This window comes from Enterococcus sp. E4-223 (assembly GCF_035727065.1).
GTDB lineage: Bacteria > Bacillota > Bacilli > Lactobacillales > Enterococcaceae > Enterococcus_B > Enterococcus_B faecium.
This window is the reverse complement of record NZ_JAPMLH010000004.1, coordinates 115,343-230,685: the sequence shown is the minus strand read 5'-3', so window position 1 is coordinate 230,685 and position 115,343 is coordinate 115,343. Positions and strand designations below refer to the sequence as shown.

The 115,343-nt window shown below is 38.2% G+C and carries 107 protein-coding genes, 1 tRNA gene, 1 pseudogene, 1 riboswitch and 1 other annotated feature (2 of these 111 running past the window's edge); of the genes and pseudogenes, 28 read left to right on the top strand and 81 right to left on the bottom strand.

Features of this window, described 5'->3' with window-relative positions:
• The 4 genes from OS139_RS07635 to OS139_RS07620 all read right to left on the bottom strand — a co-directional run.
• On the bottom strand, nucleotides 1-740 hold the 5' portion of the coding sequence (locus OS139_RS07635) for a PTS mannose/fructose/sorbose/N-acetylgalactosamine transporter subunit IIC (RefSeq protein WP_002287115.1). It extends 40 nt beyond the left edge of the window; the window shows 740 of its 780 coding nt (coding positions 1-740); it begins with the start codon at nucleotides 738-740; the stop codon falls past the left edge of the window.
• 16 nt (nucleotides 741-756) lie between these two features.
• A complete protein-coding gene (locus OS139_RS07630) occupies nucleotides 757-1,227 on the bottom strand; it encodes a PTS sugar transporter subunit IIB (protein WP_002287114.1) in 471 nt (156 codons plus the stop codon).
• An 11-nt stretch (nucleotides 1,228-1,238) separates the two neighbouring features.
• Nucleotides 1,239-1,658 carry a PTS sugar transporter subunit IIA gene (locus OS139_RS07625; RefSeq protein WP_002332149.1) on the bottom strand — a complete coding sequence of 140 codons (420 nt, stop codon included), beginning with the start codon at nucleotides 1,656-1,658 and terminating at the stop codon, nucleotides 1,239-1,241.
• 80 nt (nucleotides 1,659-1,738) lie between these two features.
• A complete protein-coding gene (locus OS139_RS07620; RefSeq protein WP_016628221.1) occupies nucleotides 1,739-4,516 on the bottom strand; it encodes a sigma 54-interacting transcriptional regulator in 2,778 nt (925 codons plus the stop codon).
• Nucleotides 4,517-4,706: 190 nt separating this feature from the next.
• Between OS139_RS07620 and OS139_RS07615 the strand changes: the two genes are divergently transcribed.
• The 3 genes from OS139_RS07615 to OS139_RS07605 all read left to right on the top strand — a co-directional run bounded on the left by OS139_RS07615 (nucleotide 4,707) and on the right by OS139_RS07605 (nucleotide 9,190).
• Nucleotides 4,707-4,931, top strand: coding sequence for a hypothetical protein (locus tag OS139_RS07615; RefSeq protein ID WP_002332150.1), 225 nt, complete (start codon nucleotides 4,707-4,709; stop codon nucleotides 4,929-4,931).
• A gap of 777 nt (nucleotides 4,932-5,708) precedes the next feature.
• Nucleotides 5,709-7,424 carry an ABC transporter ATP-binding protein gene (locus OS139_RS07610; protein ID WP_002294013.1) on the top strand — a complete coding sequence of 572 codons (1,716 nt, stop codon included), beginning with the start codon at nucleotides 5,709-5,711 and terminating at the stop codon, nucleotides 7,422-7,424.
• 2 nt (nucleotides 7,425-7,426) lie between these two features.
• On the top strand, nucleotides 7,427-9,190 hold the full coding sequence (locus OS139_RS07605; RefSeq protein WP_002289511.1) for an ABC transporter ATP-binding protein: 1,764 nt from the start codon (nucleotides 7,427-7,429) through the stop codon (nucleotides 9,188-9,190).
• A gap of 39 nt (nucleotides 9,191-9,229) precedes the next feature.
• Here OS139_RS07605 and OS139_RS07600 read toward each other — a convergent pair whose 3' ends face one another.
• The gene (locus tag OS139_RS07600; RefSeq protein WP_002289509.1) at nucleotides 9,230-9,766 is read right to left on the bottom strand and encodes a folate family ECF transporter S component; all 537 of its coding nucleotides are present in this window, start codon (nucleotides 9,764-9,766) and stop codon (nucleotides 9,230-9,232) included.
• 37 nt (nucleotides 9,767-9,803) lie between these two features.
• Nucleotides 9,804-9,902, bottom strand: a riboswitch (THF riboswitch).
• A 186-nt stretch (nucleotides 9,903-10,088) separates the two neighbouring features.
• Nucleotides 10,089-10,511, bottom strand: a complete 423-nt coding sequence (gene mgsA, locus OS139_RS07595; protein WP_002291069.1) for a methylglyoxal synthase — start codon at nucleotides 10,509-10,511, stop codon at nucleotides 10,089-10,091.
• A gap of 208 nt (nucleotides 10,512-10,719) precedes the next feature.
• Between mgsA and OS139_RS07590 the strand changes: the two genes are divergently transcribed.
• The gene (locus OS139_RS07590) at nucleotides 10,720-11,829 is read left to right on the top strand and encodes an ABC transporter ATP-binding protein (protein WP_002307252.1); all 1,110 of its coding nucleotides are present in this window, start codon (nucleotides 10,720-10,722) and stop codon (nucleotides 11,827-11,829) included.
• A 121-nt stretch (nucleotides 11,830-11,950) separates the two neighbouring features.
• On the opposite strand, the gene OS139_RS07585 is transcribed toward OS139_RS07590, so the two are convergent.
• The 5 genes from OS139_RS07585 to OS139_RS07565 all read right to left on the bottom strand — a co-directional run bounded on the left by OS139_RS07585 (nucleotide 11,951) and on the right by OS139_RS07565 (nucleotide 16,831).
• On the bottom strand, nucleotides 11,951-12,580 hold the full coding sequence (locus OS139_RS07585) for a hypothetical protein (RefSeq protein WP_002294011.1): 630 nt from the start codon (nucleotides 12,578-12,580) through the stop codon (nucleotides 11,951-11,953).
• Between the two features lie 558 nt (nucleotides 12,581-13,138).
• The gene (gene rsmA / locus OS139_RS07580; RefSeq protein WP_002332151.1) at nucleotides 13,139-14,023 is read right to left on the bottom strand and encodes a 16S rRNA (adenine(1518)-N(6)/adenine(1519)-N(6))-dimethyltransferase RsmA; all 885 of its coding nucleotides are present in this window, start codon (nucleotides 14,021-14,023) and stop codon (nucleotides 13,139-13,141) included.
• A complete protein-coding gene (rnmV, locus tag OS139_RS07575; protein ID WP_002307251.1) occupies nucleotides 14,016-14,585 on the bottom strand; it encodes a ribonuclease M5 in 570 nt (189 codons plus the stop codon). The genes rsmA and rnmV overlap by 8 nt, the downstream gene beginning before the upstream one ends.
• Nucleotides 14,578-15,354, bottom strand: a complete 777-nt coding sequence (locus OS139_RS07570) for a TatD family hydrolase (RefSeq protein ID WP_002294001.1) — start codon at nucleotides 15,352-15,354, stop codon at nucleotides 14,578-14,580. Before OS139_RS07570 ends, rnmV begins: the two co-directional genes overlap by 8 nt.
• A 154-nt stretch (nucleotides 15,355-15,508) precedes the next feature.
• Nucleotides 15,509-16,831, bottom strand: a complete 1,323-nt coding sequence (locus OS139_RS07565) for an APC family permease (protein ID WP_025476807.1) — start codon at nucleotides 16,829-16,831, stop codon at nucleotides 15,509-15,511.
• Between the two features lie 174 nt (nucleotides 16,832-17,005).
• Here OS139_RS07565 and OS139_RS07560 point away from each other — a divergent pair, with 174 nt between their 5' ends.
• Nucleotides 17,006-17,593, top strand: coding sequence for a hypothetical protein (locus OS139_RS07560; protein WP_002325419.1), 588 nt, complete (start codon nucleotides 17,006-17,008; stop codon nucleotides 17,591-17,593).
• Nucleotides 17,594-18,071: 478 nt separating this feature from the next.
• Here the strand turns inward: OS139_RS07560 and metG are convergent, their stop codons facing one another.
• A complete protein-coding gene (metG, locus tag OS139_RS07555; protein WP_002289325.1) occupies nucleotides 18,072-20,081 on the bottom strand; it encodes a methionine--tRNA ligase in 2,010 nt (669 codons plus the stop codon).
• A 267-nt stretch (nucleotides 20,082-20,348) separates the two neighbouring features.
• Here metG and OS139_RS07550 point away from each other — a divergent pair, with 267 nt between their 5' ends.
• Nucleotides 20,349-20,627: a hypothetical protein gene (locus OS139_RS07550; protein ID WP_002289337.1), complete on the top strand. Its 279-nt coding sequence runs from the start codon at nucleotides 20,349-20,351 to the stop codon at nucleotides 20,625-20,627.
• Between the two features lie 96 nt (nucleotides 20,628-20,723).
• Nucleotides 20,724-21,545: an NUDIX domain-containing protein gene (locus OS139_RS07545; RefSeq protein WP_002293995.1), complete on the top strand. Its 822-nt coding sequence runs from the start codon at nucleotides 20,724-20,726 to the stop codon at nucleotides 21,543-21,545.
• A gap of 284 nt (nucleotides 21,546-21,829) precedes the next feature.
• Here the strand turns inward: OS139_RS07545 and OS139_RS07540 are convergent, their stop codons facing one another.
• From OS139_RS07540 to opp3b, 5 genes are read right to left on the bottom strand one after another with little or no spacing between them, the layout of a single operon-like run.
• Nucleotides 21,830-22,840, bottom strand: a complete 1,011-nt coding sequence (locus OS139_RS07540; RefSeq protein ID WP_002332154.1) for an RNA-guided endonuclease TnpB family protein — start codon at nucleotides 22,838-22,840, stop codon at nucleotides 21,830-21,832.
• A gap of 11 nt (nucleotides 22,841-22,851) precedes the next feature.
• A complete protein-coding gene (locus tag OS139_RS07535; RefSeq protein ID WP_002289330.1) occupies nucleotides 22,852-23,805 on the bottom strand; it encodes an ABC transporter ATP-binding protein in 954 nt (317 codons plus the stop codon).
• On the bottom strand, nucleotides 23,795-24,865 hold the full coding sequence (locus OS139_RS07530) for an ABC transporter ATP-binding protein (protein ID WP_002289332.1): 1,071 nt from the start codon (nucleotides 24,863-24,865) through the stop codon (nucleotides 23,795-23,797). Before OS139_RS07530 ends, OS139_RS07535 begins: the two co-directional genes overlap by 11 nt.
• A gap of 5 nt (nucleotides 24,866-24,870) precedes the next feature.
• Nucleotides 24,871-25,914 (bottom strand): ABC transporter permease, encoded by a 1,044-nt coding sequence (locus tag OS139_RS07525; protein WP_002293994.1) that lies wholly within the window; start codon nucleotides 25,912-25,914, stop codon nucleotides 24,871-24,873.
• Nucleotides 25,915-26,856, bottom strand: coding sequence for an oligopeptide ABC transporter permease (opp3b, locus tag OS139_RS07520; protein WP_002293573.1), 942 nt, complete (start codon nucleotides 26,854-26,856; stop codon nucleotides 25,915-25,917).
• A gap of 83 nt (nucleotides 26,857-26,939) precedes the next feature.
• Between opp3b and OS139_RS07515 the strand changes: the two genes are divergently transcribed.
• Nucleotides 26,940-27,287: a DUF3899 domain-containing protein gene (locus tag OS139_RS07515; protein WP_002332155.1), complete on the top strand. Its 348-nt coding sequence runs from the start codon at nucleotides 26,940-26,942 to the stop codon at nucleotides 27,285-27,287.
• 69 nt (nucleotides 27,288-27,356) lie between these two features.
• Here the strand turns inward: OS139_RS07515 and OS139_RS07510 are convergent, their stop codons facing one another.
• Nucleotides 27,357-29,021, bottom strand: coding sequence for a peptide ABC transporter substrate-binding protein (locus OS139_RS07510; RefSeq protein WP_002332156.1), 1,665 nt, complete (start codon nucleotides 29,019-29,021; stop codon nucleotides 27,357-27,359).
• 178 nt (nucleotides 29,022-29,199) lie between these two features.
• On the opposite strand from OS139_RS07510, the pseudogene OS139_RS07505 reads away from it, so the two are divergent.
• A pseudogene (locus OS139_RS07505) lies at nucleotides 29,200-29,274 on the top strand (ribonuclease P); the annotation flags it as partial.
• A gap of 539 nt (nucleotides 29,275-29,813) precedes the next feature.
• On the opposite strand, the gene OS139_RS07500 reads toward OS139_RS07505, so the two are convergent.
• Complete coding sequence (locus OS139_RS07500; RefSeq protein ID WP_016628216.1) at nucleotides 29,814-30,362, bottom strand: aminoglycoside 6'-N-acetyltransferase; 549 nt, start codon at nucleotides 30,360-30,362, stop codon at nucleotides 29,814-29,816.
• Nucleotides 30,363-30,913: 551 nt separating this feature from the next.
• Here OS139_RS07500 and OS139_RS07495 point away from each other — a divergent pair.
• The gene (locus OS139_RS07495) at nucleotides 30,914-32,017 is read left to right on the top strand and encodes an iron-containing alcohol dehydrogenase family protein (protein WP_002332157.1); all 1,104 of its coding nucleotides are present in this window, start codon (nucleotides 30,914-30,916) and stop codon (nucleotides 32,015-32,017) included.
• Here OS139_RS07495 and OS139_RS07490 read toward each other — a convergent pair.
• From OS139_RS07490 to OS139_RS07460, 7 genes are all read right to left on the bottom strand, one after another.
• Nucleotides 32,014-32,220 (bottom strand): hypothetical protein, encoded by a 207-nt coding sequence (locus OS139_RS07490; protein ID WP_002307236.1) that lies wholly within the window; start codon nucleotides 32,218-32,220, stop codon nucleotides 32,014-32,016. The two genes, OS139_RS07495 and OS139_RS07490, sit on opposite strands and share 4 nt — an antisense overlap.
• Entirely contained in the window at nucleotides 32,210-33,277 is a 1,068-nt protein-coding gene (gene rlmN / locus OS139_RS07485) for a 23S rRNA (adenine(2503)-C(2))-methyltransferase RlmN (protein WP_002293986.1), read from the bottom strand. The genes OS139_RS07490 and rlmN overlap by 11 nt, the downstream gene beginning before the upstream one ends.
• A gap of 227 nt (nucleotides 33,278-33,504) precedes the next feature.
• A complete protein-coding gene (locus OS139_RS07480) occupies nucleotides 33,505-35,952 on the bottom strand; it encodes a DNA translocase FtsK (protein WP_002332158.1) in 2,448 nt (815 codons plus the stop codon).
• Nucleotides 35,953-36,140: 188 nt separating this feature from the next.
• A complete protein-coding gene (locus tag OS139_RS07475; RefSeq protein ID WP_002332159.1) occupies nucleotides 36,141-37,577 on the bottom strand; it encodes a glycoside hydrolase family 1 protein in 1,437 nt (478 codons plus the stop codon).
• 685 nt (nucleotides 37,578-38,262) lie between these two features.
• Nucleotides 38,263-39,078: an amino acid ABC transporter substrate-binding protein gene (locus tag OS139_RS07470; RefSeq protein WP_002289242.1), complete on the bottom strand. Its 816-nt coding sequence runs from the start codon at nucleotides 39,076-39,078 to the stop codon at nucleotides 38,263-38,265.
• A gap of 17 nt (nucleotides 39,079-39,095) precedes the next feature.
• Nucleotides 39,096-39,731, bottom strand: coding sequence for an amino acid ABC transporter ATP-binding protein (locus OS139_RS07465; protein WP_002299692.1), 636 nt, complete (start codon nucleotides 39,729-39,731; stop codon nucleotides 39,096-39,098).
• Between the two features lie 18 nt (nucleotides 39,732-39,749).
• Nucleotides 39,750-40,391 carry an amino acid ABC transporter permease gene (locus tag OS139_RS07460; protein WP_002307224.1) on the bottom strand — a complete coding sequence of 214 codons (642 nt, stop codon included), beginning with the start codon at nucleotides 40,389-40,391 and terminating at the stop codon, nucleotides 39,750-39,752.
• A gap of 155 nt (nucleotides 40,392-40,546) precedes the next feature.
• Nucleotides 40,547-40,781 (bottom strand) — a binding site (T-box leader).
• A 99-nt stretch (nucleotides 40,782-40,880) separates the two neighbouring features.
• Here OS139_RS07460 and OS139_RS07455 point away from each other — a divergent pair.
• Nucleotides 40,881-41,366 (top strand): prolyl-tRNA synthetase associated domain-containing protein, encoded by a 486-nt coding sequence (locus OS139_RS07455; protein ID WP_002307222.1) that lies wholly within the window; start codon nucleotides 40,881-40,883, stop codon nucleotides 41,364-41,366.
• A 127-nt stretch (nucleotides 41,367-41,493) separates the two neighbouring features.
• Here the strand turns inward: OS139_RS07455 and OS139_RS07450 are convergent, their stop codons facing one another.
• Entirely contained in the window at nucleotides 41,494-41,793 is a 300-nt protein-coding gene (locus tag OS139_RS07450; RefSeq protein ID WP_002291543.1) for a bacteriocin immunity protein, read from the bottom strand.
• A gap of 138 nt (nucleotides 41,794-41,931) precedes the next feature.
• Nucleotides 41,932-42,004 (bottom strand) — tRNA-Thr (locus tag OS139_RS07445).
• 120 nt (nucleotides 42,005-42,124) lie between these two features.
• Here OS139_RS07445 and OS139_RS07440 point away from each other — a divergent pair.
• A complete protein-coding gene (locus OS139_RS07440; RefSeq protein ID WP_002294094.1) occupies nucleotides 42,125-42,367 on the top strand; it encodes a hypothetical protein in 243 nt (80 codons plus the stop codon).
• A 138-nt stretch (nucleotides 42,368-42,505) separates the two neighbouring features.
• Here the strand turns inward: OS139_RS07440 and upp are convergent, their stop codons facing one another.
• The 9 genes from upp to OS139_RS07395 form a co-directional block, all read right to left on the bottom strand.
• Nucleotides 42,506-43,135, bottom strand: coding sequence for a uracil phosphoribosyltransferase (gene upp / locus OS139_RS07435; RefSeq protein ID WP_002294095.1), 630 nt, complete (start codon nucleotides 43,133-43,135; stop codon nucleotides 42,506-42,508).
• A 133-nt stretch (nucleotides 43,136-43,268) separates the two neighbouring features.
• A complete protein-coding gene (locus OS139_RS07430) occupies nucleotides 43,269-44,216 on the bottom strand; it encodes an alpha/beta hydrolase (protein WP_002300133.1) in 948 nt (315 codons plus the stop codon).
• A 162-nt stretch (nucleotides 44,217-44,378) separates the two neighbouring features.
• Nucleotides 44,379-45,623 (bottom strand): serine hydroxymethyltransferase, encoded by a 1,245-nt coding sequence (gene glyA / locus OS139_RS07425; RefSeq protein WP_325066862.1) that lies wholly within the window; start codon nucleotides 45,621-45,623, stop codon nucleotides 44,379-44,381.
• A 174-nt stretch (nucleotides 45,624-45,797) separates the two neighbouring features.
• Nucleotides 45,798-46,823 (bottom strand): L-threonylcarbamoyladenylate synthase, encoded by a 1,026-nt coding sequence (locus OS139_RS07420; protein ID WP_002332161.1) that lies wholly within the window; start codon nucleotides 46,821-46,823, stop codon nucleotides 45,798-45,800.
• A gap of 21 nt (nucleotides 46,824-46,844) precedes the next feature.
• Nucleotides 46,845-47,024 (bottom strand): hypothetical protein, encoded by a 180-nt coding sequence (locus OS139_RS07415; protein ID WP_002300130.1) that lies wholly within the window; start codon nucleotides 47,022-47,024, stop codon nucleotides 46,845-46,847.
• A complete protein-coding gene (gene prmC / locus OS139_RS07410; protein ID WP_325066860.1) occupies nucleotides 47,017-47,856 on the bottom strand; it encodes a peptide chain release factor N(5)-glutamine methyltransferase in 840 nt (279 codons plus the stop codon). The genes OS139_RS07415 and prmC overlap by 8 nt, the downstream gene beginning before the upstream one ends.
• Complete coding sequence (gene prfA, locus OS139_RS07405) at nucleotides 47,849-48,922, bottom strand: peptide chain release factor 1 (RefSeq protein WP_002289676.1); 1,074 nt, start codon at nucleotides 48,920-48,922, stop codon at nucleotides 47,849-47,851. The genes prmC and prfA overlap by 8 nt, the downstream gene beginning before the upstream one ends.
• 2 nt (nucleotides 48,923-48,924) lie before the next feature.
• Nucleotides 48,925-49,509: a thymidine kinase gene (locus OS139_RS07400; RefSeq protein ID WP_002289675.1), complete on the bottom strand. Its 585-nt coding sequence runs from the start codon at nucleotides 49,507-49,509 to the stop codon at nucleotides 48,925-48,927.
• Nucleotides 49,510-49,614: 105 nt separating this feature from the next.
• Complete coding sequence (locus OS139_RS07395; protein WP_002332164.1) at nucleotides 49,615-50,079, bottom strand: GNAT family N-acetyltransferase; 465 nt, start codon at nucleotides 50,077-50,079, stop codon at nucleotides 49,615-49,617.
• A gap of 105 nt (nucleotides 50,080-50,184) precedes the next feature.
• Here OS139_RS07395 and OS139_RS07390 point away from each other — a divergent pair, with 105 nt between their 5' ends.
• Nucleotides 50,185-50,787: a class I SAM-dependent methyltransferase gene (locus OS139_RS07390; protein WP_002307215.1), complete on the top strand. Its 603-nt coding sequence runs from the start codon at nucleotides 50,185-50,187 to the stop codon at nucleotides 50,785-50,787.
• Nucleotides 50,788-50,890: 103 nt separating this feature from the next.
• Here OS139_RS07390 and lepB read toward each other — a convergent pair whose 3' ends face one another.
• From lepB to OS139_RS07370, 4 genes are all read right to left on the bottom strand, one after another.
• On the bottom strand, nucleotides 50,891-51,460 hold the full coding sequence (lepB, locus tag OS139_RS07385) for a signal peptidase I (RefSeq protein ID WP_325066859.1): 570 nt from the start codon (nucleotides 51,458-51,460) through the stop codon (nucleotides 50,891-50,893).
• A 229-nt stretch (nucleotides 51,461-51,689) separates the two neighbouring features.
• Nucleotides 51,690-52,457 (bottom strand): DUF6681 family protein, encoded by a 768-nt coding sequence (locus OS139_RS07380; protein ID WP_002302142.1) that lies wholly within the window; start codon nucleotides 52,455-52,457, stop codon nucleotides 51,690-51,692.
• On the bottom strand, nucleotides 52,454-52,933 hold the full coding sequence (locus tag OS139_RS07375) for a hypothetical protein (RefSeq protein ID WP_002294107.1): 480 nt from the start codon (nucleotides 52,931-52,933) through the stop codon (nucleotides 52,454-52,456). The genes OS139_RS07380 and OS139_RS07375 overlap by 4 nt, the downstream gene beginning before the upstream one ends.
• Nucleotides 52,934-53,057: 124 nt before the next feature.
• Nucleotides 53,058-53,795: an epoxyqueuosine reductase QueH gene (locus OS139_RS07370; protein ID WP_002287242.1), complete on the bottom strand. Its 738-nt coding sequence runs from the start codon at nucleotides 53,793-53,795 to the stop codon at nucleotides 53,058-53,060.
• 160 nt (nucleotides 53,796-53,955) lie between these two features.
• Here OS139_RS07370 and OS139_RS07365 point away from each other — a divergent pair, with 160 nt between their 5' ends.
• The 3 genes from OS139_RS07365 to OS139_RS07355 all read left to right on the top strand — a co-directional run bounded on the left by OS139_RS07365 (nucleotide 53,956) and on the right by OS139_RS07355 (nucleotide 57,622).
• Complete coding sequence (locus tag OS139_RS07365) at nucleotides 53,956-55,356, top strand: TrkH family potassium uptake protein (protein WP_325066858.1); 1,401 nt, start codon at nucleotides 53,956-53,958, stop codon at nucleotides 55,354-55,356.
• A 222-nt stretch (nucleotides 55,357-55,578) separates the two neighbouring features.
• Nucleotides 55,579-56,931, top strand: coding sequence for a Mur ligase family protein (locus OS139_RS07360; protein ID WP_325066857.1), 1,353 nt, complete (start codon nucleotides 55,579-55,581; stop codon nucleotides 56,929-56,931).
• On the top strand, nucleotides 56,924-57,622 hold the full coding sequence (locus tag OS139_RS07355) for a type 1 glutamine amidotransferase (protein WP_002287245.1): 699 nt from the start codon (nucleotides 56,924-56,926) through the stop codon (nucleotides 57,620-57,622). Before OS139_RS07360 ends, OS139_RS07355 begins: the two co-directional genes overlap by 8 nt.
• 61 nt (nucleotides 57,623-57,683) lie before the next feature.
• Here OS139_RS07355 and OS139_RS07350 read toward each other — a convergent pair whose 3' ends face one another.
• Genes OS139_RS07350 through OS139_RS07340 form a run of 3 tightly spaced genes read right to left on the bottom strand, consistent with a single transcriptional unit; the run spans nucleotide 57,684 to nucleotide 61,066 of the window.
• Nucleotides 57,684-58,835 carry a mannitol-1-phosphate 5-dehydrogenase gene (locus OS139_RS07350; RefSeq protein ID WP_002302138.1) on the bottom strand — a complete coding sequence of 384 codons (1,152 nt, stop codon included), beginning with the start codon at nucleotides 58,833-58,835 and terminating at the stop codon, nucleotides 57,684-57,686.
• A 12-nt stretch (nucleotides 58,836-58,847) separates the two neighbouring features.
• A complete protein-coding gene (locus OS139_RS07345) occupies nucleotides 58,848-59,285 on the bottom strand; it encodes a PTS sugar transporter subunit IIA (protein ID WP_002287247.1) in 438 nt (145 codons plus the stop codon).
• A gap of 14 nt (nucleotides 59,286-59,299) precedes the next feature.
• Nucleotides 59,300-61,066: a PTS mannitol-specific transporter subunit IIBC gene (locus OS139_RS07340; RefSeq protein WP_002307206.1), complete on the bottom strand. Its 1,767-nt coding sequence runs from the start codon at nucleotides 61,064-61,066 to the stop codon at nucleotides 59,300-59,302.
• Between the two features lie 262 nt (nucleotides 61,067-61,328).
• On the opposite strand from OS139_RS07340, the gene OS139_RS07335 reads away from it, so the two are divergent.
• Both OS139_RS07335 and OS139_RS07330 read left to right on the top strand, forming a co-directional pair.
• Nucleotides 61,329-62,006 (top strand): ABC transporter ATP-binding protein, encoded by a 678-nt coding sequence (locus OS139_RS07335; protein WP_325066856.1) that lies wholly within the window; start codon nucleotides 61,329-61,331, stop codon nucleotides 62,004-62,006.
• Nucleotides 62,007-62,008: 2 nt separating this feature from the next.
• Nucleotides 62,009-63,184, top strand: a complete 1,176-nt coding sequence (locus OS139_RS07330) for an ABC transporter permease (RefSeq protein ID WP_325066855.1) — start codon at nucleotides 62,009-62,011, stop codon at nucleotides 63,182-63,184.
• Nucleotides 63,185-63,383: 199 nt separating this feature from the next.
• On the opposite strand, the gene OS139_RS07325 is transcribed toward OS139_RS07330, so the two are convergent.
• The 9 genes from OS139_RS07325 to OS139_RS07285 all read right to left on the bottom strand — a co-directional run bounded on the left by OS139_RS07325 (nucleotide 63,384) and on the right by OS139_RS07285 (nucleotide 75,500).
• A complete protein-coding gene (locus tag OS139_RS07325) occupies nucleotides 63,384-63,824 on the bottom strand; it encodes a PTS sugar transporter subunit IIA (protein WP_002287254.1) in 441 nt (146 codons plus the stop codon).
• 10 nt (nucleotides 63,825-63,834) lie between these two features.
• Nucleotides 63,835-65,868: a BglG family transcription antiterminator gene (locus tag OS139_RS07320; RefSeq protein WP_002332168.1), complete on the bottom strand. Its 2,034-nt coding sequence runs from the start codon at nucleotides 65,866-65,868 to the stop codon at nucleotides 63,835-63,837.
• 1 nt (nucleotide 65,869) lies between these two features.
• Entirely contained in the window at nucleotides 65,870-67,573 is a 1,704-nt protein-coding gene (locus OS139_RS07315) for a PTS transporter subunit EIIC (RefSeq protein ID WP_025481601.1), read from the bottom strand.
• Between the two features lie 93 nt (nucleotides 67,574-67,666).
• Nucleotides 67,667-68,617 (bottom strand): mannose-6-phosphate isomerase, class I, encoded by a 951-nt coding sequence (manA, locus tag OS139_RS07310; RefSeq protein ID WP_002332170.1) that lies wholly within the window; start codon nucleotides 68,615-68,617, stop codon nucleotides 67,667-67,669.
• Nucleotides 68,618-68,655: 38 nt separating this feature from the next.
• Nucleotides 68,656-69,681, bottom strand: coding sequence for a serine hydrolase domain-containing protein (locus tag OS139_RS07305; protein WP_325066854.1), 1,026 nt, complete (start codon nucleotides 69,679-69,681; stop codon nucleotides 68,656-68,658).
• A 208-nt stretch (nucleotides 69,682-69,889) separates the two neighbouring features.
• Nucleotides 69,890-70,759, bottom strand: a complete 870-nt coding sequence (locus tag OS139_RS07300; protein ID WP_002325397.1) for a VOC family protein — start codon at nucleotides 70,757-70,759, stop codon at nucleotides 69,890-69,892.
• A gap of 458 nt (nucleotides 70,760-71,217) precedes the next feature.
• Nucleotides 71,218-73,110 carry an ABC transporter ATP-binding protein gene (locus OS139_RS07295; protein ID WP_002287265.1) on the bottom strand — a complete coding sequence of 631 codons (1,893 nt, stop codon included), beginning with the start codon at nucleotides 73,108-73,110 and terminating at the stop codon, nucleotides 71,218-71,220.
• On the bottom strand, nucleotides 73,107-74,834 hold the full coding sequence (locus OS139_RS07290) for an ABC transporter ATP-binding protein (RefSeq protein ID WP_002287267.1): 1,728 nt from the start codon (nucleotides 74,832-74,834) through the stop codon (nucleotides 73,107-73,109). Before OS139_RS07290 ends, OS139_RS07295 begins: the two co-directional genes overlap by 4 nt.
• A gap of 15 nt (nucleotides 74,835-74,849) precedes the next feature.
• Nucleotides 74,850-75,500: a TetR/AcrR family transcriptional regulator gene (locus OS139_RS07285; protein ID WP_002332173.1), complete on the bottom strand. Its 651-nt coding sequence runs from the start codon at nucleotides 75,498-75,500 to the stop codon at nucleotides 74,850-74,852.
• Between the two features lie 203 nt (nucleotides 75,501-75,703).
• Here OS139_RS07285 and OS139_RS07280 point away from each other — a divergent pair, with 203 nt between their 5' ends.
• A complete protein-coding gene (locus OS139_RS07280; RefSeq protein ID WP_002287271.1) occupies nucleotides 75,704-76,000 on the top strand; it encodes a rhodanese-like domain-containing protein in 297 nt (98 codons plus the stop codon).
• A 190-nt stretch (nucleotides 76,001-76,190) separates the two neighbouring features.
• On the top strand, nucleotides 76,191-76,811 hold the full coding sequence (locus OS139_RS07275; protein ID WP_002287272.1) for an NAD(P)H-dependent oxidoreductase: 621 nt from the start codon (nucleotides 76,191-76,193) through the stop codon (nucleotides 76,809-76,811).
• A gap of 91 nt (nucleotides 76,812-76,902) precedes the next feature.
• Here OS139_RS07275 and OS139_RS07270 read toward each other — a convergent pair whose 3' ends face one another.
• On the bottom strand, nucleotides 76,903-78,069 hold the full coding sequence (locus OS139_RS07270; RefSeq protein WP_002287273.1) for an AI-2E family transporter: 1,167 nt from the start codon (nucleotides 78,067-78,069) through the stop codon (nucleotides 76,903-76,905).
• A gap of 11 nt (nucleotides 78,070-78,080) precedes the next feature.
• A complete protein-coding gene (locus OS139_RS07265; RefSeq protein ID WP_002294113.1) occupies nucleotides 78,081-78,434 on the bottom strand; it encodes a PTS glucitol/sorbitol transporter subunit IIA in 354 nt (117 codons plus the stop codon).
• 127 nt (nucleotides 78,435-78,561) lie between these two features.
• On the opposite strand from OS139_RS07265, the gene OS139_RS07260 reads away from it, so the two are divergent.
• Together OS139_RS07260 and OS139_RS07255 are read left to right on the top strand one after the other, a co-directional pair.
• Nucleotides 78,562-79,584 (top strand): lactonase family protein, encoded by a 1,023-nt coding sequence (locus tag OS139_RS07260; protein ID WP_002307191.1) that lies wholly within the window; start codon nucleotides 78,562-78,564, stop codon nucleotides 79,582-79,584.
• 18 nt (nucleotides 79,585-79,602) lie between these two features.
• Nucleotides 79,603-79,764: a hypothetical protein gene (locus OS139_RS07255; protein ID WP_002287277.1), complete on the top strand. Its 162-nt coding sequence runs from the start codon at nucleotides 79,603-79,605 to the stop codon at nucleotides 79,762-79,764.
• A gap of 258 nt (nucleotides 79,765-80,022) precedes the next feature.
• Here OS139_RS07255 and OS139_RS07250 read toward each other — a convergent pair whose 3' ends face one another.
• Both OS139_RS07250 and OS139_RS07245 read right to left on the bottom strand, forming a co-directional pair.
• The gene (locus tag OS139_RS07250) at nucleotides 80,023-80,457 is read right to left on the bottom strand and encodes a hypothetical protein (protein ID WP_002307190.1); all 435 of its coding nucleotides are present in this window, start codon (nucleotides 80,455-80,457) and stop codon (nucleotides 80,023-80,025) included.
• A gap of 109 nt (nucleotides 80,458-80,566) precedes the next feature.
• Nucleotides 80,567-82,426: an LTA synthase family protein gene (locus OS139_RS07245; RefSeq protein ID WP_002332174.1), complete on the bottom strand. Its 1,860-nt coding sequence runs from the start codon at nucleotides 82,424-82,426 to the stop codon at nucleotides 80,567-80,569.
• Here OS139_RS07245 and OS139_RS07240 point away from each other — a divergent pair, their 5' ends adjacent.
• The gene (locus OS139_RS07240) at nucleotides 82,427-82,567 is read left to right on the top strand and encodes a hypothetical protein (protein WP_002321042.1); all 141 of its coding nucleotides are present in this window, start codon (nucleotides 82,427-82,429) and stop codon (nucleotides 82,565-82,567) included.
• Here OS139_RS07240 and OS139_RS07235 read toward each other — a convergent pair.
• The 4 genes from OS139_RS07235 to OS139_RS07220 form a co-directional block, all read right to left on the bottom strand.
• Nucleotides 82,544-83,704 (bottom strand): NAD(P)-dependent oxidoreductase, encoded by a 1,161-nt coding sequence (locus OS139_RS07235; protein WP_002297699.1) that lies wholly within the window; start codon nucleotides 83,702-83,704, stop codon nucleotides 82,544-82,546. The genes OS139_RS07240 and OS139_RS07235 overlap by 24 nt on opposite strands.
• A gap of 306 nt (nucleotides 83,705-84,010) precedes the next feature.
• Nucleotides 84,011-85,435 (bottom strand): L-arabinose isomerase, encoded by a 1,425-nt coding sequence (gene araA / locus OS139_RS07230; RefSeq protein WP_002332176.1) that lies wholly within the window; start codon nucleotides 85,433-85,435, stop codon nucleotides 84,011-84,013.
• A gap of 15 nt (nucleotides 85,436-85,450) precedes the next feature.
• Nucleotides 85,451-86,149 (bottom strand): L-ribulose-5-phosphate 4-epimerase, encoded by a 699-nt coding sequence (locus OS139_RS07225; RefSeq protein ID WP_325066852.1) that lies wholly within the window; start codon nucleotides 86,147-86,149, stop codon nucleotides 85,451-85,453.
• Nucleotides 86,106-87,767: a xylulokinase gene (locus tag OS139_RS07220; protein ID WP_002294116.1), complete on the bottom strand. Its 1,662-nt coding sequence runs from the start codon at nucleotides 87,765-87,767 to the stop codon at nucleotides 86,106-86,108. The genes OS139_RS07225 and OS139_RS07220 overlap by 44 nt, the downstream gene beginning before the upstream one ends.
• Nucleotides 87,768-87,984: 217 nt before the next feature.
• On the opposite strand from OS139_RS07220, the gene OS139_RS07215 reads away from it, so the two are divergent.
• Nucleotides 87,985-89,385, top strand: coding sequence for a sugar porter family MFS transporter (locus tag OS139_RS07215; protein ID WP_002291459.1), 1,401 nt, complete (start codon nucleotides 87,985-87,987; stop codon nucleotides 89,383-89,385).
• 466 nt (nucleotides 89,386-89,851) lie between these two features.
• Here OS139_RS07215 and OS139_RS07210 read toward each other — a convergent pair whose 3' ends face one another.
• The 8 genes from OS139_RS07210 to arfA form a co-directional block, all read right to left on the bottom strand.
• Nucleotides 89,852-90,931 (bottom strand): GntR family transcriptional regulator, encoded by a 1,080-nt coding sequence (locus OS139_RS07210; protein ID WP_325066851.1) that lies wholly within the window; start codon nucleotides 90,929-90,931, stop codon nucleotides 89,852-89,854.
• 85 nt (nucleotides 90,932-91,016) lie between these two features.
• The gene (locus tag OS139_RS07205; protein WP_002297693.1) at nucleotides 91,017-91,976 is read right to left on the bottom strand and encodes a glycoside hydrolase family 43 protein; all 960 of its coding nucleotides are present in this window, start codon (nucleotides 91,974-91,976) and stop codon (nucleotides 91,017-91,019) included.
• 11 nt (nucleotides 91,977-91,987) lie between these two features.
• Nucleotides 91,988-93,499, bottom strand: coding sequence for an alpha-N-arabinofuranosidase (locus OS139_RS07200; RefSeq protein ID WP_002307182.1), 1,512 nt, complete (start codon nucleotides 93,497-93,499; stop codon nucleotides 91,988-91,990).
• A gap of 21 nt (nucleotides 93,500-93,520) precedes the next feature.
• The gene (locus OS139_RS07195; RefSeq protein WP_002297690.1) at nucleotides 93,521-94,084 is read right to left on the bottom strand and encodes a YesL family protein; all 564 of its coding nucleotides are present in this window, start codon (nucleotides 94,082-94,084) and stop codon (nucleotides 93,521-93,523) included.
• Between the two features lie 5 nt (nucleotides 94,085-94,089).
• Nucleotides 94,090-94,953 carry a carbohydrate ABC transporter permease gene (locus OS139_RS07190; RefSeq protein WP_002287292.1) on the bottom strand — a complete coding sequence of 288 codons (864 nt, stop codon included), beginning with the start codon at nucleotides 94,951-94,953 and terminating at the stop codon, nucleotides 94,090-94,092.
• 13 nt (nucleotides 94,954-94,966) lie between these two features.
• Nucleotides 94,967-95,863, bottom strand: coding sequence for a carbohydrate ABC transporter permease (locus OS139_RS07185; RefSeq protein ID WP_002287294.1), 897 nt, complete (start codon nucleotides 95,861-95,863; stop codon nucleotides 94,967-94,969).
• Nucleotides 95,864-96,037: 174 nt separating this feature from the next.
• Nucleotides 96,038-97,327: an ABC transporter substrate-binding protein gene (locus tag OS139_RS07180; protein WP_002321046.1), complete on the bottom strand. Its 1,290-nt coding sequence runs from the start codon at nucleotides 97,325-97,327 to the stop codon at nucleotides 96,038-96,040.
• Nucleotides 97,299-98,816, bottom strand: a complete 1,518-nt coding sequence (gene arfA / locus OS139_RS07175) for an arabinosylfuranosidase ArfA (protein ID WP_002332179.1) — start codon at nucleotides 98,814-98,816, stop codon at nucleotides 97,299-97,301. The genes OS139_RS07180 and arfA overlap by 29 nt, the downstream gene beginning before the upstream one ends.
• Nucleotides 98,817-99,013: 197 nt before the next feature.
• Between arfA and OS139_RS07170 the strand changes: the two genes are divergently transcribed.
• On the top strand, nucleotides 99,014-99,904 hold the full coding sequence (locus OS139_RS07170) for an ArsR/SmtB family transcription factor (protein WP_002332180.1): 891 nt from the start codon (nucleotides 99,014-99,016) through the stop codon (nucleotides 99,902-99,904).
• Nucleotides 99,905-99,977: 73 nt separating this feature from the next.
• Here OS139_RS07170 and nadE read toward each other — a convergent pair whose 3' ends face one another.
• From nadE to OS139_RS07155, 3 genes are all read right to left on the bottom strand, one after another.
• Nucleotides 99,978-100,802, bottom strand: a complete 825-nt coding sequence (gene nadE, locus OS139_RS07165; protein ID WP_002332181.1) for an ammonia-dependent NAD(+) synthetase — start codon at nucleotides 100,800-100,802, stop codon at nucleotides 99,978-99,980.
• A gap of 11 nt (nucleotides 100,803-100,813) precedes the next feature.
• Complete coding sequence (locus tag OS139_RS07160; RefSeq protein WP_002332182.1) at nucleotides 100,814-102,286, bottom strand: nicotinate phosphoribosyltransferase; 1,473 nt, start codon at nucleotides 102,284-102,286, stop codon at nucleotides 100,814-100,816.
• A 639-nt stretch (nucleotides 102,287-102,925) separates the two neighbouring features.
• Nucleotides 102,926-103,288: a DUF1827 family protein gene (locus tag OS139_RS07155; RefSeq protein WP_002297684.1), complete on the bottom strand. Its 363-nt coding sequence runs from the start codon at nucleotides 103,286-103,288 to the stop codon at nucleotides 102,926-102,928.
• Between the two features lie 222 nt (nucleotides 103,289-103,510).
• Between OS139_RS07155 and OS139_RS07150 the strand changes: the two genes are divergently transcribed.
• The gene (locus OS139_RS07150) at nucleotides 103,511-104,263 is read left to right on the top strand and encodes a MerR family transcriptional regulator (protein ID WP_002332183.1); all 753 of its coding nucleotides are present in this window, start codon (nucleotides 103,511-103,513) and stop codon (nucleotides 104,261-104,263) included.
• Between the two features lie 139 nt (nucleotides 104,264-104,402).
• Here OS139_RS07150 and OS139_RS07145 read toward each other — a convergent pair whose 3' ends face one another.
• From OS139_RS07145 to groES, 4 genes are all read right to left on the bottom strand, one after another.
• Nucleotides 104,403-105,326 carry a LacI family DNA-binding transcriptional regulator gene (locus OS139_RS07145; RefSeq protein ID WP_002297681.1) on the bottom strand — a complete coding sequence of 308 codons (924 nt, stop codon included), beginning with the start codon at nucleotides 105,324-105,326 and terminating at the stop codon, nucleotides 104,403-104,405.
• A gap of 14 nt (nucleotides 105,327-105,340) precedes the next feature.
• Entirely contained in the window at nucleotides 105,341-105,613 is a 273-nt protein-coding gene (locus OS139_RS07140; RefSeq protein ID WP_002332184.1) for a hypothetical protein, read from the bottom strand.
• Nucleotides 105,614-106,097: 484 nt separating this feature from the next.
• Entirely contained in the window at nucleotides 106,098-107,723 is a 1,626-nt protein-coding gene (gene groL / locus OS139_RS07135) for a chaperonin GroEL (RefSeq protein ID WP_002290607.1), read from the bottom strand.
• A 69-nt stretch (nucleotides 107,724-107,792) separates the two neighbouring features.
• A complete protein-coding gene (groES, locus tag OS139_RS07130) occupies nucleotides 107,793-108,077 on the bottom strand; it encodes a co-chaperone GroES (RefSeq protein ID WP_002288862.1) in 285 nt (94 codons plus the stop codon).
• A 224-nt stretch (nucleotides 108,078-108,301) separates the two neighbouring features.
• On the opposite strand from groES, the gene OS139_RS07125 reads away from it, so the two are divergent.
• The gene (locus OS139_RS07125) at nucleotides 108,302-108,964 is read left to right on the top strand and encodes a CPBP family intramembrane glutamic endopeptidase (RefSeq protein ID WP_002299792.1); all 663 of its coding nucleotides are present in this window, start codon (nucleotides 108,302-108,304) and stop codon (nucleotides 108,962-108,964) included.
• 75 nt (nucleotides 108,965-109,039) lie between these two features.
• Here OS139_RS07125 and OS139_RS07120 read toward each other — a convergent pair whose 3' ends face one another.
• Nucleotides 109,040-110,332 carry a PTS sugar transporter subunit IIC gene (locus OS139_RS07120; RefSeq protein WP_002318506.1) on the bottom strand — a complete coding sequence of 431 codons (1,293 nt, stop codon included), beginning with the start codon at nucleotides 110,330-110,332 and terminating at the stop codon, nucleotides 109,040-109,042.
• A gap of 169 nt (nucleotides 110,333-110,501) precedes the next feature.
• Between OS139_RS07120 and OS139_RS07115 the strand changes: the two genes are divergently transcribed.
• Nucleotides 110,502-111,131, top strand: a complete 630-nt coding sequence (locus OS139_RS07115; RefSeq protein ID WP_002332185.1) for an NAD(P)-dependent oxidoreductase — start codon at nucleotides 110,502-110,504, stop codon at nucleotides 111,129-111,131.
• 102 nt (nucleotides 111,132-111,233) lie between these two features.
• Here OS139_RS07115 and OS139_RS07110 read toward each other — a convergent pair whose 3' ends face one another.
• The 4 genes in view from OS139_RS07110 to walK are tightly spaced (at most 54 nt apart) and all read right to left on the bottom strand, a layout consistent with a single transcriptional unit that may run on beyond the window.
• On the bottom strand, nucleotides 111,234-112,043 hold the full coding sequence (locus tag OS139_RS07110) for an MBL fold metallo-hydrolase (protein WP_002288854.1): 810 nt from the start codon (nucleotides 112,041-112,043) through the stop codon (nucleotides 111,234-111,236).
• 54 nt (nucleotides 112,044-112,097) lie between these two features.
• Nucleotides 112,098-112,967, bottom strand: coding sequence for a two-component system regulatory protein YycI (locus OS139_RS07105; RefSeq protein ID WP_002288853.1), 870 nt, complete (start codon nucleotides 112,965-112,967; stop codon nucleotides 112,098-112,100).
• Nucleotides 112,968-114,284, bottom strand: a complete 1,317-nt coding sequence (locus OS139_RS07100; protein ID WP_002332186.1) for a YycH family regulatory protein — start codon at nucleotides 114,282-114,284, stop codon at nucleotides 112,968-112,970.
• A protein-coding gene (gene walK, locus OS139_RS07095; RefSeq protein WP_002332187.1) for a cell wall metabolism sensor histidine kinase WalK crosses the window boundary here: on the bottom strand, nucleotides 114,281-115,343 show its 3' portion. It continues 773 nt past the right edge of the window; 1,063 of the gene's 1,836 nt are visible here — the last part of the coding sequence; the start codon falls outside the window, past its right edge; its stop codon occupies nucleotides 114,281-114,283. The genes OS139_RS07100 and walK overlap by 4 nt, the downstream gene beginning before the upstream one ends.

Below are 115,343 nucleotides of genomic sequence, written 5' to 3'. Positions count from 1 at the left end.
TGAAGTGGTAGTTGACGGACATTCATAATATTGACTACCACAACTGCTAAAATCGCACCAAAAATAGCTACTCCGGTCACAGGAATCTCTAAGTAAGAAGCTATAGCAAAACCTAAGAAAAAATATGGTGCAACTTGTTTGTTGATCAGCAAACGAGCAAGCATCGCAAAACCAAGAGCTGGAATCAACCCTGTAGCTACTGACAACCCCTTTTGAACGAAGTCAGGAATCATATTTAATAGATTTCCGATCGTATTGCTTCCCACCATATAAGAAACCATTACCACAACACCAAGCATCAAGGAAAGACCGATACCGGCAAGCAAGTGCATATGCTCGACTCCTTTATAATTTCCTTCTTCTGCATAATTGTCTGCTTTATGGTTCATAATTGGAATCAAAAGCCCTAAGTAAATATTTTTCAATATCAATGTCAACGTAGCAATCGGCAAACCTAGTAAAAGCGCGGTTTCTGTACCGGCTCCAGCTGTAATAGCAAAAGCCGTCCCTAAAATCCCACCGGTCACAACATCAGGTGGAATCGAAGCACCTACTGAGAACGATCCGATAAATGCTAACTCTAAAGTTGCGCCCATAATGATCCCAGTTTTTACATCACCTAACACGATTCCTGTAAACAGCCCCGTCACAATCGGACGAGAAAGCAACGATGTCCCTAGTGCATATTCTGATTGTGCGACAAATGCAACAATTCCTAATAAGACTGCTTGTACAATCATTGAGATTCTTCCTTTCTTACAAAACTTCTCTTACATCCACTTTTTTATCTGCTGGTACTTGACGGATTTCTACTTCTATTTGTTTGTCAATTAATCGTTTCAAGCGTTCCTCCTCTTCTGGTAAAATATTTACCGCTTTTCCGATGCTGCGAGTACCAGGTTTTGCCTTGATCCCTCCTAAGTTGATGGTTTTGATTTCTGGATACGCTTCTGCCAGCTTATATGCATCCTCGATCGATTCCACTACGATGAATAACTTATATTTATCTGTCACCCCGCTTTTCAACGCGGCAATCGAGTCATCAATTGATTTGATCACTAGTTTGACTCCTTGTGGCTTGGCTAATTTGATCGTTGTCTTTCGTATCTCATTCGTAGGTACATCATCATTAGCAATCAAAATACAGTCTGCGCCTATTGTTTGTGTCCATGAAAAAGCTACTTGTCCGTGTAATAACCGATGGTCGACTCTTGTCAATACAATCATTTTTCTTCCTCCTAAAATTCGTCTTCTTCTATTTTCTGATTGAGCCGCTCGTTACAAAACTGGATCATTTTTTTTGAATCAGTTAGCACCTGCTGGATCAAAACAGTTGTCTCTACTTCAGCGTCCAACCGAGATACTAGCTCAATCAATAGTGGCAAATTCAATCCGGCAACGAGATAGACATGATCCCGATTGATATATTGTAAGAATTCGTTGTTGACACTTCCGCCAAAAAGATCCGTCAGAACAATGATTTCTTTATCTTTGTACCTCATAAAAAGCTGGCTTACTGTTTCCGCTAAATCAAAATTCTCATCAATATAGCAATCCAATACAGTAATAGAATGATTTTTCCCATAGATCAGCTCTAATGAATCTAATATCCCTGAAGCAAATTTTCCATGGGAAGCTAAAATAATTTCTCTATCCACTTTTTCATCTCCTCTTTTCACTTACACATACTAAAAAAGCAAGTTGCATGCCAAAATTAGTGGCAACAACTTGCTTATGTTCAAAATTCTTCTTCTATCGAGAGAAACTCTGTATCTTCACTCAAAATATCATAGATATAGGCAATCTCAGAATTGGGGATCATGACACTATAATGCTCTTCAATGACACTAAACGCAGATTTAATAGCAGATAACCCTTCTTTTTGACACTGCTTCCATTTCTCTAATCCTTGATAGGTTTCGATTGGCATTTGTCGGATCAATCGTTCAATGAGACAGCTCACATGGACATACAACGCTAATTTTTTGGGATTGCTGATGCTTCGATTCAACTGCACCTCTAATTCTCTCATAAAATGATCGATTTCTCCCATCACCTTCTCTGTATCTAGAATAGTCACGGAATCCAGTACTTTTTCCAATGAAAAATTACGAATGATGCGCTGATTGAATATTTCCTTCTCTGAAGCATTCATAGTAGTGTCCAACCATTCAGCTAGTACAGACATCTTTTCCCCCGAGATGAGGTCTTCTAATGAAAGATAGTCAATATTGGTGATATCAGGATCTGTGGTGCCAATCATTCCTACGACTTCGTATATGGAAAATAATGGGTCACTGTTTTTCTTATCTTTTAATTGCTGATATTCATATGGGATGATTTTCAACTGACAAGCCGTAGGTAAGCTTTTTTCTAGCAGTTCACTTAAGTGGACCGCCGTACCGATTCCAGTGAAGCAAGTAGTAATGAGTGCTTTGGGTTTGTTTTCCTCTGGATAGAGCAGTCGCCATTCTGGCTGGATCTGTCGAACAGTCTCTTCTGCTATCTCTTCTAATAATACATTTTTTTGCAGGCATTCCCCTACTGTGATTGCTAAAGGTGTCGTTACATTATTCAAAATCAAAAGCGGTACGGATAACTGTTTTTTAAAAAACTGATGGATTTCTTTCAGAGATCCCATGTCTACTAATATGATCAATCCATTTGAAACATCGCTGTTTTCGCAATAATCAAGGATTTCTGAAGCAATCTGCTGTGGTGTGACATCTAGTGGCATATCAAATGATTCAAATAGATCCTCTTGTAATAAACGATTTACTACATTTGCCATACTGCTAGCAGTTGCATAACCGTGAGCAGCAATCATCGCTTTTGGCAGTCGTTTTTCTTTTGACCATTTCGCTTTTTTTAGATAGATCGTCAGTAAAATCCGATCCATACTTGTGTCTTCAATATCTAATTTGATCTTACTTAATTCCAGAATTCGTTGGACATAGTGATAACTAGATGGATAAGACTGAGAAACTTGTTGTTCTAATTCTTTGATTAGTTGGATAATATCATGTTCTTCCGGTAACCATTTGATAGTGCTTCGCTGATAGAGATAGTAACTCAAGGCATAGACACTGTTTCCATCGAATTTGATTTGATAGGCAGTTTCCATTTGTCGAAAGGTCTCTCGGATAGATTGTGTCCAATAAACCAGCAGCTCGTGTTTTTCTTGTCTACTGGTCTCAAACAGCAAAAAATCAAATAATTGAATCACTTCTTGCTTTAATTTTCCTTCGCAAGAATATAGCAGACAGTTATTTTTCTTGAAATCAAGTAGGATTTGCTCAAAACTTTTAACGATTCGCTGCTGTTCGGGCTGTTGCTTCTCCATTAATTGCTCTAAGGTCTGGTCTTGCGTAATATAGATTCCTTGCTGTGCTGTATTTTTAGTAATAGGCTGCGCAAGTAGCTCTTTTTGCAAATGATGGATCGTGACATGGATTTCAGGCTGTTCACGCTGTTCAGCATATGCTTTTGCTGCTGAAACTTTGACGATATTTTTCAGCTCTCCTATGTTTCCGGATAATTTCTGACTTGTTAAAAGTGACAAAGCTGGTCCACTGACTGACAAAGGGCTCCCCATTTTTCTTTGTTCTTCGAGAAAAAAAGAGTAAATCAGTTCTAGCCGTTCATTACGACTACGCTGATTAAGTGCAGGTAGTTCGATTCGGATAGGTATTCTTCGAATGAAAGTTGTTAAGAAATGACTAGTAATCTCTTCAGTCGTAGCAAAAAAGAGACGTGTTTTGATCCGGCGTGACAAATTAGGTTCTCCCATACGATAAATCACACCTTGATCAAGATAGGTGAACAGTTTTTCCTGACCTTCTGGTGTTAAGCGATGTACCTCGTCTAAAAACAAGATCCCACCATCTGCTGCTTCAAAAGCCCCTTTTTTATTTTCTTCTGCACCAGTGTACGCTCCCTTAACATGTCCAAACAAATTGCTAGTCAAAAGTTCAGGATTATCTGCATATTGTGCACAATTAAAAGTGATGAATGGTGCAGAATCTTCTAGCAGATCATGAAGCAGACAATACTGATAGACCAAATTAACTAAATAACTTTTACCTGTGCCACTTTCGCCTGTAATCAAAAGTGGTAATCCGCCATCTGGATAGTAAAGAGCTGTTTTGATTTGTTCGATACTTTCTTTCAAACTGGCGTCGTATCCGATCATAAAAGAGAATAAGTCTTTTGGTTGCGCGAAAAAAGGCTGTTCCTCTTTGAGATCATCGATAGAAAAATAAAAATTCGTGCGTAACTTAAAAAATTGTTTTTCAAAAGCTTCTTTGTGGAAATAAATCACTGGTCGAGAATTGATTTTGACTAGTAGTTGCTCATCATTTAACTGGTTCAAATAATGACTGACTGTGTTTCTTTTTACCCCAAAATGATCAGCTAACCTTTGTGCTGTAAAGACCTCGTTCATATGTTCTAAATCGAAAAAGGCTGTCTGGTTCTCTAAGTAACATAAAATTTCCTTCTTCAACAACTTATTCACCCCTCCTCCATCATAGAAAACGGATTCATTTTGTCAATAAAATCTTTAATAAAGAATTGAAAAATATATCTTATTATAGACAGCAGCCTACTTATCCCTTATAATTTTTATTCTAAAAAACGTACAGTTCCTTCCAGTTTTTATACTGGAATTTCAACATATGAAAGAATAAGGAGGCTATGACTATTCAATGAAATCGAATAAATATAAAAACAGGAAACATACTTCCTGGAAAACTTTTCGAGAAATCATCGGATCTTATCTCGCTGTAGTTGTATTTTTGCCTTTGCTTTATATGGCTATGACAGAACAAACTCGTTTTATTGGCGTAGATACGCAATATATAGCCGAAACAGGATTTTTATTCATCTTTATCTTGATTTTTGCGTTCTATAAATCCTTCCATACAAAATAAGATTCACAGATTTCAACTTTCCTGTCTGTTTTTAGCTATTACAAATCCTTATATGTGGTATAACAACAATTTATTGGCATAATGAGGAAAAACGAGTTATGATGCTTTCAGAGAGTAAAGAGGTACTGTTGTCACCATCCTTTTTATTGATTACGTACACCACTCTTAGTTTTTTCCCATTGATTACGAAAACAAGGTAGAAACATTGATGTTCCTACCTTGTTTTCTTTTTTTATTTTCAGATCAAAATCTCAAGTAGCTTTTGACTTGATGTCGGGAGGTTGTCTTCGTTCCATCAAACCTGATAGAATCTGCGCCAAACCATAGTTTTCTCCACTATTATTTATTCCTCTAAGATAGTACCCACAATAAACGAATAAATATTTTTCTCATTTTCATACTCCTTCTTTGAAAATCAATTAGATTTCTCTCAACCCACTTTTTTACAAAAATTACGTAGCAAAAAAGATTGCAAGAACAAATTAAAAAAGAAGTAAATAGAGTTTCGTCTATAAACATTTACTTGATATATTTTTTATGCAGAATTCATTTATAGAAAAATTAAGTAAAATAGACGTTCCTATGAATGAAGAGACTGGCATGTTTTCTCATTTTCTTTTTTTAAAAAAAATAGTCTATTCACTTTCTAAAGCTTCTTCATAATAAAACTTTCATTTATGAAAAGGCTTGTTCTCTTTTCATTCTAAATTTCCTAAGCTACAATGTGGTAGTACTTGTTTTTTCAATTGTGGACAAATAAATAATAGGAGGAATCATATGATTCAGTTATTACGTTATGCAAAAGACTATCGTAAGCAAATCATTTTGGGCCCGTTCTTCAAATTTCTTGAAGCTGTCTTCGAACTTGTCCTGCCTTTAATGATGGCTTCCTTGATCGATAATGGACTAAAAATGAATGACCGAGGAAAAATCATTGAAATGGGCTTATGGATGGTCGCTATGTCTGTGATTGGTCTGATTTGTGCTATCATTTGCCAATACTATGCTTCAGTAGCTTCACAAGGATTTGGTACAGAGTTACGTAATCAGCTAATCAAAAAAATCAATACTTTCTCTCACAACGAGTTGAATCATTTTGGAACAGATACCTTGATCACCCGAATGACAAACGACATCAATCAGCTTCAGCTAGCTTTAGCAATGGTCATTCGTTTATTGATCAGAGCACCGTTTTTAAGTATCGGGTCAGTGGTCATGGCTTTTGTGATCGACTGGGAAGTAGGTCTGTTTTTCTTAGCATTATTGCCTATTTTCTCAATCATTTTATTTTTTATCATCAAAAAAACCGTTCCTCTCTACCAAAAAGTGCAAGAAAAACTAGATCAGCTCAATGAACATGTTAGTCAGAATCTTAGCGGTGTTCGTGTCATCCGCGCATTTGCGCAGACAAAAAAAGAAACAGAGAAGTTCGATAAAAGCACAAATGATCTAGCGAACAATTATTTACGTGTTTCCAATATCTCTGCCCTATTATCACCTGCTACAACCTTGATCATGAATGTCGGGATCATCTGTTTGCTGACAGTTGGCGGGATCAAAGTAAATATTGGTAGCTTGCAACAAGGACAAGTTCTTGCTTTGATCAATTATATGAATCAAATGCTTTTGGCACTGATCGTTGTTTCAAACCTCGTCGTGATCTTCACACGTGCCGAAGCTTCAGGAAATCGGGTGAAAGAGGTGCTAGACACAGAAAATTCGATTCTTGAAGCTGAGGTCAGTACTACTCCCGATTTTTCTTCTGAAGCAATTATCGCTTTTGACCATGTTGACTTCCGTTATACTCCTGATTCTGGTCTTTCTCTCCAAAATATTACATTTCAGCTGAAGCGAAATACAGTCCTTGGAATCATTGGTCCAACCGGAAGCGGGAAAACGACTTTGACACAATTGATTCCCCGTTTCTATGATGTCAGTTCCGGTACAGTTATAATGGACGGAATGGATGTTCGTTCTTGGCAGCTGGATCATCTCCGTCAGCAAATTGCTCTTGTTCCCCAAACTTCTGTACTATTTACCGGGACTATTCGTGAAAACCTTCAATGGGGTAAGAAAGACGCCACAGAAAAAGAATGTTGGGAAGCTCTGAAAATCGCTCAGGCAGAAGAATTTGTCCGTCAGCTTCCAAATGGTTTAGATACAAAAGTCATGGAAAATGGGAAAAATTTCTCTGGCGGACAAAAACAGCGACTGACGATTGCAAGAGCTTTGATTGCCAAGCCAGCATTACTGATTTTAGATGACTCTTTAAGTGCGTTGGATTATCAAACAGACTTGGATTTGCGTAAGGCGCTACAGACTTATCTTGGCAGTACAGTGATTATTATCTCCCAACGTGTCCGCTCTATTCAAGAAGCACATCATATCTTAGTGATGGATCAAGGTAAGATTGCTGCTCAGGGTACCCATGAAGAATTACTTGCTCAATCAGCAGAATATCAGGAAATCGTCGCATCACAGGAGGAAGAATAGTTATGAAAGTAAAAAAATTATCCTTGCAGACGCTCCGCCGATTCATTCCTTACCTTACTGCCTATGCAAAAGACATTTGGCTAGCTGTGATACTAGGAATCATCAATGGGATTGCAACAGTTGTGATGACGTTACAAATTGGTCAAAGTATCGATCAAATGATTGGAGAAGGACAGGTCCGCTTCAATCGATTGTTCCATTTACTTATTCTATTCGGTGGTATCGTTTTAATCAACGTAGTCAGTCAATGGCTCATCCAAGTGTTAAGCAATCGGTTAGCTTACTTATCCGTTGCAAAATTAAGAAAAGATGCATTTGCTCATCTGAATCGATTGCCACTTCGTTATTATGATCAAAACTCACACGGAAATATCGTCAGTCGATTTACAAATGATATGGACAATATTTCCATTGCAATTTCTGCGGCCTTCAATCAATTATTTTCTGGAGTGGCAATCATCATTCTTTCGTTTATTTTTATGATGCGTCTAAGTCCACTTCTGACATTGGTCGTTCTTTGTTCTACACCAATTATTTTCCTTGTGAGTTGGATCGTTGCTCGTGCTTCACAAACAAATTTCGATAGACAGCAAAGGATTATTGGGGATATCTCGGGCTTTGTGACCGAACGAATCGGTAACCAGAAAATCGTGAAAGCTTTTCAGCAAGAAGAAGCTAGTCAACAGCAATTTGAACTGCTAAATGCTGATCTTTATGAAAAAGGACAACGGGCACAATTTTCTTCTTCCTTGACAAACCCGTCTTCTCGTTTTGTAGATCACCTTGCTTATTTATCGATTGGTTTAGTTGGCGGCCTATTGGCATTGAAGAGTGGTTCGTCAATCACTGTTGGTGTGATTTCCAGCTTTACGATCTACTCAAGTCAGTTTTCTAAACCATTTATCGAACTTTCTGGAATCACGACACAACTGCAAACCGCTTTTTCTGGTCTAGAACGAGCATTTGATTTGATCGATCAGCCAGAAGAAAAGCCTGATTTGCCAGATGCCTATGCCTTGGAACCCAAAAATATCAAAGGAAAAGTCTCTTTTGATCATGTTTCTTTTTCTTATGACCCCAAACAGCGTTTGATCGAAGATTTCAATTTTACTGCTTATCCAGGTCAAACCATTGCTATAGTAGGAAAAACAGGGGCCGGAAAATCCACACTTGTTAATTTGCTGATGCGTTTTTATGACACAACAAAAGGAACAATTACAGTCGATGACCATGACATCCGCTCTATCCAACGTGATACATTACGTAAAAGTTTTGGAATGGTGTTACAAGATACTTGGCTATTTGACAGTACATTGCGAGAAAATCTTCGTTTTGGAAATCCGGAAGCAAGTGACGCAGAAATCAATGATGCCCTAAAAGCCTCTTACATGTATGAATTTGTAGAACGTTTGCCGGAAAAATTAGATACTAAGATTGGCGGTCAAGGGTTAAAGATATCAGATGGACAACGCCAACTGTTGACGATTGCTCGAACGATGATCAGTAATCCCCCTATGTTGATCTTAGATGAAGCTACCAGCTCAGTCGATACATTGACAGAGAAAAAAATCCAACAAGCCTTCTTAGCAATGATGGAAGGAAAAACCAGTTTTGTGATTGCCCATCGCCTGTCCACAATCAAAAATGCGGACCAGATATTAGTGATGGATCAGGGAGCTATTGTCGAAATGGGCACCCATGATGAGCTGCTTCAAAAAGATGGTTATTACCGACGGCTCTATCAAGCACAATTCACAGCACAATAAAAACAAGCAGTCTTCTGGGATGGGAAGACTGCTTGTTTTTTATTTAGCGTGGATCGCTAAACTTCTTAAAATTTTTTTGTAAGGAATACTACGTCCTACGTAATAAATGGCAATTGATTGAATCGGTAACCATATTACTGTTTTTAACAGGCGGGGCGCCCAAACGACCCAGCTGAACAATGGCACATGGTACATCAACGCAAGCCATAATGGTGTCAAAAATAAGTTGATGATCAGCGTGACACTAAGCGTAGCCAGAATGGCATTTTTCCAAGTGATCTCTTTTCGATAGAAAAAGAATCCGTAGATTGCTCCTTCAATAAATGCATTCAATGTAAATCCAATAAAGAATGCAGATTTCGAGAAGAGGGCCATTCCTACTAAATCAGCTAAAACTGCGCCTATCCCTGACCAAAAAGGACCAAAAAGAATGCCCATGATCACTTGTGGAATAAATGTGACACTGATTTTAATAAATGGGGTCTCGATTGCTACCAGTCGGGACAAAGTGACCATCAATGCAATCAATAAGCCCATAATAGCAATCATACGTGCGTCTAACCGGTGTTTCTTCATTTTTAGCATCTCCTTTAAGAGCTGCTACATCGTATCATGCAGCGAATGCGAAAATAAAACCGCGAACATTACGTCCTTCGTCCAAGAGGCAACATCCCATCCTCTTAGCACTTAACGCTTTATTTTCTACTCTGTATTATTTTTGGGATCTTTTCCCACAGAAACTATAGCATATTTTCACATTTACTGCAAATACGAAAAACTAATATTATTGTTTATATTATCCAATACGTTCGTATTATATCGCATATTATCAGTTTGTTTAGCTTTTATAGCTACATATAGGCGAACATTAAACGTTATTTTTCCATACGCTTATCCATCAAAATGAAAGTGGACGCTTGTCTATTTCATGGACGATTCTTCGAAAATCTAGGAAGCCGGCTTCCAGTCCTCTTAGTAGCACCTCAGCTGTTCCGATATTCGTAGCTAACGGAATCTCATAGACATCAGATAAACGGATAAGTGCTGTTACATCTGGTTCATGGGGCTGTGCAGCCAGCGGGTCTCGAAGAAAAATCACCAAATCTAACTGATCCTCCGAAATCATGGCTCCAATTTGCTGATCCCCGCCTAACGGTCCGGATTTAAACCGATGGATCGGCAAGCCGGTTGCTTCCGTGATCCTCTGCCCAGTCGTCCCGGTAGCAAAAAGTTCATGTTTTTCCAATATTGTTTTATACGCTGTTGCTAATTTCACCATCATAGGTTTTTTTCGGTCATGAGCGATCAAAGCGATTTTCATAAGAGACACTCCTTTTGATATTGTTAACATACTTATTTACTCCAGTGTATCAGTTTTTATTTCTTATGGATATTTATTAAAGCTTAAAACTAGCACATTGACAAAAAAAAGAAAAAATTCTTGTTCAACATGACATTGAAGTTAGTTAACGCTTTCATTTATACTTTAAATAGTTAATAAAACTAAAAAAGAAAGTGTGGAACGTATTATGGTAGAAATGGCTCTGAAAAACGTATATAAAAAATATGACAATGCAGAAAATTATTCTGTAACTGATTTTAATCTATCAATCAAAGACCGTGAATTTATCGTTTTTGTTGGTCCTTCCGGTTGTGGAAAGTCAACTACTTTGCGAATGATCGCGGGACTGGAAGATATCTCTGAAGGAGAACTAAATATCGGCGGAAAAGTCATGAATGACGTGGCACCTAAAGACCGTGATATTGCCATGGTTTTCCAAAACTACGCATTGTATCCTCATATGACTGTTTTTGATAATATGGCTTTTGGCTTGAAATTACGTAAATATGATAAAGCAGACATCAAAAAACGTGTGGACAATGCAGCAGAGATCTTAGGTCTGACAGAATACTTGAAACGAAAACCAGCTGCTTTATCTGGTGGACAACGCCAACGTGTGGCATTGGGACGGGCAATCGTTCGGGATGCAAAAGTCTTCTTAATGGATGAGCCATTATCAAATTTAGATGCTAAATTACGTGTAGCCATGCGTGCTGAGATTGCCAAACTTCACCAGCGTCTTGAAACAACGACCATCTATGTTACTCACGATCAGACAGAAGCAATGACTATGGCTGACCGAATCGTTATCATGAAAGACGGATTTATCCAACAAATCGGTACACCGAAAGAAGTTTATGATACACCCGTCAATATGTTCGTTGCCGGCTTTATTGGATCTCCTGCCATGAATTTCTTTAATGTGACATTGAAAAATGGTGTTATCACAGATGGACATGGGCTTAAGCTTCGTATTCCTGAAGGGAAAAACAAAGTATTAGTTGAAAAAAGTTATGAAGGAAAAGAAGTTATCTTCGGTATTCGTCCAGAAGACATCCACAGTGAACAAGTAGCCCTTGAAGCTTCACCTGAAGCCGTAGTCAAATCAGAAGTTGTCGTTTCCGAATTACTTGGAGCTGAAACGATGCTTTACACAAAAACTGGTTCTACTGAGTTCATCTCAAAAGTAGATGCAAGAGATTTCCATAAACCAGGCGAAATAGTCGACCTTGCTTTCAACATCAGCAAGGGCCACTTCTTTGATAAAGAAACAGAACAAGTCATCAAACTTCCATAAATTGCCCCCTGTTAGAGCTGTGCCAGAAGATGTTGGTGCAGCTCTTTTTAGGACAAAAAACTCTCATCTTAGAGGATTTATTATCCATTACTAGATGAGAGTTTTTTTTGAGAGATCATGTCTAATATGTCGTTTTCTTCGCGTACCCTTGAATCGACTCTTTCCGATTTTCTTTTTTTGCTGCCGTAAATACGGGGATATCAAAATATTTGCTGAGTGTTCCTGCTATAAAATAAGCAATATTATAATCAACTAAACTGTGGATGAGCCCACCAATCCCCATCAAGATGAATACTGTATAAAAATATCCTTGAGAATAATATGTTTCAGGCATATTACCAATAAAGTAAAAGATGCTGACTACTAGCATTTCTGCTAAAGAATGAATCACACCGATCACAAAATTGAACCCTTGGAAACGCCAATTAGCAAAAGTAAACTGTCCATTTTTTAAAACGATACTCGGATGCTTTTGCAAGTACCAAGCCCCAATCAACGCAAACACAAGATGTGACAATGCTCGCAATGCGATGATAACCGGCGTTGTTAAAAAGAAACCAAATGTCGTACCTAGCGCAACAGCCACTGCAACTCCTGGTGTAAAAAACATCGCAATAAATAATGGCACATGAGACGCCAAAGTAAAGGAAGCTGGTGGAATCATGATTTTAGGCATGACCATTGGGATAATGACCCCCATCCCAATCAATAAAGCAGAAATCGTTAGTTTTCGAACTGAATTTTTTCTCATTTTCTCTCTCCCTTGATATGTCTTGACACATAAATGTCGACTTAGTATAACTCACTTGCCAATAACTGTCAAGACACATATTCTTCTCTAAATCCGCGTAAGATGAGTATGCGTATCAGGTATAAGAATTTTTGATCAAGAGACAAAAATAGGAGACGCGACAACATTTGTGTCACGTCTCCTTGTTCGGCATAATAGTGGTCAAGAGCTTGCATCAAGTAATAAGACCAACTAACTCAAAAACATGAGAAGCTGTTTTTTGAAATTGTTCCTTGTGACTTAGAGTTAAACGGCAGGCCCACAACCTCTTTCTTAAACGGTGTTCAATCAGCTGACCCTCGGTATTAGCTCAAAAAACGGCAAAATATGAGGAACTATTTTTGTTTGGTTGTTCTTATTACTTGATGCAGGACAGCTTTTTCATAACCTCTGATTCACAGTGTTCCAGAAGTAGCTTCTTCGAAAAATAAGCCGAAATTTTACAAAAATTTGAGAAGCAATTTTCGTAAATTTCTTCTTATTTCTTGAAGCTGATCACTTCTGTCACAACCTCTTTTTTTACTGCATATCTTCTGACATCGCATTGCTTAATGCGGCGAATTCTTGTAATGACAAAGTCTCCCCACGACGTTTTGGATCGATTCCAGCTGTTTCCAAGCTTTTTGCTAACCATGCTTTTGTCTGGTCATCTTTGCCATACGAATGCTGCAAGTTATTCCAAAGCGTTTTTCTTCTTTGTTGAAATGCCGCTTTTGTCAATCGGAAAAATGCTTTTTCGTCTGTCACTTCGACTGCCGGTATATCTCTTCTTGTCAGTTTCAAAATCGCTGAATCTACATTTGGCTGAGGGACAAATACTGTTTTTGGTACGATGAATGCTAAACTGGCTTCCATATAATATTGAACAGCAATCGATAATGAACCATAAGCTTTCGTTCCTGGTTCAGCAGAGATACGATCAGCTACTTCTTTTTGCATCATGACGACTAGTTCATCCACAACCAAATCTGATTCAAGAAAATGCATCATGATCGGTGTCGTAATATAGTAAGGTAAATTCGCTACGACTTTTAACGGAAGCTCCTCATGAAATGTTTCTCTAACAGCTGTTGACAAATCGGTCTTTAAAATATCTTGATGTACAATAGTCACATTGTCATAGGGTTGCATCGTATCAGCCAATACAGGGATCAAACGATCATCGATCTCAAATGCTACGACTTGTTTTGCATGCTTGGCTAATTGTTCCGTCAATGCACCGATTCCTGGTCCAACTTCGATCACGTTCGTATGTTCATCTATTTGCGCAGTTTCTACGATTTTCCTTAAAATATTTGGTTCAGTCAGAAAATTTTGTCCTAAACTTTTTTTAAATGAAAAACCATGTTTCAATAAAATCTCTTTTGTTCTAGAGGGTGTCGCAATTTCACGATATTCACTCATGTTGTTCCTCCACTATTTTCATTGCTTGGGCGAGTTCTTTCGGCGTAATACGAAACATCTTCAAACGTTTTTCCAATTGTTTGCCGTTCGTGTAACCGATGCGCAACTCGTCACCTAGTTTTTCTCGTTTTTCTTTTGCTTGTGCCCCAGCTATTAAACCATAGTCTAAAAGGTCTTGTCTAGTGATTTCAGAAACAGCCGTTTGGTAAATGTCTGGCGTCACGACCTTTTTCAATGCTTCTAAAATAGCAGCATCACTTGCATGCTCGACACCAAGGCTTCCCTTTTTCTTTGGTTTAGCTTGTGTGCGCGGCAAAAAAGCATGTTTTGCCTGAGGAACAGCTTCCATAATGATTTTTCTTATTTTTTCTCCTGAAAAATCAGGATCGGTAAAAACGATCACTCCACGAGTCTCTTGGGCATGTTCAATTTGCATCAGGATCTCTTCATTGATTGCAGACCCTATTGTTTCTATCGTATCTGCATCAACTACTTCCCGCAGCCTTCTTGTATCGTCTTTTCCTTCAACGACTATAATCTCTTGGATCTTCATCTTATCCATGTTCGCTTAGACCAAATAATCGGTGCGCATTTGTCCATGTTTGGGCAGCCACTTCTTCTGTCGGAAGATTCCGAAGTTCAGCAATCTTTTCTACTGTATAACGAGTATAGCCTGGTTCATTTCGCTTTCCTCTAAAAGGAACTGGTGCCAGATAAGGGGCATCTGTTTCCACAAGTAATCGTTCGATTGGTACATTTGCTGCAGCCTCTTGGACGTCTAATGCTTTTTTGAAAGTGACGACACCGCTAAATGAAATATGCATCCCTAAGTCAAGAAACCGTTTTGCCCATTCATAATCACCACTGAAACTATGCATGATTCCACCGATATCTCGAACATCTTCTTCTTTTAAGATTTGATACGTGTCTTCAAGTGCTTCTCTAGTATGAATACTGATTGGTAGGTTCATTTCTTTTGCGATAGCAATCTGTCTGCGAAATACTTTATCTTGGACTTCTTTCGGGTCTTCCATCCAATGATAATCCAAGCCAATTTCCCCTAATGCTACAACCTTTGGTAAAGTCAATTGTTCTTGTAATTTATTTTCGATTTCTTTCGTATAACTGCCAGCCTCTGTCGGATGCCAGCCGATAATACTGTATATATTTGGATAGTCATGGCTTAATTGCAAAGACTTTTCAATCGTTGGCGTATCGAAGCCCACGACCGCCATTTTCGTTACCCCCATTTCTTGTGCTCGCTGAATCGTTTCTGGAATATCTTCATTGAACTGTTCAGCATTTAAATGGGTATGAGAATCAAATATCATGTTTATCTCTCCTTTTCATTCTTACTTTAGCACATAAGCACTACTTGCAGAAGTAGCAAAAATCAAAATAGAAGAACTTGTTTTATTGAAATAGAAAAAGCACGAAGATCTAGAGGACCTAGTTCGTACTTTTTCTGTCTGTTGTTGAAATATTTTACTCTTCTGAGCGTTTTTTCTTTTTTTGATAATAGACTGGGATACCTATCAAGGTAACACCTATACCGATCAATGCTAATTTAGTTTGCGTCATCATCGTCATACCTAAAATGAAAATAGCGCCGAGAATCGCAATAATCGGAACGATTGGATAAAGTGGTACTTTATATGGACGTGGCAATTCCGGCGCTTTTTTTCTTAAAATAAAGACACCGATAAAAATCAGTAAACTGAATAGCCACATCACAAAAATCAACATGTCTGTTAAAAAGTCGAAAGAACCAAGGCTCATCATAATACAAGCTACTGCTAACTGGAAAATCGCAGGAACATAAGGAACCGTAAACTTCTTTGAAAGCTTTGTCAGCTGTTTACTGAAAGGTAGCTCGTCTTCTAAAGCCATCGCATAAGGCACGCGGATCCCAGTTAGTGTATAACCGTTCAATGCACCGTATACCGAGATCAAGATCCCAATAGTGACCAGCTTTCCACCGATTCCCCCAAAAATGACGTCTGATGCTTCAGAAGCTGCATTCAAATTACCGGCAAGATGATCAATCGGCAAAGTTTTCAAAAAAACAAAATTGATCAATAGATAAACGACTGTTACAAAACTCAAACCAAGAATAATTGCTTTAGGCAAATCTTTTTCCGGCCGTTTCATTTCCCCTGCCATTGCACCGACACCTAACCAGCCGTCATAAGCAAATAACGTTGCTAACAACGCACTGCTCAATCCTTCGACAAAAGTAACATCTTTTCCAGCTTCGATTGGAAATAACTGGACAGTTCCTTGTCCTGGGGTCAATAATCCCCATATGACAATCACAGCAATTGGTATTAATTTAATAATCAACGTCACTGATTGTACAGAAGCACCGACTTTTGTCCCTAACAAATTCAACCCTGTCACAGAAACAGCGGTGATCACTGCAATCAACAAAAGATAATCGGTAGATAATTGTAATAAGTTCGTCAATTGTGTCGCAAAGATAATCGATAATGCAGCAATATTAGCAGGAAAGTAAATCAAGCTTTGCGCCCATCCTAATAAAAAGCTGGGCAATTTTCCATACGCAGCTTCAATATATTTTACAGCTCCACCAGTTTCCGGGATTGCTGTAGCTAATTCAGCCACTGTCAATCCAGCACAGATCGTTAAGAAACCACCCAAAAGCCAAGCTAGCAATGTCAAACTTGTAGACTGAGTACTAGCAGTAACAGCAGCAGTTTTGAAGAAGACGCCTGCACCGATCACGGTTCCCATAACGGTAGCTAATGCGCCAAACAGATTGATTTCTCGTTTTAGTTTGCCTTTCATTCCCATCCTCTTTCTTCTTTGAAATTTGGTATAATTTTCAGTATAACTGAGAATATTTTAATTTACCATTCTTTTTTCTCCACTTTCAGTGAAAAACTCCCTCTTAAGACGGATGTATTTCTTTTTTATTTTTCGTATACTAAACCTACCTTTTCCACGAAGGAGGAACAGTTTATGGATTTTAAGCGTTCTTATCCGAAATTAGCAGATTATTTATCCAACCGGGTCGATTTTTCCCGTAAAGAACAACAGCAGTCCCGTTGGCATTGGTTCACATTAATTTTATTTGGATTAATGACTGTTGCAACGTTATCACAAAAACTAATATTGCTGACTTTGTTCATCGCAATCGTTGCATTGATCAAAGGTCCTGTGATGATCTTGTGGGGGATGTTGTATTCCTTTTTGGTTGGGCTTTTTCCGCCTATCGGTATTTTGCTTTCAGCGATTTTCTTTTTATTGAATATCGGAACATTTACAAAGAACTGGCGGATGACCTTAGTCGGGATCTATTTTTATTTCTATCCTTTTGGAGTGATGGCACTTAGTGAAGTCATGCATTGGGATAATCATTGGTTTATAGCTGGCTCCTTGCTTTTAGGGTTGATCTTGTTACACGTGATGTTGACAAAGCTCTATCAACATTATGGTATCGGACGTACGATTTTCTGGTATGTCTTTTCGATCCCATTTGCACTGCTTACTGCTCTCTTACCAAGCCGTTTGAAGACAAAAATAAAAGGTTACCATAAAATCAAGTGATAGGATTTTTACAAAATAAAGAAAACAATCATCGAAGTCAAAACCGATGATTGTTTTTTTATCTATATTTTCAATCACACATATAAGAGCACAAACTAATTGAACATAAAGTGATAGAACTTAGAATTAACACATCAACGCTACTGTTAGATATAAATATAGATGTAACAAAGTCATTGCATTCAAACTTTATGAATGTAAGGACAATAAAAAAGAGTACCAGATGAATCAATTAAAATCTGTCCGACCCTTTATCATTATGCTTTTTTTCTGTTTTTACGATTCCTATTAGTATTATTCTAAATTAACAAAAATCAGCGAAGCTCGTACTTCTTTTTCTAGGATTTATTTTGGATAGTTCTCTGTTTCTGTATTATATGATTGGCTTCAAGTAATAAGAAGGAATTTACGAAAATTGCTTCTCAAATTTCGGAAAAAGGGGGTATGACACAACTAGTGTCATACCCCCTTTGAATTTCTATGCGATTTCTGAGCCATTTGGCATGGATTTTGGTGCTTCGATCACTTGTAAAGAGCCATCTGGTGCTTCTGCAGAAAGGATCATTCCTTGACTGATTTGTCCACGCATCTTTCGTGGTTTCAGATTTGCTACAATGACGACTTTTTTCCCGATCAATTCGCTTGGATCAGGATAAAATTCAGCGATTCCTGACAAGATTTGACGGTCTTGGCTGTCTCCAGCATCTAGTCGGAATTGCAGCAACTTATCTGCCCCTTCTACTTTTTGACAGTTGATGACTTCTGCTACTTTTAGTTCTACTTTTTCAAATACATCAAATTTGATTTGTTTTTCTTTCGTTGAAACAAGTTCTGTTTCTTCTGGATCCCATTTGACTGTATCTTCGTTTGTTTGAGTACCTTCAGACATTTTTTCTTGAATAAAAGCAACTTCTTCTTCCATATCTAAACGTGGGAAGATTGGTGTACCTTTTGCAACTACTTTTGTTCCTGAAGGAAATTCGCCAAAGTGTAATCCTTCAAGATTCATTGTTTCAGAGTCCAATCCTAGTTGATTGAAGATCTTCTCTGGCGTTTCTGTCATGATTGGCTGAAGTAATATCGCTGCGATACGCAAAGATTCAGCTAAATGGATCATGACACTATTCAATTCAGCTTTCTTTTCTTCGTCTTTTGCTAATACCCATGGTTCTGTTTCATCAATGTATTTATTTGCACGAGAAATCAGCACCCAGATTTCAGCCAACGCTGTATTGAATTCCATTTTTTCCATTGCATCATGGTAACGTCCGACAACGTTAGCAGCCGTCGTAGACAGTTCACTGTCAAATGGAGTGACAAGTGAGGCATAGTCAGGAACGAGTCCATCACAATATTTGTTGATCATAGCAATCGTTCGATTCAATAAGTTCCCTAGATCATTTGCCAGATCATAATTGACACGGGAAACAAAATCTTCTGGCGTAAAGACGCCATCTGACCCAAATGGCACAGCACGAAGCAAATAATAACGGAGTGCATCTAAACCATAACGTTCCACAAGCATTTCAGGATAAACGACATTTCCTTTTGATTTAGACATTTTTCCGTCTTTCATCAATAACCAGCCATGCCCAAATACTTTTTTAGGTAGAGGCAAATCAAGAGCCATCAGCATGATTGGCCAATAGATCGTATGAAAGCGAACGATTTCTTTACCGACCATCTGAACATCTGCAGGCCAGTATTTTTCGAATAGACTTTCATCTTCGGAGCCATATCCTAGTGCAGTAATATAATTGGATAATGCATCGATCCATACATACACCACATGTTTCGGATCACTCTTGACTGGTACCCCCCAAGTAAAGGTTGTTCTTGAAACTGCAAGATCTTCTAATCCTGGTTTGATAAAGTTGTTGATCATTTCGTTTTTACGAGATTCTGGCTGGATGAATTCGGGATGTTCTTCATAGTATTCCAACAGACGGTCTGCGTATTTGCTCATGCGGAAGAAGTATGATTCTTCTTTTACCAATTCTACTTCGTGTCCACTTGGCGCTTTACCACCGATCACATTACCTTCGTCATCTTTGTACACTTCTGCAAGTTGTGTTTCTGTAAAGAATTCTTCGTCAGAAACAGAGTACCAACCTTCATATTCACCTAAGTAAATATCTCCCTGTTCTAATAAACGATCAAATATTTTTTGAACAGCTGCTTTATGGTAATCATCTGTCGTTCGAATGAATTTATCATAACTGATATCAAGCGTTTTCCATAATTTCTTGACATCAGCCGCCATTTTATCTACATATTCTTGCGGTTTTACACCTAGTTCTTCTGCTTTTGTTTCGATTTTTTGACCATGTTCATCCACTCCAGTGAGATAAAACACATCAAAGCCCATCAACCGTTTATAACGAGCAATTGCGTCACATGCAATCGTAGTATACGAGTTGCCGATATGAAGTTTGCCGCTTGGATAATAGATTGGCGTAGTGATATAAAAAGTTTCCTTTTCTGCCACGGGGCTCTTCCTCCTTTATCGCATGATGCGAATTCGTTTCCTTGCTAGTATACCATAAAAAAAGCATGCTGTTAGCTTTTTTTCAAAATGAAAAAGACTGGATAAACGACTTCTATCTACGTTCAATCTATCCTTTAAAAGGATGAATAGGTTGAATAAATGCGGGTTTTTGTTTTGTTTCATATCTACTAAAAAACGGCTTTTTATTTCTCCCCTCACACGTGGTATAATAAAGACTATCTATCTTAGTAAGGGACTGGAACAATCATGCAGAAGAAACATCTTTTTTTTACACTTAGTATTGCTTTTCTTTCATTAGCACATTTAATATTCAGCTATTTTTATATTCGTATGTATGGTTATTTTAACCTCCATGGGCATTTGAACAGTTTTATGACAGCAGCTTGGATTTTGCGTTTTATCATTGACGTATATATCGTTATTTGTGGCTTCTTTGCCATTCGTGAAGAGCGGTATAAAGTATTGCCGTTTTATCTGCTTTTCTTTTTATTCAATCTCATACTTCCATTTATTTTTCATATTTAAATGATAACCTAGATTTTTCAAGTAAATCCTTGGTTTTTTTTCAGAGTCTGCTACAATAAGGTAAAAAGTACTTTTACTGTCAATGGAGGTGGTCAGATGAACCGTTTTGCTTCTAAAGAAGAAGAAAAATTATATTATGAACATGAAGCTAGTGAAGAAGAATTTCTTAACTGGTATCAAAAACAGGAACGTCCAGAATATGACAAGCCCTCTTTGACTGTCGATATCGTACTGATGTGCTATAACAAAGAAGAAGATCAGCTGAAAGTTTTGTTGATCCAAAGAAAAGGGCATCCTTATCGAAATTCATGGGCATTGCCTGGTGGCTTTGTCCAAAAGGATGAGTCAACTGGAGAAAGCGTCTTAAGAGAAACAAAGGAAGAAACTGGTGTGGTTATTTCAAAAGAAAATATTGAGCAACTGCATACATTCAGTACGCCTAATCGAGATCCGCGAGGCTGGGTCGTCACAGTCAGCTACTTAGCCTTTATTGGAGAAGAACCGCTAATCGCCGGAGATGATGCCAAGGAAGTACGCTGGTTCACACTAGAACGTCATAGTAACAAGATCCATTTATCTAGCGGAGAAGTTGCTATCTCGCTTGACTTAGTCACTGGAGAGTCTTCTGGCAAAGATACTTTGGCTTTTGACCATAGTCAAATCATCTTGAAAGCATTCAACCGTGTAGTCAATAAAATGGAACACGAGCCGCAAGTTCTACAAGTTTTAGGTAAAGATTTCACGATTACGGAAGCTCGAAAAGTATTTGCTAAATTCTTAGGGATCGATTATAAAACGATCGATCATTCCAATTTTAAGAAAGCTATGCTCCAATATTTCGATGAGATCGGTGAACGTCCTGTAGGAATCGGCCGTCCTTCAAAAATCTATCAGCTCAAGCCGGGGCACCATGAATAAGGTTGTGAACAAAAGATTCAGACCTAATCATTCAAGAAAAAACGCAAAAACAACTCTTTGTGAGTTACGTTTTTTGTTTCAGAATTTTGATGTATTCGTAAACTTTCTGAATAAAAAATTAACAATAGCAGAAAAAGCTCGTACGAACTTTTTCTGCTATTGTTTTATTGGTTTGTCATAATTAGTGAGCTTTTCTTCAAAAGAAAAATTCCTAGAAACAAAAGTCATTAAGACTTTTTATTAACAAGGCGAACCCTAACGCTCCTATCAGTTTCATTCATTTTTTATCCCTTGATAAGCGAATGTCTGCCCATTTCTTCTACTACTTGGCTCTTTCTTACGGAATTGCTTTCTTCTGCTCCGTCGGTATTGATCAAAAGAAATTTTTTATTATACCATTGGGACTTATAACGCAATTTTGTTATTAATTTATGCCAGTCATGAATAGAAAAATCAGCATGTGCTTCTTCTTTTGGAAAAGATTCTACAAATAAGTAGTCATATTGTTTGACCAATTTCCCAGATAATTGTTCAAGATAATCTTCTCGCTGGTTCTTTTGTTTCAGATAAAGATCCATTACTTTTCTCTTTTGTTTCTGATAATTGCTTGCCTGATCTAACCTTGTCTTTCTATGGTGAGCGGAGCGGACTTTCACATTCAATTTCCGCTGTGCATGTTGCAGCTTTTCTTCTGTTTGGTGAAATTTTGGTAAAGTTACTTCTAGAGGTCGAGATGTTTGGATCAATGTCTTCGGATGATAGGCGATCCCGATCCATTTAGCTAAAGATTCTTTTTTTACTGGCGAAACATCACAAAGTAGTGCGACATAAAATTCTTCATTATATCGAGCAGAAATCGTAGCGGAGCGAATCGATCCTTCAACTGGCCGATGCTGATTTATCTTGATTAGTTCTTTTTGTTTTGGTAACTTTAAGTAGCCATTTTCCAGATAGATCGTACGGGTTTGGTTGTTGGTCGTATAAGATTGCCACATACTTTTTTTCGTTTTAAGCTTTGGGAAGCTGGCACGTCCCTTGAAATAATTGCGAAAAGCCCGTTCCAAATTAAGCTGTGCATTTGCTAAAGCAAGACTGTCTACTTCTTTTAAGAATGGGTATTCTTTTTTTAATGTAGCGGGTGTGAGCGAAAAATCGGCCACTCCTGTTTGTTGCCAACTTTTCTGCCGCTTTTTCAGCAAATGGTTATAGGTAAATCGAGCACATCCAAAAGTACGAATCAATTGCTGTTTTTGTTCTTCTGTCGGATACATACGGAATTTAAAAGCTTTTAGCATCTATGTCCCTCCTAGTTAGCAACCAGAAGAGATTCCTTTTGTCGTTTTAGTTTTTTTGCGTAATATGGGACTTCCTGCTCAGTTGCATAGACAAAATGTTCTGGTGCGATTTCACGAAGTTGACGTACTTGTCCGTCATCTGGTTCAGGTTGATATTTGATTCTTCTGCGTTTTCTCTCATGGTCTGGATCTGGTAGAGGAATAGCAGATAACAAACTTTCTGTATAAGGATGGACACCGTGATTATAGATTTCATCACTTGTTCCCATCTCTAATAACAAGCCGTTATGCATTACACCGATTCGGTCACTAATATGTTTAACCATCGACAAATCATGTGCAATAAATAGATAGGTCAATTGATGTTCTTTTTGGAGATCTTGCAACAAATTGACCACTTGGGCTTGGATCGACACATCTAGTGCAGAAATTGGTTCATCACAAATGATAAAACGCGGTTTTACTGCCAATGCTCGTGCAATACCAATACGCTGGCGTTGCCCACCTGAAAATTCATGAGGATAACGAGTACCGTGACTTGGATTCAATCCAACAGTTCTCAATAGATCATCGACTTTTTTTGCACGCTCTTCAGATGATTTAGCTAGTCCATTAACATCAATTCCTTCGGCGATAATATCTCTGACTTTCATCCGAGGATTCAACGAAGCATATGGATCTTGGAAAATCATCTGAACATCATGCCGGAATTTCGTCAAACCTTTTTTATCTTTGATCTTCGTTATATCTTGACCGTCGAATAATATCTCACCATCAGTAGGTTCATTCAAACGAATGATCGTACGGCCAGTAGTGGATTTTCCGCTTCCAGATTCTCCAACTAAACCGAATGTTTCTCCTTCATAGATGTGAAAGCTGATGTCATTTACAGCATGTACTTCATTCTTTTTTCCTACATTGAAATACTGTTTCAGTCCTTTAACTTCAAGTAGTTTATTTGGCATCAGCAATTCCTCCTTGACCGTAAGTATGTTTTTGTTTCTCTTTAAAGATAGCCCAGCGACGTTGGATTTCTTCTGGCGGTGTCACTTTGGGTGCCTGTGGAGCAAGTAGCCAAGTTGCTGCCTTGTGTGTTTTTGATAGTTCAAAAAATGGTGGTTCTTGTTCTGCATCGATTTTCATCGCGAATTCATTTCTTGGATAGAATGCGTCTCCTTTTGGCGGGTTCAATAAATCCGGTGGAGAACCAGGAATAGCATACAATCGATCGTTCGCACTATCTAATGTCGGCATTGAACCAAGCAGTCCCCAAGTATAGGGATGTTGCGGGTTGTAGAAAATTTCTTCCGATGTTCCAACTTCAACGATTCTTCCTCCATACATGACAGCGACACGATCAGCGACATTCGCTACTACACCAAGGTCATGAGTGATAAAGATAATTGATGTATCGATTTTTGTCTGAATTTCTTTCAGCAGCTCCAAAATCTGTGCTTGAATAGTCACATCAAGCGCTGTTGTAGGTTCATCAGCAATCAGGATTTCCGGATAACATACCAGTGCAATCGCGATCACGATCCGTTGACGCTGACCTCCTGAGAACTGATGCGGATAACTGTTGATACGTTTCTCAGCTTCGGGTATTCCAACTAATTTAAGCAATTCTAATGCAGCTTTTTGTCCCTCTTTTTTTGAAACTTTATTATGCTTTCTAAGGGACTCAGCGACTTGCTTCCCAATGGGCATCGTCGGATCTAAAGAGGTCATTGGATCTTGGAAAATCATCGCTATTTCTTTACCACGGATTTTTTGCATCTCTCTTTCTGATTTTCCAACGATATCGTTACCTTTAAAGAGGATTTGACCAGCATCTATATTGGCGTTGCTTGACAGCAAGCGCATGATGCTTCTGGTCGTCACTGATTTTCCACTTCCAGATTCCCCAACGATCGCCAATGTTTCTCCTTTATTCAAATGAAAATTGACACCGCGAATCGCTCGTACCTTTCCAGCATACGTATCAAAAGAGATTTCTAAGTCTTTCACTTCTAAAATTTTCGTCATCGTCTTCACTCTTTCATTTTAGGATCAAAGGCATCACGCAATCCATCAGCAAGTAAGTTAAAGCCAATCATGATAACCGATAAAGTTACTGCCGGAATCCATAATAGATAAGGCAGATACAGGAATGTCTTGTACCCTTCGCTCAACATCGTTCCTAATGAAGCTGACGGAGGCGTAAGACCTAAACCGATAAAGCTTAAAAAGGCTTCGAAGAAAATAGCAGATGGAATACTAAACATCATTTGAATAATAATGACACTAGAGATATTCGGCAAAATATGTTTGAATGCAATTTTCATTCTTGATTCACCTAACGTCAATCCAGCTAAAACATATTCTTGATCTTTTAATTTCATTGTTTGTGCACGAACGATACGTGCCATTGGTATCCAGTTTGTGATGGCCATAGCAGCCACGATTGAAAAAATTCCTGGTTCAAAAACGACCAACATCAAAATCATGACAACGAGGTTTGGAATTCCTGATAAGATTTCCAAAAAACGTTGCATCACGTTATCGACACGTCCGCCTAACAAACCAGAAACCAACCCGTAAGCTACACCAATCGTTACATCTAGTAATGCAGCAATAAATGCGATCAGCAACGAGATTCTCGTTCCCATAAATAAGCGGCTTAATACATCACGTCCCAAACCATCTGTTCCTAAAAAGAAATTTACGTTTGAAGGGACGTTTGCTTGAGCATATTTATCAACAAGTTCACCACCGACCATTGCTTTTCCATTCAATCCATCGATATTGATTCCCGGAATACGAGGAGGCAAATTGATATAAGCCACGTTTTGGGCAGTTGGATCATGAGGAGAAACAAAGATTGTGATCACAGAGATCAAAATGATGACCAATAGTAAAACCATTGAAATAACGGCAGCTTTGTTTTTCTTTAAACGGCGCCATGAATCTTGGATAAAATTCAAAGAAGGTGCAGTAATCTGTTCACGTTCTTCTTCGGTATTTTTTTGTAATGGAAGAAACTCATCCGCAGGGATATCTGCGACTGTTTCATAACGCTTTGGTATCATTTCCATTTATCCTCGGCTCCCTTCTGAAACACGAATTCTTGGATCAACTAGACCGTACAACAGATCCACGATCAAAATAACAAAAATCAGCATAAATGAGTAAAGGATCGTTACAGCCATGATCGTAGGATAATCATTTGTTGTAATTGACTTAACGAATTGTTCCCCGATACCAGGAATAGCAAAGATATTTTCTACCACCAGTGATCCGGTCATCAATGCTACAGCTAACGGTCCTAATAAAGTCATCAATGGAATCAAACTATTTCGAAGACCATGTTTAAAGGCGATTTCCCAACGGCTCAATCCTTTTGCTTTTGCTAATTCCACATAATCACTATGCAGTACTTCCACCATTTCCGTACGGATAAACCGAGCAGAGTCAGCAAGCGGTGACATGGCCAACGCAATTGTTGGTAAGATTGTGTACACAAAGCCATCCCATTTTGCGATTGGCAAAACTTGTAATTTGATTGCAAAGATATATTGTAATAAAACAGCAAATACAAAGTTTGGAATGGAACGACCTAATATCGCTACGAGTGTAGAAGATGTATCTGCCCATGTATTTTGCTTCATGGCAGAGATCGTTCCTAAAATCGTTCCTAGGACTGTTCCAAAGATAATTGCCTGTAATCCTAATTGCAAGGATGGTCCGATTCTTCCAGCTAACAAATGTGCGACTGGCTGGTTTTTAAATTGGAAGGAAATTCCAAAATCTCCTTGAAGCAAATTAGAAAGATAAATCCCATATTGTACGATAACTGGTTTATCCAAACCGACTTGTTTATTTAGCATCTCGATTGTTTCAGGACTCAAACGTTCCTGATTCGTATATGGCGTGCCCGGCAGCAATTGCATCAAGAAAAAGGTGATTGTTGCAATTAACCAAAGCGTGATGATCATGAAAAAGACACGTTTTAATACATATTTGATATAACTATTCACTAATGTTTCCCCCTAGCTTTTGACTTCTGACAGATGTTTCGCTACATTATTAGATAATGAACCAAAAATAAAGGAGCAATCAAATGAAAAAAAAATTTATCCCCTACGCAGTAGCTTCTCTACTGATTCTGGTTATTTTAATAAAAAATCTCATCAACCATTCCTTTACACTCATTCAATTATCTAATGATCTATTCTTATGGTCATTGCCGTTTCTGATTATTGGCGGTTTTTTATGGGTCTTTTCTTCGGGTTTCTTCGATCATTTTCAGCGATCGGTCCATCTTGCACGAACAAGGAACCGAAAGAAAAAACCAGAATTTTCCTCGCTCTCGTCTGCCAGCTACGGTATGTACAGCTTTTGGCTGATCATTGCCGGAATACTAATTGCTCTTTCTGCTATTTTCATGCTTTTTTCTTTGTTAGGATAAGTGAATATGAGAACGAGGTTGCGACATTTGCCGCAGCCTCGTTTTTTCTCATGCTCACGGTATTAACGATTATTCTTCAACGTATGTCCATTTGTAATCCCATGAAGCGCCTGCCGCATGGTGAACGATACCTTTGACTTTTTCATTCACTAGGTGACCTTCTGCTTTTTGGTACACCGGAACGACACCCATATCATCAGAGATGATCTTGATTGCTTTTTGGAAATCATCCCAACGGGCTTGTTCATCACCAGCGTCTGTTGATGAAGCTGCTTTAACTGCTTCGTCATATTCTGCATTGCTCCAGCGACCACGGTTGTATGAATTACCTGTGACAAACAAATCAGTAAAGCTGCTTGGGTCTGCATAGTCAGCAGCCCATCCGCCTAGTACTGCGTCAAAATCACCCGAAGTTGAGCGGTCAAGACGTACAGAGAATGGAACAGGTGTTGGTTTGACTGTTACGCCATCCAAGTTTTCTTGGATTGAGTTTTGAACATATTCGATTACTTTTTTCGATGAATCATCATCAGAAGCCATCAAATCAAATTCTAAAGAATCAACGCCCAATTCTTTTTTCGCTTTTTCCCAATATTCTTTTGCTTTATCTTTGTCATAAGAAACTAATTTTCCAGCTTCTTTTGCAAAGTCTTCGTTCGTTGTTGGACTTTTTACCATATCTGATGGGATCAATCCTGTAGAGACAACTGATCCGTCACCTAGTACTTGTTTTACTAAAGCTTCACGATCGATAGAATAAGAAATAGCTTTTCTTAGGTTCACATTGTTGAATGGTGAATTCTTTTCACGTTGATTGAATTCGATATAGCTTGTCCGCGCTTCTTTAACAGAAGTATAAGCTGGATCGTTTGCGTTTTGCTGTGCTAACTCACCAGACAAGATCACGTCATCTGCTTGGCCATCTTTGAATAAGTTCAATGCAGTAGAAGATTCTTTTACTACACTGACTTTGATTTCAGAAAGTTTTACTGTATCTTTGTCCCAGTAATGGTCATTTTTCTTATAAGTCCATTCTGTATCTGTTCCTGGTCCATCAAAATCTTCTAATGTGAATGGTCCATTATAAACAGCTTTATCACTTGCAGATGCATAGGCATCCCCATTTTCTTCCACTACGGATTGTTTTTGTGGGAAAAATGATGGGAAAGCAAGCAGATATTGGAAATATGGTGTTTGTTTCGTCAATTTGATTTCTAATTCATAGTCACCAACTGCTTTGATCCCTAGTTCTGATTTATCTTTCTTTCCAGCTGTGATGTCTTCTGCATTTTCAACTGGCGCATACAGGTAAGCATATTCAGAAGCTGTAGCTGGGTCTACTGTTCGTTGCCAGCCATAAACGTAATCCGCTGCTGTAACAGGATCACCATTTGACCATTTTGCGTCTTCTCGTAATTTGATTTTGTAAGTTAATCCGTCTTCACTGACTTCTGCCAACTCGCTAGCTCCTGCCGGCTGTGGTTTGCTGTCTTCATCAAGACGGTAAATTCCTTCATAAACGTTATTCAATGCTGTAAAACTGATTGTATCTGTTGCAACTGATAAGTCAGCTGTAGGCATTTCCTGAGGCACGACTAAGTTAAATACGCCTCCTCCATCTGCTGAACCGCTTTTTGCTGAACTACTGTTGCTTGTGGCTGAACTGCCGCCATAACATCCAGCAAGTACAAGGCCGCATACCGCAACCAAACCAAATGTAAATTTCTTTTTCATTTTACGTACCCCTTTGTTGGAATTTTCAGAATAATTAATATTTTCTGAAGTTGTTTAAGAGTTTAATGAATAATTATTAAAAAATCAACACTTTTTTTTGTCTTTTTCATAAAATAATGATTTTTTCGTGAGGTTTCAAGGAATTTTTCAGAAAAAATAGCTTTGTACAAGGTTTTCCATGGTCTTCCAAAAGCCATTAAATAATTTTCGTTATATTGTCTATTATTGCCATACAAAGATAAAAAAGAATAAATAAAAAGAAACTGTGACAAAAGTCTTGTCACAGTCCCTTATTCCGAATAAACGGTGTTCAAAAGCCAGTTTCTCGGTATTAAGCCAAATTTATGCAAAAATGTAGAAAGCCATTTTCACAAAATTTTTCTTACTACTCGAAACTAAGCGACTTTTTCACAACCTCTTCCTTAAACGGTGTTCAATCAGCTGGCCCTCGATATTAGTTCAACAAACGGCAAAATATGAAGAACTATTTTTCCGTTTGTTTCTCTAATACTCAGGTCAGGACGCTGATTTCACAACCTCTCCACTAAACGGTGTTCAAAAGCTTGCATCTGCGGTAATAAGCCCAACCAAACGAAAAATATGAGGAGCTATTTTTGTTTGGCTGTTCTTATTACTTGATGCAGGACAGCTTTTTCACAACCTCTGGTACACGATGTTCCAAAAGTAGCTTCTTCGGAAATAAGTTGGAATTTCACAAAAATTCAAGAAGTAATTTTCGTAAATTTCTTCTTATTTCTTGAAGCTGATTACTTCTGTCACAACCTCTTTTTATTATTGAGAATCTTGTCGAGGAATAATCGTTTTTGCCATCCAAATATCCGGTTTGTCCCAGCCATTTGCATTTGGTAAGACACCTACGATTTTATAACCTAATTTTTCATAGAATTCATACGGATGTTCACGAAGGTTCTGGATGGAAGCCACTTTATCAAATGTATGCTCATACAGGTCCGTTTGACTTAACGTTGTTCCATGGTCTAAATCATCCGTACCTAAATAAATCGTGATTCCTCCTCTGGAAGCTACTTCTTTTTCTAAGTAATTGACTAATCGAGTACCTATTTGGTTCTTTCGTCGGGAGCTTTCTACAACTAATGGATGCAATTCCCAACCTGTGATACCGTATTGAGGGATTGCACCAATAAATCCTACTAACTCATCTTGGTCTACCGCTGCTACCGCGATTCGTTCTGGATTCATCATTTCTTCTACTTCTTCTGCCGAGCTGTCTCCATATTCTTCCGGCCAAGTCAGTCTCAGTAAATCAGAAAGCTGATCTTTCAATACTGGATTATTACGGTCAAATTCACTGATTATCATACGTCTTCCCCCTTGTTCTTGCTTATTCTAACAGTCCTTTTGAAAAAACGAAATGTTCTCGCTCAAAAATCTTTAGCTACCAATCAGTATCTCTATTCTTTCATTATTTATCTTACTTATAAAATAAAAAAATTATACAGAAACACTTTATTCAAAATAGGAAAGATCAGGAAAGCCATCAATTGGAGGAAAAAACTCTGTTTGTTCATCATGATATAGATTATCTTTTGCTTTAAAAAAACCAATTATGAATTGACAAATAAAACCTGTTTTCATATAATAATCTTAATTTTTAGAATTTTTAGATAATTACAAAAAAGCAAAGGGAATCGGTAGAAATACTAAGAGGAACAAAAATTCATTATTGTCGTTTTCAATGTTTTTGTACTTGTTCGTTTTTAGGATACTTATTGATGATTTCAAGGTGTTCATGCCACCTTATTCATCACTTATCCTGTCTTAGGTTCACCTCTACTCCATCTACAGCCGCAGTCAGATCGATCACTCTTTAAAATTTTAACCCGTTTCAACGAAGAAAGAAGGAAATGAATATGAGTCAAAGTGTTTTCTTACCAAATTATACCATTGGAACAGATGCGTATGAAAAAGCAAATGGAATCGTCAAAGAATATGGGACAAAAGTAGTGCTGATTGGAGGGAAGACTGCACTTTCAAAGGCAGAAAACAAAATAAAAGCAGCTTTGACACAGGAAATAGAGGTTGTCGCCAGTCTCTGGTACGGGGGTAATTCAACTTATGGAAATATTGAACAGTTGATCCAGCATGAAAGTGTCCAAAAAGCAGACGTCCTGTTTGCAGTCGGTGGTGGCCGTGCTTGCGATACTGTAAAAGTCATTGGTGAAAAACTAGCTAAACCAGTCTTCACCTTTCCCACTATTGGTTCGAACTGTTCGCCCGTCACTGCGGTATGTGTCATCTATAACGAAGAAGGCGTAATGGACGGACTCTTCTTTCCTTCAAAACCACCTGTACACACCTTCATTGATACAGCAATTATTGCCGAAGCACCTGATAAATACTTATGGGCAGGTATTGGCGATGCTTTATCCAAAGAAGTCGAATCTACTTTTTCTGCTCGTGGCGATGATCTAGGCTACACGGATAGATTAGGAATCCAAATCGGAAAAATGTGCATTGATCGTCTCTTGACTTATGGTACGCAAGCATTGAAAGATAGTGCCGACGATCGTCCCTCATATGCAATTGAACAAGTCGTTTCGGATATCATTGTTACTACCGGATTGGTTTCTATTTTAGTTAACAATAACTATAATTCTGCTATGGCACACTCATTCTATTACGGTACGACTGTTCTAGAAAAAATGGAGGGATACCTTCACGGAGCATCTGTCAGTTATGGTGTACTGACCTTATTGATGATGGATCAGCAGTTCGATTTGTTTGATAAAATCTATGTGTTTATGAAAAAGAACCAACTTCCAGTATCGTTAACCGACATGAATCTCAATGTCACGACCGATTTAGAAGCAATCTTAGATAAAGCCATGGCAACAAATGATATTAAACATGTGCCTTATGAAATCACCCGAGAAAAATTTAAACAGGCCATTCTTGACGTAGAAACTTATCATGCTACACAAGAAAGCCAGCAAGGATATAAGAAAATCAGTTAAATAATTGCTAAAACCCCCATCAAGCAGGCTGTCATCAAATTGAGGACATTTCTTTGCTTGATGAGGGTTTTTCTTGTCAAAAAAAGCTTTATAGCTTTCGCTATAGAATCTTTTCTCTTATTTAAGTTGAACAGTTCCTTAATTAAGAAAACTGCTCCTTTTATGGTAATTGAAAAAACGAGTAGGCTACGATTATTTGGCAACTGTTTTTTTCATTTGCTTGCTTCGCAATTGTCCGCAAGCTGCATCAATATCTGTACCATGTTCTTTACGTATCACACAGTTTACGCCGTTTTTCTTCAATACATCATAAAATCTCAATACATCAGCTTTTGGACTGCGAGAATATTGATCATGTTCACTGACTGGATTATATGGAATCAAGTTGACATATGCTAATTTTTTCTTATCTTTTAATAGATCGGCTAATTGCTGTGCATGCTCTGGTCTGTCATTTACTTGATTTAACATGATATATTCAAACGTGATTCGACGGTTTGTTTTCTCTAAATACTCATCTACAGCTTCCATCAATTTCTCGATTGGGAAACTTCGGTTGATCCGCATGATCGATGTTCGCACCTCATTATTCGGCGCGTGCAAGGAAATAGCCAGATTGACTTGCAAGCCGTTATTAGCGAATTCCTTGATTTTGTGTGCTAATCCACTAGTGGAAACTGTAATGTGCCGAGCACCAATTGCCAATCCTTTGGCATCATTGATGATATGCAAAAAGTCCATTACATTGTCGTAATTATCAAATGGCTCACCGATCCCCATTACAACGACATGTGAAACGCGTTCGCCAAGATTGCGCTCATCAAAATAATGTTGGACCATCATGATCTGCGCAACAATTTCTCCAGCAGTCAGATCACGGTTCTTTTTGAGCAGCCCGCTTGCACAAAATGTACAGCCGATATTACATCCTACTTGTGTCGTCACACAAACTGACAAGCCATATTCTTGTCTCATCAGTACAGTCTCAATCATGTTTTTATCAGGGAGTTCAAACAAATATTTTACTGTACCATCCGAAGCTTCTTGGACGACCATCTGTTTTAGAGGATTGATGATAAAATGCTCCGATAATTTTTCGATCAACTGTTTCGATAGATTCGTCATTTCTGTGAAATTACTTACACGTTTTTGATACAACCATTCCCAAACTTGGGCAGCTCGGAATTTTTTCTCGCCGTTTTCTATAAACCAATTGATTAATTCTTCATTCGTCAAGCCATAAATGGACTGTTTTTCCAAAGCATTTCCCTCTTTTTCTCAAAGTTTCGCTACATACTATACATGATTCATTTCCTTAATGCAATACTTCACAAATAAATCGAATAGAACTTTAATCTCACAAAAACTAAAAAGACAAGACATCATACCGTATTAGAAAAGATGGAAAAAAACATTTTTTCTTTTGGTATCATCATGCCTTGTCTTTTTATTGGTTATTCGTTTTTCAACCCTTCATCACACAAGTTTTACATGTCATTATCGTCCGGCAACGTTTCTGATGTTTCTTCCTGCTCAATGAATACTTTCCGAGGCTTGCTTCCTTCTGACGGGCCAACAACTCCATGAGCTTCCAGTTCATCTACTAAACGTGCTGCTCGGTTGTAACCGATCCGAAATCTTCTTTGGAGAAGGGAAATACTTGCCGTTTGCATTTCAACAACAAGTGCTTTTGCTTCTTCAAACAGCTCATCTTGTGGCTGTTCTGGAGCACCTGTCGTTTCAACTTCATCTGTCGGCATCATTTTCTCTTCATAATGAGCTTCTTGCTGATCTGTAACAAATTGAACGACCCGTTCTACTTCGTGGTCAGAAATGAATGCTCCTTGCACACGGATCGGTTTATTCTCACCCATTGGCAAGAATAGCATATCTCCTCGCCCTAAGAGCTTTTCTGCCCCATTAGAATCAATGATCGTCCGAGAATCTGTACCGCTTGATACCGCAAATGCCATTCTGGAAGGTACATTTGCTTTGATGATTCCTGTGATAACATCCACACTTGGACGTTGAGTAGCTAGGATCATATGAATCCCCGCCGCCCGAGCCATTTGCGCTAAACGAATAATCGCATCTTCAACTTCATTGCTGGCTACCATCATCAAATCAGCTAATTCATCTACGATCACTACGATGAATGGTAAGGTTGGATGTTTCGTTCCGTTTTCCAAGTTTTTCTGTTGAACAAATTCATTGTAACCAGAAATATTTCTTACTCCGGTTGCCGCGAATTTTTCATATCGTTCTTCCATTTCTTGTACTACTTTTTGTAAGGCTTGCGCTGCTTTTCTAGGGTTCGTCACGACCGGCGTCAACAGATGAGGTATGCCGTTGTACATATTCAATTCAACCATTTTCGGATCGATCATCATCAGTTTTACTTCATGGGGCTTAGCACGCATTAATATACTTGTGATGATCCCATTAATTGCTACTGACTTCCCACTACCAGTCGAACCAGCCACGAGTAAGTGAGGCATCTTCGAAAGATCAGCCGTTTGTACCCGTCCAGAAACATCACGTCCTAAAGGTACTTCTAGTAATTTATCTGGGTGGTTTGGTTGTGCTTCGATGATTTCTCTAAAGGAAACCATACTGATCTTTCCATTTGGTACTTCAATACCAATCAGTGATTTACCTGGAATCGGTGCTTCCATCCGGACATCTTTCGCCGCTAAAGCAAGCGCGATATCATCTGTTAAGTTCACAATTTTACTTACTTTTACCCCTACAGCCGGCTGGACTTCGAATTTTGTGACGGATGGTCCTAAGCTGGCTTTGACGACCTTGGCATCGACACCGAAACTTTGGAAAGTTTGTTCTAATACGCCGATATTTTTTTCAATTTTTTTATACTCATCACTTTGATCCACAGTTGGTATAGAATCAAGCAAATCAACTGTCGGTAATTCATAGTCTTGATTTTCCTGTTCTGCTTCAATCTCAAATTCTAATGAGGTACCGTCATCCTCTGGCAACTCATCTGAAAAACCTTCTGCTGTATTGGTCTGTTTTGGTGTATCTGGTACTGGTTTCTCTAGATTCGCAGGATGGATATTTTCTTGAAAACTGTCGATTGGAACAAAACTTAGCTGCTCCGGCTCTGTATTTTCTGGTTCCTGCCATTCATCAGCAGTATTTTCCCTTTGTTGGCTCACCGCTTTTTTCTTCTCATATTCTGCAGCTTCTTTTTCTGCAGCTTCTTTTGCAGCTAAGCGCCTTGCTTCTTTCGCTTCTGCGCGCTGTTTCATTCTCTCTTCCTTTGCCGCTTGCTTTCGAGCTTGCTTGGCAGGATCACCTTCCAATAATTCCTGTACACGTTCTCCAATTGATTGGATACTATTTAACAGCTGATAGCCTTCCAGATTACTGAACAGGAATGCTCCTCCTGCCAGTAATAGCACTGCTGCTAAATAACTTCCAGGCTGTGCAATCAAGAAGTAAGTAAAATGATAAAGGATTGCTCCAATCATCCCACCACCAACGTTATTGTCTACTTGACTTTGTTTTATATCACTGGCTAACAAATCCCATGTCGTCCCCATGATATTTGGTTCCCCAGTATGGAGTTTGCCAAATAAATGGGCATGTAACAATAATAAGATACCGAAATAAAAGAGTATGCCGCCAAACCAGCGTCGGTTTTTACCAATTGAAAACTCTGTATTCTTAATGACAATCCAAAATCCTAATACGGCTAATAAAAGACAGAGGATTTGGTAAGTATTTCCTGCAATGATCCGAAAGCCGTTTGCAATCAATATTCCTAAAAAACCTAATTTTAAAAAGCCGAAGACAGCAAATAAAATCAAGGCAAACCCAACACCAATCGTCAGCATTTGTTCCTGCTGCTGTTTTTGCTTTTTCGTTTTTTTCGTCTTTTTCCTTTTTTTAGTAGGCCGTTTCTTTTGTGCCATTTATTATCCCTCATTTCATCAAGTTTCATTATACAAAAAAAAGCAAGGGAACTAAAGTTTTGTTTGAAAGAACTGACGCTTTCTTTCATTTTTCAGCTTGTTTTACAGTTTTTCTTAATTTCTAAACGATTTTATCAAAAAAAGGCACGGCCATATCCAGCCGTACCTTCTTGTTTTAAGTATGTGAACTAAAGGTTCTCTCCATTTTCTTCAATCAGTTTTTGATACCAGTAATAACTGTCTTTCTTGTATCGTTCCAAAGATCCTTCTTGTGTTTCATCTTGATCAACATATACAAATCCATATCGCTTTTGATAACCGTTCAGCCAGCTAAGCAAATCTGTATAAGACCAGGTGCAATAGCCTAGGACTTCTGCTCCATCCGAAATTGCTTCTTTGATGGCTTTGACGTGGCTTTGTAAGTAATTGATTCGATAGTCGTCATGGATTTGTTTATCTTCTGTCAACTTGTCATACTCTCCTAAGCCATTTTCCGTAATCAGTACCGGCATGCGGTAACGGCTTGTGATACGACGCAGTCCGATCCTTAATCCTTCTGGGTCAATCTCCCAGTCCCAATTTGTTCGTTCGACAAATGGATTCTCAACTTTTTTATACATTCCAAGAACTCCAGTTTCTTCTGATGAACCTTTTTTTCCTGTCGTATTCATTTTTCCTGCACCAACTCCGTTTAATGGATTGAATGCATTCGTCGCCGTTTGATAGTAATTGATCCCAAGAAAATCTGGTTTAGCAGATTCTAGCAATTCTGCATCGCCAGCTTCAATCGTTGGTGCCCATCCTTTTTCTTCTAAGAACCTCATGGCAGCAATCGGATATTTTCCCCACATATAGACATCCATCCAATAATTGGCCATCAGGTCTTCTGCATTTTCAGCAGCCAGAACATTTTCAGGATTACTGTCAATTGGATAATTTGGCGTATACGCAAAGCTTGGTCCGATTTTCCCAGGCATTTCTAACTCGTGAAATTTATTGATGACAAATGCATTTGCTAAATTAGCAATATGGTTAACTTCATACATTCGTTTCGGGTCTGTCACACCTGGCGGATGTGCTGCTAACAAATAACCTAATGAAGTGAAGATATTTTGTTCATTCAAACTAATCCAGTAATGGACTTTCCCGCGGAATGCCTCAAATAATGTTTCTGCATAATGAGTGAAATCTTCAATGATCTGACGTGATTCCCAACCATTATATTCATCTTGCAATGCTTGTGGAAGATCCCAATGATATAAAGTCAACATAGGTTCGATATCGTTTTCAATCAATTCGTCGATCAATCTCTCATAAAAAGCGAGCCCAGCTTGATTGACTTCTCCTCGTCCATTAGGAAAAATCCGTGTCCAAGCTACAGAGAAGCGGTAAGCTTTCAGACCTTGTTCTTTCATTAAAGCAATATCTTCTTTATAACGATGATAGTGGTCTACTGCCAAATCACCGTTCGTTCCTTTAAATGTCTTTCCTGGAATCCGAACAAATCGATCCCAGACTGATTCTCCTTTCCCATCTTCTTGCCAAGCTCCTTCTACTTGATACGCTGCAGAAGCAGAGCCCCACAGAAAATCTTTTGGAAATGAGGTAAGTTCTTTGTGTTCCATTCATCTCTTCCTTTCCTATAACCTTCAATCGTTCCTCTTTTAGAATAACACGAAACCCCTTCCACAACAAAATAAAATTATGTAAAGGAGGTTGTGACAGAAGTGGTCAGCTTCAAGAAACAAGAAGTAATGTACGAAAATTGCTTCTCAAAGTTTTGTAAAATTTCGGCTTATTTTTCGAAGAAGCTACTTCTGGAACACCGTGTATAAGAGGTTGTGAAAAAGCTACCCTGCATCAAGTAATAAGAACAGCCAAGTAAAAACAGCTTCTTATGTTTTTACTTGGCTGGATTTATTACCGCAGATGCAAGCTTTTGAACACCGTTTACCAAGAGGTTGTGAAATCAGCACTTTGACCTGAGTATTAGAGAAACAAACGGCAAAATAGTTCCTCATATTTTGCCGTTTTTTGAGCTAATACCGAGAGTCAGCTGATTGAACACCGTTTAAGAAAGAGGTTGTGAAAAAGTCGCTTAGTTTCGAGTAGTAAGAAAAATTTTGTGAAAATGGCTTTCTACATTTTTGCATAAATTTGGCTTAATACCGAGAAACTGGCTTTTGAACACCGTTTACCAAGAGGTTGTGAGCCTGCCATTCAGCTCCGAGTCACAAGGAGTTGGCAGGAGAACACTGTTTATTCGGAAAAAGGGACTGTGACACGTCTTTTGTCACAGTCCCCTATTTGTTAATTTCTCGGCGTAACATCTTCGCCAAACCATTTATCGGATATTTTTTGGAATTCACCTGTTTTCTCTAGTTGATCTAGGGCTTCATTGATTTTTTTCACTAATGTACTATCTGACTTTCGTGCACCAACTGCAAAATCCTCACTTTCATAAGAACCTTTTGTTATGTTGAAGTCTTCTAGTTCGTTTCTTTGTTTCAAATAATAGTCTGCGTATACTTTATCCATCAGCAGACCATCGACCCGTCTGCTTTTCAGATCGATCAATGCTTCATTAAAACTATCATACAAAACAGCATCTTGGTTTTTGACTATCTCTTTTAATACTTCTGGTTGTTTCGTAAATACATCATAACCAGATGACCCATTTTGCGCACCTAGTCTCTTATTATTCATTTGTCCAAAGTTTGTGATTCCTGATTCTTTAGGTGTGATCAGCACTTGATCGTTTTCCATATAAGGTTTTGTAAATTGCACTTTCTTTTCTCTTGCCGGCGTTTTGGAATAGCCGTTCCATATCAAATCGATCGTTCCATTGTTCAGTTCAAATTCCTTCATTGACCAGTCAATGGGCTGAAAGTCTACCGTAATCCCATATTGTTCAAAGACTGCTTTGGCTAAATCAATATCAAATCCTGTGAGCTTCCCGTCTTTATCTCTAAATCCCATAGGAACAAATGTATCGTCTAAACCTATAACGATTTTTTTCTCTTCGTTGATAGTCGCCCAATTATCTGCTGAAGTTTTTTTGTTCGAACAGCCTGCAAAAAGAAGAAGACCTGCGATCAAAGCGAATAGAAAACTAGTTTTTTTCATCTCTGTCTTCTCCTTTCTTAATGAATTGGGGAAACTTTTAGTAATTGATCACCGACATTTTCTGCAAATACTAAATCATGGGTGACAATAATTTGGGTTACCCCATCTTCTTTCAATGATAGGATCAAACGCTCGACTTGCTGGCGTAATTCAGGATCTAAAGCACTTGTTGGTTCATCATAAGCCAATACCCGTGGATTCATAGCCAATGCTCTGGCAATCGCTACCCGCTGTTTTTGTCCGCCAGAAAGCTGATAAGGATAGTTATTCAATAAATCACTAATCCCTAATGAAGCCGCTAATTCTTCTGCTTTTTTGGTGTATTCTTCTTTTGTCTGTTTCAATACCATTTTTGGTGCTAAGGTAATGTTTTCAAAAATATTCAGATGTGGAAATAGCTGGAAGTCTTGGAATACGACTCCTACAACTTGTTCTTTCATTTTAAGCTCGAATGGGTTGAACGGTACACCATCTAAATAAAATTCTCCGCTGTCAGAACTTTCTAAGCCAGCCAAGATACGTAAAAGCGTGGTTTTACCGCCACCGGAAGGACCTACGATAGCTAATGTTTTCCCATCTGGAATGATTAGATTCAAATCTTTGATTATTTTTTTTTCACCAAATGCTTTGTTCACTTTCTTCAATTCAATCATATTTCTTCCTCCTATCAGTTAGCGGTAATAATTTAATTTTCCTTCAACTTGTTTCATTACGATTGTTAGAATACCAGTCAATGTAAGATAGATGATTGCCACGCCTAGCAAAGGCAGTAAAGTCGCGTCGCGTTCCATCGCGATTTTCCCAGCACGCATTACGTCACCTAAACCTAATATATAGATCAAGGAAGAATCTTTGACCAAGTTGATAACTTCATTCCCTACAGAAGGTAAAACAATCTTTGTCACTTGTGGGATGACGATTTTCGTCACCGTTTGAAAGGGACTTAATTGCAAAACTTGCGCTGCTTCATATTGACCTTGAGGAATCGATTGTATCCCTCCACGAAAGATCTCTGCAAAATAAGCTGCATAGTTTAAGATAAAGGCAATGAGTGCTGCTTCGAAACGATCAAAAACGATCCCAATCGTCGGCAACCCATAAAAAATAAAAATCAGTTGCAACAACAGCGGTGTTCCCCGCATAACCCATACATATGTTTGAAGCAAGTAGCGTAGCGGCTTAAAATGCAAGGACAATCCTAGTGCTAAAATAATCCCTAATGGCAACGAGCCAATCAAGGTAAATAAAAATAATTTCAATGTTGTGAGTGCTCCTACTAATAATTGCGGCATAACTTCAATTAAATACTCCATCTTCTTTTCCTCCTTTAAAATAAAAAAATCCTCTTGGCAAATGCCAAGAGGACGTATTATACGTGGTTCCACCTCTGTTTATTTTTTCCTTGCAGAAAAAACCTCACACAGTCGTTGCCGTTCAGATGAAAACAAAACGTCCTTTGATCCGAAGATCAAAGGACGTTAATCACGTGGTTCCACCTTTTTTTACCGGCTCCTCACGGAAAAGCCAGCCTTACCTGGTCATCTAGCAACGACCGCAGCTGTAACGGGCTCCCCGGATTTTCCTACTATACGCTTCAGAAAATCGACTCCAAGATGTGTTTCACGGTTAACTGCTGCCTCTTTCCACCAACCAGAGACTCTCTAAAAACACCTAACTGCTACTCTTCTTTTCGATGTCATTTGTTTTAACTTTACGTGTAATTTACATGATTATTTTTCATTTGTCAACTCTTGTCAACTCTTTTTTATGATACACTAATAAAAAAAGGAGGGTGATGCGCGATGAGTCGTGCAACCGAACAAGAAGCTTATGAACTACTAAAAAAACTGGATATCTCTTTTCAAAAAGTCGATCATCCTGCGATTACGTCAGTCAAAAATGTCCCTTTTTCCCTACCTGGTCCGCAAGTAAAAAATCTATTATTGAAATCAAGAAAAGGAAAACAAATCTATCTTGTCATCTTGCCTGATGAAAAGCATGCCGATTTAAAACAACTAGCTGAACAATTAAAAGAAAAGCGCTTATCTTTTGTTTCTGAAGAACAGCTTCCTGACCTCCTAGGCGTTCCAGCAGGTACAGTGACTCCATTAGCATTGATGCACGACAAAGAGAAAAAAATCCAAGTCGTGATCGATGCTGCTATTGATCGTCAAGATACCGTAGGCTTTCATCCAAATATCAATACCACTACGTTGATCATGGATTTTTCCGACTTTGAAAAGATACTTGCTTACTTAGAACATCTGCCAGTTTATGAAAATTTGTAGCAAAAAATTCCCCAAAGTTAAGATAAATCCATTTAACTTTGGGAATGAATAGAATCATTTGAACCTAGCGTTATTTGAAAAAACTACAATTGAATTAGTAGAAAACTTTTGATTGATACAAATCTTTTTATAAATGCCCAAAAGTAATCGGTGCCGAAGCCATTCCTCGACCTAATTCTTTTTCAAATTTTCCTATTGTTGATATCTCCATATAAAACGGTGAGACTGGTTTAGACAATTCCCCCTTGATTGCTAACGGTCGTAAACTACGTTCCAAATTATTCATGACTTTAGGATAATACTGACCTTTTTCTAAGCCTGTTTTTGCTTCTATCAGAAGTATACGTTCCTTTTCATTGATCTCTGGATTTAAAACGAGATCATATAATTTTAGTACCATGTTTTCTATTTCTTCACTTTTAGACATCACAATTTCCTCCCAGAAATATATTTCTCCCCACTACATTCTATAAACAAAGTATACGCTATTTTTAATGGTTTTTAAATCACACAGACATAAATAAAAAAGACAGATACCCTGGTCGGGTATCTGTCTTTTGCTTTATGCCAGCTGCAGGGATCGAACCTGTGACCTACGCGTTACGAGTGCGTTGCTCTACCAACTGAGCTAAGCTGGCCTTATCCAAAAGAAATTATATACTCTATTTGGCTGATTGTAAAGAGTCCGATGGAAAATTAGTTTAATTTCATGATATTTTTCATAAAACGTGGTATAATAGATGTGAAAGGCAGGTTTTATGAAAATGGCAACTTTTGGAAAATTTGATACAACTATCGTACCATCGGAAATTGGTGAAAAATTCAAGATCAATACTCACGTAATGTTCACAATTCACGGCAAGTCGCAAACTGGAACGATTTCAAAGCAATTGAAAAATTCCGCTGTTGTTGAGATTGATGAAACTGCAGAAAATGCGAACTTGATGACGCAAAGTAAGGGTGTAGTAATCGTTAACTACAAAGAACTAAAAAAGATTTGAATTTGACCATCTCTGCATTTTTGGGATGGTTTTTTTATATGCAAACGAAAGCTGTGAAAAAGCTGTTCTGCATCAAACGTTAAAAATGACCAAAAAAGGATGTGACAAAAGTTGTGTCACACCCTTTTTCGTATTTACTTATTTTGTACCAAACAAACGGTCACCCGCATCCCCTAGTCCAGGAACGATATAACCATGTTCATTCAATTTTTCATCTAGAGAAGCTGTATAGATGTCAATATCAGGATGCGCTTCTTGCAAAGCTTTTACTCCCTCAGGTGCTGCTACCAAACAAACAAATTTGATGTTCGACGCGCCACGTTCTTTCAATGCATCGATTGCCATGATTGCTGATCCGCCTGTTGCCAACATTGGATCTACTACAAACAACTGACGTGCATCAATGTCTTCTGGAAGTTTGACGAAATATTCATGTGGTTCCAATGTTTCTTCATCTCGATAAAGACCGATATGTCCCACTTTAGCAGCTGGAATCAATTCCAAGATACCGTCAACCATTCCAATACCTGCGCGCAAGATTGGAATAATCGCTACTTTTTTACCAGACAACGTTTTTTGTGTTGTTTCAGTGATCGGTGTTTCGATCACGATGTCTTCCAATGGCATATCCCGTGATACTTCATATGCCATCAACATAGCGATTTCATCGACTACTTCACGAAAAACCTTTGTTCCGCAGTTTTTGTCCCGAATAATAGTTAGTTTGTGTTGAATCAATGGATGATCGATCACTTGAAATTTGCCCATTTTTTAAGCTCTCCTTTGCTCTGTCGTTTCTTTTTAATTGTAAAACAAAATCAAGTGATTGACTAGTCAAACTCGCCATTTTTCCTAAGAAAATCCGTTTTTGAAAAGAAGTTTTCCTGCGGACAAGCAAAGCTTATTCTTTTTTCTTGATCCAAGAAGTAGATAATGCCATTGCTGCACGCGTTGCCTTTGTCTGATCCATAGCATTTACCATGACAAAATCATGGATGATTCCTTGGAAGCGTACTTGTGTAACAGGAACCCCTGCATCACGAAGTTTGCGCGCATAAGCCTCACCTTCATCTCTTAATACATCCGCTTCTCCCGTTAAAATCATTGCTGGAGGAAGATCATTTAGTTCATTCAGGTCTGCTCTCAAAGGCGAAGCTGTGATTTCAGCACGCTCTTCTTCATTCGTCGTATATTGGTCCCAAAACCACATCATTCCTTCTCTTGTCAAAAAATAGTTTTCTCCGAATTCATGATAGGAATCTGTATCAAAATCAGCGTTTGTGACTGGATAATACAGCAATTGCTTGGATATTGGGAGGCCCTTTCGTTCTTTTGTTAAGATCGTCATGACTGTAGCCATGTTACCACCTACTGAATCTCCTGCAACGATTAGATTCTCGAGATCCAGATTTTTTGACTTGGCTAATTTATTCAGCTGTTGCAACACAGCATAATTTTGTTCAATTGCTGTTGGATATTTTGCTTCTGGTGATCGACTATATTCTGGAAAGACAACGACGGAATTCGTACGAACCGCAAGTTCTCTGATCAATTTATCATGGGTTTGAGCACTGCCAAAAACCCAGCCTGCTCCATGAATATAAAAAATAACTGGTAATTTATCCATATTCCCTTCTGGTCGTACGAGACGAATATTGAGTTTTCCCCATTCGCCAGTATCCACCATCAAGTCTTCAATATCGACGGAATATTTGTTCACAGGTGATTCTTGTACTTCTTCTAGTAAAGCTCTTCCTTCTTCCGGTGCTAGTTCATAGATACGCGGATGAGGCGCATTTGCATCACTGAATGCTACTGCTTCCTTTTCTAACGAGATACGATCAGTCATGACTTTTCCTCCCTGAGATTTAGTGTGAAGACTAAAATTACACCTCATATACTAGAGAGCATCACTGATATTGTCAAAGAATCCGTTTTCCCAAAAAATAAACAGAAAAAAACAGAAAAGCCCAACATTGAACTTTTCTGTTTACTAATGGAATTTAAATTTTTATTTTTTATGCAACGGAAATTTTTCAGTTAATTCGCGTACACCTGTTTTGACTTCGTCTAGTTGAACGTTATCATCTTTTGCTTGTAATGCTTTGACAACTAGTTCAGCCACTTTTACAGCATCTTCTTCTTTGAACCCGCGAGTAGTGATTGCTGGCGTGCCGATTCGAATACCGCTTGTTTTGAATGGACTTAGTGTTTCAAAAGGAATTGAGTTTTTATTTACCGTGATATTCACACTGTCCAAAATGCTCTCTGCTTCTTTTCCATTTATACCTAACTCGCGAACATCGATCAACATCAGATGATTATCTGTCGCCCCTGAAATGACTCTGGTTCCAATTGCTTGATTGAACACTTTGACCATTGCTTTTGCATTGGCGATGATTTGTTCACTATATTCTTTAAATGCAGGATCTAATGCTTCTTTGAATGCTACTGCTTTCCCCGCAATCACATGCTCTAGAGGGCCGCCTTGAATACCAGGAAATACCGCACTATTTATTTTTTTTGCTAATGCTTCATCGTTTGTCAAAATCATGCCGCCTCGAGGTCCGCGCAATGTTTTATGAGTGGTAGTCGTTGTGGTATCTGCATAAGGAACTGGATTAGGATGAAGTCCTGCTGCTACTAATCCTGCGATATGAGCCATATCTACCATCAGTTTTGCGCCTACTTCATCTGCGATTTCTCTGAATTTCGCAAAGTCGATCGTTCGTCCGTAAGCACTGGCACCTGCTACGATCAATTTTGGTTGATGTTTTCTAGCTAAAATACGTACCACATTATAATCAATAACTTCTGTTGTCGGATCAACACCGTAAGCAACAAAGTGATAGGTTTTGCCACTGAAGTTGACTGGTGATCCATGTGTTAGATGTCCGCCTGCGGAAAGATCCATTCCTAAGATCGTGTCCCCTGGTTCTACCAAAGCGAGATAAGCAGCCGTGTTGGCTTGAGAGCCGGAGTGAGGCTGGACGTTCGCAAATTTCGCTCCGAATAATTCTTTTGCACGGTCAATCGCTAAATTTTCAACGATATCGACAAATTCACACCCACCATAATAGCGATGCCCTGGATAACCTTCTGCGTATTTATTTGTCAAGATACTTCCTTGTGCAGCCATCACTGCTTCGGAGACAAAGTTTTCAGAGGCAATCAGCTCCAAATTATGTTCTTGTCTTTCTTCTTCTTTGGCGATCGCAGCCCAAAGATCAGGGTCAAACGTTTTGTAATCTACCACAAACAACAGCTCCTTTTTATTTTCCTACAATTTTATTTTTCCCATCAAAAACAAATTGCCAAATATTCGTATCTCTTCTATTACGATTAGTTACGCTTAGTTTTTCGTTCACTGATAGAAGATTTACTTGATAGCATTGTATCATACTAAAAGAATGCGACAATAACCAATCGATCATTTTTCAAAATAATTTTGTCCTGCTGCTTTTTTCAAGCGATTCATATAAGCATTCCCCAATCCAGTTTCTGGATATACTTGTACAAAAATCAAATCTAATCCAAGTGTTGGTTCATCTAATCCTCTTAGACCTGCAAACAATCCTTTAGCCGCCGCTTCTACTGAGTTGTCGTTATACATATAAACAGCTGCAGTATCTGTCCGCACTTGATCCGCAATTTCGGGGCTTGCTATGACACCTGCACGGATCTTCTTATTTTTTGCCCATTGAACTGCAGTTGACCAATCGCCATCTCTGACCATCAGAACACGTGTATCGGGTGAGTAGTGTTTGTATTTCATCCCAGGCGCTTTTGGTGTTTCATTTTCTTTTACAAGATGCTGATCAATAGCAACAGGAGATTCGATGACTGCTTCGATTTGTTCTTTCGTTACTGCACCTGGTCGTAAAATCATAGGCATGGCTGTTGGATCACTTAAATCAAGAACAGTGGATTCTACACCAATTCGAGTAGCTCCATCATCAATAATCCCGGTAATTTTTCCTTGTAGATCATGATATACATGATCTGCAGTCGTTGGACTTGGTTTTCCCGACGTATTTGCACTTGGACCGACAAGCGGAACACCGGAAAGTTTGATTACTTCTAGCGTTTTTTTGTTATCCGGCATACGAAATGCAGCTGTGGATAATCCTCCCGTCACAACTGAGGGCAAAGTGTCTTTTTTAATCTTAAATATCAAAGTTAATGGTCCAGGCCAGAAGTTCTTCACAATCTTCTCTGCTGCCGGATGAAAGTTGTCCACATACTCTTTTACTTGTTCAAAAGAGGCGACATGGACGATTAATGGATTATCTTGCGGTCTCCCTTTTACAGAAAACACTTTCTTGACAGCGTTTGGTAAAAGAGCGTTGGCGCCCAATCCGTATACTGTTTCGGTAGGAAAAGCAACAAGTTCTCCTGCTTTCAGTGCTTCGGCTGCCTCTTGCAATTCTGTTTCATCATATCGTTTCGTTTCCACAGTTTATCCACAACCCCTTTTTCATACATTCTTATTTTGTCTGAGTTTATCCTCAAGTTTTCCACTGTTTGTGGATAATCTATTTGTCAATAGTGGATAAACTTGTTGATAAACCAAAAAGTCGTTTACATCCTTGTCAAATAAGTGTTTTTTTATAATAAAAAAACAAATAAAAAATTTTTCATCCACAACTTCAACCATAAACTTGGATCATTCGTTCATTGCCAAAAAGATCCTTTTTTATCTTCACTTTTTTATCTGGAAATGCTTGCTGAAATATTTTTTTTACTGCTTCACCTTGGCGAAATCCGATTTCTAAAAAAATCTTTCCATTTGATTTTAGTACGCTTGGTGCTTCAACTGCTATTTTTTCATAAATAGCTAATCCATCGTTCTCAGCAAAAAGGGCCATTTTAGGTTCGAATGATCGGACACTTTCATCCATCAGTTCCCATTCATTCCGACTGATGTACGGCGGATTAGAAATAATCACATCAAATTGCTGATCCATTACTGGTCCTAATGTATCTCCATGATAAAAACTGATTTTCGTTCCTTCTTTCTGAGCATTTTCTTTCGCTACTTCTAATGCTTCTTCTGAAAGATCCACAGCAGATACATGCCAATTTCTTCTTGCTGCTTTCAAACTAATAGCAATTGCTCCAGTCCCTGTCCCAATATCTATCACTTCTAACGGTACATCAGGCGTCTCGTCTAAACACCATTCGACTAACTCCTCTGTTTCTGGTCGAGGGATCAGTGTTGCTTCAGTTATCTTTAACCGATGATCATAAAAATCTGCATATCCTAGCAAATACTGAGGTGGATGATCTGCAAGCAAAAGTCGCAGATCGGTTTCGATCAACCGCTGTTCTTCTTCTGAAATCTCTTCGTTCATATGAAGGAGCCAATCAAGTTTTTTCCATTGTTTTCGTTCCAAAAATAAAAATTGGATACTATATGCTTCTTTCCCATGATCCTCTAAAAAAGAAGAAGCCCGTGACAGGACTTCTCGATAGGTCATTTTACCCATTTTGCATAGCTTCCAGTTTTGATGTTTGATCATACATGATCAATGCATCAACGATCTCATCTAATTTCCCTGCTAAAATCTGATCTAATTTTTGGATAGTTAATCCGATACGATGATCAGTCACACGATTTTGCGGGAAATTATACGTCCGGATCCGTTCTGAACGATCCCCAGTTCCGACTGCTGATTTTCGATTGGCATCATACTCGCTTTGTGCTTCTTGCTGGATCTTATCGTACACACGAGCACGCAAGATTTTCATTGCTTTTTCACGGTTCTTGATTTGAGAACGTTCATCTTGCATAGCAACAACGATCCCTGTTGGTAAGTGAGTCAAACGTACAGCAGATGCTGTTTTATTGACGTGCTGTCCGCCAGCACCTGAAGCATGATAGATATCTGTACGGATATCTTTGTCTTCAATATCGATCTCTACTTCTTCAGCTTCTGGCATCACGACAACTGTTGCGGTGGAAGTATGGATACGCCCTTGCGATTCAGTTGAAGGAACACGCTGGACGCGGTGCGCACCACTTTCATATTTTAATTTCGAATATACGTTGTCTCCGGTGATCATCATGATCACTTCTTTATATCCACCGATTCCGGTAACGTTAGCTTCCATCACTTCTGTTTTCCAGCCTTGTGCTTCAGCATACTTTTGGTACATATTGAAAAGATCGCCAGCGAATAAGGCTGCTTCGTCTCCGCCTGCTGCTCCACGGATTTCCATGATGATATTTTTATCGTCATTTGGATCTTTTGGTAAAAGCAAGATCTTGATTTTTTCTTCTAAGACTTCTTTTTCTTTTTTTAATTCAGATAATTCTTCTTTTGCTAGTTCAGCCATTTCATCATCCAGTTTTTCACCAAGCAGTTCTTCTGTATCGGTGATTCCTTGTACTACTTCTTTATAACGACGATAAACTTCGACTGTTTCGCGCGTGTTTGCTTCTTCTTTTGAAAGCTGCATAAAACGCTTTGTATCAGAAATCACTTCTGGGTCACTTAAAAGTTCTCCAAGCTCTTCATAACGGTCTTCAATTGCTTGTAATTGATCGTACATGCTTATTCTCCTTCTGTAATCATTGATGGGTGAAAGTAATGTTTTCGACAAACGGGGTAATAAGCTTCATTTCCGCCGATTTGCACTTGATCGCCTTCATAAACAGGGTTTCCATCAATATAATGTAAATTCATGATTGCTTTTTTGTGGCAGAACCAACAGATTGTTTTCATTTCTTCGATTTTGTCTGCATAAAGCAATAAATATTTTGATCCTTCAAATAACTCGTTTCGAAAATCATTTTTCAAACCAAATGCCATAACCGGAATATCCAATTCGTCCACAATTCTCGTAAAAGCAATGACATGTTTCTTTTTTAAGAATTGCGCTTCATCGATCAGCACACAATAGGGTTTGCTTTCCATTTTCTGAATTACGTCAAATACGTCTGTTTCTTCAAATATCGGCATCGCATTACGTTTCAGTCCGATTCGGCTTGAAACAACGCCTAAACCATCTCTTGTATCAATACCGCTTGTCATTAAGACAACTGGCTTATTTTGTTCTTCATAATTATGTGCGACTTTTAGGATCTCGATCGTCTTGCCGCTATTCATTGCGCCATACTTAAAAAATAGTTGTGCCATGCTCTTTTTCACCTTCCAGTTTGTTCCTATGGTATTATACTTGATTTTCAGCATTTTTTACAGTGAGAATTTTCATCAAGCACAGATTAGTATTAAATCTATTGCTCACTTTTGTTCCAATTTTTTGACAAGAACTAAACATGGGTTCCATTCATCCCATAAATTTGGAAAAACTTCCAACCTTGAAAATCCTAATGATTCGTAGAAACAAATAGTTTGATCATATATAGAGTAGTGCCCCTCGTCTACAGTCTTCACTTGCAAATATTTGTAATGTTTTGCTGCGTAACCTTCTGCTTCTTTAAAAAGTTTTGTTCCTAATCCTTGGTGATGATAGTCTTTTTTTATTCCCATACAATAGATTTCGGCAGTATCTTCACTTGTCTGTGAAAGAGTGGTAAAGCCTAAATATTCTTCTTTTCTTTTTTCACACCATAAAGGTAGTTTACTTGATTCCTCGATATATTTTTCCGTTGATTCAGGAAGCCCAAACCACTCAGGCAAGTCTAGTAATATTTCTCGGACACACTTTCCTTTTTCCTCTCTATCTTTTACAAACGATATCGGCATATTCTTTCTAGATTCTCCCTTTTTGAATTGAGTATAGCATGCTTTCTTTCTTTTCACGTGCTATAATAAGTTAAAATTTCAAAGTTTTACGTAAGGAGCTATTTGATGACAAAAAATATTTTTGATTCCATCGCTAACCATTATGATTCCCCTGACCGTCAAGCATTAGCCAAGATTATTCGCGAAGAACTAACTACTTATCTACCGCGCGACAGCCACCAAAAAGTCCTGCTGGATTACGGAGGCGGAACTGGGCTTGTTAGTTTACCGCTTGCGGAAAGATTCAAAGAACTGATCATTGCCGATGCTTCGGAAACTATGCTGAAAATGGCAGAAGAAAAGATCCAAGCAGCAGATCTGAAAAATGTCCGAACGATCCACGCTGATGCTTCTGTCGAATTTCCTGCTGTCCAAGCTAATCTCATCCTTCTATCACTTGTACTTTTACACATTCCTGATACGGAGAATATTCTTACAAAACTTTATGAAATTTTAGCTCCTGGCGGTCAATTGATCATCGTAGACTTTGACAAGAATGAACAAATTAGTCATCCGAAAGTCCATAATGGCTTTAGCCAAGAAGAATTGAATAATCGATTGGAAAAAACGGGCTTTGTCTCTGCTACTAGTCATACCTTCCATCGTGGGGAAAAGCTATTTATGAACAAAAACGCTTCGCTTTTCTTATCCATCAGCCAAAAATCTTAAAATGAGATTGCAAAAAAAGTGAGCAACTCCAAGAAATAAGAAGGAATTTTCGGAAAAAGAAGCTGTGACAAAAAACATGTCACAGCTTCTTTTTATTTTTTCATCACATGATTTTGATTTCTGAAAGAGGCCAATAACGGAAAACAACTTTTCCTTGGATCATATCTTTGTCGACTAACCCAAACATTCGGCTGTCTTTTGAAATCAAGCGGTTATCGCCTAGAACAAGATACTTTCCTTTCGGCACAGTATATTCAAAGTCACTCGTAAAGGTGGATGAACTTTCTGCTTGTGCTTGGAATCCTGAGCTATAAGCATATTCTCCTTGTAACTTATCTTCTGAAAATTCTTTTTTGAACTCATCCAGATAAGGTTCATCATACTTTTTGCCATTAATGGTCAACTGGTCATTTTCCATCTTGACTGTATCTCCAGGCATACCGATGATCCGTTTAACAATCATCCGTTCTTCATCCCCCGGTTCCTTTGTAGTAATAATATCCATTCGTTCATGGTTTGAGATCTTAGATGAAATCAATCGTTGTCCATCACTTAATGTAGGGTCCATCGAATGCCCGTTTACAGTAACTGGTGTAAACACGTACACTCTAGCTAATAAAATAGCCGCTAATACAAGGATCAAAATCCCCCAATTTTTCAAAAATTCTTTCACAGCTTACCTCCTACTTGTATTTTCCTCGTTATTTATTACGTTTTTTCACAATACTTCGTTGTACTTTCTTTATTCTACAATGTTTATAAATGAAAGGAAAGAATAAGTGATGTGTTCGTCTTATCTTTCTCGTTATATAAAAAAGGAACGTGACAAAAGACGTGTCACATCCCCCTTATTCCGAATAAACGTTTTTATCGCAACCACTGATACACGGCGTTTCATCACATTATGAATGTCTTCTTCTTTGGCTACGACTATAAACCACTGGTTCTTCCTGCGACTGTGCCTTTTTTGCAATCAATTTCAGACGATAAGGCTCATGATAGCGTAACCCGTCTTTGACAAAATCACCGCCGACGATGAACAATCCGACAGGTTCCAATGTGTCTTCTGTTGAGTCAAGTCGAATGGTCCCTACTTTTTCCATGTCCGAGTAGCTTCGTCCAATATTTAGAACATACTCTTTCTCTCCTGTTTTCTTGACATAGTAATAAGGATACAATGTATTTCTATCGACCAGAAATCCATCCATGCGACCGAGTTCATTTGTTTTGATCTCACCATTTCCAATCAAATACCGCATATTCTCGGCTAATTTCAATTGATAATCTTCGTCATAAGAAACCATGACCTCTTGTGTATTCACTTTATCGATCGAATTTCCATTATCTATCGATTCTTCTGTCTGGATGTTGAACGCTTCATCAGGTAAATACTTCACAAAAAGCTGAGTGACATCGGCTTTCGTGTTTTTATCTAAAAAGTAATAAAATACATTTAAAACAGTAAAATAAACAAGCACTAGAAATGCAAGTCCATATAAGAAAAATTGAAGATAGTTTTGGTTTTGCCAAAGTCCATAAACAATTCTCAATAAATAAAGCGTGGGAATCACACTTAAAATCGTATATCCACGGTTAAGATATTTAGGACTGATGTCTAAATAGCCAAGGAATTTATGCACCCCGTTGATAAGGTCTAGTAAAAATGTCATTGAGAATCACCTGCTTGCTGGTTATACGTTTGGGTATTTCCTGAATCTTGGTTTTGCTGTGCTGTACGTGCTGCATCATCATTTTGCGTGTTATCATCTACAGTCGTACTGCTTGGTATCGTTTCGGAGCTAGCACTTGTATCCGGACTTGTACTTGGATTGGTTGAATCCGATGGAGTGCCATCTGGTACCGTATTACTTGTTTCGCTTGAGCTGTCAGTTGTATATGTCTCATCATACGACGAACTAGTTGTTGTATCGTCCCATGTACTTGTCGTAGTGGTTTCATTCAAACTTTCCGTTGTTGTTGGTTCAGATGTCGAGACTGAAGTAGTTGGTGTTGTTTCTTCTACAGTACTAGAACTTGAACTTGGTGCACGGTAGCTGGAACTATTCACAATACCTGTAGTAGTCGCGACAATCGTCGAGATTGTTAATACAGCGATTGGCTTCAAAATAGGTGCTACTTTTCGCATCTTATCTCTTCCTTCATTGAAATTTATTCTTGTTTCCTTACTTTACTACGGACAAATTATACAGTCTACCTTATTTCTACCATAAATTCTTTATTTTTTTCTTACGTTTTTCCGAAAGATTTCTTTAATTTTCCTCAAAAACTACGGTTGATGTTTTTAAGTAAGCTTTTGCTTCCCGATTGATTTCTTTCAGATCGCATCCTTGCTGCTTGGCAGCGAACACGCAACCACAATAACATTGGCGATAAATATCATACTCTTTGCACATTTGCAAAGAGCGTTCATAGCCTTTGTTTTTCTTGAAATCACTTGGCAAGTATTGTGTCCCGTAAATCTTTTGGATATCCATTCCGATCTGATTGATCAAAGCTGCATTTTTCTTTGGCGAGATGGTCAGGGCACTTCCAAAGTAATCGTATCCTAGTTCTTGCGCTTTTTGCGCAACAAGATCTAATCGCATATTGAAGCATGCACTGCAGCGAGCACCACCTTCTTTTTCGTTTTCAAGATGGTTTGTTAAAACCATTTTGGTGAATTCATTTGGACGGTATTCATCAACGATTAGCGCTACATGATGGTCAGTTTTCTCATTAAATTGGTCTACAAATCGTTTTTGTTCATGTAATCTTCGCAAATACTCACTTTTAGGATGAATATTCGAATTTGAAAAAAATAACGTGATCTCTGCATATTGAGACATGAATTCTAATGTGTGCGTACTGCAAGGAGCACAGCATGTATGTATTAATATCTTAGGCTTTACTTCTTCTTTCTCCCATTGCATGATCATTTTTTTCAGAACTGTATCATAATTTATTTTTTGATTTTTCATTTTCTCTACGATTTGTTGAGCATTAATCAATTTGTTATTCCTCCTCCTTCTTTTTTCTAGGATTTGCCTTATTATAAGCCATTTCTATTTTAATCGAAAGCTGTATTGTTATCTGTTTAATAATTTCTTTGAGTATTCCTAATTCCCCTTGTATACTGGTAGAAACGACTATTGTCAGGAGGATAGTACTGTGCATGTTGATTTATTCTTTCGAAGGCTGCAGCGGCGAGGACAGAAGTTTGCTGCCAATCATTTCTCATCGATCCAAATCATCGTTTTTTATTATATATTGATGACGGTCTTATCACTCGTTCTATTTTATATGCCGATTTTTCGCGAACCAGATAGCCATGTTTCTTTTGTGGACATGCTGTTCATGGCAATCAGTACAGTGAGTGTGACTGGACTATCGACTTTTGATATCAATTCTGTGTTCAATGATAACGGTATTATACTGCTGGAAATATTATTTCAAGTTGGTGGTTTGGGGATCATGATGATTTCTACTGCTTTTGTCATTTTTTCTAAACGACGGATCACACTGAAACAGCGACAGCTGATCATGACGGATATGAATCAACCGCGTTTGTCTGGTATCGTCCGACTGATTCGGATCACTTTTGCTATTTTAATCTGGTTTCAATTACTTTTTGGGACATTCTTTTCTATTTATTTTTATTACAGAGGCTATTTTGATCGTTGGCGTGATGCCGTTTTTTACGGTTTTTATCAGGCGATATCGGCTGTCACGAACTCTGGGTTTGACGTCACTGGGGATTCCATCAAGCCCTTTGCACATGACTATTTTTTCTTGATCCTGATCATGTTTTTGATTTTTGTCGGAGGAATTGGTTTTCCTGTATTGATGGAGTGCCGGGAATGGCTATTATACAAACGTTCCAATGCGAAGCTTCCGTTTCATTTTTCCTTGTTTACCAAATTAGCTGTGTTAGCTTTTGTTATCTTGTTTGTTTCGGGAACTGTCTTGATTTATCTATTGGAAAAGGACCATTTATTCCAAGATTCCAATATGAGTGTCAAATGGATCAATTCGATGTTTTATTCGATTACGACTCGTAATGCTGGTCTGCAGATTCACGATTTGGGTGATTTTCAAATCACAACACTGATCATTTTTTCTTTACTGATGTTTATCGGATGCAGTCCTAGTTCTGTAGGGGGCGGGATTCGAACAACTACTGTAGCAATCATCGGTTTGTATCTATATTCCTTCCTCAAAAGTGAAGATAACATCAATATTTTTGGACGGAGAATCGATCAAGATGATGTGCGAAAATCAGTCGTTGTCTTTATGCTTTCTCTTGGTATGTGTTTCTTTTGTATCGTTTTTTTATCTGCTACAGAAGAACAAACGCTGATCTCGATCATCATCGAAGTAACTTCTGCGTTTGGAACAACTGGTTTATCTTTAGGGATTACCGGAGACTTGTCTGTTGTGGGCAAAATCACGATTGCTGCACTGATGTTTATTGGGCGGATCGGAATGCTATATACATTGATGTTATTCGTACCAAAAGAAACACGAGATCTAGGCTATGAATATCCAAGCGAGAAAATTATTATCGGTTAAAATGGGAATATAGGTAAGAGGGAATAATAAAATCACAGCAGCTTGGAACAATCATTTTGTTTCAAGCTGTTTTTTTGTTAAATCATGCGATTTTGTCCGATTTCATGCACTTTCAGCCGTAACCTTTTCTTAAGAATAAGAAAAGCAATTTAACCTTTTTTTCAACATATGGTATGATTAGTTGAATTTATTCGTCAGCAAATCGTTTTTGGAGGTTACATAATGGGAATACGCAGTCATTTTGCGATTGCAGTTGGAAAAACGTCGCAATGGGCATTAAAAACTTTTTTTAAAGGCGGATCAAGTTTACCAGGTAAACTAGCGCTGAAAGTCGATCCACATATACTAGATAGTTTGGCAAAAGACTACCAAGTCGTCGTTGTCACCGGAACAAACGGTAAAACATTGACTACCGCTTTAACAGTCAATATTTTGCGCCAGCAATTCGATGAAGTTCTAACCAACCCTACTGGTGCGAATATGGTACAGGGAATTGTATCGACTTTCTTGCAGGCAAAACCAAAAAAAGGACAGAAAAAGTTTGCTGTCCTAGAAATAGATGAAGCAAGTTTGAGCAAAGTCACAGAATATATGAAACCAGAACTGTTCTTATTTACAAATATTTTCCGTGATCAAATGGATCGGTATGGAGAAATCTATACGACCTATAAAATGATTGTAGACGGTGCCGCAAAGTCACCAAATGCAACGATTATCAGTAACGGTGATTCACCAATCTTCAATTCTATCGAAACAGTCAATCCTAGAAAATATTATGGCTTTGACCATGAAGAAGATCGTGAACAAATCGCTCATTACAATACAGACGGTGTCTTATGTCCAAATTGTCATCACATTTTGCATTATAAAATGATCACTTATGCAAACTTAGGGAAATATTACTGTCCAAATTGTGACTTCAAACGTCCTGAATTGGATTATCGATTAACTGATATGGTACGGATGGACAATGTGTCAGCAGATTTCGTGATCGATGGTCATGAATACGGAATCGAAGTTGGCGGTATGTATAATGTCTACAATGCTTTAGCAGCTACTGCAGTGGCAGAGTACTTCAATGTCGATCCTGATAAAATCAAACAAGGTTTAGGATATGACGAGAAAGTGTTCGGCCGACAAGAAGTCATCAATATCAATGGGAAAAAATGTACATTAGTACTTGTCAAAAATCCTGTAGGTATCAATCAAGTAATCGATATGATTGGTCTAGCTCCTTATCCATTTTCTTTAGTGGCTTTATTAAATGCCAATTACGCAGACGGAATCGATATCAGCTGGATTTGGGATGGTAATTTTGAAAACTTTGCCGATATGGATATCCCAGCTGTTATTTCTGGAGGAGACCGTCATACAGATATGACTTTACGTCTAAAAGTTGCCGGGATTCCAGAAAATAAATTGACAGAAACAAAAGAATTACCAGAAGTAATCGAAAAAATCAAAGAATTGCCAACTGAGCATGTCTATATTTTAGCTACTTACACTGCTGTATTGCAGCTTCGTAAAGAACTAGCTGCTCAAGGATTTATCAAAGGAGGAATGAACCGTGGCTAATTATGAACTCAATATCGCCCACCTTTATGGAAATTTGATGAACACATATGGTGATAACGGAAACCTTTTGATGTTGAAATATATAGCAGAAAAAATGGGGGTTTCTTGCCATACGGAGATCGTTAGTATACATGAACCTTTTGATGCTGATAAATATGACTTGGTTTTCTTTGGCGGTGGTCAAGACTTTGAGCAATTAATCATTTCAAAAGACATCCAGAAAAAGAAAGATTCTTTGATTAACTATATCGAAAATGATGGCGTCATGTTAGCCATTTGTGGTGGCTACCAATTGCTAGGTCACTACTACATGGGAGCTAATGGAGAAAAGATCCAAGGAATCAGTGCACTGGATCACTACACGTTAAGTCAGGAAAATAACCGGTTTATCGGTGATATCGTTATCCATAACGAAGAATTCAATGAAACTTATTATGGATTTGAAAACCACAATGGTCGGACTTTCTTAGGTGAAGGTGAACGACCTTTGGGGAAAGTGGTACAAGGTCAAGGAAATAATGGTGAAGACCAATCTGAAGGTGTCATTTACCGAAATGTCTTCGGTTCTTATTTCCATGGACCTATCCTTGCAAGAAATGAGAACCTGGCAGCTCGTTTGATCCGCCTAGCTTTAGAACAACGTTACGGTAAAGAATTGGATCTGCCCTATCTTGAAGGACAAACAGCCTAGTTATTCGAAAAAGGGGAATGTGACAAAAATTTCGTCACATTCCCCTTTTTCGTATCCTATTTTAAGCGACTTGCTTGGCATAACGGTTCACGTTTTGCTTGATATTCCCGATTGTTTTCGGATCATTGATTCCTGTGACTTCTTGAATCAATTGTTCCAAGTTTTCATGGATCTTCATTTCATGCAATTGACGGCTTTGTTCATCTTCAGGATCATAGTAATTAAAAATAATCCCCATTGTTGCCGTCAAATGTGGGCAAGTCAAGTTATGTTCTTGTAGTTCTCTCACTGGACGTGTAAATCTTTCTTGATAACCTAACTTACGTAATGGTGTCCGAGCGACACGTGTGATCGCATCAGAGATATTTTTGTTTTGGAAGCGATGAATGATTTTTTCAATATACGCATGATGCTGCTCTGCATCAAACCCCCATTTGGCAATCAGCAAACTTCCTGTTTCCTGCAAAACTGATTTTAATTGTGCCACAACTAACGCATCTTGCATTGCTTCATCGATGGTCTGGTAACCTAACAAGGCACCTGTATAAGCGACAGTCGCATGACCAGTATTGACACTAAATAGTTTGCGTTCGATATATGGTTCTAGATCATCTACATATAAAACCCCTTTTAATTGGATTTTTTTATTTTTTCTTTGGCTATCGTCAATGACCCATTCTTTGAAAGGTTCCACTTGGACGAATAAAGGATCTTCATGGTGTTGTAATGGGACGATTCGATCGACTGCTGCATTTGGAAAGCCGATATATTTGTCAGTAAATGATGTTTCCGGAAGATATTTATACACTTCTTTTTCTAGAAATGCTGAACCGCCAATCATATTTTCACAGGCAATGATATCTAAAGATGTTGTGCTTCCTTCCTTTTCTCTTTCTTGGATACCTTTTGCAATCAACTCAGCAATAAAAGGTAAGATATTCGGGCCAATGGCGGTAGTAACTAAATCTGCTTCAGCGATTTCTTGGATTACTTTTTCTGGATTTGTTTGATTGTTGATACCTATGACATTTTTTACAGTGATTTTTTCTTTTGATTCATCTGCTAATTCGATTTCGTATTCTTTTCTTTCATTTAAAGCATCAATGATCGTGTGATTCACATCTACGAAAGTAATCTCAAATCCATTAGCTGCCAAAACCTCTCCAATAAATCCTCGACCGATATTTCCTGCACCAAAATGTACTGCTCTCATTTTTCTCTCTCCTTAAGCAATTGCTAGATTTTCCGTTACTTCTTCTTTGCTGAGCGCGTCTGCTAGCTGGACAACATTGTCCATATCACTGCAATAAAGTGCGATTTGCTGTACAAGTTGCAAATGCTCATCTCCGACTCCTGCAATACCGAACAAAACAGTCGCAATCTTTTCTTCTTCTTCGGTACCAAAATCTACACCATCTGGTACTTGAACGACACAGATGCCGGATTTTTTCACATATTTTTTTGCTTCATCTGTTCCATGAGGAATCGCGATAAAATTCCCCATATAAACAGATAACATTTTGTCTCTATCTACCATGGCATCGATATATTCCTCATCAACACACCCTGCTTCTACAAGCATCTGACCGCAATAGCGGATCGCTTCTTCTTTGGTTTTAAAAGATCGATTGAGCTCGATCATGTCGAATGGCAAACTTTGCATGCTGTTTTCCTCCCTTAAGCTGTCTGTTTCAAATATTGTGCAATCGATTCGTATTTTTGCGGATTGACCATGCTGTTGACTGATAAATGAATGGATTGAGGCGCAGCCATCTGTACTTTTTCCGCTAAACTTTCTTTGGCTACGATCAGTGAATCAGGTTCATCTTTTAAATCTTGGATATTGACTTTTCTTAACGGGATAGTTAAATGGTTCTTGTCTAATATATCTTTGAGCACGGTCATCCCCATTGTTGCTGATCCGGAACGATCATCGTGGACAAGTAGAATCTCTTTGATTTGTTTGATGTTTGCTGAAAGAAACTCTTCTGCTGGCTCATTCTCAATTTCAGAAACTGATGTTTTCTGCTTGCTGCTTAATTCTTGAATGAGTTCATCATATCGAGGTGAATTCAAAAAGTTTTCTACTGAGACAAAACGCGCGCTCGGTGCTTTTTGTTTTGCTCTTTCTTGTAGTTCGACCTGAGTAACGATCAATGTATTCGAGTCATCTGTCAGTTGGCTGATTGCTTGATTGGTCACCGTTTGAGGCAAGTCTGCTTCCTGTACTTTTTTTCTCAAGATCGAAGCGCCCATCGCACTTGATCCCATCCCTGCATCACAAGCAAAAATGATTTTTTGTACGCCAGAGAATGTAGCTCCTTGAGGAATACCTTGGGCACCTTTGGAAGCTTGCTTAGCTGCCTTTGTCTCTTGAATAGATTTTTCGAAGTCTTCATTTGTATCTTTCGCATCCGCTTTCAAAATTACTGCAGAAATACCAAACGAAACAGCTGCGGCAACAATCACGCCCAAAATAACAGGAAGGTAAGAATTGAACGGTGTCATCGCTAGAATCGCAATGATCGACCCTGGAGAAGCTGGCGCTCTTAGTCCAGCATCCATCAATTGGAAAATGAAACTTCCTGACATTCCTCCGCCTATAACTGATAAGAATAATAACGGTTTCATCATAACGTAAGGAAAATAGATTTCATGGATCCCGCCTAAAAAGTGAATGATCATGGCTCCTGGTGCTGAAGATTTTGCTGCTCCTTTGCCAAACAAAGTAAAAGCAAGTAATACGCCAAGTCCTGGACCAGGATTTGCTTCAAGCAAGAATAGAATAGATTTTCCAGCCTCTGCTACTTGTTCAGTTCCCAATGGTGTCAAAATCCCATGATTGATTGCATTATTCAAAAATAAGATTTTTGCTGGTTCAATAAAAATACTTGTCAATGGAATCAAATGGGCAGATAAAATGATCTCTACACCTTTTGCCATTGCTTGAGTCAATGCATCGACAACTGGACCAATCGCAGAAAAACCTAATAACGCTAATCCAAAACCGATAAGACCTGCTGAAAAATTATTGACTAGCATTTCAAAACCGGATTTGATCCGTTTTTGGAATAGCTGATCAAATTTCTTGATGGCATATCCACCAAGAGGTCCCATGATCATCGCGCCTAGCATCATTGGAATATCTGTTCCGACAATCACACCCATCGTTGCAATTGCCCCAACAACTGATCCGCGGTCACCAGCAATTACTTTTCCGCCAGTATAACCGATCAATAAAGGAATCAGATAAGTTAGCATTGGGCTTACCATGGTAGCGAAAGCCTCATTTGGTAAATAACCATCTGGGATAAATAGAGCCGTTAATACACCCCAGGCAATCAGTGCTCCAATATTTGGCATGACCATGCTTGATAAAGTACTGCCTAATTTTTGTACCCTCGCTTTTAGCGAAATGTTGTTTTTGGGAATCGTCCGTTCCATTTTGTCTCTCCCTCTCTCCTTTTGATACTCTAATTGTATCCGCTTACTAAAAAGAGAAATAGTCGTACTTTGGCACGAAACTTTGTGCCAAAGGTTTGAGTATGTCAGCAAAATAAAAAGATTTCGGTATCAGAAAACTTCAATTTTAAATAAAACTGTTATTTTAATTTTTTATAATATGCAAACAATAACTTTTGTTAGCATTTCATTTAGATGTTTTTCATTCTATTATGTTATTAAATTTTATATTGGAGGCCTATCTATGACATTACTGATCAAAAACATGAACATGAAACGTGGTAAAAAACGTGTGATTCGACAATTGAATCTTTTAGTAGAATCAGGAGAAGTAGCTGCTTCGATTGCCCCGAACGGATTTGGCAAAACAACTTTGCTGAATGGCATTGCCCAACTGCTACCAACAACTTATGATCAATTGTCCCTTCACAACATCTCTCCTACTGCTTATACAGATTATCGCCGGTCTTTCTTTTTTCTAGAATCAACGAATCAGTTATCCGACTATCTATCGGCTGTTGATTATTTGACTTTGATCAAATACTATTGGCAGAGCAAAGTAGAATGCCAAACTGTTTTCCAACGATTGAAGATGACTGAGTACCTTACTTTGCCGATTGGAAAAATGTCTCTAGGAATGAAACAACATGTCTTGCTTGCTGCTTACTTGATCAGTAATTCATCTGTCATGTTATTCGATGAACCGTTGAACGGATTAGACCCAGGAAGTATTGATATCTTGAATAGCCTCATCAGACAATGGCAGAAAGAGGGGAAGACGATTCTTCTTTCTTCCCACGCTATCGCGAATATCCAATCGATTTGTTCTAAAGCATGTTTTCTAAAAAATGGAGAAATCGTCACAGAATCCTCAAATATGGAAGAGATTTTAGCTATTTATCGTAAATTATATGAGGTGTAACTATGTCTTTACTTACATTTGAACGCAATCTCTTACTAAATAACAAAGTAAACTTTTTATTTCCTCTATTGTTGGTCGTGCTCTTTGCATTCCCACTTTTTTTTGATCATAAACTTGCTTATACAGAATTCGATGAACTGAATCATAACTATGAAGAGACGCAACGTTTGATTGAAACGTTGAAAGAAGATGAGAATGAGAAAGAATTTGTGGAAAGTTTAGAGAAAAGCAACAAACTGATCGAAGCAATCTTACATGCAAAAAACACAGGGAATGTCCAGCAAATGGTCGAAGCAATCTTACATGCAAAAAACACAGGGAATGTCCAGCAAATGGTCGAAGCAACTTATCATTATGAAAAAGATATACTGGATCGACTGATTTCTGGTCAAAGACAAGGAATTCCAATCATTGAACAACAAAAACGTGTCGAGTTGCTCCGTTATATGAAAGAACATCAGATCCAAAGATATTCTATTTTTGACTTGCCAGCGCATCTCCCTTTAGCGAATTACTACGAAAATATTTTTTCAGGAATGATTTCTAGTTTTTTGATTTTATGTATAACCGCCTTGTTTCTTTCTTCCATCATCTCTTATGAAAAAAGAAAGCAGGTAATCTCTCTAGTCAATCTATTACCGGATAGTATGGTAAAGAAACATAGCATCCGTTTTACCGTTTATTATGGTGCAGCTATGCTAAGTCTCGTGATGCCATTTTTGATCGTCTCTATACTAGTAATAATCAAAAATGGTTTGGGAGACTTCCGTTATCCTGTAGGAACGATCATTGGTCAGGAGATACGAATCCTTCCGATGTATGCGTATCTTTTCCAGAGCTTTCTGTTCCTGTTGTTGTGGGTGCTCTTTTTAAGTACAATCAGTTTTCTTCTATCTGCTTTATTTGAACATTCTCTAGTCAATCTTTTAGGTACACTTCTTTGTCTTTTCTTAGCAGAGTATCGCTTGTTTTCTTCGATTGGATGGATAGAATCAATCAGTCATTACTTGCCAACTTCTTATGTTGATTTTCAAAATGTGATCATAGGAGGAGATATTTTCTCGCCACTAGCTTCAGAACAGGTTACTTTCATGAATGGTATCTTGACACTTGGTATATGGAGTATCGTTTTATTATTCATAGGTATGGGCACTATCTATATAAAAAAGAGCTATTAAAACACAAAAATAATAGGGGCGGTGACAAAAACCTTGTCACCGTCCCCTATTTCAAATAAACGGTTTTCTAGAATAAATAGTTTTCAAAAGCTTGCATCCGCAGTAATAAGAACCTCCCAACAAAAATAGCTCCTCTTATTTTTATCTTGGTTGAAGTTATTACTTGATGCAAGGCAGCTTTTTTTACTGTGAACATTGGTTATATATGTCCATGTTCAAAAATCATTTGGACTTCTTCAATGGTTTCCGCATCACTGAGCGCCATTACTTGGTCGATGTCTGAACAGAAAAAGGCTAAATCTTGGAGCACCGCTAACTGATGTTCTTTTTTTAAAGCCACTACAAATAAGAGTGTCGCGATTTTTGGTTCCTCTTTTGTTCCAAAGTCCACACCATCAGGCACTTGGACTAAATAGATTCCTTCTTCTACTACTTCTTCATCTTTGTCAGTCCCATGTGGCAAGGCTACGAAATTCCCGATATAGACACTCGCTTTTTCTTGTCTTTCGATCATTGATTGGATATATGCCGGTTTGATTCCCCCTTGTTGGGTCATCCACTGGCCGATCTCGGTCAACGCTTCTTTCCAATTTTGATAGGATTGATCGAGCAATATTTTTTCTGCTGGTAGCTGGATCATCTTTTCACCTTCATTTCTTTATTTCTTCAATCAGGATTTTCGCTAGCAACTGATAAACGATTTCTTTATTTCCTGAGCGGAAGATCTCGGTGTTCAAGTCATTCATGATGATTGCTCCACTGATCTTTCCTAAAAGAATCCCGTCTTTTTCTTGGATTGGCGAAGGCGCCAGCATAACTAACATACGGGACAAATCGACTGGCTGTCTATCCATCCCTTCAATGGTCAACGGTTGTTTCAAATTGAAAATACAAAAGATCGGTTTAGAAATCAATGAGCTGGATGTATGGAATAACCCCATATTTGTATGAGGAATACCGATAGGTGCTTGTTCATATCGCTTAAGCAGCCGGCGATGAACCACCTCTTCATCCGTTACTAGTCCTTCAGGAAAATAAGGAAATAAGCTGCGAATCGTTTCGGAAATCGTCTCAGGATTATCCAGTTCTTGGATAAAAAAACGACCGAGTAATTGATTGATTTGATCCATGAAATGCATTGTTTCCTCATAAGTATCTTCTATCATCCACTCGTTATTGCTGTTATACGTATTCTTTTGCCTTTTTTTCTTCTCAATATGCGAAAAAGCTTCTTTTAGCTGCTTGACTTCATCTTCTAGCAGTAGCGGGGAGACTAAAATATATTTTCCATCATATCCTGGTAGAATAGATGTAGAAATAACAACATCATATTCTTCTTGTAAATCGATTTTTTTTAAATCAGCAATCCGATAGAAATGAATTTGTTGGATGAAGGGAAAATACCTTTTCAATCGTAGTTCCAACATGCTAGTAGAAGCTAATCCACTTGGCGAAAATCCTGCAATACTGATATTGCTTTCTTTCGGACTTCGTTCCAATGAATTCGCAAAATGAAGGACCATATAAGCGATCTCTTCTTCGGATAATTTTTTTTCTTGAAAAATCCGCTCTACTGCTTTACGGATTGCATTCGCAACTTCCTCGTATTGAACCATGATTTTTTCTAAAATCGGATTGGTCAGTGTCTCTTCTTGTAAAACGGCTCTTGAAAACACACCAGATAAATGAGTCAACAGCATTTTGTACAAAGTTTCATCTTCATAAAAATGGACATTCGTCTCTTCACTTACTTCTTGAATCAGTTGTTTTACTAAATAAGCAAGCTGTGTATCGAACGTCTCTTCAAAGAAATTCTGATCAAATGAGTTCGTGAAGTCATTTAATAATCCTGCAAAAAAGACGATCTCATTTACTGGATAAAGTTGTTTTGTCTCAGAAGCGATCCGTGAAAACAATCGTTTAGCTGTCTGTAGTAATTCTTTGTTTGCCAGACTATTATATGTCTCATTTGTCAGTAAATGATTTTTCGTCACACGCTCCATCGTCAATGTCAGCATCAAAACCAAATGTTCAAGCTTTCTATCACTTAGATTGGTCTTTTTTTGGATCAATTCTTCCCCGATTACTTTGCGTGCAAGAGATAGATGTTGCGGATCAACGAATCGAAAAAAATAATTCAGTGATGCATCGAAAGAAATACTATGAAAAAGTTCATATTCATTGATTTCTAATTCTAATACATTCGCGGTCAGAAGCCGGCGGTATTTTTCCGGTCCTTCGATCTCGTATCCCTGGTTCCGAATGATTTCCAAAGGCAGTTGGCGAATACTTTCTTCCAACTGTTTGATATCTGCATAAAAAGTGGTATTACTGATGCGATATGATTCCATGAAATGAGCAAGACTCAACGGCTCTGTCGTCAGTAACAACTCGGCTAAAATCGCGTGTTGTCGTTTAGCAGTGGATAAGTCATTACTTTTCCCATCTGTATTTTCTTTTAATTGCTCTAATACTTCTTCTGATGCCTCAATGACAAATGAGCCTCTAGCTGCTTTTTTCAAAGAAGCATTTACCGATTTCAATGAGACTTCAAGATTATCTAATTCGCGGTAAATAGTCCGTTTACTGACCTTCAATAAATTCATCATTTTTTGGATAGATACAGGTGACGGGCTACTGAGAAATTCTGCTAATAATTGTTTTTCTCTGGGCGATAAATACATCTTATATTTCTCCCTTCACGAGTTTTTCGTATTCATTCGTAGCTACCCAATGTTCAACTAGAACTAGCCGAGGGATCTTTTCTTCTAGCTGTTCAGTTACAGCTAGTTCTCTTTGTGCGATATAAATCGTTTCTTCTTGGATTTTGATTTTTTCTATTGATTCTTTTGAGATAACAAACTGTTTTTTCGCTTTTTTTGCTAATTGACTTAAAATCGTCATGCCCATAGTTTGTGAGCCGCGTCTGTTGTTTTTATACAAAAATACAATATTAGCAGGCAACGTTTTTTGTTCTGTGATATCTGCTATCTCTTTTTTTTCTTCCCGCTTTGGAAAATGGATCGCTTCTTTTATTCGTGACAGCAAGATATCTGTTTCCAAAAAGTGATCCAGTACATAGATTTGACTTTGAGGTACTTTTTCTCTTGCAAGATCCGCTAGTTCATGTTGCACGATAACCAGCTGATTTACTTGGTTATTCAATTCATAGATAGAGCTGTATCCGACAGAAAGATCGATTTTTTCTGCTGCTAATTTCTTTTTCAGCAGGGCGGCTCCCATAGCACTTGATCCCATACCTGATTCGCAAGCAAAAATGACGGAATGAATGATAGATGGTTCCAAGATTTCTCCCCTTTCTTTGACCGTTTTGTTCTCTTTTTCTTTATTTGGTAATTTCAATAGTATCGCTGCACAAATGAAGGTCACAAATGTACTGATTGCTATCCCTATACTTACCCCAGCTAGTTGTGGATAAGGCGCATTGGCAAAAATCACGAGTAGTGACCCAGGCGATACAGGTGCAGCTAATCCCGTATCTAACCATTGAAATATCAACGTTCCACTTGCCCCACCAGCCATTACAGCTAAAAATAGATACGGTCGCAGCAAGACAAATGGAAAATAGATTTCGTGAATCCCGCCAATCGCATGGATCATCAATGCTCCACTCGCATTTACTTTTTCCTGTTTTTCTGCAAAACAAAGGATAGAAAGTAAGATCCCTAAACCAGGTCCAGGATTTGCCTCCATCAAAAATAAGGAAGAGTACCCGACTGTTTGTGAGAATTCGATTCCTAAAGGTGTCAATACACCATGATTGATTGCATTATTGAAAAATAGTACTTTTAGAGGTTCTAAGATCAGACTGACAAGTGGTAACAGATTCATTGTGACTAGCCAAGACACAACGGAGGCGAGCAACAAGTGAACACTATTTAAAACTGGTTCAATAAAAACGATTCCAATTATACAAATAACGCTACCAGTCAGTCCTACTAGTAGGTTGCTGACAAGCATTTCATATCCAGCCTTGAATTTCACATGGAATCTAGAAACAAATTGTTCATATACGATGCCGGCAAGCGGCCCGATAATCATCGCTCCTACGATTTGTGGAGCATTGGAACGAGCGATCAACCCTAAAGAAGCAATTGCACCGGCGACTGCCCCTTTTTGTCCCCCTACCGATTTCCCGCCTGAATAACTGATCAAGATGGGTAAAAGCAGCTGGATCATCCAATGGCATACCTCTTCTAATGTGGTGTGCAAATCACCAGACACACCTTTTGTTGCTAATGACAAGATTCCCCAAGCGATAAACAGACTTAGATTTGGCATGATCATTTCATTTAAGTGATGTCCAGCTTTTCTCAGTTGTTTCATAGACACGCGACTGCTGTTGTTTGCTTTCCATTTGTATTCCATCTTTTTCACCATACTTCTATTTATTGATGGACGGATTTTATGTAGAAAAAGCAGCAAACGAAAAACCGTCTGCTGCTTTCAGCTATCTGGGAACTATTTGCCTGGTTCAGACGCAATGATTGCTAGTTCACCTTGGACCGCCCACTCAGAAACGCCATTTGGAATAATACAGCTTGTTCCTTTTTCTAATGGATATGTTTTTCCATCAACGACAAGGTCACCTGCTCCTTCGATTACCGTCATCAATGTATAAGGGGCTTGTTTTTTGAAAGATGTGATTCCTTTAATATCCCACTCATATACATTGAAAAACTCAGTTTCTAAATAAGTGACGATCGATGAATTCCCTTTTCGGACTTCTTTGATTTGTAATTCTGGTGTTTTCGCAGGGACAGTTGTTACATCGATCGATTGTTGGATATGCAGCTCTCTTGTTTGTCCTTGCGCATCTTTTCTGTCGTAGTCATACACGCGGTAAGTCGTGTCAGAACTTTGCTGTGTTTCTAAAATCATGATTCCTTTACCAATAGCATGGATCGTTCCGCTTGGTACATAAAAGAAATCACCTTTTTTAACTGGTACTTTCTTCAAAAGGTCATCCCAGCGCCCATCTTTGATCATCTCAGCTAGTTCTTCTCTTGTCTTTGCATGATGACCATAGATGATTTCTGCACCAGGTTCAGCATCGATGATATACCAGCATTCAGTTTTTCCTAATTCACCTTCATGTTTCATCCCATAGGCATCATCTGGATGTACTTGTACAGATAGATCATCTTCTGCGTCTAAGATCTTGATCAATAATGGAAACACTGGTTCTGAAGGATGGCCAAACAATTCCTTGTGTTCTGACCATAGTTCATCTAATCTTTTCCCTTTGAATTTGCCATTTTCTACTACACTGACACCATGAGGATGCGCACTGATCGCCCAATCTTCTCCGATTTTATCGTTAGGGATATCAAAACCGAAGACTGAACGTAAACGGCTTCCTCCCCAAATTTTTTCTTGAAAAACTGGTTTTAAAAACATAGGTTCCTGCATAATTCAAACTCCTCTCATTTTTCATAGCTATTATAGCATTATTTCGGTAATACCGCTTTCTCTTTCAAAAAGTTTTCAACAATTTCATCTCGACATATGAGATACTCCGCACGATGATCGACAGGATGTACGCGATTTGACAAAAATATCAACGCTTCTTGTGTTTTTATATCAATCAAGAAAAACGTACCTGTATAACCAGTATGAAAAAGAATCGCATGACCGTCTTCTACATCTTTTTTTAAATCCCACCCTAGAGAACGATAGCCATTTTTTTCTGGAGTGTGGTCTTGTAGCAAAGAATCAATCGTTTCTTCTTCTAAAAACCGACCATTACGGATTTTTCCCTTGTTCAAATACATTTGGACAAAAGTAATGCTGTCGTTCAAATCGATAAAGAGCCCAGCATTCCCTGCATGTTCAGCTAAAACTCTTGCTTTCAGATCATGAGTTTGTCCACGCAAAACCTCACCCGAAGGCAGTTGTTCTGTGGGAACGATTTTTTTGGAAGGAAAAGGAAGAAATAAGCTGTTCATCATTCCTAATGGTTCCAATACTTGTTCTTGAAAGATTTCCACTGCAGTTTCTTGGTAAATTTCCTCTAGCATCAACCCAAGAAGAATCGTACCGGCATCTGTGTACTTTACTTCTTTTCCTAATTGCTCACCAGGTTCTAGCTTCATATAAGCGGCAATCAATTCTTCCTGAGATAGCTCATCTCTGTTTGGTATCCATGTTTTGATATCAGAAGTATGTGTCAGTAAATGACGCAAAGTGATTGTCTGATTTTCAAATTCAGGAAGATATTTATGAAGCGGTTGATCGAGTTCTATCTTTCCATCTTCTAATAGACGTAAAACTAATGAAGTGGTTGCAACGACTTTCGTCAGTGAGGCTGCATCAAACAACAGATCTTCTGTCATCAGCTGCTTTTCAGGAACGACTTGGGCAAAGCCGGCTGTAAATGTTTCTACTTGATTTTCTTTTATGAAGGCGACTGCTACACCCGGATAAAATCCTTCTTCCATTTTTTTCAAAATAAGCTGTTTCGTGTGTGGATACATCTTTTTCTCCTGCTTTTCTATCAGATTCTTACAGTCCAAGCTTAAAGCTTAATCTATGAGGAATCAACCTTTTTTACACAAAAAAACTGCGCGAAAAACCGCGCAGTTTCCTCCGGTATACTATTTTCTCTTTCTATCTCTAGAATAAGCGATAGTATGACCGTTCATAAAATGACGAGACATGCGACAATCGTTAAGAAAGAAAAAGTTAAGCGTCGCATCGAATGTCAGTTTTATTCTTTTCTTTTGGCTCACTGACGAACCACCATTCGATTCCTATAGCATCATAGATTGTGAGTACTGTGTGCTTTTTGTCTAAGAAGAAATCAACTGATAGTTGCTGCAAGTGAGCAATCAGTCCTTCCATGCTTTCAGTATCGATCATGAATTTCAGAAAATCAAGTCCAATCACTTCATCTGTAGGCAAATCAATTGCGCCTCCGCTAGCTTCTGTCAACCCAACATGGAAATCTCCTTCATTCAATACATGGATGCCCTCTTCTTCATTATGTACCTTCAAACCAAGTACATGATTAAGAAATTGGCGTTCTTTTGTTAAGTTAGTAACATTTAAATGGATTTTTTCAAAATAAGAACCTGTTGATAGTTTACTGAATTTTTCTTCAGATTTTCTTAATAATGCTTCTTGATCCATTGTTTCCGGAATTTCTCTTTGGTCGTTCTTATTCTCTTCATGGTAAATTTCCAATTCATTCTCTTCTGGGTCTACGAGCAAAATCCCCATACGTCCATGATCTTCTAAAGCTTCTTTGATTGGATAATTCATTTTACGGATACGACAAAGGATATCTGCCATTTCTTCTGTGCTAGGGATAATCAATGAAAAACGGTTCAGCTTTTTGATCTCCCCCATGTGATCATTCGCTCTAGGACTTTCTTCCAGCAGCAACATTTCACTTCCAGCTTCTTCTGTTCCTAAAATGGCTAATTCGTTTTCTTCTCTTTTCAAATCAAAGCCAACAACGTTCTTGTAAAAATCAATCATTTTATCTCGGTCTTTCACCCGAATGGCTACACTTTTTAAATAGGTGGCAGCCCCCAATTGAAAATCTTTCATATTTCTTGCTCCCCTCTACGTCAAGCTTTATTTTAACGATGGATTCTTCTTCTTTCAAGCAATAACTTTGATTTTGTTAAAAAAAATGTGAGAAAATTCGCATTTTGCTTGTTTTTTGTAAATTAATGAGTAAAAACTCTTATAAAAAGAGGTTGTGAAAAAGCTGTTCTGCATCAAGTAATAAGAACAGCCAAACAAAAATAGCTCCTCCTATTTTTCGTTTGGTTGGGCTTATTACCGCAGATGCAAGCTTTTGAACACCGTTTAAGGAAGAGGTCGTAAAATCAGCGGTTTGACCTGAGTATTAGAGATACAAAACGGAAAAATAGCTCCTCATATTTTGCCGTTTTTTGAGCTAATACCGAAGGACAGCTGATTGAACACCGTTTATTCGGAATAAGGGACTGTGACACGACTTTTGTCACAGCCCCTAAAAAAAATAATAAATTTGTACTATTCTATGAAGCTTCTTCTTCAGAAAACTGACTGTTATAAAGATCTGCATAGAATCCGTCTTTTTCCATCAATGTATCGTGGTTTCCTGTTTCTACGATCGAACCATGATTCATCACAATAATGTTGTCTGCATCGCGTATTGTAGACAAGCGGTGAGCAACAACGAAACTTGTCCGGTTTTCCAATAGGCGGTTCATCGCTTTTTGAATCAGTATTTCTGTTCGTGTATCTACACTAGATGTTGCTTCATCAAGGATCAGGACATCCGGATTTGCTAAGAATGCCCGCGCAATTGTGATTAGCTGACGCTGCCCTTGCGAAATATTGCTTGCATCCTCGTTTAATACAGTGTTATATCCTTCTGGCAATTTACGAACAAAATCGTCTACGTGAGCAGCTTTAGCAGCCTCAATGATTTGTTCGTCTGTTGCATCGTCGTTCCCATATTTGATATTGTCATAGATACTTCCTGTAAACAGCCAAGTATCTTGCAGTACCATTGAAAACTGTGCGCGCAATTCATCACGTGAAAGATCACGGGTATCTACACCATCGTAACGAATACTACCTCCAGAAACATCGTAGAACCGTTCAAGAAGGTTGATCAGTGTCGTCTTCCCTGCACCAGTCGGACCTACAATAGCGACCATCTCACCAGGTTTGACATCCAAGTTAAAATCAGTCATTAGCAAGTTATCTGGTGTGTAGCCGAATTGAACATTTTCAAAACGAACTTTGTATGGTGTATCTTTTTCTTCTGGAAGGCCAGATTTTTCATTGGACATCTCTTCTTCATCCAACACTTCAAATACCCGTTCGGCTGAAGCAACTGTTGATTGGATAGTGTTCATCAAACTTGCAAGTTGAGTGATTGGTTGAGAGAACTGTGTTGTATATTGCAAGAACGCTTGAACATCCCCTAATGTCATGTTCCCATTTGCAACTTTTACTCCGCCTAGTACAGCGACGAACACATAGCCTAGATTTTTAACGAAATTCATCAACGGCATGATGATTGCCGAAATAAATTGAGCTTTCCAACCAGCGGCATACAGATTCTGATTTTCTTTTTCAAATACTTCCTGGTCTTTTTCAGTATGATTGAATGTTTTAACAATGGTATGACCACCATATGTTTCTTCTACTTGGTTATTCAATAAGCCTAAACTTTTTTGCTGATCTGCGAAAAACACTTGTGATTTCGGCGCTACGATCATCACGATGATCAAGCTTAAAGGGATCATCAATAACGCGACTAACGTCAATTGCCAGCTGATTGAAAGCATCATCACGATGACCCCAATCAATGTGACTGCACTAGTTACAAATTGAGTCAAATTTTGCTGCAGCGTGCTTGCGATGTTATCCATATCATTGATTGCTCGAGACATGATATCCCCATTTGTATGTGTATCATAATAGGAAATCGGTACACGATTCATTTTGGCTTCCAAATCATGACGTAATTCATAAACTGTTCGTTGGGAAACACGTGTCATAATAAATTGCTGTAAAAAGTTGAATACAGCAGAAATCAAATACATCACGATTACTGTCGCAATGATCTGCGCGATTTTATCAAAGTCTATCGGAAATTTTGTTACTTGTTGGCCTTGTTGCATCTGTTGAGCGCCAGCCATTACACCTTTGAATATTTCTGTGGTTGCTTTCCCCAAGACCTTTGGTGTTTGGATTTGGAAGATCACGGCTGCTATTGCTAGTACAAATACAGCGATGATCGCAACCATACGTTTAGACATATAGCCAAACAATCGGCGTACCGTTCCCCAGAAATTTTTAGGCTTTTCACCTTTTACACCGAGATTTCTGCCAGGTCCACCATGTCCTGGACCGCCTGCTGGTCCATGAGAGGGACGTGTGTTTGTTTTACTCATGCTAAGTCCTCCTCTCTTAGTTGTGAATGAACGATTTCTTGATAAGTTTCGTTTGTTGCTAATAGTTCTTCATGTGTTCCTTTGCCAACCAGTTTTCCTTCATCTAGCACAAGGATCATATCTGCATCCATTACTGTACTTACTCGTTGAGCAACTAAAACGGTGATACTTTCTTTCATATTCGTTTTCAATGCTTGGCGAAGATTGGCATCCGTTTTGAAATCCAACGCTGAGAAGGAATCATCAAACACATAGATATCTGCTGTTTTGACTAATGCCCGTGCAATTGCCAGACGCTGTCTTTGTCCACCAGAGAAGTTTCCTCCTCCTTGTTCCACATGGCTATCTAAGCCATCTTCCATCTCTGAAACAAAATCTTTAGCTTGTGCGATTTCTAATGCTTTCCAAATCATTTCATCTGTTGCATCCGGCTTACCATACTGCATATTGTCTCGGATCGTTCCAGAGAACAGAACTGCTTTTTGAGGAACAAAGCCCATTAATTCTCGCAAATTATATTGAGTCATGTCACTAATGTCCGTTCCATTTATTTGGATCGAACCAGATTCGATGTCATATAATCGAGGGATCAAATTGACTAAGGTCGTTTTACCTGAACCAGTCCCCCCTATGATTGCGACGATCTCGCCCGACTTGGCTTGGAAATCAATATCTTCCAATGCAAGTTTTTCTGCTCCATGATATCGATAATTGACATGATTGAAGGCCAATGTTGCGTTTTTTCCAGCAAAAGAAACTGTTTTAGGATTTTCAGGGTCATGGATACCGATTTTTTCATCCAACACTTCATTAATACGGTCAGCTGAAGCTTGTGCACGAGGCACCATGATAAAAATAGCGGAAAGCATCATAAAGCTGATCAAGATCTGCATCGCATAAGTCATAAATGCAATCAGATTACCGACTTCCAAAGTCATATCTGCTATGTAGTGTCCACCAAACCAAGTGATTGCTACGTTTGTACCGCTCATGATCAATGTCATCATCGGCATCATCAATGCGACGATCGTATTAACTTTGATTGCCGTATTTGTATAATCTTTATTCGCTAAATCAAAACGATTTTCTTCAAAGCGTGTCTTATCGAATGCTCGAATCACTCTGACCCCTGTCAATCCTTCTCGAAATACCAGGTTTAAACGGTCAGTTTTCTTTTGCATACTTTTGAATAATGGAACAGCAAAGTACATGATTCCGCCGATCAAAATAATCATTACTGGGATGACAACTAAGAAGATTTTTGTCAACTGATGATCTTTTTGATAAGCAAGTATGCTCGCGCCAATCAACGTGATTGGTGCATTGATCATCATACGTAAAAACATTTGTGTAACCATTTGGATTTGAGTCACATCATTGGTCGTTCTTGTGATCAAAGAGGCCGTTCCATATTTATCAAACGCATCTTTTGTCAGACTCTCTGATTTTTTATAGACATCCGTACGCAATTGCTTACCCAGTTTCTGTGATTCACGAGTAGCAAAAAATGTATTTGCAATAGCAGCTAAGATACTGATCAAAGAAAAGCCGATCATCACAAAGCCTGTATGCCAAATATAATCGACATCTCCTTGTGCTACCCCTTTATCAATGATATTGGAGGTAAGTGTCGGCAAATATAAATCTGCCAGTACTTGGATCACCATGAAAACTGCAGCTGCAATTGCTGAAGTCAAGGAGATCCGTTTTACGATTTTTAGCATCTAGTTCCCTTCTTTCTATTTATATACTCCGTTTTTCAGCCAAGAAAGTTTCAAATTGAATTCACTGATTGCTTGCTCTACTGAGTAATCTTCAGATGTTGAAAATAAGCGATACGAATGCGCAATTGTTGTAAATACAGTATTCATCACTAATTGGATCAGTAATTCCAATTCATGATCATTTTTTACTTTAAGCTTCGTCCGATCAATCAATTCAAGCAACTCTTTTGCATCTTGTTTGTGTTCTTTATGCGGATCGTGAGGCGTTTTTTGGCGACTCGTATGAGGAGCGACTTTTCTTGAGGCACTGTAATCCATGTTCATAAACAAGTTACGATAAAAAGAAGCATTCTCACCTTCCAAAATCTCATAAATCATTTTAGAAAAATAGGATTCGAATCCTTTGAATAGATCACCATCGGATTCTTTCATTAGTTGCAACATATCTTTAGAGCTGTCACGTCTCATTGTCTCAAAGTAATAAAAATAAAGATCCTCTTTATCTTCAAAATACTGATAGAAACTGCCTCTAGGGATATCCGCTAATTTGACGATATTAGCAATCGAGGCTTCTTTCAAAGGTACTCTAGAAAACTCGATTCTCGCAGCCTCGATTAGTCTTTTTTGTTTTTCTTTAGGCAAATGGAAAAATGTCTGTGTCGGCATATGGATCCTCCTTTCTTTCAAGATGACACATTGTCATATGACGCTATGTCATTATAACACCTCCTACCTGTTTTGCAAGACATTTGCATAGTTTTTTTCATTATCATCCGATACATTAAAAAAGTGATAAGAGGAATCCTTCCATTTGAATTAATGAGAGTTGCCCATTAAAATAGCCACATACTAAACAAAGGATGAGATAAATGGCCCAATCAATTAGTGTCCAAGACTTCAATAAATTGCCTCTCGATGCTGACAGCATCGTTTTAGATACAAGAAATACCTTAGATTACACAAAAAACCACTTAAGCCACTCGCTTTCTATCCCCGCTGCTATCTTGCCAAGACAATTAAAAAATCTAGATCCAAAGAAACTTTATTATATTCTAAGCTATACAGGCAGGCGATCAGAAGCATTAGCCGATCAACTTACTGCTAATGGTTTTCGTGCTGTTTATATCATTGGTGGGATGGAAGCTCTTCAGTCGAGTGTTGCTTGAATATTGCTTGTTAGATTCAAAAGAGGCTGTGACAAAAATCGTGTCACAACCTCTTTTATATCCTGTCTTTTTTTAGTTATTTATTCTTCAACCTTATCAATATGACTTGATAGCCTTTTCTTTTTCGAGTAAACTGATTTTGTTAGTCATAGTTATAACAATCATAGCAATAAAAGGAGAAGGTAAGCATATGGCATCTGTTTTAGTAGTCAAAGGTCATCCCCTAACTGCAGAAGAATCGCGCACAGTTAAGGCATTGACGTCTTTTTTAACAAGTTATAAAGAAAATCATCCAGATGATGAAGTGACTGTTTTGGAACTTTATCGCGATGATATTCCGGAAATCGATGAAGAATTATTATCAGGTTGGGAAGCATTACGTGCTGGTGCAGAATTCACTTCCTTATCAGAAAGTCAACAACAAAAAATTGCTCGTTTCAATGAATTGACTGATCAGTTCCTTGCTGCTGATAAAATCGTTATCGCAAACGCTTTATGGAATCTAAATATCCCAACAAAATTAAAAGCTTGGTTCGATACCGTCAATGTAGCTGGAAAAACGTTCCGCTATACAGAAAACGGGCCAGAAGGATTAGTGACAGGTAAAAAAGCACTGCACATCCAATCTAATGGCGGTGTATACAACGGACAAGACTTTGCCTCTCAATATGTAAAAGGTATTTTAAACTTTGTAGGCATCGATCAAGTAGATCAGCTATTCATCGAAGGAATCGATTATGACCCTGACCGTGCAGATGAGTTGATGCAAAATGCATTAGATAAAGCTGCTGCTTTAGGTAAATCATTTTAAAAATTGAGATAAATGCATACAAAAGAGACAGAGGAAAAAATCTTCAAAGCAGCATTTGTGCCTTGGATATTTTCCCATCTGTCTCTTTTTGTTATTCTTTCTGCTTTTTCAACGGATTTTCTTCATAAAGAGAAGAGATTGTTGTGTACCATTCAAAAACATGAGTAATCACTACTTTAGCTGCTGCATAAACAGGAATCCCCAAGATCACACCGATGATTCCGAACAATTTCCCAGAAGTCAGCAGAACTAATAAAATCGTTACTGGATGGATTGCTAACTGATTCCCTAGTACTAATGGAGAGATCAAGCGTCCTTCTATTGTCTGCTCTACTGCAAAAACGATCAGTACTTTGATGATCATGAATGGACCTGCTACAATGGCTAAAAAGATAGCCGGAATCATCGCTAAAAATGATCCTAAGTAAGGGATCAGGTTCAAAAAACCCGCAATAATCCCCAACGTGACAGCATACTCTAAACCAATGACCGCAAAACCAATCATAAACATGATTGCCACAGCAAAAGCCACAGTTAGTTGTCCTCTTATATAAGAAGAAACTTGACTATTCATTTCACTCAGCACATTCAACGTCGGTTTTTGCATGCGTGTCGGTAAAAATTTGACAAAATAAGGTGCTAATTGTTTACCGTCTTTCAATAGATAAAATAAGATAAACGGCATCGTCAGCAGAGCCACTAAAATAGTCGCTACCGCGCCGACAAAACTTCCAAGACTCTGAACTGTACTCTTAGATATATCTTGGATCATATCGCCTGCCGAATTCATGAACTTATCACCTGCTGTTTCCAACTGTTCGCGAAATTGGTTGAACAGCGGGTCCCGCAAAATCTCGGTTAATTTATTATCAATCGTATCTACATATTGAGGGAAGTTACTGATGAAGCTCACTGTTTGTTCCTGAATCTTAGGGATGATCACTACGCTCCCCCATGCGATTAGTGCAACAACCAAAACAAACAGCCCAATGATACTGTAAAGCCTTGGTACTTTTCGCTTTTCAAAGTAATCAACTACCGGATTCATCAAGTAATACAAGATTCCTGCTAAAATGATAGGCAGACCTACGATTGCTAAAAATTGCCAGATTGGTGCAAACAAATATGAAACTTTTGTAAATAAAAAGACGATCAGCAATATTAACAATACAACAAGTAAGGCTGTGACTACTTGATTATTTAAAAACCAGCGCCAAAACCACGACACCGGTCTGTTCTTCTTATTTTTTCCTTCCATAATTCCTCCTGTTAGTTATAAAAAATTTGGCTTCCCAAACCAATAGCAGGCAGTCTATGCGGATGAAGATAGATTCCATTTGCAATTTGTCCTTCTTCTGGACAAGCATCAAAAATCAATGATACGTGAGCTACTGTCTCTAAATTCCCATTGGCCATCGGACCGACATAATCGATCGTATATACCTGATCATCAAAAGCAATTGTTCCGCCTGCTTTCAAAGAAAAAGGTTCGTCTTTTGATACTTCTTGAATCACCGAATATTTTCGTAAGGCAGCTGTTGCTGTTTTATCGAACAAAATCAGCATGGGTTCTTCCTTGTTTATTGCTTCTGTCCCAATTTCTGTAATCTTTGCCTGAATCATTGCACTCTCTCCTTTAATTGCTTTCAAAAACAGTATAACACATTCTCATTCTTTAGCCGTGTGGAATAATTATGTGATAGAATAAAAACGAAAACTATTTCATTACAATTAGGAGGAATCAGCTCATATGATCGAAAAGATAATTTTAGGAACCTATACGCGTCGCGAAAGTAAAGGAATCTATACGATCGACCTTGATACAGAAAAAGAAGAATTAGCCAACCTTTCATTAGCTGTTGAAGAAAATAGCCCTACCTATGTAGCAAAAAGTAAAGCTGGCAATCTTTACACAGTTACTAGTGTGGATGGATTAGGTGGTGCCGGTGCGTACGATAAGGATTTTCATTTTTTGAATGCGGTAACAGAGTCTGGCGCTCCTTTGTGTTATGTAGCGGTTGATGAAGCACGTCAATTACTATACGGGGCGAACTATCATAAAGGTGAAGTAAATGTCTACCATATATTAGGAGATGGCGAACTGAAAGCAGCAGATTCAATATTCCATCAAGAAGCGACAGGTCCTCATAAAAACCAAGATCATGCGCATGTCCACTATACGGATCTGACTCCTGACCAACGATTAGTCGTATGTGATCTTGGTACAGATCGTGTGTATACTTATGATGTGTCCGAAAACGGCAAATTGAATCTTGTAACTACCTTCACTGCAGAGCCAGGAACAGGCCCTCGCCATCTTGTCTTTCATCCAAATGGACAATTCGCTTATTTATTTGGTGAATTAGACAGCACAGTCCGCGTGCTTTCTTATAATAAAGAAACAGGTGCTTTTGAAGAATTACAGAAAATATCGACCTTGCCAGAAGAATTCGACGGTGAAAATGGAGGGGCAGCTATCCGCATTTCAAATGATGGCAAGTTCCTTTATGCTTCTAACCGAGGACATAACTCGATTGCTGTATTCGCAGTTTTTGAAGATGGTTCCCACATTCAAAACAAGCAAATCATCTCAACAGAAGGGGATTTTCCCCGCGATTTCGCACTAGATCCAAGCAATAATTTTGTCGTGTGTGCCAATCAGAATACCGATAATCTGACATTATATCGCCGTCATCCTGAAACAGGATTACTGGAATTACTGAAAAAAGATGTCTATGCACCAGAATGTGTCTGTGTTTATTTTGATCGTTAGTAAGAAAAGGAGAATGAAATGAATCAGCAAGACGTATTAGACAGACTACGGGAAGAACTAAATATTCCTTTCTTTGATGGGAAAATCGAAGATAAAGAGTATAGCGAAGAGGAATATCAGAAACTCAAAGCCGATTTACAGAACTACTTTGAACAATATGTACAGAATGTAGAAAACTAATCAGCTTTCCATACTATCTGAAAAGAACATCAGGACAAGACTTTTCCGTCTATCCTGATGTTCTTTTCTACAAATAAAAAACCGCCGAGATGGTTAGACTCGACGGAAAAGGAGTATTTACTCGATTTTGAGTAAGTACAAGGTTGTTGTTGGTTATAGGTATGTCATTATCATAAAGGATTTTGATCACTCTATCATAAAGGTAATATTACATTTATATTAGATAACTCTAGTTTTTATTGTTATCAAAGATTTCTTTTATTTTTTCAACAACAAATTAGTCATTTTTTGGATGGCAGCTGTCAATTGGTCTGTCGCTTGGTCTTGTTTTGCTTCAGATGTATTGAATAAATCTTTATCTACCCCTGACTCAAGATCAATACTTTGAATCATTTCTTCACAGCCTGCTACATATGAAAGATAAGCTTTTTCAAAATTTTTATGAATGCCCATTGCTTTTGCTGGTGGGCGCAATGTACTGACTTTCTTAAGCATTGCCCGATATTTTTTTGTTCCTTCTTCAAATAACAGGATGATCTCTTCAAGAGTCGATTTGTCCAGGTCACTTGTTTTTCCTTCATCGATTGCGTTTCTGATCACTTCATATTTCGGATGCATTCCTTCTCCGATTGCTTCTGTTTCCTTGACGATTTGATCGATGGACTGCACATAATAGCCAATATTCGGTAACATGTTCGTTTTCCTACTTTCTCCATTGTTGTTATTATTTATTCTACTTGTTTTTATCCTCAAATGACAAGTACTTGAAAAAATTTAATGGTTTCTATACAGCTCGCCATTCTTATTCGTGCTCAAAGAAACCATCTGCTAAACTATATTGTTTCCCTGCGACAATGTCATATTGGATCAATTGATATTCGTCGTAAATCTCTTGTTGCGAGCGATTGAATTGCGCTTCTTTATACCACTGTCCGTTTTGATAGTACAGTTCTCGTTCAAACGCCGGAAGTTCCTGTTCTAATGATAAAAGCAGCTGATAAAAGCCATTTGTTGTCTGATTCGTCTGTTCCATTAGATTCGCTGCAAAATAAAAAGGACTGGTGATTGCATCATGAGTCGTTTGCTTTTCTAATTTTCCTTTGCTGTCAAACATCAAGAATTGTGTTTCATGCAATGTTTGTTTATCATTTTTGGCTTGGATGGTATCTGAATAAATCCCTGGCAGATGATCCCCCCAAAAAACAACTAAAGTCCTTCTAGAAAGATTCTTCAATTCTTCCGTGAACTGCTTCAGTGCCGTGCTGCTATAGGAAATATCTTGCAGATAATTCTCTAAGTCAAGTGTCCCACTTCCATCTGAAATTTCTGCAGAATAGCCCAGTCTATCATACTTTCCATTGTAAGGCATATGTGTCTGCATCGTGACTAAATGAATGAACTGAGGTGTTTTTTCTTCCTTGAGAAGTGTCATTACTTCTTTGTAAGCTGACTCATCAGAAATATATGGATTATTCTCTATCGTATCCGTATAGGTCATCGTACGCTCGCTGATGAACTGATCAAATCCTAATGTCTGATAAACATCCTCTCTTTTATACATCGAAGTATTGTATGGATGGATCGCTGTCGTCTGGTATGATTGTGCGTTTAACGCTGAAACGATAGAAGGAAGCTGATCCATTTTTGGTACAAGCATCGTGTAAGGGGTGGTGAGTTGCGCATTAAATAACGCCATAGAAAAACCAGTCAATGCTTCAAATTCGATATTTGCTGTTCCACCGCCATAGTTTTGAGAAAGCATATTGCCACTATATGTTTGATCAGCTACTTCATAATAATCTGCCAATGGCTCACCAGATACTTCTACGCCGTTTAATCGACTAGGATCTGAGAAACTTTCACTCATCACGAACACGATGTTCGGCGACTCTTCCTCTACAATTTTATTTTTTTCATCGGCTAGCTTCTGGTATTTTTCAGTGATTTCTTTGATCTTTTCTTTCGAATATCCTTCAGGTTCATCCATTGGTTCTACCTTCAGATTGTACAAAAACCCACCGATAAAACCAGTGTTATAGTAGTTCATTTTCTGGCTGTAAGGTATCCATAGTGCCGTTTTATTATATGCTTTTCGCAACAAATTATCGGGATTGTTGAAATTACTGATATACCCTAGCAGTCCAATTGCCACAAGCAGTGTCGTTAATCGGATCAATTGGAATCGCCTTCCTTTTTTCAGGCTTCGAAACATGTACCAGCAAAACAATCCTAGCACGGTTCCTGCGGCAGCTAAGATCACTGTAAACAGCATAGTGCCGGTCATATCTTTCAGCAATCCGATTTCAGTGATCATCTTCAAATCGTCTGGATAAATCGGTTCTTGCCGATAACTCATTTTCATATAATTTGCAAAACCTAATACACCGATGGCTACGACATACGTAAGGGAACCTAAAGGGACAGATCCTGCTAGTGCAATCAGAAAAATAAGAATGATCAGCAAGACGAGACAGGCTAAGAAGAATTTTTCCGTATGCCAAGAAAAAGCAAATTTCAACGCAAGGTCTACGGATAGATCATTTTGACACCACTGCAAAAACAAATTACTAAAAACAACAAGAAAAAAGATACTGATGATTGCTGTTGTTCCTTTTAAAATCTTTTTCTGTTTGGTCGAAAGTCTGCTTATATATCTTTTCAAATGCTTGCTCCTTCATTTCTATCAATAAAAGAATGTTGCTTCTCTTATTTTAGTTGTACGAAATTCGAAAGTAAAGAACGGAAAGAAGAATTAATGAAATCCAAATATTCTCTTTCTTTATGGCCTTTCTGGTTTCTTTAATAAGCGGACCTTTCGTACTCCAGAAATTTTTTCTAGCTGTTGTTTCACTTGATTGAGCTGTTCAAAATCAGTACTGTCTATGTCAATCAATATGTAGACATGCTCATTCTTATGGTTACGCGATATATCTGCGATCGCTAACTCGTTCTCATTCAGCAGAGAAAATATCTCTGCTAATATATTGGTTTTCTTTTGATAAAATATAGTGAATCGAAACGGCGCTTGGAAAAACATTCGTGCGGATGGATAATTGACCGCTTCTCTAACCGTACCGAACAAAAGATAATCTTTTAAGGCTTCAACTGCCAAACGTCCGCTGTCTGCCAAAGCTTCCTGAGTCGATCCCCCTAGATGAGGCAACATAAGTATACGGTCATTTTCTAAGAACTCTTCTTCTGGGAAATCAGTCACGTATTTGGCCAGATGTTGTTTTTCCAATGCTTGCATAACAGCATATTTATCAACAATTTCACTTCTTCCTACATTGATAAGTACAGCATCTTTTTTCATTTTTTCTATATTCGCCTGATCGATCAATCCTTTTGTATCTTCTGTCAACGGCAGCATGACTACGATGTAATCCGAGGTAGAAAGAACTGTTTCTAAATCTGCTTGCCGAACATAATCCAACTGGGCATCGCGGATAGAATAACCCAAGACATCCATCCCTAAGCTATAGCAACTTAGCGCTACTTTTGTGCCTATCGCTCCAAGACCAAGAAGACCGATGGTTTTGCCTTGCAATTCTCGTCCCACATAAGCACTTCTTTTGTTTTCTGCCTGTTCTAAAATATTAGGACCTGTTAGTGTTTGTACCATACGACTTGCTTCGATTATCGGACGGGAAGATAAGAGCAAACAGCACAAAACAAGCTCTTTTACTGCATTAGCATTTACACCTGGTGTATTCATGACGATCGTCCCGTTTTCAGAAGCTTTTTCAACGTTGATCGTGTTCACACCAACACCAGCTCTTGAAATTGCTAGCAAATCTGGTGTAAGCCATTCATCTTTCACTTTCGTACTACGAATAACTATTCCTTCGGCTGGCAAATCATCTATTATTTTGAAATATTCCCCTTGTAACTTTTCTATCTCTTGTTCTGGAATAGCATCAATCAAATGAACGTGATACATAAAACCCCCTCCTTACTAACAAGTATCTCGAAATTTCTGCAATTAGACAACTGTTTACCATTTGACTTCCTAGAAGCAAAAAGAGCAGTTAGAGCAGAGTAGGATTAGTGATAAAAATAAGGCTATGACAAGTTACTGCCATAAGCCTTATTTTCGAGAGCAAAATATTGAGGGTGAGATATCTTGATAAATGGTGTTCCGTTAGCTGACATTGATAATAGGACTAAATTTCAAAAAAGTTGAAAAGCAAATTTCGTCAATCTCTTCTTATTTCTTAAAACTAAGCGGCTTTTTCACAACCTCTTTTTATCTAATAACCACTGTTTCCAACTCAACTAATTTTGCCCACGTTTCAATTTGATCTGTTGTTAGATTTAGCGAGACAACGGTATGATGACCGCCACCTGCCTGAATCCATGAATGGACACCTTCATGGAAATTCGGTTTAGTTTTCCATAACACACGTGCAACAGGTAAATTAGGTGCTTCAGTCGTTGGTTCAAAGGCTTCTACTTCATTGATCAGCAGTTTATAATGCGTACCGAAATCTGCCATCGATACGACTACCCCTTCTCCTGCTTTCCCATCAAATACAAGACGCGCCGGATCTTCTCTATCTCCCATTGATAAAGGAGAAACAACGATTCTTGGTTTCGTCGCAGCAAGCGTCGGATCTACTTCCATCATATGGGATTCCAAGATTGCTTCTTGGCCACTAGCTAGCTCGTAAGTATAATCTTCCATGAATCCTGTATATTTCCCTCGAGCCATGATTTTCAGCAACCGATCAATCGCTGCAGTTTTCCAGTCGCCTTCCCCGGAAAAACCGTATCCTTCTGCCATCAAACGTTGTACAGCTAGTCCAGGTAGTTGTTTCATTCCATACAGGTCTTCAAAATTAGTCGTAAAAGCGTTATAGCCTCCTTCTTCTAAGAAACGGCGAATACCGATTTCCTGCTGAGCTTGTACTTTTACATGTTCTTCCCATGTCTTTTCTTCATAATCACCATAGTCGAAGGTATACAATTCCTTGTATTCTTCAAATAATTGATCGACTTCTTCGTCTGATACGCGATCGATTACTTGTACAAGATCTCCGATACCAAAATAATCAACAGTCCAACCAAATTGAATCTGTGCTTCCACTTTGTCTCCTTCTGTGACACCCACGTTTCTCATGTTGTCACCAAAACGAGCCACTTTTATTCCAAAACTTTCATTATAGGCTACTGCAACATCCATCCAATCAGCAATCTCTTTTTGGATCTCAGGTCGTTTCCAGTAGCCAACGACGATTTTATTTTGTTTATTTAATCGAGCATTGATGAACCCATATTCGCGGTCACCATGAGCGGATTGATTTAAATTCATGAAATCCATATCGATCGTTTTCCAAGGAATGCTTTCGTTATATTGCGTAGCTAAATGAAGCAATGGTTTTTGTAGAAGCTTTGTCCCGCGGATCCACATTTTTGCTGGTGAGAAAGTATGCATCCAAGTGATCACACCTGCTACTTCTTCTCGATAATTGACCTCTTTCATGATTTTTGTGATCGTATCAGCAGTAACTGCTAATTCTTGAAGGCGGATTGGATAAGGCAATTGGCCATTTTCATTCAGTTCATCGACCATTTCTTGTGCATGTTTCTTTACTTCTCGCAGTGCTTCTTCCCCATATAAATGCTGTGATCCTACAACAAACCAAAATTCTTTTTCTCCAATATTCAACATAACTAGCCACTCCTTTTATTTGTTTTGTCCGTAATACGCATTTTTTCCGTGTTTTCGTAAATAATGTTTATCTAAAATCCGTTGAGGTAGCTCTTCTGAAAATGAATTGAGCTGTCTGGTAAATAAATTCATCTTGCATACTTCATCTAGTACGACTGCGTTCATTACCGCACTTTGCGCATCTTTCCCCCAAGTAAATGGACCGTGTCCGTGTAAAAGTACCCCTGGAATTGCTAAGGAATCAATTTTGCGTTCTTTGAATGTTTCTATGATAACTTTTCCTGTTTCATATTCGTACCCGCTGTCGATTTCCTGTTGTGTCAAAAATCGAGCACAAGGTACCGATCCATAAAAAGTATCTGCATGCGTCGTCCCCATCGCAGGAACATCCAATCCTGCTTGTGCCCAGATCGTCGCCCATGTCGAGTGAGTATGGACGATTCCTCCGATTTGAGGAAATGAACGATATAAAACAGCATGAGTAGGCGTATCCGAAGAGGGATTGAGTTTACCTTCAATGATATGATTGTCCAAGTCCACAACGACCATGTCGTCTGCTGTCATCTCTTCATAACTGACTCCGCTAGGTTTGATAACGAAATATCGTGTTTCAGGATCAAAAGCGCTCACATTTCCCCATGTATATTTGACGAGTCCGTGTTTAGGCAAGTCAAGATTTGCTTGGTATACTTCTTCTTTCAGTTGTTCCAGCATTTTCTATCACTCCTTTTTCTTGCAATTGATGAATCGCTGTTTTTTCAATGTCGATCCCCTCACGGTAACGTCTCATAAATATCTGATAGCCTGCTATTTCTTCTGCTGAAGGTGTGATGGTGATTCCTTGGTCTTGTCCAAACACGTCTTCTGCCAAGAAGTTTTCTAAAGACTTCCCATGTCGATCCATCATATAGGCTGCTAATAACGCGATTCCCCACGCTCCACCTTCTCCGGCTGTGTCCATCACTGTAACTGGTGCCTCCATAGCAGATGCTAGAATCCGCTGTCCAACTTCTGGTGTTTTAAAAATCCCCCCATGTCCCACTAAACGATCAATTTGGACATTCTCAGATTTCAATATATCCATTCCGATTCTCATTGCACCAAAAGCACTGGCTAAATGGATCCGCATGAAATTCGCTAAATCAAAACGGCTACCTGGTGTACGTACAAATAATGGCCTTCCTTCATTTACTCCTGTAATGTTTTCACCGGAAAAATAACCATAAGAAAGTAATCCCCCGCAATCCGTATCGCCTTCTAGCGCTTTGTTGAATAATACCGTGAATAATTTATCTCTGCTTATCTCCATACCCAAAGAATTGGTAAATTCTTCAAAAATACTGACCCAAGCATTGATATCCGAAGAGCAGTTATTCGTATGAACCATGCCTACTAGTTCTCCTGAAGGTGTAGTGACCATGTCGATTTCCGGATGAACATTTTCTAGTTCTTTTTCTAATACGATCATAGCGAAGGCGGAAGTACCAGCCGAAATGTTCCCTGTCCGTTTGGCTACACTGTTCGTAGCGACCATACCGGTTCCTGCATCCCCTTCTGGCGGACAAACCGGGATTCCTGGTCTCAAATTTCCCGTAGGGTCGATCAGATAAGCCCCTGATTCGCTTAACTTGCCAGCTTCTTCTCCTGCTACTAGAACTTTAGGCAAAATGTGATCCAAGTCAATCGCTACGTGCGCTTTTTCGATTAACTGACCAAAAATATTTTTCATTTCTTGATGGTAGGTTTTCGTTGAAGGATCGATAGGAAACATGCCTGATGCATCTCCTACGCCTAGTACTTTCTCACCAGTAAGCTGCCAATGGACATAGCCTGCAAGCGTTGTCAAAAAATTAATTTCTTTCACATGTTCTTCTTTATTCAAAATAGATTGATACAAATGAGCGATACTCCATCGCTGCGGAATATTGTATTGAAATTTTTCCGTTAATATTCGTTCTGCTTCTTCAGTGATTGTATTTCGCCAAGTACGAAATGGTACTAGTAACTGTTCCTTGCTATCAAATGCTAGATAACCGTGCATCATTGCACTGAACCCAATCGACCCGATTGTCGTAAGATTCTCGCCATAGATTTCGAATACTTCTGCTGCCATTTTTCGGTAACTGACGCGCAATCCTTTCCAAATATCTTCTAATGAATAGGTCCAGATACCATTTTCTAGTTTGTTTTCCCACTCATAACTACCAGCGGCAATAGGAGTAAAAGATGAATCAATCAATACAGCTTTGATCCTAGTTGATCCAAACTCAATCCCTAAAGATGTACGACCATCTATGACATCTAACATACTTTGCGCATTTACTTCCTTCATAATGATTTAACTCCCTCCTTCTCGTCAAACCTGATCAAACCGTCTTTTTAGTAGCGCTTACAATGATTATTGTATACTTTTGTACGTACATGTCAAGCGGTTATTTACAAGAATACAATAAAAAACACTTGTTTTGTACGTACATAAGTTATAAAATGAAATTGCTTACAAAATCTGATCAACCGCCTTCTCGAAATTCTAGAAGGAGAGAATACTTATGAAAAAAGAAAAAAAAGTTTCCTCATCGTTTATTTATTTTTTTGGCGCATTTGGCGGCATTCTATTTGGATATGATATTGGTGTTATGACCGGCGCCTTACCTTTTTTACAGCATGATTGGGGTTTGGCAGGTAAAGCTTCTTTGATAGGATGGATCACGTCTTCGGTCATGTTAGGTGCGATCCTTGGCGGCTCTTTATCTGGTCTTCTTTCTGATAAGCTTGGACGACGAAAAATGATTCTTCTTTCTGCACTTATTTTTATGGCTGGTTCTGTCCTTTCTGCATCTGCCCCTCACAATGGTTCTTATTTTCTGATTGCAGCAAGGATTCTTCTAGGTTTAGCTGTTGGCGCTGCATCTGCCCTAGTTCCTGCTTATATGTCTGAAATGGCTCCTGCTAGACTAAGGGGAAGATTGTCAGGGATCAATCAAGTGATGATTGCTTCTGGCATGCTCCTTTCCTATGTTGCAGATTATTTGCTAAAAGGGTTGCCTGAAACGATGGCTTGGCGCGTGATGTTAGGACTTGCTGCTGTCCCCGCGCTGATTTTATTTTTCGGTGTTTTAGCTCTACCAGAGTCACCGCGTTTTCTTGTGCAATCTGGCCGCTTGGAAGAGGCAAAAAGAGTATTGAACTATATTCGAACACCAAACGAAGCTGAACAGGAATTCGAACAAATCCAGCTGAATGTCAAACAAGAAAAGACAACCGTAACTTCTTGGCATACTTTGTTTTTAGAAAAATATCGTTCCTTAGTCATTGCCGGTATTGGTGTAGCAGTATTCCAGCAATTTCAAGGAGCTAATGCTATTTTTTACTATATTCCGCTAATCGTAGAAAAAGCGACTGGGCATGCAGCGAGCGATGCATTGATGTGGCCGATCATCCAAGGAATCATTTTAGTTGCTGGTTCTTTGCTCTTTTTGGTTATTGCAGACAAGTTCAATCGGCGAACTTTATTGAAAATAGGCGGTAGCGTGATGGGACTTTCTTTCATCCTACCAGCTGTTTTAGGAACTGTACTGGATGCTCATACAAATTCGTTGTTGATTCTCTTATTTTTATGTATTTATGTCGCATTTTATTCTTGCACATGGGCTCCACTGACATGGGTAATCGTAGGCGAAATATTCCCACTAGCTGTCCGCGGGCGAGCATCTGGCCTAGCCTCTTCTTTTAATTGGATTGGTTCTTTCCTAGTTGGCTTGCTTTTTCCTGTGATGACTGCTTCTATGTCTCAAGAAATCGTTTTCGGCATTTTTGGGATCATCTGCTTTTTAGGGGTTTTATTTATTCAAGAGATCGTACCAGAAACTCGTGGGAAATCTTTAGAGGAAATCGAACAAAGTGCATCTAAAAAAACTTATCCTAAACGTATTTCTATCCATCATTCTTAAAGAGGCCGTGACAGAAGTGGTCAGCTTCAAGAAATAAGAAGGAATTTACGAAAATTGCTTCTTAAATTTTTGTGGAATTTCAGCTTATTTTCGAAGAAGCTACTTCTGGAACACCGTGAATCAGAGGTTGTGAAAAAGCTGTCCTGCATCAAATAATAAGAACATCCAAACAAAAATAGCTTCTCCTATTTTTCGTTTGGTTAGGATTATTACCGCAGATGCAAGCTTTTGAACACCGTTTAAGGAAGAGGTTGTGAGCCTGCCGTTCAGCTCCAGTCACAAGGAACAATTTCAAAAAACAGCTTCTCATGTTTGATGAATATTGTGACTTGTGACCAGTTGGTAGGAGAACACCGTTTAGTGGAGAGGTGGTGAAAGAAACGTTCAGCCTTGAGCGATCAAAAGCTCTCACAAACATTGCGACGAGTAACCGTAGGAGCAATAAGAGGCGGTAAAAACCCGTCTCTTATTTTTCGTTTTCTTTCACTGTTTCCCGTTCAACTAGTACAGGCTCATAAAGAATATTCGGCTGTGCCTGTCCTTTTTCAATCGTTGTGACGATCCACCGTGCGGCATCTTGTCCCAACTTTTCTTTTGGATGCGTCAATGTTGTCAATTTTTTATTCCCTAAATGGCTTAAAGAAGAATCGTCTGTTCCTACGATCGATAGGTCATCTGGAATATGATAGCCATTTTCTGTCAGCTTATCTAGCAATAAACTAGCTATTTGGTCGTTATAGCAAATGATGCCATCTAAAGCTTGTTCTTCTTTCAACCGTTGTACTGTTTTTTCAGCGATTGTTTCTCGTGTTTCCGTGGTGAAAGTAATGATATCTTCCGTCAAAAAACGCACATTATACTGTTCACACGCGCTGATAAAACCTTTCATCCTGTATTTTCCTTGAAGATCGTCGATTTTTGTGATGAACAACAGACGCTGATGTCCTTTTTTTATCAAATATTCTGCTGCCATAAAACCGACTTTCACATCATCTAAACAAATATAAGAGGCATTTAACTCTTCATAAGCAGCATTGATCATCACCATCGGAATGCCTTGTTCTCTCAAAGCAACATAAAGTGCTAAGTTTGGATTATACTGATTACTTTTCGTAGGCTCAACGATCAAACCATCTACCCCATAAGCAATCATTTTCTTCAAACACTCTTTTTCCAATTCGTGATCGTTATTCGTACTGGCTAAAAGCAATGAATACCCAGATTCTCGTAATTCATTTTCGATTCCTCGGATAATCGACGGAAAAATATAATCAGAGAGATATGTGGTGATGACACCGATCGTTTTTGTTCTGTTCAATAGTGTTTTTTCTTTCTTATAACTGTCATCTACATATGTGCCCGATCCTTTTTCTTTACGCAGATAGCCCTCATTTACCAACACAGCGATTGCTTGCCGAATCGTATGTCTGCTGACGTCATATATTTCTTGCAGCTTGAATTCTGAGGGAATGGTTGTATTTACTTCGTATTCCTCACGAAGGATCTTTTGTTTTATCTCTTCTGCAATATCTTGATATTTTGCCATTTGCCTTGCCCCTTTTTATTTGTACGTACATATATCATAACGAGTCTGCAAGGTTTATTCAAGCAAAAATCAAGGTTTCTTGTGCTCATAAGGCATACGGAACAGGTTCACCAAATTCTGGAAATCCTTGCTCATTCCACGTAAAGCATTGCGCGTTCGCGTGCCGATTAGGATTGTCTAACGGATCCCCTTTTTGGTTCTTCTCTGGTCGAGCATGATAGATCAAAATATCAAAGCACCCGTCTTCTGAAACCGTAAACGAGTTGTGACCAGGACCAAATTGCTTATTTTTTTCAGAAGAAACGAATACTGGCTCCGATAATTTATGCCATGATTCTTTTAATAAAAGATTCTTGTGCTCATCAGCCCACAGCAGGCCCATGGCATAGTTTTCATCTGTTGCACTACCAGAATACGTAATGAATATTTTCCCATTGCGAGTAAGGACTGCTGGACCTTCATTTACTGAAAAACCCCGTTTTTCCCATTCATACTCAGGTATAGAAAGGAGTATCTGCTTCCCCTTTAACGTCCAAGGATTATCCATTTCGGATAGATAAAGATTAGAATTCCCAGTAATTTCAGGATCTTGTTGGGCCCACACATAATATAGCTTTCCTTGGGAAGAGAAAGTTGTTCCGTCTAAACTGAAAGTTTCCCTTTTCGTTTTTATTTGTCCCTTTTCTATCCAATCTGTATTCATTGGATCTATATGCTGATTTTCAAGTACGAACATGCGGTGATGATGAGATTCATCACGTATAGTTTTATGATTGCTTGCAGCAAAGTAAATATACCATTTTCCATTGATATAATGGACTTCAGGTGCCCAGATCAATTCACTCATCGGTCCTTCTTCATGAGCCTGCCATACAATCAGGCTTTCAGCATGTTCTAATTCATTCAGTGACTTTGCCCTTCTTAATTCAATCACTTGGTAGCCTGGAACCGATCCTGTAAAATAATAATAACCATCTGTATGTTTATATACCCAAGGATCTGCCCGTTGCCGAACGATAGGATTATTATAAAGTGTCTTCATCATAACAAATTTCCTCACATTTTCTTTATTCTAATTACATTCCAAGAGTATTTTTCTATCTCTACATTTAATTCGTCATGTTTTTCTATTGAAAAATAGTTTATTTCAGATTTTATTTTTTCTGGTTCTTCACGTGTATTTTTGTCCAACAGATCGCTACTGGTTAATGTATAGTGCTCTCCTTGATCTAGTAAATTGAAATCATGTTCAATCGTTATCTTTTGTTGTTCATTTGTGCGATTGATCAAGAAAATAGTCAGCTGATTGCCGTTATCTACGATCACACTGTCCACATAAGGAACATTTTTTATCTTTTCACAATCATAAACAGGGCAAATGATTTGTTGTTCCAATACTTGACCTTTAGCATATTTCGATAAGTGTTGCATCACATAATAAGTTGGATTCCTCCATGCTTGTCCTTTAGCATCTGTCAGTATTAAAGGTATTGTGTTTACTAACAATGATTGACAACTAATCTTTACGCGATCTGCGTGTCGTAAAATAGCCAGCCCTAATGAACCAAATAATAATGTATCTTCCATAGTAAAGTAACACCAATCGATGGGACTACCGACTTCAAAATCCCTATGTCTTTTTTCCGGTTGGGCATGTACATTCCATTCATCAAACGCTAGATACATTGTTTTCTCACTTCTCAAATATCCTTTTACATAATCACAAGTAGCAACGATTTCTTCAATTTGACGATCGAATCGATAAGCTTTTGCAAGGTATGTCGCTGTATCATCACGCTCATTTTTAGGAGGTTTAGTCAAGTCTTCTTCATCATACTTATCAATATAGTTATGCAAAGCTAAATAATCTACATTCTCATAAGCTTCTTCTAATGCGATACGATCCCATTCAGGGTACGATGGTAAACGTGGCGTAGAGCTTCCAACTAAGATTGTTTCAATTGAATCATCCACTAACTTCATGACTTTTGAGGCTTCATTTGCTAACCTACCATATTCATAAGCACTCTTAGCCCCCACTTGCCATGGCCCGTCTAGCTCATTCCCTAAACACCATAATTTAACGCCAAAAGGCTTTTTTTGCCCATTTTTTATTCTTAAATCACTCCAGAAGGTTCCTTTTGGAAAATTACAATATTCTACTAAATTTTTTGCTTCATCAATTCCTTTTGTTCCTAAATTCACCGTGAATATCGGTTTCGCTTGTACATGACTGATCCATTTAAAAAATTCGTGGAGTCCAAAAGAATTTGGTTCTATACCTCGCCATGCTAAATCAATTTTTTTTGGTCGTTGTTCTTTCCTACCTACAGTATCCACCCAATCATAACCAGATGTAAAGTTTCCTCCAGGATAGCGAATGACACCTAATTCTAATTCCTTTACATAAGAGAGGACATCTTGTCTAAACCCGTCACCATCAGCTGTTTCATGGCCCGGTTCATAAATCCCTGTATAGACGACACTTCCCATATGCTCAACAAATGAGCCAAACAGCCGAGAACTGATCTCTCCTACCGTAAAATCCTCTCTGATTTTTACTTTCACTTCTTCGTCCAACAGCTTTCCCTACCTTTCATTTCCTATAGTCAAGATAATAGATACAAGTTTCCATACGCCACCAGCAAAGATAAAAATAAAAGGAGGGAAAAGAAATATGAGCAGTACAAATCCTAATAACAATACGCAACAAAGAATATTTCTCAAAAAATCAAAAAATACTTTCCATGCACTTTGTTCAAAAATTTGTAAAAATGTGATATCTTTGTTTTCAGAAATCACATATATCCAGGATAAAAGAAACATGGAATAAATAAGTGAAACTACATATCCACTAATTGAAAGTACGATTGTCTGTTCTTCTAATAATTGATTAACAAGAAAATAAATAATGATCGTTAACAGACTAAGGAACAAGTTCTTACCAAAATGTTGCTTTATTCCTTGAAAGAAAAAATAAATGATATTTCCTGATCCCTCACCTTTCCATTGCGCCATTACATAAAAAACAGCACATGTAGCAGGCACGATAGTAATAACAGGCAAACACACGATTACCCAGAGAATACCTAATAAGATGTAATCAGAAACCACAATCAACTGTCCATAAAATTTAGTCTCAACTATTTTCATCTTCCTCACTCTTTCATTCCAGACATAGCTGTTCCTTGAACAAAATATTTCTGTGCAAAAATATAAACCACTAGTAATGGCAGCATTGAAATAACCGTTCCAGCCATTACAGGTCCATAAAAAGAAATGTTCTGCCCCGTAAATAAAGCTAACCCTGCTGGTAAAGTTCTCATTTTTGAACTACTTGTCAATATCAATGGATAAAGCAAGTCATTCCAACTATTCATCAGCGTGAAAATCCCTAATGATAAAAGAGTAGGTTTGCTCAATGGCAACATGATTTTCAAAAAAATATTAAACTCACTTAATCCATCAATGCGTGCTGCCTCTTCCAAAGAATCTGGTAAAGTAATAAAAAAGGAACGCATCATGAAGATACCAAATGCAGTTGTCATACGAGGAATGATCAAACCTGCATAAGTATCAAGCATGCCAAGCAAATTGACTTCAATAAATAGAGGAATCATGAAGACTTGGAATGGGATCATCATTGTCAGCAAAACGAAATAGAACAAAACTGATTTTCCTTTGAAACGCATACGAGCAAATGCATACCCCGCAAGAGAATCAAAGAATACAGAAGTGATCACTGTCCCTCCAGCAAAAATCACTGTATTTTTGATGTAATCTAATAAAGGGATCGTTGTCCAAACCTTAATATAGTTATCTAGGGTATAGCTATCTGCAAATATTCTAGGCGGAAATGAGATAATGTCTTTTTCGTGTTTAAAAGAAGAAATAATCAGCCACAAAAAAGGAAACGCAATAACCAACAATATAACTAGCATACTAATCGTTCGAATGATTTTTTTACCACTAACTGCTTTTCGACTATTCACAGTAACTGTAATCGAGCTTTCTGGTGCCATACAGGTTTCCCTCCTATTTCATTTGTTTTTCTTTCCGTGACATGTACACATTAGTGGAGATAGCTATAGTTGCAACAATGATAAACAAAACCGAAGACAGTGCTGATGCATAGCCCAATTCATAAGGTGCTGTAAATCCTCGACTGTAAATATATTGAACAGCTGTTTCTGTCTTAAATTGTGGGCCACCAGCGGTTGCAACATATACTTGGTCAAACACTTGCATCGAACCAATCAGATTCGTTAAAATACAAAAACCTAAGGAGGGAACGATCTGAGGTAGCGTAATGTTAAAAAACTGCTGTCGATTTGTTGCACCATCCATTTGAGCAGATTCATACAAAGAGGGAGAGATTCCTTGAATAGCAGTCAAGAGAATCGTCATAGTAACACCAAAATTCTTCCAAACAGTCATGATGGCTACCGTCGGCATAGCAAGGGTTGGATCGCGAAAAAATTGAGGGATCGGCAAGCCGACTTGTGAAAACAAGTAAGGAATCGCCCCTACATTCGGATCAAGCAACATAGAAAAAATAATCGCAATTGACGTCAATGAACAAATAACTGGAATGTAAAATGTCGAACGACAAAAACGATTGAATCTGGTATTTTTAGATAATGCTACTGCTGCTAATAAACCAACGATAATTTGTGTTGGCGTTTCGAGTACGGTGAAATATAAAGAATGAATCAACGAATTAACTGCTCGTTCATCACTAAATATACGTGTGAAATTTTCAAAACTTACAAAATTTCTTGATGTAAAGAAAATATTCAAATCTGTAAAACTAATAGCAAATGTTCCTAAAAGCGGTATGACAGTAAATAATAATAAAACTAAAAAAGATGGAGTTAAAAACAAATACGCAGCACGATCAGGACGATTCCAATATTTGGTGAATCCGTTCATATAGTCCACCTCATCTTTCATTTTGATAAAATATACAATCTTGGTTTAAACGAATCTGAATAAGATATCCGAACAATCGCTGTGATTTTTGCAATAACACCTATCTGCAAATACTAGGTCGATCATTCAGATATCTGTATCTTGCCAACAGTCTATCCTGTATAAAGTTCTGTACTATTTTTGCAGTAATTGATTGATGGCATCATCTGCATCGTTCATGAGTGTCTCAGGATCTTCTCCTGCTAATAATTTTTCAATCAGTGGATTGATGATATCGTTATTGATCGCAGAGATTTGGGTAAAACCTGGTAAATATGGCTCTGCATAGTCCATTTGTTTCGATAATTCAGATACAATAGGATCATTTTTTACTTCTTCATCTTTTGCTACTGAATCCAAGTAGGCAGGAAAACCATTTTCGATACTCCATTTTTTACCAATTTCAGTTGTATTCCAATATTTCAAAAACTCATAGACAGCTTCTTTTTTATTATTATCTGTACTTGCCGGAATGGCATATCCTACGCCATCTAAAATAGCTGTTTTTTTGTCTGAATCACTCCCTTGTGGTAAGGTAGTCACATTATAGTCAATCTCGTTTGCTTTCAATCCGTTATTTAACCATGGCCCATTGATTTCAATGGCTAGTTGACCAGCATTCATTAAATTGTCCATTTCGGCGCCAGAAATCGATTCTGGACCAGTCTTGTCTACATGGATCATTTTTTGGATCGCTTTTAACGTTTTAAGGTTCTCAGGAGACGCAAATTCAGACTTAGTATAATCATCGTTCACTAATTTACCGCCATTTGCTAACATCCAGTTATATAACGGTGCAGTTCCATCCTTATTGAAGACAAAACCTGATACATTTTTACTACTATCAGTTAATTTTGGTGCCATTTCTGTCAATTCTTCCCAAGTAGTAGGTGGTTGTTCAGTATCTAATCCAGCTTGTTTAAACAAATCATTATTCCAATACATATACATTCCTTGTACCTGCATGGGGACAAAATACTGTTTACCTTCTACTTCACCTAATTCAATAGCCGTTTCTTTAAAATCAGATTTATCTACTCCATCATATTCCCAGAAATCGTCTAATGGTTGTACCGCTCCGTTTTCTACATACTGTGCAAAATCTGGATAATTTAATGCAATAAAGTCAGGTGCTTTTTTAGAAGAAATCGCTGTAGGAAGTTTTTCATTCAAATTGGCCCAAGTCATGATATCCATTTCAATTTTGATGTTTTTATCATTTGTTTTATTAAATTCATTAACGATTTCTTGCAATATTTCACCATCAGATGCAGTAAACCCATTCCAAAAAGTCAAAGTCACTTCTTTATCAGAATCAGATTCTGCTGAACTTCCGCCACCGCAAGCTCCTAAAATACCTGTTGCAGCTACCAACAAAGAGCCAATTAACCATTTTTTACCTTTCATTTTTTGTTCCTCCTTCATCTGATAAACGACATCTGACCACATTCCAAGATAGCGGTTTCAATAAACAATTGATTTTCCCATCTTCAGCTTTTACATTTGTTGAATGACTTGGTTTTACTTGTTCACTTTTAGGAAGATTAGTTGCTTTTGTATCAAATCCACTCATTTCAGAAAAATCAATCACTCCCTCTACTGATAATTCAGACAAGTGAACAGTTAGATTCATTTCTTCTTCTCCACGGTTAACTGCAAATATGACAAGTTCTTTGTCATTTATTACGGCTATACTTTCTAAATACGGCACTTCTTCAAAATCTTCCGTCGCATAGTTTGCTGAACGAATTTGTGGGCTTAACACCTCTCCTTGTCCATACACAGCAGCTTGCATAAATGGATAATAGATCGTCTGTCTCCAAGCTTCTCCGTTTGTTTCTGTCCTGATTGGTGCAATAACGTTTACCAATTGAGCAAGACAAGCAATCTTTACTCTATCTGCATGTTTCAATAAAGTGATTAATAGACAGCCTAATAGTAATGCATCTTCAAAATTATAGTTATCTTCTAGTAAAGGAGGAGCAATCTGCCAAGGCGCTGCTTGCTCATCTTGTTCCGCTGAATGATACCAAATATTCCATTCATCAAAGGAGAGGTTGATCTGCTTCTTACTATGTTTCTTCGCCTTGACTGTATCGCACATCGCTGTCACTTCAGAAATGAACCGATCCATGTCTAAGGAACGTGCAAGATAATGAGAAAGATCATTTTTTTGGTTGCCATAATATTGATGAAGAGACAAATAATCTATTTGATCGTACGCTTGATCAAGAACTGTTAACTCCCAATCACCAAATGTAGGCATTTGCCGATTCGAACTTCCGCATAAAACCACCTCAATTGAATCATCTACGAGTTTCATCGCCTTAGCCGTTTCCTCTGCTAACCGTCCATATTCTTCCGCTGTTTTATGTCCAATCTGCCAAGGACCGTCCATTTCATTCCCTAAACACCATGTCTTAATTCCAAAAGGGCTCTCTTGACCATTCGAACGCCTTAAATCACTCCAATAAGTTCCTTTAGGAAAATTACAATATTCGACTAAATTACGAGCTGCATCTACTCCACGAGTACCCAGATTGACAGCCATATTGATTTCGGCCCCCACATGCTGACACCAGTTATAAAATTCATGAATCCCAACTTCATTCGTTTCAATTGTCCGCCAAGCTAAATCCAACCTTCTAGGTCTATTTGCTATGGGCCCAATACTGTCTTCCCAACGAAATCCTGACACAAAATTTCCACCAGGATATCTAATCATGGGAATGTTCAATTCTTTTACCAAGTGAATGACGTCTTGGCGAAATCCCCTTTTATTAGCTGATGGATGATCTGGCTGATAAATCCCTTCATATACTGCTCGTCCCATATGTTCAATAAATGAACTGTACAACCGCGGATCAACTTTGCCTACACGCTTGACACTACTAATCAACATTGTGGCTTCCATAACTGACCTCCTTTAATTTATACATGAATAATACACCTTGTAGAAAGCGCTGTCAATAATATAAATGTTAAACTTACTTATTTTTTATCGATTTTAATTAACCAAAATATTAATAATGATTAAAACAAATAATTTAATATAACTTTTATTAACAAATATGTTAATATATAAGAAAAACCTTTTAAGAGGTGATATATATGCAACTACAAATAAACGAAGAATCCTTACCGGTATATGAAGCATTAGCTAGTAAAACAAGGATCAGGATCATCCAGCTACTTTCCAAAAAGAAGATGAATGTCAAAGATTTGGCAAAAGAACTTGGGGTAAGCAGTGCTATCACAACGATGCACGTGAAAAAGCTAGAGGAAGCAAACATCATCAAAACAGAAAAAGTAGGACAACAAAAAATTTCGAGCCTTCGTGTCGATAAAATCGATATCAGTTTTCCAGAAAAAATATTCAATGCTTTTGATACGAAAGAAACATCGATACCTATTGGTCACTATACAAATTATGCAATTGAACCAACATGCGGTTTAGCTACGATCCATGATTTTATCGGGAAAGTGGATGAACCACGCTATTTTATGGATCCTCGAAGGATGGATGCCCGCATTCTCTGGTTTACCAGCGGATTTGTCGAGTATCAGGCACCTAATTTTTTAAATACAGAGGATACATTGGAGATGTTGGAAGTTTCTGTGGAAATTTCTTCTGAATTTCCTTTTTCAAATGACAATTGGCCTTCAGATATCACTTTCAGCCTAAATGGTGTGGAGCTAGGAACATGGACGAGCCCTGGAGATTTTGCTGATATCCGCGGTAAATATACGCCTGATTGGTATCCAGATAATCTTAATCAATACGGCTTGCTGAAGACGATCCGAATTACCAAACACTTGACGAATATGAATGGAGAACCCTTGTCAAACATCACGATCAACGACATCCCTAAAGAGCAAGACACTTGGCATTTGCGAATCGAAGTGAAAGACGATGCCAAACATGTGGGGGGCTGTACTTTATTGGGTAAAGGATTCGGTAATTACGATCAGGATATCAAATTAAAAGTTTACTACAGCTGATATTTTTCTTTTCTATTTTATAAAACAAAAACAGCCAATCCCTATGAAGGGACGGCTGTTTTTTGCTTTATTGTTATTTCCAGAAATCATCCAAAACGGAAATTGGCAAATGTCGTTTATGTTGTGTCTTGTTCCACCATGCTTCGATTTTTTCTTGTGCTTGAGCGGGAACTTCTTTTCCTTCTAGATAATCATCAATTTCATTATATGTGACACCTAGTGCGACTTCATCTGCAATCATTGGTTTCCCATCTTCAAGATCTGCAGTCGGAATTTTTGTGTATAATTTTTCCGGTGCATTCAATGCTTGAAGCAATTGTTTCCCTTGTCGTTTGTCCAAACGGAATAATGGCAAAATGTCGGCTCCACCATCACCAAATTTCGTGAAGAATCCAGTAATGTTTTCTGCAGCATGATCTGTCCCTAATACGGCTCCTGCTCTTTCTCCAGCTATGGCATATTGCGTAATCATACGTTGACGTGCTTTGATATTTCCTTTGTTAAAATCGCTGATTTCCACACCTGCTTCGCTTAATACTTGTACTTGTGCATCAACAGCTGGTTTGATATTTACTCGCAGACTAACATCGGGCTGGATAAAGTCAAGAGCAGCTTTTGCATCTTCTTCATCTGCTTGTTCACCATAAGGAAGACGAACAGCGATAAATTGATAGTTTTCATCTTTTGTTTCTTCACGCATTTCTTCCATCGTTAGTTGCGCCAAACGGCCTGCTAAAGTAGAATCTTGGCCGCCGCTGATACCTAGTACAAAAGTTTTAAGAAACGGATATTTTTTCAAATATGCTTTCATAAAGTCAATACTTTTGCGTATTTCTTCTTTTGGATCAATTGTTGGTTTGACACCTAATTCATTGATAATTTCTGTCTGCAGGCTCATTTATTCTCCTCCTATGCTTCTGTATGAAGTTCTGCTACGCTTTTTTTCATTCGTTCCATGATAGCCATTTTATGGTTCCAGCATTCAGTAGACAGATCGACTGGGTATTTTTGCGGATTCAAGTCTCGTTTATACTCTTCCCATAGTGAATCTAGATTTTCTTTTGTATATTCTTTGATTTCGTTTAGTGCAGGTAATTCGTAAACTCTTTTTCCTTCGATAAAGATATCTTGTAAAACTGGGCGAGCTGTAAAGTCTCGAACAGTTTTATTGATAAACGTATGCACTGGATGGAACATGAAGATAGCTTCTTCTTCTCGAGGGTCTTCATCCCATAATGTAACGTAGTCTCCTTCAGATTTCCCATCAAAATTTCGAGTGATGCGCCACACTTGTTTTTTCCCTGGAGTAGTTACTTTTTCTGCATTGCTTGATAACTTGATCGTATCCATCATGTTTCCTTTATCATCTTCGATCGATACTAGCTTGAATACTGCACCAAGGGCTGGCTGATCATAGGCTGTGATCAATTTTGTCCCAACACCCCATACATCAATTTTAGCTTTTTGCATCTTTAAATTCAAAATCGTTGCTTCATCCAAGTCATTCGAAGCATAGATTTTTGCTTCCGTAAATCCGGCTGCATCTAATTGTTCCCGAACACGCTTAGATATATAGGCCATATCTCCACTGTCGATGCGTACGCCTTGGAAGTTGATTTTGTCACCTAATTCTTTCGCCACGCGAATCGCACTTGGCACACCTGATTTCAACGTATCATAAGTGTCGACTAAGAACACGCAGTCTTTATGGGTTTTAGCGTAGGCCATAAATGCTTCATAATCATTTCCATAAGATTGGACTAACGAATGAGCATGGGTCCCGCTAGCTGGTATCCCAAATATCTTCCCAGCACGTACATTGCTTGTTGCATCTGCTCCGCCGATATATGCCGCTCTAGTTCCCCAGACTGCTGCATCCAGTTCTTGTGCCCGTCTAGTTCCAAATTCCAATAGTGGATCTTCTCCGATGACAGATTTGATACGAGCTGCTTTTGTCGCGATCAACGTTTGGAAATTGACCATATTCAACAGTGCTGTTTCTACTAATTGGCAGTGCGCTAAAGGCCCTTCCACTTGGATCAATGGTTCATTTGCAAAAACTAGTTCTCCTTCACGAGCAGAACGAACTGTTGCTTTAAATTCAAAATTTTGTAAATACTCCAAAAAACCTTCAGGATAGACTTCTAATCCACGCAAGTAAGCAATATCGGAATCATTGAACGTCAGATTCTCTAAATAATTGACTAACCGTTCCAATCCTGCAAAAACCGCGTATCCGTGGTTAAAAGGCATTTCTCGAAAGTAACATTCAAAAACAGCATGTAAATCAGCTCGACCTAATTCCCAGTATGTCTGCATCATATTGATTTGATATAGATCCGTATGCAGCGTCAAACTGTCGTCTGGGTAAGTATTATTCATCTTGTATTACTCCTCTTGGCAAGTTTTCATTTCCTACCCATTATAACAAAAAAAATTAATAGGAAAAGAAATCTTCCATTTTTTCTGAAAAAGCACATGTTTTACGGATATTTCTTGCTAAAAATGAACTCCATCTGCTAAAACTATCCTTTCTTATTGGTATTTAACCTAAACGAGAAAGAATACTTATTTTATTCAATGTATCCGAGACACGAAGAAATTAGCGTTTTCTATTTTTCTTACTTGATAAAATAAGTAGCTTTTCCTACTACAATCGTAGCCGTTAAGATACCGATGATTGAACGAATATAACCAAATGTCTCTACAACATAATCAATGGCAAAAGTTTTTGAAGCAAATAATACATCTTTCCTTTTTTGCTTCTTATCCCCAAAGAAACGGATATAACTTATTATGTATTGAATTTTTTTGGAAAGGCGAATTATGACAAGATATACCTTGCGTTGAAAAAAACTCGCGGAAAAAATATCACACGTTTTTTTTAAAAAACAAAAGTAAGAAAGCAGCTGTCAATAGAATGGAAACAAAAATGGCGAGACATCAATCAGTCTCGCCTTGTTTTTTATTGTATACGTTAGATATGGAGCAGGTTACCATAAAGATGATTATTAGTCGTTATTAAATAGAAATCTTCGTATTTTTTTGTTCTATCACTACAATATCTTTATTTGGACGTTTGAATTGTATTCCGGCACGTTCTAGCTCCTGTTTCACTCCTACATGGACTTTGACATCTTCTCGTGTCATTTTTAAAACGTGATGAATCGCATAGTCGATTTCTTGCCTTGTGATTTTTTTCTTCGTATTGATCATCACGACTTGCTTTTTATCATATGTGTCTACCAATAGCAGTTGTGTTCGATCTAACGAAAATAATTTGTAATAATTAATAGCCGTATTCCCAAAAAAGAATTCCACTACTTTAGGATAAAATGTCTTAATATTTAAATTACTATTCACAGGTGTTTCGATTAGCTTCATCTCATTCCTCTTTTCTATATAGTCGATTTAGATCCAATCTTAAGTTATGTTACCATCTTTCCTAGCATTAAGGAATCGGTTACAATTGAACCTTTAAAGACAAAAGGATTTACCTTTTATCACTTAATAGTATAACATAATTTCATGAGAAAAAAATACAATTTTTTCTTGACCTTCTCGTTACGTAAAGGATTATGCTTACATTTGTCAGGAGGAAAAATAATGGAGTACACAATAAAGAAAATGTCAGAGATATCAGGAGTCAGTCCGAGAACCTTGCGCTTTTATGATGAGATTGGACTGCTAAAACCAGCTAGGATCAATTCTTCAGGTTATCGGATTTATGGCAAAAAAGAAGTCGATCGTCTGCAACACATCTTATTTTATCGAACAATGGCATTCAAGTTGGATGATATCCAAGAGGTCTTAGACAATCCATCTTTTGACCACCAGAAAGCTTTAATCAAGTATCAGCAAATGTTGCTGGAAAAACGGGCACAAATCGATACCCTCTTGACAACTGTCCAACAGACACTTGATATGTACGAAGGAGGAAGAAAAATGAGTGACAAAGAAAAATTTGAAGGGTTTAAACAACAAAAGTTGAAAGAAAATGAAGAATCCTATGGACAAGAGATTCGACAAAAATACGGAAAAAAAAAGGTTACAGCATCCAATGAAAAATGGATGAATATGGATAAAGAAACGTATGAAGAAATGCAAACTGTTGAAAAGCAGATGTTATTTGATCTCACTCTTTACTTAAAAGAACCAGAAGATGAAAGCTTAGCAGACCGTATCTTCCAAGCTCATAAGAAGTGGTTATCTTACAGCTGGCCTGAATATCAGCCAAAAGCGCATAAAGGACTAGGAATGATGTACGAAGCCGATGAACGGTTCACTGCATATTATGACGAGCGAAGTGGTCATGGTGCAGCAAAAGCTTTAAATGAAATTATCCAAAAAAAGGCGTAATCTTTTACATGATCCAACAAAAAAGTACACGTAAAATGACCTAATAACAAAACAGCAGACACCCAAGTTAGATTTTTATGCTAACTTTTGGTGTCTGCTCCATTCTTTCACAAGTTTTTTCATCCTACTTTAAATATATTCATCGTTGAATAAACGTATAAGGTATTTTCACTTTATCCTTTTTTTCTGTAAGAAACAATTGAAATGCCATTTCTCCACAAGCTTCCAGATGGTGGTCGATGGTTGGGAAACCAAGAAGCTCGCTGATCAGCAAATTATCGCGTCCAATCACCACTGGTGTCTTATCTTGCAGATAGCTTTGCAAGATGCCTGCTGCAACCATATCCGAATTTGTAAAGACACCATCAACTCCAAGCTCTTTAAAAAAGAAGCCTGCTTGTTTTCCTTTCTCTGCATCTATACAATCCCAAAAAACAAGTGATTCATCAAAAGATGGAAAAAGTCGATGACATAGCTGCAAAGTGATTTTTGAGTTATAACTTAGCCTGCCACTTCGCCCCAACGTGATGCCCAATTGCTTTATACCTTGCTGCTTCAAATAAGTAAGACCTTCTGTAATTGATTGTTCTCGATCAATAAAGACACAACTTGCCTGTTTTCCCTTGATTTCTTCACAAAAAACTAGAGGTCCATATTTTTGATATGCCAATAAATCATCTAATGTATTGGCACGAGACGTAATGATCAATCCATCGAAAGCTTTAGCTGCAAATTCTTCAAGATACCTTCGCTCTTTTTCTTTCTGATAGCCCGTCGGTAAAAGTGTCACTTTGTAATCATAATCAAACGCTGCTTCAATGATCCCACTGATCAACTGATCAAAATACGGATGATTGGTATAAGGCAGAATCACTCCAATGCTTTTCGTTTTTCCATAACTTAACTGTCTGGCATTTGCATTAGGGATATAATCGACTTCTTTCATGACCGCAAGTATTTCTTTCCTTTTTTCCTCATCTACATATGGATGTCCATTGATTACACGTGAAATAGTAGAAACTGAATAACCTGTGAGCTTTGCGATATCTCGAATGTTTGCCACTGCTGCTTCGCCACCTATACAAAAAGATTTTCTTGTAAATAGTCTACCACAGCTGGACCGCATTCAAAAAACTGATACATTTTTCCTTCATGCGAAAAACTAATCCGCTGCCCGCCCCAATATATATCTTTTGACAAAGTTTCGATTTCATTCATTGGTATTTCTTTTACTATATTCCTATTCAACCCTTGAAAACTGTACAACGTTAATACGGATCCCTTGAACTCGACAAACGCATAAAAATAATTGTTCGTTGTGCCATCTGTTATCTCTACATAAGTATTCATTGCAAGCCCTCCTTTTGATACTTTGAGTATAGTGTATGAAACGCGTCTCATAGCAAGGAGTTTGTTTTGCCAAAGAAAAGTTTTATTCCTCTTTCATTATTACCAAAGTCTCTTATTTTAAATTGAATACATTATAATGATACTGTAAATATATCTTTATTATTAGTGAATGGATATTTAGTTTTAATAGATAAAATAAATAACTATAAAATATTATAACTATTAAAAATAACTATTTTCATTATAATTACACACAAAAAAGAGCGTGGGGCAAAAGTAAAGAACACTTTTGTCTCACGCTCTAAACACGTATAAACGGCGGAAGCAGAAGCAACTCCTTCGGAAATAAGCTGAAATTCACAAAAATTTGAAAAGCAATTTTCGTGAATTTCTTCTTATTTCTTGGAGTTAAACGCTTCTGTTCCAGCCTCTTTTTATCTGTCTTTCACTAATGATCAGTTGTAGATAAGCAAGTTGCTTTTTCTTACATCATACCGCCCATCATTGATGGATCCATTGCAGGAGCTGCTGGCGCTGCTGGTTCTGGTTTATCTGCAACGACTGCTTCTGTCGTTAATAACAAGGCAGAAACGGAAGCGGCATTTTGCAAGGCAGAACGTGTTACTTTAGTTGGGTCTACGATACCTGCTTCAACCATGTTTACCCATTCTCCAGTAGCAGCATTGAAACCAGTGCCTAGTTCCACGTTCTTCAATTTATCAACAATCACTGATCCTTCATAACCAGCGTTTTCAGCGATTTGACGAATTGGTTCTTCTAAAGCACGAACAACGATCTTGATACCTGTTGCCACGTCTCCTTCTGCTTCTACAGCAGAAACTTTGCTGATAACGTTCACTAGAGCTGTACCACCACCTGAGACCATTCCTTCTTCTACTGCGGCACGTGTAGCATTCAATGCATCTTCAATGCGTAATTTTAATTCTTTCAATTCTGTTTCAGTAGCTGCACCAACTTTAACAACAGCTACACCACCTGCTAATTTAGCTAAGCGTTCTTGTAATTTTTCGCGGTCAAAATCAGAAGTTGTTTCAGCAATTTGGTTTTTGATCAATTGCACACGAGCTTCGATTGCTTCTTTTTCTCCAGAACCTTCTACGATCGTTGTATTGTCTTTATCTACAACAACTTTAGAAGCATTTCCTAAGTTTTCGATTGTTGCATCTTTCAATTCTAAACCTAGATCGTCAGTAATTACTGTACCACCTGTCAAAATAGCGATATCTTCAAGCATTGCTTTACGACGATCGCCGAAACCAGGAGCTTTTACAGCTACTACGTTGAATGTTCCACGGATTTTGTTCAATACAAGAGTTGGCAATGCTTCACCATCTACATCGTCAGCAATAATCAACAATGGACGTGATTGTTGCAAGATTTGTTCTAACAATGGCAGAATATCTTGGATGTTAGAGATTTTTTTGTCTGTGATCAAGATATATGGGTTTTCTAGAACAGCTTCCATTTTGTCGTTATCTGTTACCATATATTGTGATAAGTAACCACGATCAAACTGCATACCTTCTACAACATCTAGTTCTGTTTCGATCCCTTTTGATTCTTCGATTGTGATGACTCCGTCGTTTCCAACTTTTTCCATTGCATCAGCAATCAAATGTCCAACTTTATCAGAACCCGAAGAAACAGCTGCTACTTGTGCAATGGCTTCTTTTGAATCAACAACAGTTGAGATATTATGCAATTCTTCGACTGCTGCTTTTGTTGCCAATTCGATCCCGCGACGAATGCCTAGAGGATTAGCACCTGCAGTTACGTTTTTTAAACCTTCGCGAACGATTGCTTGTGTCAGAACAGTTGCTGTCGTTGTACCGTCTCCTGCAATATCATTTGTTTTTGATGCTACTTCTGATACAAGTTTTGCACCCATGTTTTCAAAATGATCTTCTAATTCGATTTCTTTTGCGATCGTCACACCATCATTTGTGATCAATGGAGAGCCGTAAGATTTTTCTAGTACGACATTTCGGCCTTTAGGTCCTAATGTTACTTTCACTGTATCTGCTAATTTATCTACCCCGCGTAACATAGCTGCGCGTGCGTCTTCTGCAAATTTCAATTCTTTTGCCATGATTGATTCACCTCATTGATTATTTTTGATTATTTTTGATTATTTTTGATTATTTTTTATCTTCAAAATTTACTCAACAATCGCCATGATATCTTTTCCTGCGACGATCAGATATTCTTTTCCTTCGTATTTTACTTCTGTACCGGCGTATTTTTCGAACATAACTTGGTCGCCTGCTTTTACAGCGGCAGGAACTTTTTCACCGTTTTCTAACAAACGGCCTTCACCGACTGCAACAACTGTCCCAGTTTGGGGTTTCTCTTTAGCAGCAGAAGCTAAAACGATTCCTCCGACAGTTTTTTCTTCTTCTTTTGCGACTTCGATAATGACGCGATCACCTAATGGTTTTAACACGATAAATCCCTCCGATAACTCTTTTTTTAATCTGTTAGCACTCTTAACCTTCGAGTGCTAACCTACATTTTTAATAATACTCATTCTCCCTCTTTTTTGCAAGCTTTTAAATCAAAGAAAAGAAATTTTATTCTGACAGCTGCTTATTGAAATTATGATATAATTGAAATCAATCGATATAAGCTTGCCTTGCATGCTTGTTATCCCTTAAAAGGAGGAATTACATGTCTTTAAAAAAATATAGCTTCCTCAGCATTTTTTGCTATGGTTTAATTTTTATCTCACCCTTGATCCTAGCTTCGATAGGACTTGTAAAATCTACGTCTGAATTGATCACAGCAACTGCAGTCATGTATATACTAGGCGCCGTTGTCCTAGCTATTTTTTATTTTAAGCAACGTGAACCCTTAGCGATCGAATCAGCGGTAAAAAAAGCTTCTGCTCCAAAGATTGTTATTTATGGATTGGTTGGAATCTTTGTCGCATTGATTCTGCAAAGCATCGCTGTCATGTTAGAATCTGTATTGTTTGGCGAAGCAACCCCTTCCGAGAATACACAAAATATCATCCAGATGATCATGGAAGCACCCGCTTTTATTTTGGCGACAACTGTTGCTGGACCCATCATGGAAGAGTTCGTATTCCGCCGCAGTATACTGGGGATCATCAGTCGATATTCAAATTTTTGGGTCGGAGCAGTGATCAGCTCTTTGCTGTTTGCGTTTGCTCATAATGATGGTCATCTGCTAATCTACTTTTTCCTAGGTTTCTTCTTCAGCCTAGAGTACAAAGCAACTGGTCGGATCTGGACATCGATGATCACACACGTAGGAATGAACACATTAGTTGTTCTTGTTCAATTAGCTGTCCAAAAAGGGCTAGTATAAACATGACTATAAATACTCCTGTCATCCTAGATTGGTGATTTTCCCAATTTAAAGCGACAGGAGTATTTTTGTTTTTTAGTCGTTCATCTTTTCTGCTGCTCCATCATTTTTTGTCTGTCTTTCCTTTTTGCAGTTTGCAGAATCTATTTTTTTCAAAAATGGGAAATAAATGAAAAAACTAATTGACAACACGATACCTTGTAAAATCGCTGCAGGCACTCCGCCTACTAAAAAACCCGAGAGGATCGGCGGTGTTGTCCAAGGGACTTGGACTGCTGTAAATAAAGGAACGAATCCAAAATATAAAGCGGAATAGGTAATCAATCCTGAAACGACCGGTGCGAAAATAAAAGGAACAGCCATCATCGGGTTCATCACGATCGGTGTGGAAAAAATAATCGATTCATTGATGTTGAAAAAGGCTGGTAAAAGAGCAATATTTCCTAATTCTCTGTATTTCTTCGATTTCGCAAAAACCGTCATAAAAAATACAGCCCCTAACGTCAACCCAGCACCCGTAACCGTCATGAACTGATCGAGAAATTGCTGAGTAACGATATGTCCGCCATTTGCCACCGTCAACTCTTGTCCTGAGGCTAAGATTTCTGCATTTGCTAATGAATTCGCTTGCAAGATGGGACTAACCAACCCATTGACCATCGCAGATCCATGAAGACCAAATAACCATAAAAACGGAACAAAAAAACCTAATAAAAGCACACCAAACAACGTGTCTATGAACGATTGAATGGGAAGCTGGACATATGTCCATATTCCTTGAACAACAGTCATTCTGAACAACTGTTGAAAAACCGCTGAACCGATAAGCGTAAAAGTGACTATAACAATGATTGGAATCAATGAAGTAAAAGACTGCCAAACATTTTCAGGTATCTTCTCTCTTTGCTTCCACCCTTTCGCAAGTCTTACTAAACGTGCATAGCCCCATCCGATGATGAGCCCAGTTGTAACTGCTCCTAGTATCCCTTCAGCACCTGTCCAGACAGTATCTATCTGAGTATTTAGTGGCTGAATAAGCAGTAGATAAGCAGATAAGGCTGTTATGCCGACTGGTAAGCGATCGATATCTTCTTCTTTTGCATAAGCGTATGCAATGGCAAAAACGATCCAAAAGGCTATCACATCAAATGTAGCCTGGTATACTTGTGTAAAATACATAGAAAATCCTGCTTTGTCTATCCACTGAGCGATGTAATCCACAGGAAAATGAGCAAATAAGAAAAACAGCGAGCCAACAATAATTATTGGGATCGTGTAAGTCATTCCATTACGCAAAGCAGTTAAGGGTCTAAGATTCACAACAGATGTTATCATTGGTAAAAAGGCACGATCTAACCACTCTTTCATTTCTTATCTCCTTCAACTTCTATTTTTATCAATCAGTTTTCTTAATTTAACTATACCCAATGATCACGAACCATGAAAGGAATGCGCACTGAGCTTTTCAAAAATCGGATTCTTTGACGAATATTCAGCAACTGCTTACAATGGACAGGAATAAAAAAGGAGGTTTTTTATGAAAATTGCACTCATTGGAGCTACTGGTCATGCAGGTTCATTTATTTTAGACGAAGCATTGTCCAGAGATTTAGACGTGACGGCAATCGTGCGTCATCCAGAAAAATTGCCATCAGATGTTCCGTTTATACAAAAGGATTTATTTGAGTTGACAACTACTGATCTTGCATCTTTTGATGTTGTCGTTGATGCTTTCAACGCTCCCAAAGGAAAAGAAGAAATGCATCAAACTTCTTTGTCCCATTTGATTGAGATGCTTGAAGGAACCGATACACGCTTAATTGTCGTTGGGGGTGCCTCTTCGTTATTCTTAGATACAGAAAAGACGACTCGTATGATTGACCAAGTACCTAAAAATGCACCCTTCTATCCAACAGCTTTCAATATGTACGAAGGATTGTTAAAATTGAAACAATCTAAAAATCTACATTGGACTTATATCAGTCCAGCTTCTTTATTTGATCCACATGGCAAACGTACAGGTACTTATTTGTTAAGTGATGATTATTTACAAAGAAACGCTGCTGGCGACAGTACGATCAGCATGGCAGATTACGCGATTGTATTAGTAGATGAGATACTGGATGAGAAACATGAAAAGCAGCACATCAGTGTAGTCAGTCGATAATACGGTTTTTTTTTTAATATGCTAAAAAAATAAAAATAGAAGATAAAACCAACCCTGATTGATTTTATCTTCTGCTTTTTATATTTTTATTGATTGAACTGTTTAAATCGAAAATAGCTCAGTTGCTTCATCTGGATCTGTATCATAGATTTCAAAATCATGTCCAACGCCAAAATCTTTTTCTTTCAAAACATTTTCCATTGTTAAATGAGCAAGTTCTTTCATATTGTTTTCCTTGCTAAGATGGCCAAGATAGATTCGTTTGGTCCGATTACCGATCACATCAGTCATGACAAGTGCACCGTCTTCGTTGGAAAGATGTCCTCTATCTCCTAAAATACGCTGTTTTAAATTCCACGGATAAGGTCCCATGCGTAACATCTCAAGATCATGATTACTTTCCATCAAATAACCATCGGCATTTTCAATGACACCTCGCATATAATCACTGCAATATCCGGTGTCCGTCAACATGACGAATGACCGATTTTCTTTATGGAAACGATAAAATTGCGGAGCCGCTGCGTCATGGGAGACGCCGAAACTCTCAATATCGATATCGCCGAATGTTCTGACTTTCCCCATCTCAAATAGATGTTTTTGTTCCACTGGTACATTTCCAATCAGTGGTTCCATCGCTTCCCAAGTCTGCTGATTGGCAAAAACATCCAAATGATACTTACGAGCCAAGACACCCACGCCATGTATATGATCTCGATGTTCATGCGTCACAAGTATTCCATCTAATTGGTCCGGTGTCCGATCAATTTGAGCCATCAAGGAAGTGATTTTTTTACCGCTAAGTCCTGCATCGACCAAAAGCCGTTTTTTTTCACTTTCGATATAAAGTGAATTACCCGAACTTCCACTTGCTAGGATACTGATTTTAAAAGCTGGTTTTTCTTCAGCCATTTGACTCCTACTTCCCTTCTTACTTTGTAAACTTTTTTCATTATACTCGCTTTTTTATTGATCTTCCACTTTTGGTACAGTATTGTTTGTCACGATCGTATTGCTGAAAGCGTTGACGCTCTCGATTTGGACCACTTTATCGCTTGTTTCGATCGCTACATGCCAAACAGGAACATACACATTTTTTTCCCGGACTTTCAGAATACAGGAATAAGCTAGCTGACGCCATAAAATTTTTGATCCTCTTGGTATTTTGTTATTGATGTACAATGTATTGATTGCTTCCTCTTCCGTATACAGTTCCGTCTTTTCGCGCAGCTGCTCGATATCAGATAAATGCGTCTGCATGTATTTCGTGATGCTATAATCATTATCGTTTTTTTCTAAAGAAAGAACGATTTTTGCTGTATCATCATTGAATGGGATGCCTTCATACTCTTGGCTTGCTTGGATTTCTAGTGGTTCTTCTTCTAAATGAGAAAAGTTTTTCGTGTACACATAATCATTACCGAATAAAATATTGTCTTTGTTAGATAAAAAATCTTCCAAGGAACTACTAATTTTATCTGGATCGATCACGTTCTTTTCAGCATCTGAACTGGATAAAGATTTCGTCAAAACATCACCGTCTAAAAACACACCACTTGCCAGCAAGCCGCTTTTACCAGCCTTGCGATAATTCGCTAATGAAGTGCTAAGATTGGTCTGCTCCGCGCTAAGATAATAGCCTTGCTTGTTCTCAGACGAAATCTTCCCCGTGTAAGTGATATCGTCGCTAGCCAGACGTTGTTGGATTGATTCAGTCTGATTAGAGCGAATGACATTGTTTTCTTGGTATACCGCGTCATGATAACTGCTGAATAAAAACACATTCAACCCTAAAAAAGCGACGAAAAATATCCACTCGATTTTTTTGAAATCCAATTAATTCGCCTCCAATCCAGGTAATTTTTCCAGAAGGTCGTTAGCTGAATACCAGTTATCTTTATATTTCACATACCATTCAGGTAAGAGATCAACGACACGATTCGTTTCTTTGACATTTTGCCATGTATATCCAACGATCACTGAAACAATCTTGTTACTATCTGCTCCCTTAGCTTTTAACTGCTGGATGATTTCATTCGTACTTGCAAGTTCTACTTCTTCGTCTGAAGGTATCGGCACTTGAATCGTATTCAAACTGGTTTGGATATTCACTTGCACAGAACCATTCGTTTCACCGCCAACTTCCACACCAATCTGTCCTCTGCTGTCTGTCCCAAAAACCGGGAAGCCTTCCACGAATATCCGATAATCGATCGTATTGTCACTGCGGTCAAAATATCTGAGGTTCCCTAAAGAACTGCCTAATTTGCTGATATAGGGGAAACTTTCAGAAAATACACTAGCATTTTCTTTTTTCTCTGGCAGCTCTCCACGAAAATCAACTACTTGCGTTTCCGAATGGATAGACATTGTTTCATTCCCACCGTAAAAAATCAATTCATTGCTTTCATCATTATTCTTCACGCTATCTGGTTTCTGGAAAAAAGCATTTCTAAAAAGTGTATAGGGTTGCTGTGACAGGATATAACTATACTTTTTCAGTTTGATCGAATGTTTCGTAGCATATTGCGTGTCGATCGTCGATGGTTCTGTTGTCATTTCTGTCCATTTTGTGTCTTTTGCTGTTAATTCTTTATTGATATCTGTCCAATTCAACGAAATATTCGCTTCATATACGAGATGGTTCGAATAATTCAAAAATCGGATTTTTTTATTTCCTTGATCGAATTGTATTCTAGTAAAATACATATTTTCGCTTTCTTTTGCCAAGTTCGACACATCTAAATCTAAATCAAATGCTTCCTTGTATTCTCTTAGCAAAAAAGGCGCATTATAGGCCAACTCAAAACCAGAGTTCAGATTTTTCACTTGTTCAAACTGTGGTTTGTCTCCTGAAACTACTTCAGAAAGCTTTCCAAATCTTGCTTTATCGATGATCAATTGCAATCGGTACACGAGATTTTCACTATTGGTTTCTTGGATCGTTCCCGAATGGTGCCATGTAACATGAAGCGGAAGAAAGACTTCGGAAGTTTTTCGATTGCTTTGAGACTCGATCATTTGAGTGTTTGTCTCATCTACGTTGATTGAACTTTTTCCTGCTGGGCTCAGCCAGATTGCATAAGAGAAGTATATGCTTAACGCAACCATCAAAATGAGTCCTATACGAACGACTTTTTCAGAGATTCTCATTCCCACCATTCCTCCTCATAAGGTTCATATGGCAGCGAGATATAAAAAGTCGACCCTTTTCCTTCCTTGCTCTCTGCCCAAATAGCGCCTCGATGCGCCTTAATCACTTCTCTAGAAATAGCTAATCCAAGTCCTGTCCCACCTTGTGCTCTTGCACGTGCTTTATCTACTCGATAGAACCGCTCGAACACTCGGTTCAGATCTTTTTTAGGAATCCCCAATCCTTGATCGGTGATACTTAAAATCACGTTATTATGCGTTTCTAATAAGCGACAAGTAATCGTTCCCCCATCTGGTGAATACTTGATCGCGTTATTCATGATATTATCGACTACTTGGATGATTTTATCTGTATCTACTTCGACCCAAAGATCTCTTTGCGTAAATTCACGACGGATCTTATAATTTTTTTCCTGATTTCCCACCATCATATCAAACCGGTCAAGAACAAAATTCACTAACTCGTTGAAATTGACATATTCTAATTGAAGCTGGGTATTACCTGTATCCATGCGAGATAGATTTAAGAGATCATTGATCATTCGAATCATTCGGTCTGTTTCATCTAGCGTTACCTTCAAAAAATTTGGTGCTACTTCCTCGTCTTTCCACGCACCTTCGCTCAATGCTTCGATATAACTACGCATACTTGTCAACGGTGTACGAAGTTCATGGGAAACATTAGAGACGAATTCACGACGTTCCCGTTCTGTTTTTTCTTGTTCTGTCACATCATGCAAGACAGCTACTAATCCGCTGATAAAACCTGATTCGCGACGGATCATAGAAAAGTCTACTCGCAAGATCATCTGATCACTTTCCAATGTACTGGTTGAACGGTCAAGTACCATTTCGTTTGGATCTTCTAATAATTTCCGCAACGTATATTCTTCTTCGATATCTAAAAGTGTCAAAATCGATTGTCCGATTGCTTCCTCGTTTTTGATATCTAGCAAGGAAACAGCCATATCATTGATCGTAATGACTTTACCCCTGCGATCTGTCGCAATGACGCCGTCTGTCATATGGGATAGCACGCTATCCAAACGATTGCGTTCA

What these genes read in the sequence shown, in the direction of transcription:
- OS139_RS07375 (WP_002294107.1), bottom strand. Translation starts at nt 52,933, where the DNA reads ATGCGAAAAGTAGCACCTATTTTGAAGCCAATCGCTGTATTAACAATC.
- OS139_RS07180 (WP_002321046.1), bottom strand. Translation starts at nt 97,327, where the DNA reads ATGAAGGAGGAACAAAAAATGAAAGGTAAAAAATGGTTAATTGGCTCT.
- OS139_RS07495 (WP_002332157.1), top strand. Translation starts at nt 30,914, where the DNA reads ATGAGTCAAAGTGTTTTCTTACCAAATTATACCATTGGAACAGATGCG.
- OS139_RS07530 (WP_002289332.1), bottom strand. Translation starts at nt 24,865, where the DNA reads ATGACGAAAATTTTAGAAGTGAAAGACTTAGAAATCTCTTTTGATACG.
- OS139_RS07100 (WP_002332186.1), bottom strand. Translation starts at nt 114,284, where the DNA reads ATGAGAATCTCTGAAAAAGTCGTTCGTATAGGACTCATTTTGATGGTT.
- OS139_RS07205 (WP_002297693.1), bottom strand. Translation starts at nt 91,976, where the DNA reads ATGATGAAGACACTTTATAATAATCCTATCGTTCGGCAACGGGCAGAT.
- OS139_RS07610 (WP_002294013.1), top strand. Translation starts at nt 5,709, where the DNA reads ATGATTCAGTTATTACGTTATGCAAAAGACTATCGTAAGCAAATCATT.
- OS139_RS07380 (WP_002302142.1), bottom strand. Translation starts at nt 52,457, where the DNA reads ATGACATTTTTACTAGACCTTATCAACGGGGTGCATAAATTCCTTGGC.
- OS139_RS07120 (WP_002318506.1), bottom strand. Translation starts at nt 110,332, where the DNA reads ATGAAAGAGTGGTTAGATCGTGCCTTTTTACCAATGATAACATCTGTT.
- OS139_RS07475 (WP_002332159.1), bottom strand. Translation starts at nt 37,577, where the DNA reads ATGGAACACAAAGAACTTACCTCATTTCCAAAAGATTTTCTGTGGGGC.
- OS139_RS07335 (WP_325066856.1), top strand. Translation starts at nt 61,329, where the DNA reads ATGACATTACTGATCAAAAACATGAACATGAAACGTGGTAAAAAACGT.
- OS139_RS07400 (WP_002289675.1), bottom strand. Translation starts at nt 49,509, where the DNA reads ATGGCACAACTATTTTTTAAGTATGGCGCAATGAATAGCGGCAAGACG.
- OS139_RS07170 (WP_002332180.1), top strand. Translation starts at nt 99,014, where the DNA reads ATGCAACTACAAATAAACGAAGAATCCTTACCGGTATATGAAGCATTA.
- OS139_RS07540 (WP_002332154.1), bottom strand. Translation starts at nt 22,840, where the DNA reads ATGCTAAAAGCTTTTAAATTCCGTATGTATCCGACAGAAGAACAAAAA.
- rnmV (WP_002307251.1), bottom strand. Translation starts at nt 14,585, where the DNA reads ATGGATAAGATGAAGATCCAAGAGATTATAGTCGTTGAAGGAAAAGAC.
- OS139_RS07240 (WP_002321042.1), top strand. Translation starts at nt 82,427, where the DNA reads ATGCTTGCTCCTTCATTTCTATCAATAAAAGAATGTTGCTTCTCTTAT.
- OS139_RS07270 (WP_002287273.1), bottom strand. Translation starts at nt 78,069, where the DNA reads ATGGAAGGAAAAAATAAGAAGAACAGACCGGTGTCGTGGTTTTGGCGC.
- OS139_RS07480 (WP_002332158.1), bottom strand. Translation starts at nt 35,952, where the DNA reads ATGGCACAAAAGAAACGGCCTACTAAAAAAAGGAAAAAGACGAAAAAA.
- OS139_RS07605 (WP_002289511.1), top strand. Translation starts at nt 7,427, where the DNA reads ATGAAAGTAAAAAAATTATCCTTGCAGACGCTCCGCCGATTCATTCCT.
- OS139_RS07255 (WP_002287277.1), top strand. Translation starts at nt 79,603, where the DNA reads ATGAATCAGCAAGACGTATTAGACAGACTACGGGAAGAACTAAATATT.
- OS139_RS07500 (WP_016628216.1), bottom strand. Translation starts at nt 30,362, where the DNA reads ATGATAATCAGTGAATTTGACCGTAATAATCCAGTATTGAAAGATCAG.
- OS139_RS07345 (WP_002287247.1), bottom strand. Translation starts at nt 59,285, where the DNA reads ATGCAAAGTTTGCCATTCGACATGATCGAGCTCAATCGATCTTTTAAA.
- groL (WP_002290607.1), bottom strand. Translation starts at nt 107,723, where the DNA reads ATGGCAAAAGAATTGAAATTTGCAGAAGACGCACGCGCAGCTATGTTA.
- OS139_RS07220 (WP_002294116.1), bottom strand. Translation starts at nt 87,767, where the DNA reads ATGAAGGAAGTAAATGCGCAAAGTATGTTAGATGTCATAGATGGTCGT.
- OS139_RS07235 (WP_002297699.1), bottom strand. Translation starts at nt 83,704, where the DNA reads ATGTATCACGTTCATTTGATTGATGCTATTCCAGAACAAGAGATAGAA.
- OS139_RS07395 (WP_002332164.1), bottom strand. Translation starts at nt 50,079, where the DNA reads ATGCCGATATCGTTTGTAAAAGATAGAGAGGAAAAAGGAAAGTGTGTC.
- OS139_RS07115 (WP_002332185.1), top strand. Translation starts at nt 110,502, where the DNA reads ATGAAAATTGCACTCATTGGAGCTACTGGTCATGCAGGTTCATTTATT.
- rsmA (WP_002332151.1), bottom strand. Translation starts at nt 14,023, where the DNA reads ATGAGTGAATATCGTGAAATTGCGACACCCTCTAGAACAAAAGAGATT.
- OS139_RS07550 (WP_002289337.1), top strand. Translation starts at nt 20,349, where the DNA reads ATGCAGAAGAAACATCTTTTTTTTACACTTAGTATTGCTTTTCTTTCA.
- OS139_RS07615 (WP_002332150.1), top strand. Translation starts at nt 4,707, where the DNA reads ATGAAATCGAATAAATATAAAAACAGGAAACATACTTCCTGGAAAACT.
- OS139_RS07590 (WP_002307252.1), top strand. Translation starts at nt 10,720, where the DNA reads ATGGTAGAAATGGCTCTGAAAAACGTATATAAAAAATATGACAATGCA.
- OS139_RS07525 (WP_002293994.1), bottom strand. Translation starts at nt 25,914, where the DNA reads ATGGAAATGATACCAAAGCGTTATGAAACAGTCGCAGATATCCCTGCG.
- OS139_RS07195 (WP_002297690.1), bottom strand. Translation starts at nt 94,084, where the DNA reads ATGAAAATAGTTGAGACTAAATTTTATGGACAGTTGATTGTGGTTTCT.
- OS139_RS07455 (WP_002307222.1), top strand. Translation starts at nt 40,881, where the DNA reads ATGAGTCGTGCAACCGAACAAGAAGCTTATGAACTACTAAAAAAACTG.
- OS139_RS07565 (WP_025476807.1), bottom strand. Translation starts at nt 16,831, where the DNA reads ATGAAAGGCAAACTAAAACGAGAAATCAATCTGTTTGGCGCATTAGCT.
- prfA (WP_002289676.1), bottom strand. Translation starts at nt 48,922, where the DNA reads ATGTACGATCAATTACAAGCAATTGAAGACCGTTATGAAGAGCTTGGA.
- OS139_RS07215 (WP_002291459.1), top strand. Translation starts at nt 87,985, where the DNA reads ATGAAAAAAGAAAAAAAAGTTTCCTCATCGTTTATTTATTTTTTTGGC.
- OS139_RS07300 (WP_002325397.1), bottom strand. Translation starts at nt 70,759, where the DNA reads ATGAAAGATTTTCAATTGGGGGCTGCCACCTATTTAAAAAGTGTAGCC.
- OS139_RS07585 (WP_002294011.1), bottom strand. Translation starts at nt 12,580, where the DNA reads ATGAGAAAAAATTCAGTTCGAAAACTAACGATTTCTGCTTTATTGATT.
- OS139_RS07330 (WP_325066855.1), top strand. Translation starts at nt 62,009, where the DNA reads ATGTCTTTACTTACATTTGAACGCAATCTCTTACTAAATAACAAAGTA.
- upp (WP_002294095.1), bottom strand. Translation starts at nt 43,135, where the DNA reads ATGGGCAAATTTCAAGTGATCGATCATCCATTGATTCAACACAAACTA.
- OS139_RS07285 (WP_002332173.1), bottom strand. Translation starts at nt 75,500, where the DNA reads ATGCCGACACAGACATTTTTCCATTTGCCTAAAGAAAAACAAAAAAGA.
- OS139_RS07280 (WP_002287271.1), top strand. Translation starts at nt 75,704, where the DNA reads ATGGCCCAATCAATTAGTGTCCAAGACTTCAATAAATTGCCTCTCGAT.
- OS139_RS07225 (WP_325066852.1), bottom strand. Translation starts at nt 86,149, where the DNA reads ATGCTGGAACAACTGAAAGAAGAAGTATACCAAGCAAATCTTGACTTG.
- OS139_RS07110 (WP_002288854.1), bottom strand. Translation starts at nt 112,043, where the DNA reads ATGGCTGAAGAAAAACCAGCTTTTAAAATCAGTATCCTAGCAAGTGGA.
- arfA (WP_002332179.1), bottom strand. Translation starts at nt 98,816, where the DNA reads ATGGAAGCCACAATGTTGATTAGTAGTGTCAAGCGTGTAGGCAAAGTT.
- OS139_RS07460 (WP_002307224.1), bottom strand. Translation starts at nt 40,391, where the DNA reads ATGGAGTATTTAATTGAAGTTATGCCGCAATTATTAGTAGGAGCACTC.
- OS139_RS07125 (WP_002299792.1), top strand. Translation starts at nt 108,302, where the DNA reads ATGTCTTTAAAAAAATATAGCTTCCTCAGCATTTTTTGCTATGGTTTA.
- OS139_RS07630 (WP_002287114.1), bottom strand. Translation starts at nt 1,227, where the DNA reads ATGATTGTATTGACAAGAGTCGACCATCGGTTATTACACGGACAAGTA.
- araA (WP_002332176.1), bottom strand. Translation starts at nt 85,435, where the DNA reads ATGTTGAATATTGGAGAAAAAGAATTTTGGTTTGTTGTAGGATCACAG.
- OS139_RS07325 (WP_002287254.1), bottom strand. Translation starts at nt 63,824, where the DNA reads ATGATCCAGCTACCAGCAGAAAAAATATTGCTCGATCAATCCTATCAA.
- OS139_RS07260 (WP_002307191.1), top strand. Translation starts at nt 78,562, where the DNA reads ATGATCGAAAAGATAATTTTAGGAACCTATACGCGTCGCGAAAGTAAA.
- OS139_RS07290 (WP_002287267.1), bottom strand. Translation starts at nt 74,834, where the DNA reads ATGCTAAAAATCGTAAAACGGATCTCCTTGACTTCAGCAATTGCAGCT.
- OS139_RS07465 (WP_002299692.1), bottom strand. Translation starts at nt 39,731, where the DNA reads ATGATTGAATTGAAGAAAGTGAACAAAGCATTTGGTGAAAAAAAAATA.
- OS139_RS07560 (WP_002325419.1), top strand. Translation starts at nt 17,006, where the DNA reads ATGGATTTTAAGCGTTCTTATCCGAAATTAGCAGATTATTTATCCAAC.
- OS139_RS07350 (WP_002302138.1), bottom strand. Translation starts at nt 58,835, where the DNA reads ATGAGAGCAGTACATTTTGGTGCAGGAAATATCGGTCGAGGATTTATT.
- OS139_RS07600 (WP_002289509.1), bottom strand. Translation starts at nt 9,766, where the DNA reads ATGAAGAAACACCGGTTAGACGCACGTATGATTGCTATTATGGGCTTA.
- OS139_RS07160 (WP_002332182.1), bottom strand. Translation starts at nt 102,286, where the DNA reads ATGAATAATACTTACCCAGACGACAGTTTGACGCTGCATACGGATCTA.
- OS139_RS07440 (WP_002294094.1), top strand. Translation starts at nt 42,125, where the DNA reads ATGAAAATGGCAACTTTTGGAAAATTTGATACAACTATCGTACCATCG.
- OS139_RS07210 (WP_325066851.1), bottom strand. Translation starts at nt 90,931, where the DNA reads ATGGCAAAATATCAAGATATTGCAGAAGAGATAAAACAAAAGATCCTT.
- OS139_RS07250 (WP_002307190.1), bottom strand. Translation starts at nt 80,457, where the DNA reads ATGTTACCGAATATTGGCTATTATGTGCAGTCCATCGATCAAATCGTC.
- OS139_RS07155 (WP_002297684.1), bottom strand. Translation starts at nt 103,288, where the DNA reads ATGAAGCTAATCGAAACACCTGTGAATAGTAATTTAAATATTAAGACA.
- OS139_RS07570 (WP_002294001.1), bottom strand. Translation starts at nt 15,354, where the DNA reads ATGATATTTGATTCTCATACCCATTTAAATGCTGAACAGTTCAATGAA.
- OS139_RS07450 (WP_002291543.1), bottom strand. Translation starts at nt 41,793, where the DNA reads ATGTCTAAAAGTGAAGAAATAGAAAACATGGTACTAAAATTATATGAT.
- OS139_RS07430 (WP_002300133.1), bottom strand. Translation starts at nt 44,216, where the DNA reads ATGACTGATCGTATCTCGTTAGAAAAGGAAGCAGTAGCATTCAGTGAT.
- OS139_RS07275 (WP_002287272.1), top strand. Translation starts at nt 76,191, where the DNA reads ATGGCATCTGTTTTAGTAGTCAAAGGTCATCCCCTAACTGCAGAAGAA.
- OS139_RS07470 (WP_002289242.1), bottom strand. Translation starts at nt 39,078, where the DNA reads ATGAAAAAAACTAGTTTTCTATTCGCTTTGATCGCAGGTCTTCTTCTT.
- OS139_RS07190 (WP_002287292.1), bottom strand. Translation starts at nt 94,953, where the DNA reads ATGGCACCAGAAAGCTCGATTACAGTTACTGTGAATAGTCGAAAAGCA.
- OS139_RS07340 (WP_002307206.1), bottom strand. Translation starts at nt 61,066, where the DNA reads ATGGAACGGACGATTCCCAAAAACAACATTTCGCTAAAAGCGAGGGTA.
- OS139_RS07185 (WP_002287294.1), bottom strand. Translation starts at nt 95,863, where the DNA reads ATGAACGGATTCACCAAATATTGGAATCGTCCTGATCGTGCTGCGTAT.
- mgsA (WP_002291069.1), bottom strand. Translation starts at nt 10,511, where the DNA reads ATGAAAATCGCTTTGATCGCTCATGACCGAAAAAAACCTATGATGGTG.
- OS139_RS07265 (WP_002294113.1), bottom strand. Translation starts at nt 78,434, where the DNA reads ATGATTCAGGCAAAGATTACAGAAATTGGGACAGAAGCAATAAACAAG.
- OS139_RS07140 (WP_002332184.1), bottom strand. Translation starts at nt 105,613, where the DNA reads ATGAATACTTATGTAGAGATAACAGATGGCACAACGAACAATTATTTT.
- OS139_RS07150 (WP_002332183.1), top strand. Translation starts at nt 103,511, where the DNA reads ATGGAGTACACAATAAAGAAAATGTCAGAGATATCAGGAGTCAGTCCG.
- OS139_RS07545 (WP_002293995.1), top strand. Translation starts at nt 20,724, where the DNA reads ATGAACCGTTTTGCTTCTAAAGAAGAAGAAAAATTATATTATGAACAT.
- OS139_RS07305 (WP_325066854.1), bottom strand. Translation starts at nt 69,681, where the DNA reads ATGTATCCACACACGAAACAGCTTATTTTGAAAAAAATGGAAGAAGGA.
- OS139_RS07320 (WP_002332168.1), bottom strand. Translation starts at nt 65,868, where the DNA reads ATGTATTTATCGCCCAGAGAAAAACAATTATTAGCAGAATTTCTCAGT.
- OS139_RS07515 (WP_002332155.1), top strand. Translation starts at nt 26,940, where the DNA reads ATGAAAAAAAAATTTATCCCCTACGCAGTAGCTTCTCTACTGATTCTG.
- manA (WP_002332170.1), bottom strand. Translation starts at nt 68,617, where the DNA reads ATGCAGGAACCTATGTTTTTAAAACCAGTTTTTCAAGAAAAAATTTGG.
- OS139_RS07415 (WP_002300130.1), bottom strand. Translation starts at nt 47,024, where the DNA reads ATGGTTGAAGTTGTGGATGAAAAATTTTTTATTTGTTTTTTTATTATA.
- OS139_RS07295 (WP_002287265.1), bottom strand. Translation starts at nt 73,110, where the DNA reads ATGAGTAAAACAAACACACGTCCCTCTCATGGACCAGCAGGCGGTCCA.
- OS139_RS07360 (WP_325066857.1), top strand. Translation starts at nt 55,579, where the DNA reads ATGGGAATACGCAGTCATTTTGCGATTGCAGTTGGAAAAACGTCGCAA.
- OS139_RS07535 (WP_002289330.1), bottom strand. Translation starts at nt 23,805, where the DNA reads ATGCCAAATAAACTACTTGAAGTTAAAGGACTGAAACAGTATTTCAAT.
- OS139_RS07510 (WP_002332156.1), bottom strand. Translation starts at nt 29,021, where the DNA reads ATGAAAAAGAAATTTACATTTGGTTTGGTTGCGGTATGCGGCCTTGTA.
- OS139_RS07315 (WP_025481601.1), bottom strand. Translation starts at nt 67,573, where the DNA reads ATGGAATACAAATGGAAAGCAAACAACAGCAGTCGCGTGTCTATGAAA.
- nadE (WP_002332181.1), bottom strand. Translation starts at nt 100,802, where the DNA reads ATGAGCCTGCAGACAGAAATTATCAATGAATTAGGTGTCAAACCAACA.
- prmC (WP_325066860.1), bottom strand. Translation starts at nt 47,856, where the DNA reads ATGGGTAAAATGACCTATCGAGAAGTCCTGTCACGGGCTTCTTCTTTT.
- OS139_RS07390 (WP_002307215.1), top strand. Translation starts at nt 50,185, where the DNA reads ATGACAAAAAATATTTTTGATTCCATCGCTAACCATTATGATTCCCCT.